This window comes from Paenibacillus barengoltzii NBRC 101215, assembly GCF_004000745.1.
In the GTDB taxonomy this organism is placed as follows: Bacteria; Bacillota; Bacilli; order Paenibacillales; family Paenibacillaceae; genus Fontibacillus; species Fontibacillus barengoltzii.
In genome coordinates this window covers 1-92195 of the sequence record NZ_BILV01000015.1, presented here as the reverse complement: position 1 = coordinate 92195, position 92195 = coordinate 1, and the positions used below count along the sequence as shown (strand labels likewise).

The following is a 92195-nucleotide window of genomic DNA, read 5'->3' as shown; positions in this document are numbered from 1 at the left end:
GAATGGCCTAACGTCCCTGCAAGCGCAATTAACGTCTCAGGTGTCCGTTAGCTCAGTCCCGTGCCCCAGCCAAAAAAAATAATCCCGACAACCTCGTTGTCAGGATTACATACATGTGTGACTTACTTATTCTTGCGTCGTTCCCCCCGTCAATCCCCGTACGAACGCCTCGAAGTTCGGCGCAAGAGGGATGACCTTCTTGCTGGCCTTCTCCACGTACACCACTTCCGGCTCGCCGACGTTGGTGGATTCCCGATAATCGAGCATCACGACCCCGGTGTCCGACGGCGTATCGCACAGGACGACACCGAACTCAGGATACCCTTCCCGCTCGATCGTAGCGCGGCTGCCGGCCGCTCCGCACAGAGAGTGCGGTTTTTCCCGTCCGATGCCCATGATTCCCAGAATCTCGATGGTCTCGCCCGTTTGGCTCCGGAAGTAACGGTTACGGGGGATACCGCCATTATGCACTTTCATCAGGTTCACGTAAAAAGCCGGCAACCGGAACACCAGCGACTCCTCCACTGACTCGACCAGCGCATCTGTAGGCGGCGCCGAGACGTACTTCTCTGCCGCAGGATTGTCATCGTCCCAGAAGCCTTCCGCATCAAAATCCCCTTCAAAAACAACCGGTTCCGCTGCGATCTTCTCACCTTCCGAACCCGCAGCTTCCGCCGCCTCAGACGCAGACGACGCTGGTGCAGCTTCCTCGTCCCCTGCATCGCCTGCAGCGGTCTTTTCCTCGATCCAGCTCAGGAACTCCAACGTATCCTCGTCTCCCGGCTCCAACCGATCTGCCGTCTCAAACGCAGTCCGCGCTTCGTCATACCGCTCCAAATAGTAATACGCCAAGCCGATTCGATAATGCCACAGCGGGTCATCCTGCCCTTCATCGGCAATCTTCAGGAATTGCTCAATCGCCTCATCATACCGCTCCAGATTGTTCAGCGCACGCCCCAGATGGCTGATCAGCTCATAATCTCTTTCTTCCTCCGGTATGTCTGTGACTGCTTCAACGATCTTTTCATATTCATCCTCTTCATGCCACGTCTGCAACTGTTCCAATAGCTCTTCTCTCATTGATTGGCCTCCCAAGCGCATTGTCCATAAGAAAATTATACCATCCCCGGGACATGCATCACCAGCGAAGCCCGTCGGCGTTGAAATCCTGCCCTCCTTAACTTTCCGCTAACCACTTCTCCGCCTCAGCTTGGCTGGCAAACACCCGAAGTGTATTCCCTCGCTTGGATTCCGCAAGCAGTTCCTTCATCCGACCTTTAATCAGGCTCCCATCCGTAACCACAAGGGCCGTACGAAGCGAGAAGTTCACGAATTTCTGCAGAATTTCTCCGGCCAATCCCGTTCTCAAGTTGAAAAAATCCGCAGACAGCGCCTCAGCATAAACAATAAGCCGTCCAGCGTTGTGCTCAATGCACGCTTCGATCAGTTGAATCGCGTCCTGACCAGTGGCGATTGGCGGTTCGGCGGACGTGACAACGACGATCGTTTGGTTATTGTTCTCCACTACATGATATTTCATAGGTTTCTCCCCTTTCTGATCCTTCGAATGAATCCCCAAGTCCTCGCGAAGTTGGCGGATCCAGTCCAGCTCACTCCGGTATTGCTCCAGAACTCGGCCACGGATTTGATCCCAGAGATAGGCTTCCCGAGAGGTACGGCGTGGCGAAAACTCCCCCCGGCGGAGCTTCTCCTCCTCTGCGGCAAGCTGTAAATATAATTCGTGCTCATACCCCGTAAGGAGGGCGTCCAGTTCGTCTTCCCCCAACGCATCCGCCCAGGCGAGGCGCACGAGGAAGGTGTTTTTGAACTCCGGCAGCTCCGGCGGTGACAGTACCCAAGCTTTCAACGCTTCCCGCCCGGCTTCGGTAATCGTATAGATCTTCTTCGATGGAGCACTGTCTTGATGCTGGACCTCATTCGTCACCCAGCCCTCCTCCAGCAGCTCGACTAACGCCTTGTAGATCTGATTGTTATTGCCCGACCAAGGCATAAAAGGCGAATCCTGAATGATCTTCTTCAAATCGTAACCGGTTAGCGACCGGGCGCTCAGCATCCCTAAAATCGCGTAATTGATCGACATATGAACCACCTCTGTTTATCTTAACCTATGTTAATAGTAACATATGTTTTTTTAATGTGCAATAGTCTAGGGTACAGCTTAGGGTCAAATAAAACGGAGAAAGCCAGAAACTAGGGCAGGTGAGGGGATGAAGGGGACTCCGGTGGCTAGCGGAGCTAAGGTGTGCGGATGAGCTAAGGAGTGCGAATGAGCTAAGGGACTGGAGAGCCGTTATTGGAGCGGAATAGTTTGGTTCCTAACACCTAACGGACTCCACAGCCCTTATTTAGGTTGTTTCAGTCGAATTCTTGCCCGTACCCGCCTTATAAAGGCATTCCGGTCCGTTAGAACAGAAAATCGCTGGGAAATCAGAGAATAAGGGCCATACGGTCCGTTAGCTGAAAACTCAAAAAAAGCACCAGGCTGCCAATAAGACAACCTGGTGCTTCGGCCGGAGCGTCGCCTCCCAGTCCGGCAAGCTGGCCCAAGCGTCCAGCGGGACGCGGGCCACGAAGTCGTAGCCCTGCCCCTGGCCGCGCGGGTGTACAATGACCACTCCCATTTCGGGGACAATCATTTCTGGATGGTTAACTCCATTCTTGTTATACTAAGACTATGAAAACCACGACAACTACAACCCAATCGGAACCAAAGCTTACGAAGAAGGGGAGAGAAACGCGCAGCCGCATCATTGCGGCCGCCGCTAAACTGATGTTCGAACGCGGAGTCGCGGGAACGAGCGTAGAGGATGTGCAGAAGGAGGCCAAGGTCAGCTCCTCGCAGCTTTATCACTACTTCAAGGAGAAGCGAGACCTGGTGCTCGCCGTCATCCTGTACCAGAGCGAGCAGGTGTTAGGTTCACAAGAACCGTTGCTTAGCCATCTGGACAGCATGGAGGCGCTGCAGACCTGGCGCGACGCCGTCATCCAATCGCAGGTTGAACGGCAGTATCAGGGCGGCTGCCCCATTGGTTCATTGGCCAGCGAACTGGCCGATATGGAACCCGCAGCCCGCGCTGCGCTGGCTACCTGCTTCCTGCAGTGGGAGCAGTCGATTAGCCAAGGGCTTCGTGCGATGCGGGATCGCGGAGAAATGCGCACCGACGCCGATCCGGACCAACTGGCATTAGCGCTGCTGACGGCGCTGCAAGGCGGCCTGCTCATGACGCAGGTTCGCAAAGATATCAAAGCCCTGGAGGCCGTGCTCGACGCGATACTGGAGCATATCCGCACCCATTTAGTTTAGACACACCCGAAATAGAAACAGAATAAGGGCACTTTAGAAGGAGGGAAATCCGTAATTTTTATCACCCCGTAACCGGCGGAAAGCGCTGGGTTGCGGGGTTTTTGCGTTTTCAGAATTGGAGGGATGCCAAAGTCCGAAAAAAATGGAGTTGACAATCCAAAAAATTTAAAATACAATGAGTTCATTCATAAATGGAGTGTTTACTCCAAAAAAAAGAGCGGAACTCCCATCAACCCTTCGCCAATCGCACGCTATAAATATGGGCCTCCGTAATCAACGAAAATGAGGTGTATAGAGATGACGTTCAAACAAGAATTGGAACAAATGAGACAAGAGTATGTCGCAAATTCCCCAGCGGATGTGTATAACGAAATCAACCGCTTGATTACTGAACAGCAGCAAGCAGGCCAGGCATTTGGCCTGGAGGTGGGCCAGAAGGCGAAGGATTTCACCTTGAATAACACGCTGGGGCAACCCGTGAATCTTTATGACGAATTGGCCAAGGGTCCGGTGGTGCTGACCTTCTATCGTGGCGGCTGGTGCCCGTTCTGCAATATGCAGCTGCGTTCGTACCAGAAGGTACTGCCGCAAATCGAGTCGATCGGCGGCCAATTGATCGCTGTCAGCCCGCAAAGCCCAGACAACACATTGACGCAAAAAGAGAAGGAAGAGCTCGAATTTCAGGTGTTGAGCGATACGAACGGATTAGTCGCCGCAGCTTACAATATTCTGTACGACGTACCGGATTATATTAAGGACATTTTCCTGAACAAATTCAACTTGGATCTGGCAGAATACAATGCCACCAATCGCTGGATTCTGCCGATTACGTCCACGTTTATGATCGACGAGTCGGGTATCATCCGCTCCGCCTATGTGGAACCGGATTACATGAAACGTCCTGATCCAGAGGATATCCTGGAGCGGTTGAGACATCTGTAATTATCGTCTTAGATCCGCGATCCGAAGCATGTCCCGGTCGATACTGGAACCCCACCCGCGCCGTGTCAGGCGAAGGGCATTCAAAATCACCAAAATCACGCTGAACTCATGAATAAACATCCCCGAGGCTAAATAAATCCGCCTCGTTAATACCCCCGCCAGCAGCAGAACCACGACCACGATGGCAAAGAATACGTTTTGCTTCATATTGCGAACCGTGCGCTTCGCCAGCTGGCGGGCATATACGAGCTTATCCAGCCGGTCCGCCATAATGACCGCATCCGCAGTTTCTATCGCAATGTCCGTCCCCGTGCCTCCCATGGCCAGCCCAATGTCCGCGGCGGCGATCGCCGGCGCGTCGTTGACGCCGTCGCCAAGCATCGCCACACGGTAGCCCTGCCGCTTCCACTCCTGAATCAACGCCATCTTATCTGCTGGAAGCAGCCCGGCGTGCACCTGATCCACCCCCAGCTGATCCGCAACCTTACTAGCCACATGTCGATTGTCGCCAGTCAGCATCACCACCCGCTTCACGCCTTGCCGCTTGAGCCCTTGGATCGCTTCCTTCGCTTCGGCACGAATCGGGTCTGTGATGGCGATAACGCCAATCAACATGCGGTTAACCGCGGCAAATACCACCGTACCCCCGCGCTTCTCTTGACGTTCTGCCTCGTCCCATACCTCCTTGCTTATGGACACGCCTTGCTGCTCCAACCACTCCCGCTTCCCGACCCGAACCGTCTGTCCACGAACCTCACCGCAAATCCCGCTTCCTTTGTGTACCTCCACCTGCTTCGGTCGATCCGCCGGCTCTACCTTCCGAGCCTTTGCCGCATTTACAATCGCTTGTCCAAGCGGGTGCTCCGAGGCCGCTTCCACTGCAGCCGTCAGCTCCAACAGCTCGCGTTCCTGCACGCCGCCGTAGGTGTGTACCGCAACCACGGAAGGGTTCCCCTCCGTTAATGTCCCAGTCTTATCGAACGCAACTACCTCCGCCCGGGCCAGGTTCTCCAGCACCTCCCCGCCTTTGATCAGCAAGCCGTTTGCGGCGCCGTTTCCCAATCCGGCAACCATTGAGACCGGCGCGGAAATCACCAAAGCCCCCGGGCAAGCGATCACCAGAAACGTCAGCGCGAGCTCGGGATTCCGAGAGACGAGGAACACCAGTACCGCCAACAGCAGCATCCCCGGCGTATAGTAGGAAGCGAACTTGTCCAAAAACCTTTGCGTCTTCGCCTTAGATTCCTGGGCTTCTTCCACCAGCTCAATAATTTTGGCAAAGGTTGTGTCCTCCCCAACCTGCTCGGCAATGACTTCCAGGTAGCCCGTATCCACGGTCGTTCCGCTGAACACTCGGTCACGGACCTGCTTGCCGACGGGTACCGGTTCGCCGGTAATCGCCGCTTCGTTAACTAGGGCTTGGCCGGAAGCGACCTGGCCGTCGACCGCGATCTTGCTGCCGGACGGCAGAAGCACCCGATCCCCGCGCACCACTTCGGACGCGAGCACTTTGACCTGAACGCCGTCCCGCAGGGCGAGGGCTTCCGCCGGGGCCAGATCGATCAAGGCTTTCAAGGCGGAGCGCGTCTTGCCCAACGTGATCACCTCAAGGTATGCCCCGAGCCGGAATAAGAAGGCCACCGCGGCAGCCTCAACGTATTCGCCGAGGATAACCGCCCCGATCATCGCGATCGTCACCAATAGCTCGATGCTGAAGACGCGCATGCGGAGCGATCGAAAGGCTCGGACAGCGATCGACCAACCGGATAGGGCCGAGGCCAGCAGCAGTGCGACGCTTCGAACCACCTCCCATCCCAGGAGGTGAAACAACCCCGCCAAGGCCAGTAGCAGCCCCGACGCCAACAGCGCCGCCGCTTTACGAGGCTTGGCCATCGCCATGCCCTCCCCCCGCCAGCACCGGATACCCCAGCTTCGCCAGCATGCTCTGCAGCGGCTCCTCCTGCACCAGGTTCTCATCGAACCGGACCTTCACCTGGCTAGAGTGGAATAACACTTTAACTTCCTGTACCCCCGGTTGTTTCAACAGCGCGCTTTCGATTTTCTTGATGCAGCTTGGGCAGGTTAACTCTTCTACGTTCCATTTAACGGTGATCATTGGACATATCCCCTTTCGGTTATCGATGGCTTCATCGTAACTCGGGTTCCAGGGGCTTTCCTTGATTCACGTCAATTTAAAGATATCCTAGAGTTAAGAAGCTCTGGGCCAGCCGGCCAGCCGCGGTGGAGCGGCGGATTGTTCAGGGTGCCGTGCTGGCCCTCGCGATAACGTAATCAGGATGCTGCCACTTGCAACGGTTATTTTCGCGATACCGCCTCACGCACGATTGATCCAGGATAACACCTTTTGCGACGGTTTGAACGTGATGCCAGCCTTTGCGACAGATTGAACGTGATGCCAGCTCTTGCGGTGGATTGAACGCGATGCCACATCCTGCGACAGGTTGATCGCCGAATGCCACCTCTTTGCGACCTATTGATCGTAGTACCACCCCTCGTAAGTCTAACGCTTATGACAAACGCTATTGCCGCCAAAATACCCGATTTCTAAATCTAACGCTTGCCACACACTCTATTTGCTTCATTTTCCGCATTTCACCGCGCTTTTTCCGCAAATAAGCACGCTGACAAGCGTTAGAACGCCAGCCCCCCTGTTTTTCGCCAAATAAGACGCCTGGTAAGCGTTAGCGACACTTGGAGCAACACTTGGCACTATGAGCAACACTTGGCACTAGGAGCAACACTCGAAGCGACACTCAACGGATTTCGAAGCGACACTCGGAACAAATCTCGGAACGACACTCAAAGCAAAACTCCAATCGAGACTCCAATCGAAACTGCGAAACGAAACTCAAACCGTAAACAAGTCCCTCGCTTACCAAAAAAATATTTTAAATTTACTATTGCCCTCCGAATCAGTTCCTGCTAATATTAAGGAGCATGATTTTTGGAAAGGTTGTATTCAATATATCGCGAGTCTTTCCAAGCAGATAATTTTTTGACCACTTTCTTCGGAAAGTTAAGGCCATACGGACAGCCGGGTCAAATGCCGATTGGCAACTTAGTTGCCTTATTGATTGAGTTAAAAGCTCAAATTTTATAAGTTGGTTACTTTACAACCAGTGCATAATGCACATCAACTTGTGAAACGGTCAATAAGAGTGGTAAAGGCGAATTATTTGCTAAATAGACTCTGATCAAACATGATATATTGAATATTAAGAATTCCGGAGCGTGCGTTCGTGCGAAGTCATTTCGTGCGGCGATGAAGACGGGCGTTCGTCCGTTGTGATGGAGCTTTTCTTAATATTGACTATATCAGAAGCAAGTGATGCGCAGGTTATGCGTTCAATCACTTGCTTTTTTACGTTTCACAGCACTTGTCAAATTTTAAAGAAGGTAGGAGATGGACAAATGGGAAAAGCATTAATCATCGGCTGCGGCGGCGTGGCTTCCGTAGCGATCCACAAATGCGTGCAAAACAGCGAGGTATTTGAAGAAATCTGCATCGCCAGCCGCACCAAGTCGAAATGCGATGCGCTGAAAGCGAAGCTGGACGGCGGCAAAACCAAAATCACGACAGCTCAAGTGGACGCCAACAATGTCGACGAGCTGATCGCATTGATCAACGAAGTGAAACCAGACATCGTGATGAACCTGGCTCTGCCGTATCAAGATTTGACGATCATGGAAGCCTGCTTGGCAACCAAAACGCACTACCTGGATACCGCGAACTATGAGCCGGAAGATACGGCGAAATTCGAATACAAATGGCAATGGGAATACCGCGAGCGCTTTGAGAAAGCCGGCATTACTGCACTGCTGGGCAGCGGCTTTGACCCTGGCGTAACGGGTGTATTCTCCGCCTATGCACTAAAACATCATTTTGACGAAATCGAGTACATCGACATCCTCGACTGCAACGCTGGTGACCACGGCTATCCGTTTGCGACGAACTTCAACCCGGAGATCAACATCCGTGAAGTGTCTGCGAAGGGCAGCTACTGGGAGAACGGCCAATGGGTCGAAACCGAGCCGATGGAAATCAAACGCGTCTACAACTTCCCGGAAATCGGGGAGAAAGATATGTACCTGCTGCACCATGAGGAAATCGAATCCCTGGCCCTGAATATTCCGGGCATCAAACGGATCCGCTTCTTCATGACATTTGGTCAAAGCTACCTGACCCACCTGAAATGCCTCGAAAACGTCGGCATGACTTCCATCGAGCCGATTGAATTCGAAGGCAAGCAAATTGTGCCGCTGCAGTTCCTGAAAGCCGTCCTGCCGGATCCATCTTCGCTCGGACCGCGCACGAAGGGCAAAACGAACATCGGCTGCATTTTCAAAGGGAAAAAAGACGGCAAAGAAAAAATGTACTACCTGTACAATGTCTGCGACCACGAAGAATGCTACAAAGAAGTTGGCTCTCAAGCCGTAGCTTACACGACGGGTGTTCCAGCCATGATCGGTGCGATGATGATCCTCAACGGCACTTGGAACAAACCGGGCGTCTACAACATCGAAGAGTTCGATCCAGATCCATTCATGGATGCGCTGAACAAGTGGGGCCTGCCTTGGAAAGAAAGCTTCAATCCGGTACCGGTAGATGCCTATCCGGAAGAGGAAGTCGCCGAAGAGCGCAAAGAAACGGAGTACGTTAGATAATATGCGCTTCGAGGAACTGCCAACACCTTGTTACGTGGTCGATGAGAAACTTTTGGAGCAAAACCTGAAGATCCTGGCCGGAATTATGGAGCGGACGGGGGCCAAAATTATTTTGGCGCAAAAAGCATTTTCGATGTACACGACCTACCCGCTGATCGGCAAATATTTGAGCGGCACGGCGGCCAGCGGCTTGTATGAAGCGCGGCTTGGCCACGAGGCAATGGGCAAGGAGAATCACGTCTTTGCCCCGGCCTACCGAGAGGATCAAATCGACGAAATCATCGAGCTGTGCGATCATGTGATCTTCAACTCGTTCTCCCAAGTGGAGAAATATCGCGATCGGGTGCTGGCGGCTGGCAAAAAAGTCGGTCTGCGCATCAATCCGGAATGTTCAACCCAAGTGGGCCACGATATCTATAACCCTTGCGCGTATGGCTCGCGGTTTGGCGTGACGATTGAGAATTTCCGTCCGGAGCTGTTGGATGGCATTTCTGGCTTTCATTTTCATACCTTGTGCCAGCAGAATTCGGACGACTTGGCCACGACGCTGGACGCGGTGGAAGAGAAGTTTGGTCCATGGCTGTCGCAAATGGAATGGATCAATTTCGGAGGCGGCCACCATATCACGCGCGAGGATTACGATATTCCGCTGCTGGAAGCGTGCATTCGGCGGATGCAGGACAAATACGGCTTAGAAGTGTATCTGGAACCAGGTGAAGCGGTGGCGCTGAACGCCGGTTACCTGATCACGACGGTGCTGGATACGATGAAAAATGGCTTGGATATCGCCATCGTGGACGCCTCGGCTTCCTGCCATATGCCGGACGTGCTGGAGATGCCGTACCGTCCGCCGCTGTTTGGCTCGGGCGAACCTGGCGAGAAGCCGTATACGTATCGGCTGGGCGGACCAACCTGCCTGTCCGGGGATAATATCGGCGACTACTCGTTTGATGAGCCGCTGAAGCCGGGCGACCGCCTGGTGTTTGGCGATATGGCCATCTATTCGATGGTGAAGAACACCACTTTCAACGGTATGCCGTTGCCGGCGCTCGTCCTGCAGCATAAGGACGGCGATTGCGAAATTTTACATCAGTTTGGTTATGAAGATTTCAAAATGCGGTTGGCGTAAAGCACCTCAATCGCTTAAGCGGGGACTGCCCGGTCAATGAAATGACGGGCGGTCTCTTTTTTTGTCCAAAACCATAATCCTGCACACCATTTCCATAGAATTACACCTTTATTTGGAAAGGATTCCTCATTTACGATGGAAGTGCGGGACTTATACCGATCCTTGGGAAGAGGGGGGAATACGCCTTTTTGTGATATCGCTTACATTGGTATATTAAACAGAATTAGTTAACCATGCAGCGAGGCTCACCACGACAACTCTGCCAGATGTAAGAAAGGGAGAAATCTTCAAATCTGAAAGGAGAATGCATGACGTGAACAGCCAAAGACGCATTATCGCATGGATATGTATCGTCGCGATGTTCGCCACAACCTTCTTTACTTCAATGGGGTGGTCCGCACCGGTTCAGGCGGCAGGAGGGGCGAATCTGGCTGCAGGCAAGCCAACGACGGAATCCGGGCATGCCGATGTTTATCACGCCTCCAACGTCACGGATGGCAATGCCAGTACGTATTGGGAAAGCACTAATCACGCTTTACCCGGGTGGGTGCAGATCGACCTCGGCAATACAGTAGAAATTGATCAAGTCATCTTAAAGCTGCCTTCCAGTTGGGAAAGTCGGACGCAAACCTTATCCGTACAAGGCAGCACCAACGGGGCGAGCTTCACCGATCTGAAAGCCTCCGCCAGCTACACGTTTGACCCGGCTTCGGGAAATACGGTGACGATCAACTTTGCAGCTGCCAGCGTTCGTTACGTGCGGATTCACATTACGGCCAATACCGTCTGGCCGGCGGGCCAACTCTCCGAAGTGGAGGTCTACGGCGCTTCGCCAGCCGCACCTTCCGCGATTCCGGGCAAGATTGAGGCGGAAAATTACTCTGCGATGTACGGCATTCAGACGGAACCCACCACGGATACAGGCGGCGGGCTGAACGTCGGCTGGATTCATGTCGGGGATTGGATGGACTATAACGTCAACGTCGTTAGTTCGGGCACCTATACCGTCGAATACCGGGTTGCCAGCAATGCAAGTACAGGCGAAATCCAGTTGAAATCCGGCGCAACCACGCTGGCTACAACGACCGTACCCAACACCGGGGGATGGCAAAACTGGCAGACCGTAACGGCCACCGTAACGCTCAATGCCGGAACGCAAACCCTTCGCGTCTATGCCAGCGGATATGATTTTAATATCAACTGGATCCAATTTACGCAGGGAAGCTCCGCTGATACGCAGCCGCCAACGGCGCCGAGCAACCTGGCCTTCACACAACCAACCTCTGGCACAATCAAGCTGACCTGGAACGCCGCCACGGATAACGTAGGCGTAACCGGGTACGACATTTACGCCAACGGTCAGCTTCGCGGCAGTGTCAGCGGAACCACGCTGACTTACACCGACTCGCAGCCAGCAAGTGCTACCGTCTCCTACTATGTCGTCGCCAAGGATGCAGCCGGCAACGTTTCGCCGCCAAGCAATACTGTGACGCGAAACGGAACCGGCGGAGAGGCCGGAACCAACCTCGCCATCGGCAAGACGATTACCGCATCCTCCTCGACGTATATTTATGTGGCCGACAATGCCAACGATAACGATGTCTCGACCTATTGGGAGGGCAACGGTCATCCGAGCACACTCACCGTGGACCTGGGGGCCAATGCCAACATCACGTCGATTGTCCTGAAACTGAACCCTTCCAGCGAATGGGCAACACGAACGCAAACGATTCAAGTGCTGGGGCATGACCAAAATTCCACCACCTTTACGAACCTGGTCTCCGCCGCTTCCTATACCTTTAATCCGGCAACCCAGAACACCGTCACCATTCCGGTCAGCGCCACCGTGAGCCAAGTGCAGCTGCGGTTTACCGCCAATTCCGGAGCCCCCGGCGGGCAGGTCGCGGAGTTCCAGATCTTTGGCACACCGGCACCCAATCCGGATCTGACCATAGCCAACCTGTCCTGGTCGCCGACGACACCGGATGAGTCCCAATCCGTTACGCTGACGGCTGCGGTTCGCAATGCAGGAACTGTTGCATCCGGCGCTACGAATGTGAACTTCTACCTTGGCAGCACTCTGGTAGGTACAGCTCCCGTAGGTGCGCTTGCCCCTGGAGCTACGACGAACGTCTCCGCAACAATGGGCGCCAAAGACGCCGGTTCGTACGTCGTGATTGCCAAGGTGGATGAGAACAACGCGGTCCTTGAAACCAATGAAGCCAACAACACCTACACCCATCCCACGCCGCTGACAATTCACCAGGTACAAAGCTCTGATCTGATCGCGACGCCAGCCTGGACGCCTTCGAATCCGAGCGCAGGTACGACTGTCACCTTTACCGTGAACCTGAAAAACCAAGGCACCATCGCATCCGCCGGCGGCGCGCACCCCATCACCTTAGAACTGAAGAACGGCTCGGGAACAACCGTACGCACGCTAAACGGTTCGTATAGCGGTACGCTGGCTCCGGGAGCATCCGTCAATGTGACGATGGGAACATGGACTGCAGTGGACGGCAGCTACACGGTAACAACAACGGTAGCAGACGATGCTAACGAGGTCGCTGTGAAGCGGGATAACAACAGCAGCACCGTCAGCTTATATTCCGGTCGCGGCGCGAACATGCCGTTTACTGTGTTGGAGGCCGAAGCTCCTTCGAACAGCACCAATGGAACGCGGCTGGCGCCAAACTTTACGCCGGGTGATTTTGCCGGTGAAGCCTCTGGACGTTCAGCCGTTTATCTGGATGCTACCGGCGAATACGTGGAATTTACGCTGACTCAGCCGGCCAATGCGTTCGTGCTCCGCAGCGCCGTAGCCGAGAATACCACCGGTACGATCAGCATCTATGCGAACGGTGTGGATCAAGGCAATTTTACCGTGTCCTCCAAATTCGCTTACGTGTATGCCACACCTTCCACGCTTGGAGAGTTAGGGTACAATAACTCCGGCTCCAAGGCTTACTGGCTGTACGAAGACTCCCAGCTCTTGCTGGACCAAGTCTATCCGGCTGGAACGAAGATTCGAATCCAGAAGGATGCGGGGGACGTTCCTTGGATTTACGTGGATATGATCGAGACGGAGAACGTAGCGCCGCCAGCCTCCAATCCGGATCCTAGCAAATATGTTGAAGTGTCGAGTACGAAATCGATTGAGCAGGCGCTGAACGAGTTCCGTCAGGATCCGTCCAAGCAAGGGATTTTCATTCCGGCTGGAGAGTGGACGATCTCATCGAAGATTTTCCTGTATGGTCGGGCAACGGAAATCATTGGCGCCGGTCCTTGGCATACCAAGCTGATTGCACCGCAAAACCAAACGAACACCGACGTTGGATTTAACATCAGCTCCACCGCTAACGGATCCACCATCAAGGACTTGTCCGCCTGGGGGAACTATGTCTACCGTCAGGACGGCCCCGGCAAATTCATTGACGGGAACGGCATGCAGAACGTGACGATTGAGAACATTTGGGCGGAGCATTTCGTGTGCCTGTACTGGGGCGTGAACTCTTCCTACAATACCTTCAAGAATAATCGGATCAAAAATATGTTCGCCGACGGCATCAACATGACCAACGGCTCTTCCTACAACGTGATTGACAACAACTATGCCCGCGGTACGGGGGACGACGCCTTCGCCTTGTTTAGTGCGATTGACGCCGGCGGCTCGTACAATGTGGGGAACAAGTACACAAACCTCACCGCCGTCAACGTACGCCGGGCTGCCGCCTTCGCCGTCTACGGCGGTCAGAACAACCTGTTTCAGAACCTGTACGGCGCAGATACGCTCACGTATCCTGGCGTGACCATCAGCAGCTTAAGCTTCGGCTATAATACGCTGGGCTTCGGAGATCAGGATACGGTGATCGACGGTGTTACGCTGGATCGCACTGGCGGTGATTTCTGGACCAGTGTCGGGGCGGACGACAAAATTAACGATTATCAAAACTTCGGGGCAATCTGGTTCTTCGGCGGTGACCGGGACTTCAAGAACATCCTGGTGAAAAATGTGGACATTAATAACCCGGTATACTTCGGCTTGATGTTCCAATCCAAATCGCCGGAGAATCTGCCCATGCAGAACGTACGGCTGGAGAACATCACGATTAACAACCCAACCCGCTACGGCATTAAGCTGGTCGTGAGAGCCGAACAAGGTCAAGGACCTGTGGTTGGCGAAGCTCGTTTCACCAATGTTACGGTCAACAATCCGGGAATCACGGCCATCTATGGCGAGAATCAAACGCCGAATTTCAATGTGATCCGGGTTTCGGGAAATAACTGGTGATTCCATAAAGGCACACAAAAGGCGGTACCTGTCCAATGACGGGTACCGCCTCTGTTGCTGAAGCAACGGGATAACAATGAAAGTGTGGATCAGAAGATGAATTCCCTTCCTGAACTAAATCGGCAGCAGCTTCATGCGATCCTTCGCTTTCAGGCCTTCCACCATGTCGTACCACGCTTGCGGCTTGTTCGGCAGCACCGTGTAATACCGCTCCAGGAATTGCACGATCAACGCCGTTTCCAGGCTGTCCTCGTTGCCGTCCATCGGCAGGAAGCAGAGGTTGAGCCCGCTGACCGCTTCTCCGTCATTGTTCCAGGACGGATGTACGTACGGGAAGTCCAGGCGCATATATCCGAGATGGGACAAGACTTCGCGGCGTACATAAGGATCCATCGGCTTCACGCCGCCGAATTCGTGATGCTCCACCTGGTAAGGATCGTAAATTTCCGCGAACATGCCGCGCAGCTTCTTGCCGTTCGCTTCGGCTAATGCGTGTAAATCGCGCAACCGGTGATCTGCCAGGAACCGCCCGATACCCAGCCCAGCTTGGCCGATAATCGTGAAGTCGGTCATCGCCACGTTGAAGTCCTCATAATAGCGATACTCCGTCGCCCCAACGACCTGACCTTCGTGCACCGCCACAAAGACGCGAATGCCGGGGTCTTCCAGCGGCTCTTTCCACAAATCGAATTCCAGCACTTCTTCTGGCGGGAACACGTTTTGCATCAGCTGATGCATCGATTTGAATAAAGGATCCTGAATATTCGTAATTCGGATGTATTCCATAAAGGTACATTGCCTCCTATTTAAAATTGCGCTGGAGAAACGGGTTTCTCCATTCCATCAATGCGGCGTAATTCCGTGACTCCTCATCTTCCAGATAATCACGCACGACCGTGACCGGCGTACGGCCGCAACGCAGCAGGAAGGTGATCACCGGATCCTTCAGCTCACCGCTCACAACGGCATTGAGATACTGCTCCGCCGTCATTTCCTCTGCATACTTGTGATAGCCCGGCATTCTGCCGCCGCCCAGCAATCGCTCAAGGCCTTGCTGCACCACCAACTCGTACATGGACAGCATTAACCACTTGCCTAGGCCCCATTTCCGATAAGCCGGACGAACGCTGATATCTACAACGTACAGAGTATTTCCATCAGGCCGGTGGTTGCGGATGTACCCTTCATCGGTGATATCCGCCCAGGCGTGCTCCGGCTTGCCGGGGTCAAAATCGACCTTGAGCCCGGTCATCGAGCCTACCAGCTCCCCGTTGACTTCCACGCATAACGCGCCTTCAGGAAACAACCGCACATGGTTGCGGAGCTGCTCCTCGTTCCACCATAATTCCGAAGGAAAAGGAGGCGGGAAGCTCTCCTGCTGAATGCGGATCAACCCCGGAAAATCCTTCTCTTCGTAGTTCCGAATGACCGCCGGCACCGGCCGGCCTTGATCATTAAACACGTACCATTCTTTCCGATACATCATGTCTCTCCTCCATGGACAACCTGTGTGGCTTGGTTTAGTTCCAATCGGTGTACAGATCGGTCCGACGATCTCGCCAAGTGGTCACCGAGCCTTTCTCCCGAACCTGATAAAGCAGCTCCAAATCGAGATCGGCGGTTACGATCATATCGTCGTTGATCTCACCTTCCACCAAAATGCCGCGCGGTGGGAACGGTACGTCGTTTGGCGTGATCACCGCCGCCTGCCCGAAGTTGCCCCGCATGAAGTCCACCGTCGGCAGCGAGCCGACCGTCCCTGTAGTGACGATGTATACCTGGTTCTCAACTGCTCGCGCATGGCAGCAGTAGCGTACCCGGTGGAAGCCGTGGCGATCGTCCGTACAGGATGGACAGAAGATTACGTCCGCCCCCTTCGCCTTCGCCATCCGGACGATCTCCGGAAACTCGATGTCATAGCAAGTCAACATGGCGATTTTACCCTTGTCGGTTTCGAACACTTCCAGGCCATCGCCCGGCGTCATGTTCCATTCCGTCACCTCGGTAGGCGTAATGTGCAGCTTGGCTTGCTCCGCGATTCGCCCATCGGGATAGAACAGATGAGCGACGTTGTACAACCGGTCGCCTTTGCGCAGCACATGCGTCCCGCCGATGATATGCATGCCGGTCTGTCGAGCCAATCCGCTAAACAGCGTACGGTATTGCTCTGTGAAATCCGGCAGCTCCTGGATGGTCAATGCTCTCCCCTCCGGTGTTCCAATCGACATCAGCTGCGTAGTGAAAAACTCAGGGAACAGCACGAAATCCGCGCTGAATTCCTCCGCAGTTTTGATATAGTGTTCGGCCTGCCGGGCGAACTCGTCAAAGCTGCCAATCGTATGCAAATGATATTGGACAGCGGATACTCTTAATTTCATGGAACTCCCCTCTCTTGTCTTACTCCATCTTCGTAAATTTCATCATAAAGTCAGCCAGAATGCAATTCCGCCGCCCTGCTGCGAACCCCGCTCATAGATGAACCGGGAGGCCGGCTCCCAATACAATCTCTTGTTCTGTCACTATGGATTCATATGCCAGAAGCCGCACCCCTTGCCGGGAGGCTTCCTCCAAAGCGTTCGCAAAAGCCGGATCCATGTCCCGGTAAGGGGTAAATTCGCGGCATCCCTGCATTTGGATGACGAACAGCACCGTCCCCGTGTATCCTTCTTGAACCGCCTTAGCCAACTCCAAGACATGTTTGGTTCCCCGCGTCGTTGGAGCATCCGGGAACATGGCGATCCCATTCTGCTGGAGGGTCACGCCTTTGACCTCGATGAACCCTCGTTCCTCGCCTTTTTCATAGTAGAGATCAAACCGAGAATCCCCATAGGTGACTTCACGCTTCACGCGGCTGACCGTTCCGATCTCCGCGATCCACCCCGCCTTCAGCGCCTCGAACGCCACCGGATTTGGCGCTTGCGAATCAACGTTCACCCAGGCTCCATCCTTGGCCGCTGCAATCAAGGAATATTTCGTCTTCCGCTCAGGCCGGTCTGACACCTCCAGCAGCACCTCGGTATCCATCCGCAGAAGCTCCTTCAGCCGACCGGTATTTTTCACATGCACCTGTTCTATAACGCCATCCACTTCTACCTCAGCGATAAACCGGTTCATCCGCCGCTGAAACCGCCCGTGCACAATGTTCCCATATTTCATCTGTCTTCACTTCCCTTAGACGTTACCAAGCCGCGATCATGCCGTCCGTTCGGGATTCCGTCCCGCCGGCCAACACGCCGGTTTGCAGATCCCGCCAAATGATTTGGCCGCGTCCGAAGGCTCCTCCGTCCGGCATCACTTCGATATCATGCCCTTTTTGCCGGAGCGCCTCAATGAGCTCGCCTGGAAACTCCGGTTCCACCTGCACCTTCTTCCCGCCAACCCACTGCCAACGCGGCACATCCAGGGCCGCTTGAGGATTCAACCGGTAATCCACCGTATTCATGATCACCTGCATATGGCCTTGTGGCTGCATATATCCGCCCATGATGCCAAACGGGCCCACCGCCTCTCCATCCTTGGTCAGAAACCCGGGGATGATCGTGTGATACGTTCGTTTCCCCGGCTTCACGAAGTTCGGATGCCGTTCATCCAGCGAGAAGTCGGCCCCGCTGTTTTGCAGGCTGATTCCCGTTCCCGGGACTACGACACCTGAGCCAAAGCCCATATAGTTGCTTTGAATATAGGACACCATATTGCCTTCTTCATCGGCTGCAGCTAAATAGACGGTCCCGCCCTTCGGCAGATCGATCGGCTTCGGATCCAGTGCGTTGTCGCAGATCTGTTGAGCCCGTAACGAGGCGTATTCCCGGGACAACAGATATTCGGCAGAGACCGGCATATCCGCTGGCTCCGTGATCGAGGCTTGGCCATCCGTAAACGCGAGCTTCAGCGCCTCAATCTGACGATGCACGGTCTCCGCGTTGAGCCACTCAGGCTGCTCCAACTGCTCATAGATGTTTAAGGCCATCAGCGCAACCATCCCCTGCCCGTTTGGCGGAATCTCCCAAACGTCATAGCCTCGGTAGTTCGTCGAAATCGGCTCAACCCACTCCGGCCGGTAGGCAGCCAAGTCGGCTTTCCTTAAAAAGCCGCCATGCTTCAACATCAAGTCCTCGATTCGCTGGGCCAGCTCCCCTTCGTAAAAATCCCGCGCTCCGCTGGCTGCAATCCGGCGCAAGCTCTCCGCATGACCCTTCGAGCTCCACACTTCCCCGATCTCGGGAGCCCGGCCTTGCGGAGCAAAGGTGTGGAACCAGGCTTCGAACTCCGGTCCCTCCTGTTTGCGGTACGCCTGGTAATCCCGAGCCCAGTATTTGCCCAGGATCGGTGTCAGAGGATACCCCTCCTCGGCATATCGAATCGCGGGCTTCAAGCTCTCCGTCAGCGGACGTCTGCCGAACCTTTCGGCCAGCTCTGCCCAAGCCGCTGGGACTCCGGGGACCGTAATCGGCACCAGCCCCAGCTTCGGCATTTGCTTGTGCCCCCGCTGCTTCACGGCCTCCGCCGTCAGTAAAGCCGGTGCCGGCCCGGACGCGTTCAGACCGTGGAGCTTCCCCTTCGTCCAGACAAGGGCAAACGCATCCCCGCCGATTCCGTTGGAGGTCGGCTCGACGACCGTCAACGCCGCCGCAGCCGCAATCGCCGCGTCAATGGCGTTCCCCCCTTGCTGCAGAATCTCAAGCCCGGCCTGTGCTGCCAGCGGCTGGGACGTCGCCACCATTCCTTTTTTTGCAAAAACGGTATAACGCTTGGATGCAAACGGGTGATGCAGATAATCCATTGACCTCACTCCTTTGCTTAGGGTTCATGAAGAAGCGTCTAGGTGCAATGCAGCTTATCTCATGCTGGTATAATAACATAGACCTTTTCGCAGGAGTAGAATGGCACAAAAAAGACCCCCATAGCCTAAACACGTTGCTCAAAGCGTCTAGTCTATGGGGATCAGTCTATCTAGAGTCCATCAATCGATCATGCCAAGAATTTGTAGCATTCTCACGAACACAGTGGCAGCCTGGGCACGTGTCGTTTCACCCTTCGGACTAAAAGTATCCTCGCTTGTGCCGGTCATGATGTCCAGCTTAACCATCAGACGAACGTCCTCCAAGAAGGCCGCGTTCACACTTGCCAGATCCTTGTATTCGTTCAGAGTCATATGTTCCTTGGTTATCGGCAGCTGCTCAAGGGAAATCACTGCAGCTAACATGCTCGCCATCTCCTCACGCGTAAGCGGCTGATCTGGTTTGAATTGAGTCCCGCTCACAAAGTCCAGCAGTCCAAGCTCCTTGGCTTTAACGACTTCGTTGAAATACCATGCACCTTGCTTGAGATCGTCATAGGGAGCTGGATTATCAGTAGAAATGTCGCGTCCAAGCGCCCGGACCAACATGGCGGTAAACTCCGCCCTTGTTACGGATCTGTTAGGGTCGTACAGTCCTCCGCCCACTCCTTCAACAAGCCCTTTAGCTGCAGCAAGTTGGATATACGGTTTACCCCAATGATTTTTCACATCGGTAAAGCTTACTGGATTTTGCGCTGCAATAAATACGCCGTTGAAATAAGAATGAATCGACGCATTCCACACATCGTCAGCTTTTACCGCTCGAGCGGGGACAAAATCAAACTTCTCCGTCGTTTCGTTATAGCGGAACACCCCCCATTGCTCCGACATGCCGGTGCCATTCTTCGGCATCGGAATCATCCGGGTAAGCGCCTTGCTGAACGAATCTACCGTAACGACAACTTCTCTCGTCTTGGTGTTGATGATATCCGTGCGCAAATCTACGATCTCGCCTAGGACTTTGCCTTCTGGCACACCGCTTGCGAACGCCGCCAGAATGTCCTTGTCGTCAGATTTGTCGGTCAAGGTGACCTTGAAGCTGATATCCTCAGGTTTTAGATGGTTCGCGGCAAGCAAGTCCGTCAACCCCGGAATCAGCGATGCCAAATCAACCGGCACCTGGTAGCTGGCGTAAGGGGGTTTGATGTCGATGATAAAAGCAGCGGCACGTTCTACGCTCACTATCAGGACAAATACGACCTGATGGAAAAGTGCGGACGTCCTGATCAATGAAGATGAATGCCTCGTTCCGCCCAAGTATTTTGCTACATATGTAGGATGGGCGCACATCGGTGTAATTCAACAATGGCTGGAGAACGGCGGGCAAGAGTCGCCCGAGGAAATGGCGCGCATCCTGACAACGATTCTGGTGCACGGTCCATTGTATGCGGCAGGCTTGAAGAAACTTGCCGCGTCTGAACATCCGTTGCCGAATCTTCCAATAGGGAGCACAAACTAACTCTTGATATAAAAAAGTTCCGTGTAGTTTTGCACTACTTGTTCTCATTCTATGCCAAGGAACAACTTGTAAAGGGCATTCCACTACAAACCGTGGTATAATATCCTCTGGCATAAACGGTTGGAATGCATATTCCACGTTTGATGCGGGTGGGAGAGGGATATTTTGAAAGTGTGATTTTTATCATGAAAGGAGTTTTTAAGCTTAAGCAACACCAAACGAACGTGAGAAGAGAGCTCATCGCTGGATTGACCTCGTTCTTCTCGATCGTGTACATCATCGCCGTCAACGCCAACATCCTGAAGGATGCAGGAATTCCGCTGGAGGCCGGGATATTGGCCACCGTGCTGTCTTCGCTTGTCGGCTGTTTGTTAGTCGCGTTCGTAGCGAACGCACCGTTAATTCTCGTCCCCGGCATGGGGATCAACGCTTTATTTACCTATACCATAGTAGGTTCGATGGGACTCAGCTACCAAGAAGCTTTGGGCGCAACAGTGCTTGCGGGCATCCTGTTCGTCGTGGTGGCTTTTACCGGTTTGTCCTCCCTGATCTCCAAAGCCATTCCGGCTTCCCTGAAGGAATCGATTTCCGTGGGAATCGGGCTGTTCATTGCCTTCATCGGCTTGCAGAAGAGCGGCATTGTCACCGGTAACCCCAGTCACTTTGTGGCGCTCGGGGACTTGTCCGCACCGCTGGTTCTCGCTTCGATCATCAACCTGATCCTGACGCTGTTCCTGTTCTTGAAGAAGGTTCCGGGGAATTTTCTGATCAGCATTATTTTAGGAACGTTGGTGGCTTGGTTGTTCGGCATCGTTGACCTGGGATCGTTCGCATCCGCATCGCTGTCGTTTCAAAGCTATCGTGACGTCTGGATGAGCGCGGACCTCCGCCATATGGCCAGCATTCCGTTCCTGACGGCGTGCTTCTCACTGGTGCTGGTACTGGTCTTCGAAAATATCGGGCTGGTTCACTCGCAAGTGGATGGCATGCTGAATGCTCCGGAGAAGAATGGGAAATCGCTCAAGGCCGTATCGATCTCCGCAGTGGCTTGCGGTATCTTGGGCACGAGCCCAACGGTTTCGACGGTCGAGACAGCTGCCGGTATTACCGCAGGCGGAAGAACCGGGTTAACCTCCGTGACGACCGGGTTGTTGTTCCTGGGCGCTCTGTTCTTTATGCCCTTGATCAAAATGATCCCGGACGCTGCCATCGCTCCGATCTTGATCATCATCGGCGGATTGATGCTGACGAATATCACGAAGATCGATTTCAGCGATTTTTCCGAAGCGTTCCCTGCGTTTCTTGTGATTCTGATGATCCCTTTAACGTATAGTATTGTTGACGGTATTGCTTTTGGCTTTATCGCTTATCCGCTGCTTAAGATGTTCTCGAAGAAGCGGGAACAGTTGTCGATCTCCATGTTCGTCATCTCGTTCCTGTTTCTGGTGAACTTCCTGTTGCAGTCGGTTCTATAAATCAATTTTGCATAAAAAAGTCGATCAGGATATCCTCCTGACCGACTTTTTCTATTTATTGGGATGGCCTTATCGGCTCATTAATCATGGTCTCGCAAAAATTTCACCAATGCCGCGTTAAACTCATCGGCATGCGTTACATTAAATCCATGCGGGCCGCCTTTGATCACTACAAGCTCGCTACCAGGAATCATTTCATGCGCTCTTTGACCGCTGACTTCGAGCGGTACGATCGCATCCGAATCCCCGTGCAGGATCAGCGTTGGGATGTTAAACTTGGCCAGATCGCCGCGGAAGTCCTTGCGGGAGAACGCCCCGATACAATCCAGCGTCCCTTTCGGAGAAGCAAATGCCGCAATATCGCGGTTATACAAACGGAATGGTTCGCTGACCAGATCGGTACGGTCGCCGGCTGCGAAGAAGTTCGTCGTGAACGTATCCAGGAAAGCCAGCCGGTCTGCCTTCACACCATCCTCGAACGCTTTGATGGTTGCATCGTCGAGTCCTCCTTCTGGGTGATCTGCAGATTTGTACAGATACGGCGGAACCGCACCCGCGAGAACTGCTCTTTTCACTCGATCTGTCCCATAAGTACCAATATATCGGGCCACTTCCCCGCCGCCCATCGAGAAACCAACCAAAGTCACATCACGTAAGCCCAGATGTGTAATCAGCTGATGCAGATCGGCAGCGAACGTATCATAATCGTATCCGTTCCAAGGCTGCGACGACTGACCAAACCCGCGGCGATCATACGTAATGACCCGGTAGCCGGCATTCACCAACGCAGGTACTTGTTTCTCCCAAGATCTGCCGCTCAGCGGCCATCCATGAATTAAAATCACCGGTTTCCCGGAACCTACATCTTCATAATGAAGCTCTACCGGATGTCCATTCTCTTGCCCTACTGTTACTTTTGCCATTTGAAATCCCTCCAAATATATTTTTTAATATTATATTGTGCACAATGTTTATGTTCACATCATACTCTTGTTATGTTATATTGTCAACAATTAAATTGTGAAAAATGTATATTCTTTTTGAATCATCTGCTATGATGAAGTTACACCCTATAAATAAAGCCAATCGAGGTGCATCATCTTGGAAACGAATGAGCAAAACTTAAAATTAGGGGAACATCTTTGTTTTTCGCTATACGCCTGCTCCCGGGCCATCCTGCGGATGTATCGCCCCTATCTGGATGAGCTGGAGCTGACCTACCCGCAGTATCTGGTCTTGGTCACCTTATGGGAGAGGGAGAAGAGTACCATTAAAGAGCTCGGAGAGGCCCTTGATCTGGACACCGGCACCTTAACGCCTCTGCTCAAACGGATGGAAGCTGCCGGACTCATTGAGCGACAACGCGATTCCATTGACGAGCGCGTGGTGAATGTGTTGATCACACCGAAGGGGAAGGCGCTGCAAGAGAAAGCATCCTGCGTTCCGCAATCGCTGATTGACGCCACGGACATGGATCTTAAAGAGATTAACCAGTTGAATGAAAGCATCAACCTGCTGCTGCAACAAGTGAATGCTGCAGCGAAGAAATAAAAGGTCAAGTCAGAGATAGAATACGGATATACGCCATGAGCTCAGCGATTCCTTGATATTGGATCCTGAGCTTTTCATTTAGCTTCTCAAGTGCCACCTGAAAGGAACGATCGAGTTTAGGCAACCGGAACATTTCCACATCCTGCAATAGCTTCCGCAGATTCTCGATATAATATACTGTTTTGCGTAAACTACTGATCACCAGAATCTTGCGTAGTTCAGTCACCGAATAGATTCGATACCCACTGACCGGGTGCCGGGTCGAGGTGACCAGCCCCTCCTTCTCCCAATGCCGAATAGCAGACGGATTCACCCCCGCCAGCTCCGCTACCTTCCCGATCGTCATCGCATTCGTCAGCTTCCGGTTTTTATATACCCTGAAGTCCGCATGGCGAACCATCGTTAACAACTCCTCCACCCGCTGCTTCTCATCCTCAACTTGGGCCAGTTGATGATTAATCAACCATAGGGCTTCCGTGACGCGACCAGCTTTGATTTTCCGCATTACTTCATAGACGGTGGGAATGTCATAACCCTCTAACAAGGTCCGGATGGCGACAAATGCCTGGTAATGCACCTTCGCATAGACTCTATGGTTGCCTGCCGTTCTACATACCTCCGGAATCAATCCTTGTTCTTCATATCTTCTCAAGGTCGTTGTGCTAATATTCAACCGCTCGGCAATTTGTGCAGGTGTATATGTATCTGTCATAAAACGACCCCCTTGCTTAAAGTAAAACCTTCAAGTACTACGTTAACTTATTCATCTTTAGATGACTATAACATTGGGGATTCCATCGAGCAAAACCGAAAGATTGCATGAATGTTATATCCTGAAGGTATCACATGTAAGGGAGTGATATGAATGAGTCAAATCAAGCTTGTTACTTTATCTGACGGTTCAACATTGGAGGTTGGTCTGGCCGGGAAACCTTCCCGTCCGATCATCATGTTGCCCATCGCCAAAAAATCCGTCACGGACCAAGAAGCAGAAAGTTTGAAAATGTGGGGCGTCGATCCTGATTTAGGCCAACACTTTGTGGAGGGCTTGTCCGATCTGTTCCAGATGCTGCATTTTGATTATGAAGGCCACCGGTTTCAGCATCCCCAGCCTGATCATTTGACAGCGGAGTATATCGCCAATGATTTCTTACACATCGCTGATGAGATGGGAGTGGATACGTTCAGCTACTACGGCTATTCCTGGTTAGCCTTAGCCGGCTTACAGCTGGCACTCCGGACCAATCAGCTGGAAAGTTTGATAATGGGGGGATTCCCGCCTTATGAAGGACCTTATCAGGAGATGTTGACGGTCACCGCCAAAACTCACGAACAAGCGCTGCAATCGTCCCCGTCCTCGTCTGCTCAGAATTCACATCAGGACGCCGTCAGCCCAGAAGAATACGATTGGGATCAGGTTCAAGTCACATTAGATCCAGCACAAACGAAGCAATTTCTGACTCTATACCAAAGCTTGTCCGATTTCGATGACACCTCTGTGCATGGAGATCTCTCGTTGCCCAAGCTGGCTTTCGCGGGCGAAGCCGACCGTATCGTTTATGGCGAGAACTTTGGAAGGGTGACTGTGGACATCGCTGGGGCTTTACGAAAAAATGAACCCACCTTGCGGCAGTTCGGCTGGGATGTGGTGATTATACCGGGGAACGTGATGGATCATACGAAAGCGATGCAGCCAGAGACCGTACTGCCTGTGATCAAGCCCTGGCTGGCTGCGAACTTGTTGTAATAAAGGTTACCTTCGACCTTTCATTTGGGTACCTCTTTTCATGCCTCTTTGCCACCATTATCCCTTTTGATCCGCGTACCTTGTTCTTTCTATGACCTGATGCAACGGGATAATCCTCAAAAGTAAGCACAAAAATAAAGAGCTAACCGCAGATTAACCACGGATTAGCTCTTCAACATTTCACTTATTTGAAATTAGGACACTGAAGCTTCTTCTTGCTTCGTTCCCGATAACCCAAGGGCCTGCGCGGTTGATTGCTGAAGCGTACGGAAGAGTTCTGGATTCTCCGACAGTGACAAGCCGTACGAAGGAATCATCTCCTTGATCTTCGGCTTCCAAGCTTCGAGGTACTGCGGGAAGCATTTCTCAATAACCTCCAGCATGACATGCACCGCAGTCGAAGCTCCCGGGGACGCACCAAGCAATGCGGCAATCGAGCCATCCGCAGCGCTGACCACCTCGGTGCCAAATTGCAGTGTCCCTTTTCCACCCTCAACCGTATCCTTGATGACCTGTACCCGCTGACCCGCGACGATTAGGTCCCAATCCTCGCTCTTGGCTCCGGGGACAAAGTCCCGCAGCTCCTCCATCCGTTGTTCCTTCGACAACATGAGCTGCCCAATCAAATATCTCGTTAATGCCATCTCCTTGACCCCGGCTGCCAGCATCGTCAGAAGATTATGCGGCTTCACAGAGGTAATCAGATCAAACATGGAGCCTGTCTTGAGGAACTTCGGCGAAAAACCGGCAAACGGTCCAAACAACAGCGATTTCTTATTGTCGATGAACCGGGTGTCCAAATGGGGAACGGACATCGGTGGAGCTCCCACCGAAGCCTTGCCGTACACTTTGGCATGATGCTGTTCCACCACTTCCGGATTGTTGCACACCATAAACAGACCGCTGACCGGGAAGCCCCCAATCCGCTTGCCTTCCGGAATGCCGGATTTTTGCAGCAAATGCAAGCTCCCGCCGCCGGCACCAATGAAGACGAACTTGGCGGTATGACGCTCGGTAGCACCGCTGTTCAAGTCTTTAACCATCAATTCCCACAACCCGTCCGTCGTCCGCTTCAGCTTCTTCACGCTATGCTTGTAACGGATATCCACGCCCTTCTCCTTCAAGTGGTTCAACAGCATGCGGGTTAAGGCGCCAAAATTCACGTCCGTACCCGAATCGATCTTCGTCGCCGCAATGGGCTCTTCCAGCTTCCGATCCTTCATCATCAGAGGAACCCATTCCCTAAGTTTCCCTGGATCCTGGGTGAACTCCATCCCTTGGAACAGCGGATGGGCAGACATCGCTTCATAACGTTTGCTCAGAAATTTAACGTTCTGCTCCCCGCGCACATAGCTCATATGGGGAAGCGGCATGATGAAATCCTGCGGATTGTGGATCAGTTGACGCTGAACCAGATAAGCCCAGAACTGTCTCGATACCTGGAACTGCTCATTTACCTTAATGGCTTTGCTAATATCAATGGTTCCGTCAGGTCGCTCGGTGGTATAATTCAATTCGCACAGGGCCGCATGACCGGTTCCCGCATTATTCCACTCGTTCGAGCTTTCCTCCCCTGCCCGCGCAAGTTGTTCAAACACCTTGATGTTCCAGTCCGGCGCCAATTCCTTCAGCAGGGTCCCCAACGTCGCACTCATAATTCCGGCACCAATCAAAATAACATCTGTACTTGTTTGTCCGTGATTCATGTTTACCGTCCCTTATGACCTTATTTTGCTGAAAGGATGTAAGCGCTGTCGATTTATCCTCGTTGCAAACTTTGAGACGAGCTGGCCCACACCTTTTCCGTAATTAGTGATCTATTTTAAGTGTAACAACAATAGTGAGGGATTGAAATATTTATTTCTTTAATATTAATAATTGATTTTTTTAAGCTATCCAAAAAGAACTTATCGCTTCACTCCTCCAAATTTATTCTTTTTCGATACATACACCTCTTTTATTAATAAATATTTATTGATTATCGATAAAAAACATGATAAATTAACCTCACACTAATCCTACGCGAGGTGCTGTTGTGATATGAAACGTGAACAAGGCTCTACCCTCTTCTTAAGAGGCGTCGTCTTCCTGATGGGCATCGCGATCCTTGCGGTCTGCGTATTCGCGGTCCCTCTGGCAGCCAAAGAAATGGTGGAGTATTATCCGCCATACATTTATCTGACCCTGCTTATTCCTATGTATGCTTCGGCTATTCCGTTCTACTATGCGCTTTACCAGACGCTGAAGCTTTTGGGCTATATCGATAAAAATACCGCTTTCTCCGAAGCCTCGGTGAAAGCTCTAAAGAGCATTCGAAACTGCGCGATCGCAATCTGTATCTTGTACGCGGTCATTTTGCCGATTCTATTCATTATTGCGGAGAAGGATGATGCTCCGGGACTCGCCGCAATCGGGCTGGTCATCTGCTTCGCTTCCCTCGTCATCGCCGTCTTTGCTGCCGTGCTTCAAAGGCTCTTAAGAAATGCCATCGACATCAAATCGGAAAACGATCTAACGATCTGAGGTGAGAAATCCATGGCCGTAATTATTAATTTGGATGTCATGCTGGCAAAACGGAAAATGAGCGTCACAGAGCTTTCGGAGAAAGTGGGCATTACGATGGCGAATCTGTCGATTCTGAAGAACGGGAAGGCCAAGGCCATACGCTTCTCCACGTTGGAGGCGATATGCAAGGCGCTGGATTGCCAACCTGGAGATATACTGGAGTATCGAGATGATGAAGAGTAACTCAAATTCGATTCAAAATAAGAGGGTGCCTCTAATTGGCGTACATTTGGGATATGCTCTGCAGCAGTTGGTTCGCTTTGGCTGGCAGCAAGCGTTGTCCTGCGTTTTTCCCGTTGTGATCTTCGCTTCACTGGCATTGACGCAGTGGATTCCTCTTCCTTGGCTGCCCCGCTATGATTGGCTTCTAATCATCTGCCTCGCCATGCAGGTCTGGATGGTTCGGTCTGGACTGGAAACCCGCGATGAATTAAAGGTGATTACTGTCTTCCACCTGATCGGCTTGGCGCTGGAACTGTTTAAGGTGCATATGGGGTCTTGGTCGTATCCGGAGGAGGGCTGGACGAAGGTTAACGGGGTTCCCCTCTACAGCGGATTTATGTATGCGAGCGTGGCTAGTTATCTGTGCCAGGCCTGGCGGCGCCTAAAGGTAGATCTCGTTCGCTTCCCTCCGCTCTGGCTGGTGGTTCCGCTTGCTGCCTCCATTTACCTGAACTTCTTCACCCATCATTATTGGATTGATGTTCGGTGGTGGCTTTCAGCACTGGTGTTGATCGTTTTCTGGCGGACTTGGGTTACCTATGAGGTTGGCGGTAAGCCTTACCGAATGCCGTTAACCCTTTCGTTTGTGCTGATCGGGTTCTTTATCTGGATTGCAGAGAATGTGGCCACCTTCTTTAGCGCCTGGAGGTACCCGAACCAAGCCGACGGCTGGCATCTCGTCCATCTTGGCAAGATCAGCTCTTGGTTGCTGCTGGTCATTATCAGTTTCTTGATCGTCGCAGCATTAAAGCGGGTAAAGGGACGACTTGGATAAGTTCAGTAAGCATCTACGCATGAATTGGGATATGAGCCGGCTAAAGCCAGCGCATATCCCAGTGCTGTCTTTATGTACCCCAGGGAAAACTTAACGCTGGCTGAATGTTCACTGCAAAAGCGGACCTTGTGCTAAACTAAGATAGAGAATTGAAGCCTGGCGGCAGAAGAAAGGAGTCCTTCCCTTGGGCAGAAAACAATCTTACTCCCATTCCGAATTATTAAACATTACGAAACGTTTGGTGTTAGAACATGGTTATGATGGGTTTAATCTTAAAATGCTCTCAGAGCACTTGCCAGGCGCTCGAAGCACAATCTATCAGTACTTTGCGAATAAAGATGAAATCGTTGCTGCATGCATGAAACGCGTGATTGCATCCATCGTTGATAAAGCCTCCGCCCTGGACGAGACTGACCCAATGCAGGCTCTTCAGGAGTTGCTGGGCATCTATCTCGAAGAATACCAGCTGCATCAGCTCTTAAACGATGCCTATAAAATCAAGACATCGAATTCCGATGTAGCGCGTCAGGATATCGAATATGTGGAGCAGGCCCACGAATTGCTCAAAGTTCAGCTGACCCGTCTGTTCCAGAGCGCCCAGCAAGAAGGCAAATTAAGAGACGATATCCCGCTTCCTGTCCATATCGGCGTTTTTTTCAACCTGATTAATACGCCAAATATGATGAACGTTCCAGTTCCCCAATGGAGCCAGATGTTATTTGACGTATGGATGGGAGGAGCCAAGAAGTAAGAGGGGTTTTTTCCATAAGTTTATTTTGACACACGTGTCAAAATAGTGTTTAATCAAAGAGAAGTTGTTAAGCTCGTACCAAATTCGACACACGTGTCAAAAATCAATGAGGAGTTGAACATCATGTTTCTAGCCATGAGAGAGATCATGCACAGCAAAATGAAATTTGCCATGATTGTCATTATTTTTGTGATGATGGCTTGGCTCGTATTCATCCTGTCCGGTTTGGGCAATGGCCTATCTTCGCTGGCGGCGTCAGCTTTCAAGAATATGCAGGCCGATTATGTTATTTTCGAGCAAGGGTCCCAGTCTTCCATGAGCAAGTCCCTGTTATCCGATCAATTGGTGGAAGAAGCTGAGAAGCTGCCAAATGTAAATGCAGCAGCTCCTATGGGGAGCACGATGGCCACCGCTCTGAAAGGGGACAGCTCCAAGAGTGATGATAAAGTGGATATCGCAATCTTGGGAATTCTGCCTGGCAGCTTCCTTGAACCGGAAGTGATTGAAGGCGATAAGCTGTCCGAGGATAACCTAACGGGTGTGATCGTAAATGACAACATGAAAGACGAGGGGTTCCAGCTTGGCGATACGTTTAAATTGGACGGATCCACCGTGTCATTAACGATTATCGGTTTTGTTGAGAATCAAACCTATAACCACCTTCCAGCCGTGTTTATCCCCATGCCGAAATGGCGGGAAATTGCCTTTGCTGCCCCAGGCTCCGACAAAGGCATTGAGGGGCCGGTTAACGCGATTATGCTGCAAGGACCGGATATTGATCCGGATACAATCAACAGCAAACTTGCAAATATCGACACTGTGACACGTGCCAAAGCGGTACAAGGCATGCCGGGCTACAAGGAAGAGAGTGGCACCATCTTAATGATGCTGGCCTTCTTATTCGTAATCTCAGCATTTGTGTTGGGCGTGTTCTTCTTCGTCATGACGATGCAGAAGACCAATCAATTTGGCATTATGAAGGCGATCGGTGCCAAAAATGGATTTTTAAGCAAAGCGATCGTGTCTCAAGTCTTTATCCTTTCCCTGGTTAGTATTGTTATCGGCATCCTTCTAGCCTACGGGACAGCGGCGATCATGCCAAAGGGCATGCCGTTTAATCTTGACACTAATCTTGTCGTCGTCTACTCGATTGTCCTTCTGGTCATTGCCGTGCTAAGTTCCTTAGTTTCGGTTCGTAAAATCACCAAAATCGATCCGCTTCAAGCACTCGGGAGGGTAGAGTAATGACAACAACAGGTTTGCAACTTACGAATGTATCGAAATATTATGGCGAGGGCAGCACTCGGGTCTGCGCGCTGGACAAGGTATCCATCACCGTGAAGCCGGGGGAATTCGTCGCTGTCGTCGGCCCTTCGGGATCGGGTAAAAGTACCTTCTTATCCATTGCTGGAGCGTTGCTTCAACCTTCTGAAGGTGAAGTTCACTTAAATGGACAACCTATTTCTAAGCTCTCGGATAAAGAGTTATCCAGTATCCGATTAAAGGAAATCGGGTTTATTATGCAGTCTTCGAACCTGGTGCCTTATCTCACCGTACTTGACCAGCTGCTGGTTGTGAAGAAGATGTCAGGGAAGATCCGCGCAGAGGATAAAGCCCTCGCGACGAAGCTGCTGGAGGAATTAGGGCTGGGTGCGAAGCTGAAGAGCTTCCCAGAGGAACTATCTGGCGGCGAGAAGCAACGTACCGCGATTGCACGTGCTCTGATGAATCAACCTAACGTGATATTGGCCGATGAGCCTACTGCCAGTCTGGATACTCGGCGTGCGCATGAAGTGGTCAACCTGATCGCGAATCAAGTGAAAACACGCGGGATTGCAGCTGTAATGGTCACTCACGATGAGCGCATGCTCGAATATTGCGATAAGGTGTATCGCATGGAGGATGGCAAACTGAAGCAAGCTACACAGGTGCATCTGGCACACTAAATTGGGCATAAGGAGGGGTGAAAATGATCGTCGTCACCAACCGAATTAAGGTAAGAACGGGAATGGGAGCGGTTATGGCTCCTGGCTTTACGGCCTCCGGTTCGCTGGATCAAACGAAGGGGCTTGTGAAAGTTGAAGTGCTTCTGGCGCAACACGCAGATCATGATGAGCTAAATGTGAACATGCATTGGGAATCCATGGACGATTTCACAGCGTGGAGAAACAGTGATAGCTTTAAAGAAGCCCATAAGCGTCCGGAACCAGGCACCCATGGGGAGGTCAAAGAATCCCCGATTCTCGAAAGCCAGCTGATCACCTACGAGGTCGCCTCACTGAAAGAAATCGCGAAATAGCCTTAAGACGCAAAACCAGCTCATTCAGATGGAATGGGCTGGTTTTATTACATAAAAAAACAAGCATCGCTAACGGATGCTCGTTAAGAAGAAAAATCAGAACGTTATTTCTAAACATATTTCTTGCTCTGCATACCCTTGTTATTTAACTGATAGTGATTGTAACTCAAGAGAAATCGCACATGATTTATTGCACGAAACTTGAATTTATAGGTTTTTCCTTTCTGTTTTCGCGCATTTTTCCTTGTCATCTTAATAATTTTCAATGTTTTCTTTCTTGGGTTTATCTTTCTTTTGGATTGTCTAACATGCGGTTTTCCCTTCCGTTTGCAGCGTTTCCGTTTCTTCCGAATGATAATAAAGCCTCGGGGGCCCCGCTCACCTTGTGGGCCAGGAACTCCTTGGGGCCCCTGTGGACCAGGTACACCCTGCATTCCCTGAGGGCCTCGCATACCGGGTTCCCCTTGTTGACCTTGCGACCCGGGCACCCCCTGAGGGCCTTGGGGGCCTTGCTCCCCTGGCAGACCTTGCGGGCCTTGTTCTCCTTGTGGCCCTTGGGGACCTTGAGCCCCTGGCAGACCTTGCGGACCCGGTTCGCCCTGGGGCCCTTGAGGACCGGGTGGACCGGGAACCGGTGAGAAAGTACCCAGTTTGGTGACAAATGCGTCTTGATCCCCCATAAGGGAGGTTTGAAAAGCTCCAGGACTCGTCGGGAAATTAACAGACGAAGTAGCGCCGGTTACGTAAATATTAAACGAGCTATCTACGGCAACTCCATTCCCCGCATCTCTTAAGCTTCCCCCTAAATAGGTAGAATAGACGAGCGCATTGCCAGCCGTATTGAATACTGTCACAAAGGCATCCTCCGTGCCGCCGAATATACTTTGAAAGGCCCCTGGAGTTATTGGAAAATCAGCGGACTCTGTTGAACCTACTACGTAGGCATTACCTGCTGTGTCAACGACAATGTCTAAGCCTATATCGGAGTCTGTACCGCCCAAATAGCTCGAGTAAAGAAACGCCGTACCCGAAGCATTGAGCTTGGTCACAAAGGCATCCATTGAACCCCCAAGTACCGTCTGAAAAGCACCTGGCGTTGTCGGAAAATTCATGGAGCTTGTAGAGCCGGTGATATACACGTTTTCTTGTTGGTCAATCGCGATGGCATCCCCTGTTTCAAAATCGCTGCCGCCGATGTAAGTGGAAAATTCCAGTGTGGATCCCGTCGGATCGAACCTTGTAACAAAGGCATCTTCAATTCCTCCAAACGCGGGTTGAGCTGCGTTTGCCGTGACTGGAAAGTCATCCGAGAAAGTACTTCCGCTTACAATCGGATTCCCTAGCGCTGTAATGACAATTCCCGTGCCAAAATTAAAGGAGGATCCGCCCAGGTAGGTTGAAAAAACAAGCGCACTCCCAGCAGCGTTTAATTTAGTGACAAAGCCGTTAATGATTCCTGGTGCAGAGGTCTGAAATGCCCCGGGTGTGACCGGAAAGTCACTCGACGTGGTTACCCCTGTGACATAAGCATTACCTGAGGCATCAATCGCAATATCATTACCGGTCTCATCACCGCTCCCCTCCAGATAGGTAGAATAAATCAAGGATGACCCGGTTGCATCCAATTTGGTGACAAAGACGGAGTTGACCCCCAAAAATGTCGTTTGGAATGCCCCTGGCGTAACGGGGAAATCTGGTGATCGCGTCTCTCCTGTAATAAACACATTACCAGCCGCATCAATGGCAAGGCTCGTCGCTCTATCAAAGGCGCTGCCACCCAGATAAGTGGAGAAAACAAGTGCGGTACCTGTCTCATTCAGCTTGGTAATAAACGCATCTGTATCCCCGGCAAAGGTCTGACTAAAGGCACCTGGAGTGGTCGGAAAGTTGTCAGAAGAGGTGCTTCCAGCAACATACGCTTGGCCTGAGTCATCAACAACAATATGAAGTCCTGAGTCAATATTATCCCCGCCAAGATAAGTAGAGTAAATTAAGACCGGATCAATAATGATGGGATATTCGGGATGATAATCAGAGTCCACTTGGAAGCCAAAGCTATGGCAGCCTTGAGCATTGCTATGAAGAACAAACCGGCTTTCTACAGGCACTCGTTCACCATCAATATCCTGATAACTTACCGGTTTAGCTTCCTGCTTTACGCCTTGTCTCATATGGATCTGAAGATTCCCATCCCTATCTAGGGATAGGCTCTCTGCACCACGGTACGCCAAGCGAATCGAAGCGATATCCGCTGATGGATGGACCACAAGATCATATTTCAGCTTATTGCCGTCGCCTTTGAAGATCAGATCTATACCTGCCCATAAGTCACGATAGATGATTTCATGGTAGGTTGGCAGGTTTCTCCTCCACTGCCCGGGATCGTTCCCAACTAAATAATGAATCTTTCCCTCCGCAGGGTCACGGCCTTCCATGGTTACGTTCGCATTGGACTCGAGAAACTGTAGAACAAGCTCCTCGTATTTTCCGCCTCCTTTGCTTACAAATAATACTTCCATTGGAGCAAAGTAAATCGATAAGCCGGGCTTCTTCGTCTGAAACCCTGTCGCCGAAGATCCTTGTTCCGTATATTCCCAGAAGGTCAACGGCAACTTGCCGAAATCGTACGTCGCCTTTTGCTGTATGTCCTGAACAGCCGTCAAAGGCTTAACACCTCTTTTCTTGGGATATAAGTCTATACGCTCCAATGTATGAGCTAGTTCATAATCACGACTGGACAATTCCCTTGAGTAATTAGCATATTTTTCCTCTATACAATAGGGATAGTTTAAGAGCAATGTCTCCTAACAAAAAAAGAGGCTGTCCCGAAAGTTATCGTCTAGGATGACTTTGGGGAAGCCTCTTCTTGTCGTTCTTAACTTGACAGACATTGTAGCCCTATATACAGTAATAATAAAACTGTACCGTACAGTATTAAATAGAGCTTGGAAACTTATTCCGGAGATTGGGGGGACCGGTATGAAGAAAACAATGATAAGGGCAATCCCGGCATTCCTTATCATTCTGATGGTGATGGGAAGCTTACCAGGATTGTTCACGAAATATGAGGGCAAAGCGTATGCGGCAGAGAGCTTTGCCGGAGGGGCAGGAACGGCCAATGATCCTTACCAGATCGCAACTGCTGAACAGCTTAATGAGGTCAGAAACCATTCGACAGCAGGCAAATATTTCGTCCTAACAGCTGATATTGATCTTTCAAGTATGGGTAACTGGGTGCCAATCCCTAATTTTCAGGGGGTTTTTGACGGCAATGGTTATGTGATTTCGAAATTGTATATCTATTCAACTCAATACAATGTAGGTTTATTTGAAAGAACCACAGGGGCAACATTGAAGAACATTTGGCTAGAGGACATCAGTGTTCATCGTGACAGTGTAGGTAATGTAGGCGGTTTGGCAGGTTGGATTGACGGCGGCATCATTGAAAACAGTTATGCAAGGGGGACAGTGAGTGGTGCTGATTTTGACGGCGGCTTGGTAGGATATAATAAAGGTACCATTCGAAACAGCTATGCAGCGGTAAATACAAGTGGTGGGGGTTATGTAGGCGGCTTGGCGGCATATAACCATGGTGTCATTCAAAATAGTTTTGCAACGGGTGCAGTAAGTGGTTATACGTTTACAGGCGGTTTGACGGGATATAACTATGGTACGGTTCAAAACAGCTTCTATGACATCAATACGACTCGACAATCGGATTCAGGCAAAGGTATAGGCAAGTCAAACGAAGATATGAAATTGGCATCTACGTTTGCTGATTGGAATCATGTCATCTGGCGTATACAAGATGGTCAATATCCGGAAATCAGAAATATTCAGTTAACACCAGGCACGGATGCAGGAACAACGAAGCTGACGCAAGTTGAGAATGGAATGGAATTTTCGGTAGAGGCTTCATCATTCAATTCGATTACGAGTGCAGTATACGATAACATTCCGGTTAACGTGGGGGATAGAATTACGATTCAATTCGCCTCGCAACCAGAATTGGGTAGTGTAACCAAGACGGTCAGATATATCGACATCCAACCGGCAGAAGCACCTGCGGCCTTATTGGAACAGGGCTCAACGTCTGGTACGACGAAGTTGGTGGGCGTCTCCGATTTGATGGAGTATAGCGTTAACGCAGGCGAATATCAGGATATATCAGATACGTTCGTTGACAATATAGAAGTCGATGAAGGCGATCAGATATATGTTCGAATGAAGAAGACCCTGCTGCAACCCGCTTCGAAAGTGCGAATATTAAATGTAACATCAGCGGATATCAAGCCTGCGGCAACGATCAGCATAGCAGAGATTACTGGGGTGACGGTGCCGGCGAGGGGGCAGATTCCGGTTTCAACATTGCCGGGGACGTCTGAATATGCGGCAACGATCGAGTGGTCGCCGGCGAATAGCGTATTTAGGGCGAATACGGTCTACATCGCAACGATTACGGTTACGCCTAACATAGGATACACGTTAACGGGGGTTCCGGCGGATTCCTTTACGGTAGCAGGTGCGACATCGGTGACGAATGCGGTGAATTCGGGGGTGGTGACGGCTGTATTTCCGGCAACAGGGTCAGACCCGGTAAGTGACAACGGCGGCAGCAATGCACCTTCCGTAACTCCGGCAGATAATCCACCTCCAAGCGAAACTCCGGCAGATCCTGAGCCCGCAACAGAAGAGGATACGATTTATAATAAATACATTATTGATGAAGATGAACTCGTAGAGAGGCTTAAAATCAAAGCGGCAGAAGCGAAGGAAGCAAATGCGGAAAGCGAGTTTGCTGACACGAGGGAACATTGGGCTGTAAAGACCATTGAGATCTTCGACCGATTGAAGTTGATTACCGGTTATCCGGATGGCGTATTCAGGCCGAACAATGCGATCACACGGGCTGAGTTTGCAAGGATTCTAAATCGCGTGTTCCATATTCATAATAGAGACGGCAGCAATATAAGCATGGAATTGAAGGATATAGAGGGGAGCTGGGCTAAAGAGGATATTGAGAAGCTTGCGGCAGCGGGTGTAATAAGAGGCTATCCAGACGGTACGTTCAGGCCGAATCAGACGATCACGCGTGAAGAGATGGTGGTCATGATATCGTTTATTGTCAATCTGGACGTACTGGAGAAGGATACGATCAAAGGTCATTTCAATGATCTGGACGGTGCTTATGCAGCAGAGAAGATCATAGCGGAAGCACAGGCAGGTATCGTCAGCGGCAAAGGGGCGGGAAGATTCGAACCGAAGAGCCGTGCCACGCGCGCAGAAGCGTTGCGGATAATCTTGAACGCGCTGCAGCTTCACCCAGAGCTCAAGAAATCGTTAGATTCGCTTCTCTGACCCGTCATCTTCGTCCGTATACGTAGTGAGGGTCGAACAAACATTAGGCACATACGTATGACGGGAGACCGCTATAGACCGAAACAAACTGAGGATGGCGCAGGTTATTTCTGCGCCATCCTCATCTTTTAGTTAAGTACTTTGATTTCTCATGACGAGCTGTCTTCTACAAGTGATTATTATTCACTTATGGGACAACTCCTTCCTGTTATTAAAAACATAACAACGTACTCTATCGCTTAAAACGGATTTGTCGCAATAAAGCTGGCTGTTTTCACATAAACGCGTTGGCTGAGCTTCAATTGATTGACGATGAATTCCGCCAAATCTTCCGCTTGAATATATTTGGACTCATTGTTGTCCTTGATCAGATTCAAGTCCAGGGCCAAATCCGTTGCTACGGTACTTGGCGTTAGTGCCGATACCCGAATGTTGTTGCGGCGAACTTCTTGCGCAAGCGACTCGGTAAACCCGATCACCGCGAATTTTGAAGCGCTGTAGGCACTTGCGGTGGCTGCCCCGTTCAGGCCGTTCGTCGAAGAGATGTTGATGATGTCTCCGCTATTTTTTTCGACCATTTGGGGAAGTACAGCTCGTGTTACATAATAGGTACCCAATACATTGGTGTCGATCATGCCTTTCCATTCAGCCGGATCCATCTCCAACACCGTACCAAACGTGGCGATTCCCGCGTTATTGATTAGAATATCCGCAGCTCCCAGCTCGTTCTTCAGCTTCTCAACCGCCGTATCCACTTGTTCCTTCGAGGCGATGTCGGCTGCCGCGTAAGCGACCTTAACCCCCAGCCCTTCCAGTTCAGCAGCAACTTGCTTCAACGTCGACTCCGTTCTTGCCATTAATCCAATATGAACGCCTTCCTTCGCTAAGGCAACGGTGGTTGCTTTACCGATCCCCCGTGCTGCTCCGGTGATGATCGCAACTTTTCCTTTTAAGGATTGTGCCATTTTCTTTTGGCTCCTCTCTTTGTTTGGTCTTCACTCCTCCCTTATTATACTGCACTTAGACAGGCAAACGTAAATGCGAAGAAGCACAGTTGACTTAAACTAAGGTTTAAGTCGTATCATATGGGTTGTCGACAAGAATTCCTTAAGATTAGGAGGCCTCCATGATGAAGTACTATACCATTGGCGAAGCTGCAGCCATGTATCATATACCAGAGTCCACCTTGCGCTTTTATGAGAAAAAAGGTCTTCTCCCGTTTATCAAACGGGACGAGGCCGGCAGACGATTATTTTCGGAACGTCAATTGGCGTTGCTTCAAATCGTCACCTGCCTCAAGAATACTAATATGCCCATCAACCAGATTAAGCAATATATGGACTGGGTTGTAGAGGGAGATTCTACAGTAGAGAACCGACTCGACATGCTATTGAAGCATAAGCAAAATGTGCTCGATGAAATCGTGCTAATGCAGGAACACCTGAAAGAGATTGATTATAAAATCGATCTTTATCAAAAACAACTACGAGGTGAAGAGAACCAATGAAACTTTCTGGAAATACGATCTTGATTACTGGCGGCGGCTCCGGGATCGGACTTGCCTTTGCAGAGAGATTTGTGCAAAGCGGTAATACGGTCATCGTTATCGGCAGGCGGGAAAGCGTGCTTGAGCAAGCTCGGAAGCGAGTTCCCGGTTTAATCACCCGGGTGTGCGACTTGGCCCAAGAAAGCGATCGTGTCGCCTTGTTGGATTGGGTAACAACCAACTATCCCGACGTGAACGTGCTGATTAATAACGCCGGGATTCAACTGCGCTACAACGTGCTCAAAGCGGATGTGAGAGACAACTGGCGCGAATACAGCAAGGAGATCACCACGAACCTCGATGCACCGGTTCATTTGTCCCTGTTGTTCGCTCCATATTTCGCGAAGAAAGAATCGGCAGCCATTGTGAACATCACTTCTGGTTTGGCGTATACTCCTTTTGCGATTGCACCAGTCTATTCCGCAACCAAGGCCGCGCTTCACTCTTTCACGATGAGCTTAAGACACCAGCTGTCTGCCACATCCGTTGAAGTGATTGAAGTTGCTCCTCCGGCAGTAAACACCGATTTGGGAGGAGGCGGCTTGCATACCCATGGGGAACCGCTGGATGCGTTCACGGAAGGTATTTTCCAAGGTTTAGCCGAAGGCAAGCAGGAAATTGGGTACGGTTCTTCGGTTGCCCGCCTGCGGATGTCCCGCGACGATATCGACAAATATACGGAACAGCTCTACCAAGCCACGAAAGATTCTATTGAGTAATGGAAATGGAGCGTAACAAGAAGAAGCCGCTTCGGGATGAAGCGAACTTGAAGCTCAAAAGGAGATTGCCTTCTCCACGGACAGCAAGCCAGCCGCCTCAAACTAAATGTAAATGCATCAAGGGACGCCCGCTCAGGCGCCCCTTTTTGTTTATTATGCGTGATCATTCTTTCTTAATTTGCTCTTGCAATTAATTGCTTGTCTCTCCGACCATGCAGAAGCATATAAATGACTAGTGACAGGAGGGCAAGGATCGCTAACCCGCCAAACAAGGAACTATAACCAATGATCGGTTCCACAATACCGAGAAGCGAAGGGCCAAAGCCAAGCCCTGCATCTAAGGCAATAAAGAAAGTGGATGTAGCCAGACCCGTACGTTCGGCGGGCGTAACACGAACCGCTATGGCTTGCGCGCCTGATTGCAGATTCCCAAATCCAGCGCCAATAATTGCTGCCGCGACCAATAGAATAGACCCAGAGTAGGCACCGCTAATTAAGACAAGGCCCCCTGCAAAGAGAATGAAGCATGGAACCATCACATAGTTCGATCCTCTGGTATCCATCAGACGGCCGCTGAATGGACGGGTTAACAAGATCGCTATGGCATAGACTAGGAAGAAGAAGCTCGATGCGGTGACAAGATCCCGTTCCTGGGCAAAGAAATTAATGAAAGATAGGATGGCCGCATAGCCAAAAGACATCAGGAAGGTCACAATGGCGATGGAAATCGCGTTCGGTTCAATATAGTGTTTAAAGCTGAAAGCCTGTTTGGGTTTCTCGGTTACCGTATGGGCTTTGGAGGTCGGTACTGCAGGTGCCTTCAGAATAAAACTAATGATGAACGCGACAACAGCCAATGCCAAACAGAACAAGAAGATGTTCGTGTAGGACGTATTCTGGCTCAGGGTGATCCCCAAAAATGGCCCAATGGCCGTACCCAGTGTACTGCTCATACTGAAGTAGCCAATCCCCTCACTCTTCCGGGAGATAGGGACAATTTGCGCAACCATCGTACCCGTAGCGGTGGATGCAATCCCGGCTGCCATTCCGTTCACTAGACGTATGATGAGAAACAGCCAGATCCCAGCATACACAACATAAAGTCCTGTCGTAATAATAAAGGCAATCAGGCCAATGACTAATACCTTTTTGGTACCAGCCGAGTTAATCACACGCCCTGTAAACAGGCGGCCGATCAAGGTTCCGACGATATAAATCCCGGTAGCAAGCCCGCCTTGACTGGCTGAAGCATGATATTCACTAACGACGAACGAGGCTGTCGTAACCATCAATAAGTAAAAGATTAGAATGACAAAGAAGTTAATCACCGAAACGGTAAGAAAATCTTTGGTCCATAGTTTCTCCTTAATTCCACTCACTGCCTTTCTCCCCAACTCTCTTGATTAGATTTTGTCGAATTCGATGGATGATGTTCAAAAACAATTGTTGCTCTTCCTCCGTGATGCCGGCCGTAATCTCTTTGTCTAAGGCATCAATAAAAACACGCACTTGTCTATATATAGCGCGGCCTTTCTCAGTTACATGGAGATGTTTCTTGCGCTTGTCTTCTCTGGAAATCTCAACACTCACATACCCTGCCTGTACAAGATCCTTGAGGATTCTTGTAACGTTCGGTTTTTCAATCGTTAGCCTTTGGGCCAAATCAGCAGCTGTTAAGGCCTCATCTTGAATCAACTCAACCAATACGATCCATTCCAAAGGTTGAATGCCATGTTCTCGCAATATTTCGTTGATTTGAACTGCGAGCGGTCTCATCATCAACCCAAGATCACGATATATTTGGGGTGGAGAATTCATCAAATCCCCCTTTCACCTCGAAAATCTCCAAATTAGTTATTAATGATAACTAAATTTTTGTGCATTTTCATCTTATTACATTAATTTTCATGTGTCAATGTATCATTTAACCAACAAACAGACCCAAGCCTGAAAGTTAGCTTGGGTCTGTTTTGATTTCGGATGTCGTATTTGCCTTTCCATTGCCGAGCGGCCTCAAGCAGATAACCCTACACCTTCCTCTGATACGGACACCGGCTTGACGAGTGCTTTCTTCTCCCAAGCCCGGCTTCTCCAGCGAAGCAGCATGATGAGTCCGCGCAGCCATTCATCCACCGCAAACGCAATCCATATGCCAAGGAGTCCTATCTCCAGGTGAACACCCAGCAGGTAAGCCAGCGGCACCGAGACGCCCCACATCGAGCATACGCCCATTAGAACGGGGAAGCGTGCATCCCCGGCGGCGCGGAGCGAATTAATGATTACCATATTGAAGGTCCGGCCGGGTTCAAGCACGATCGACAGCAGGAAGATGCTGGCTCCGGTTGCGATAATCGCAGGATCTTCGGTGAACAACCCGATGAGGTCATGTCGGAAGATCGAAGCCGTCCCCACAATGGCCAAGGTGAGCAGAAAGCTGATCCGTACGCTTTTCATCAATCGCTTGTAGGCGGCCTTCATCGCCCCTGCTCCAACCATTTGTCCGACGATAATCTCCGTCCCCGCCCCAATCGACGCGGCCAATGCCATAAAATAGTTGGAGATGTTCATCACATAAACATGCGTATTTAATGCAGTAATGCTAATCATATTAACGAAGCCCATGATCATCAGGTACTGCGATTGCCAAGCAAGATGCTCTCCCGCCGCAGGCAGCCCCACGCTTAGGATCTGCTTCGCATACGTCCCGTTCCAAGTCACGTAGTCTTTCCCGTGAATCGGAGCAGGAACCCGGCGATACAAGATGAAGAACAGAACAAGGATGCCGACAAACCGGCTGACGACGGTCGAGATCGCTGCACCGGTCACGCCCATTTCCGGAAATCCGAGGTTCCCGAAGATCAGCAGATAGTTGCCGGTCACGTGGAGAAGATTCACGCCCAGCGTCACATACATGACGCTTTTGGTGTTGCCGCTCGAACGAATAACCGACGATACGGCATAAGACAGCGCCTCGATCCACATAAAGCCGCCGATGATCTTCAGATAATGGCTGGCAATGCCAATTTGTTCCTCATTTAAGTTGAGCAGCCGCAGAAGCGGCTCGCCTAAGCCAACCAGAACGAGGCTGACGAAGATCCCGAAGATCAGGTTCATCGTAATGGCCAGCGCCGAGACGCGGCTTGCTTCTTTCTCTCGCCCAGCACCGATATACTGCGAAACGGCCACACTCGTTCCGATGCCCACAAATCCAAACATCAGAATACAGAAATAGATAATCTCATTCGCTAAGCCCACCGCGCCGGTTGCCGTATCGGAAATGCGGCTCAGCATAAACACGTCAACGGTGCCCAGCATCATCCGTAACACCGAATCGATAAAGATCGGCCAAGTTACAGCGAATAGGCTAAGTTTCTTCCATGATGGTATACGTTCAGTTAGTGTCACGTTTTTACGAGCTCCTACTAGGTAATTTGCTTTGACGCCTTCCCTAGTGTAGCTCGCGATCAATGATTCGTCTATGGGAAAAATTATGTTTAACGAAGCTTGCCAAAAGAATAAAGGCGCCCATTGGGGCGCCTACTCCTTAGGATTCTTCCACATACTTCTTGAAATTATCCATAATCGCTTGCCAGCCGGCTTGTTGGAATTCGACCGGATGCGTGTTCTCCGCATCAAACGTCTCAACGACCTTCGTCCCTTGGCCTTCGGCAGCGAAGGTGATCTCCACTCGTCTTCCATCCCCCATCGTATAGGAGATGAACTCATGCGTTTTCACGTCATCGTACACACCGCCAAAATCAAAGCCTTCACTGCCATCCTTCGCTTCCATCCGAGTCAGAAACTTCCCGCCGGGGCGCAAGTCATTCTCCGCTCTTGGCGAATGCCAATCCTCGGATGCTTGATTCCACTTCGTAATGTGCTGAGGTTCCGTCCAGCAGCTCCACACCTTTTCTACCGGGGCTTGAATGACCGTTTGTACAGTAACTTTGGTTGGTTGATTCGTTTCCATTTTACAAAGGCACCTCTTTCAAATAGGATTGTTTTTTGACTTTACATTCCTATAGACGTAATGCAAATTCGAAATTCATCGGTCGATTTGCTCCGGCAGCCCTAAACGCAAAAATAATTTCGTATTAATAAAATTCTGCACATGCAAAATATGATCTTCTTTCGTTTCAAGGACATGAATCCCCCAAGGCACCAGGTGATCCCCTTCTCGGCTTGGCATGTACTGCGCAAGCGCCGGGTACCCTCCGTTAACCTTTACCGGTATAAACCGAGAACCTTCGCAATGCCACCGGGTAAGCGAGAAGAATTTCGCCAAATCCTCTCGGCCGCGAATCCACATCGGGAATGGCGGCATGGACATGCAGCCTTCCTCATGGAATAAGGCGACCAGCCGGTCGATATCAAATTGCTCGAAGGCATCTACATAACGCGACAGCAGCTCCGCGTCCGGCTCGCCTTCCATGCGGCTGAGCTCATCGGAACGAAGCTGGGTCCGGTTCATCGTCTCCCTTGCTCTTTGCAACGCACTGTTCACGGCTGCCGCCGACATCCCCAACGTCTCCGCGATTTGCTTGGATGACCAATCAAAGACATCCTTTAAAATCAATACGGCTCGTTGTCGGGGAGGCAAAGTCTGCAAAAGCGCAATGAAGCAGAGTTGCAAGGTATCCTTGCGGATGAGCGCCTCCTCGGGATTCCCCCCAAAATCAGGGGCCAGCCATATCCAGGCGGAATCGGGTAACGTCTCCCGAGGTTCCACGATCGAGCTCGCCGGTTCAGACAGGTCGATGGGAAGCACCCGGCGTTTCGCTTGCCTTAGTTTATCCAAACAGAGGTTGGAAGCGATCCGATAGATCCATGTCTTCGGCGAGGAATCCTGCCGGAACGAGCTCCAGCTCTGCCACACGCGAATAAAAATCTCCTGAACCGCATCGTCCGCGTCATCGATCGATCCTAACATACGGTAGCAGAACGCGGTAAGCTCCGGCTTCATTTTTTCCAATAACTGCAGGTCCAGGGGGGTTCCGTTCATATAAGCCTCCTTACAGGAAAAAATAGGGGATCTCATTTACATTTGCCCGACGGACCATACGTCCTCTTCGCTCTTGTAGCGCAACTGCTCTAACGTATATTCAGCCAAACTCGCCATATACTGCTCAATTACGGTCACAGCATCCGGTTTCGGCATTCAATTTCCTCCCTTGTCGTCATTCGATTCCGATTCGAAATCGATTCGCCCAGGACGCCTTGGTGACAGGAAAAATCCGGAAGATACCTCTATTATATTCTATTTCTCCTATGGAATCCCTTTCAGAGGAAGGTTCTTTTATTTAAAATTTTTAGCACTTGCTTGCCTCCCTAAAAAAAGAGCACCCTACCCGAAATCTGGTGCCTACTCATCAGATGACCGGATTGTTAGAATGAAAGCGTTCTCCTATGTAAGGATTTTCCTAGTGTGCACAGGTTAGGAGAATGAGGACAATAAAGGGAGGGTATTTATGAAACGGACTCACTTTGCAGAAAGGCGGCTTGCTCGAGGTGTATTCAGCATGCTCCTGGCGGTCATCATGGCAGTTGGCATCGGTTTTGTGCCGACACCGGCTCAGGCAGCCGAGACCACCATTACATCGATGAGCTACTTCTCACCCGCAGACGGGCCGGTCATCACCAAGTCGGGAGTTGGACAAGCGAGCTACGGCTTTGTGATGCCTATTTTTAATGGCGGTTCGGCAACCTGGAACGATGTCGTGCAAGATTTAGGCGTTAAGGTGAAAGTGAACGGCAACTGGGTCGACATCGACAGCGTCAGCAGCTTTGTCTACAACCAGAACTGGGGCCACTGGTATGACAGCGGCTTTACCGGATATTGGTTCGTCCTTTCCGCAACCACAGAGATTCAGCTCTACTCCAAGGCAAACGGGGTTACCCTTAACTACACTCTCGTCTTCCAAAATATCAACACCACCACAATCACATCAATGACACCTACGCAAGGTCCGGTTATTACCGCTGGTTTTACAGGCGGGGCAGGCTTCACCTATCCCGTGTTCAACAACGATCCATCGATTCCTTATGCTGCGGTTGCCGACGACTTGAAGGTGTATGTGAAGCCGGTGAACAGCAGCACCTGGATCGACATCGACAACAATCCGGCCAGCGGCTGGATCTATGATCAGAACTTCGGCCAATTCACCGATGGCGGCGGCGGCTACTGGTTTAACGTCACGGAGTCCATCAACGTGAAATTGGAATCGAAAACTTCATCAGCGAGCCTCGTGTATACGATTATTTTTAATGAACCGGTAAGAAATTCGTACACTCTAACGCCTTATGAGGGAACGACGTTCACCGCAAATGAAAGCGGCGCCATTGGTCTGCCCCTGCCGAAAATTGACGGAGGCGCTCCCATTGCCTCGGAACTGGAGAACTTCGTGTATCAGATCAACATCAACGGTCAGTGGGTAGATCTGGCGGATTCCAGTCAAAGCGGGTTCGTCTATTCCGCGAATGGTTACAATCACCTGTCCAGCGCGAACCAATGGGGCTATTGGGCTGACTACATCTATGGCCTGTGGTTCCAGCCGATCCAACAGGATATGCAAATCCGTATCGGCTATCCTTTAAATGGGCAAAAGGGCGGTAACGTGGGCAACAACTACGTCACTTACACCTTTATCGGTAATCCTAACGCCCCGCGGCCGGATGATTCCGATCAAGAGGATATCCCGCTGAGTACGCCAAGCAATCCGAACATCGACGGGTTGACCCTCATCTGGCAGGACGAATTTGACGGGACTCAGCTGGATCTAAGCAAATGGAATTATGAACAGGGATACTACCTGAATGACGATCCGGGCACTTGGGGCTGGGGCAACGCGGAGCTGCAGCATTATACGGACAGTCCGCAAAATGTCTTCGTTCAGGACGGCAAGTTAAATATCCGGGCGCTGAACGATCCCAAATCGTTCCCGCAGGATCCTAGTCGTTATGCACAATACTCGTCCGGTAAAGTGAACACTAAAGATCACTTCTCGTTAAAATATGGCCGAGTCGATTTCCGCGCGAAGCTACCTACGGGGAACGGCATTTGGCCGGCGCTGTGGATGCTGCCGCAGGATCAAGCCTACGGCACTTGGGCCGCTTCCGGTGAGATCGATGTTATGGAAGCTCGCGGTCGTCTGCCCGGCAAGTCTTCCGGCGCGATTCACTTCGGCGGACAATGGCCGGCCAATACCCATCTCTCGGGTGAATACAACTTCCCATCCGGGCAAACGATCGCCAATGACTTCCATGTCTACTCCGTCGTTTGGGAAGAGGACAACATTAAATGGTATGTAGACGGCAAGTTCTTCTTTAAGGCCACCCGGGATCAATGGTATTCCACGGCTGCGCCAAACAACCCGAATGCACCTTTTGATCAGCCGTTCTATCTCATCATGAACCTGGCGATCGGCGGTAACTTCGACGGCGGCATCGCCCCAGGACCTGGTGATATCCCGGCCACGATGCAAGTCGATTATGTGCGTGTCTATAAGGACAACGGCAATGGCGGCGGCGGTCAAAATCCCGGGAACCCGGGAGATCCGGGCACGCCCTCCACGATTGTGATCGGCGATCAAGTGAAGGGACTGAAGAAAACCGGCGATAACCTGTTATTCTACGTCAACGGCGCGACTTTTGCGGATCTGCACTATAAAATCAATAACGGTGTGCAGCTCAATGTCGCCATGACCCCGGTGGGGAACGGCAACTATACCTATGCGGTGAACAACCTAAGCCAAGGCGATGTGGTGGAGTACTTCTTCACCTATAACCCCGGGCAAGGGGCGCTCGATACCCCATGGCAAACCTACATTCACGGGGTTACTCAAGGAACGCCGGAATAACATATGAAAGATAGAAAGGCCGTTCCATATTGGACGGCCTTTCTGTCACCTTATTTAATATATGTTATGTCATCCCTCGGGGCAAACCGCTCATTATTGAAGGGCACCGCCGCTAACTAACAGACGTTGACCACTCACATAGGAAGATAAGTCACTGGCAAAAAATTCAGCTACATTGGCCACATCGTCCAACGTGCCTAATCGCCGCATAGGATGGGCTTGGATAAGAGCATCTCTAAGTTGTGCTCGATCTCCCGGGTTTGTCCATAATCCCGCACCCTCGATAACCGTTGGTACGATCGTATTCACAGTGACCCCTCGGTATCCGATTTCCTTCGCCAGCGCCTCGACGAGATACATCGGTGCTACCTTGCTGCTGCCATATAAGGAGTACCCAGCCATAGCACTAGTGGTTGTGCTTGATGAAACATAGATGATGCGTCCGTTATCTGCTACGTGTTTGGCCGCTTCTTGAATGGTAAAGAATGCACCCTTGGTGTTGACTTGAAATAATCTGTCAAATTGTTCTTCCGTAATATCAACTGTCGGGATGTTTACAAGCTCTATACCGGCGTTCGCAACGACAATATCAATTTTCCCTAATTCCTGGAGTGCGATTTGGAACATTTTCCGGACCTCGGCTACTTGGCTGATATCAGCTTGAATAGCAATCGCCTTCACTCCGTATGCTTGCAAGCTGGAAACGGTAGCTTCTGCGGCAGCCTTATCACTCGTATAATTTACGGCAATATCGGCCCCTAAAGACGCATATCTTTCTGCGATGGCTTTACCGATTCCTCGTCCAGATCCGGTTATCAATGCGACTTTGTTTCTTAGGTTGGTCAAGAAATGCGCCCCCTTCTGAGATTAAAGAGACATGCCTCCTGAAACCTCAATACGTTGAGCATTAACCCAACGGTTCTCGTCGGACAGCAACGAAGCGATAGCCCCTGCAACGTCCTCTGGTTCCCCGACACGACCGAGCGCCGTCATTCCCCCGATCAGCTTCTTGAGATCATCATTCGTGCGGAGTCCGCTAAAATCTGTAGCGATCGCACCCGGCGCAACAACGTTGGCGGTGATTCCACGTGGTCCCAACTCTTTGGCCAAATACTTAGTGAGAACCTCAATAGCACCTTTCACGGATGCGTAAGCACCACTCTCCGGAACCGCAAAGCGTGTAAGTCCAGTGGAGATGTTTACAATCCGACCGCCATCATTGATAAGCGGCAACAGTTTCTGTGTCAGGAAGAAGACTCCCTTGAAGTGTACTTCGTACAAACGATCCAACTCTTCCTCTGTTGTCTTCTCGAATGAGTTATGGTGAGAGATCCCCGCGTTGTTTACGAGGTAGTCAAATTTGGTAGCGCCCATTTCTTTTAGCGCATCTTGTACATTTTGTACAAAAGCGTCAAAAGTACGGACATTGCTTGCATCAAGTTGTAGGGCGATTGCCTTACGTCCGGTTTCTCGGATCTCGGAGACAACTTTCTCTGCTTCTTCTTGATTAGAACGATATGTGAAGATTGAATCGACACCATGGTTTGCAAGGGCTAAAACAGTACTTCTGCCAATACCCCGACTTCCCCCTGTGACGATAGCAATCTTTGGATTGGTTTGTGTCATTGTGCATTCTCTCCATTCTTCATTGGATTCACCAGATAGTTTATCCAGTATCACTAGTCATCATCCTAGTAGGCGACACTACATTAACTAACTGGTTGGTTATATAATAATACTAATTAACTAGTTAGTCAACTGTGTTTTTATGATATAATAAATCCTAAATCCAGGCTTCAATAAGGAGGGGCACCCATTGAGAAACGCTGAGGCAACAAGAGAGAGGATCATGGAGGCTGCTTTGGATGAGTTCTCTGCCTATGGTATTGCTGGAGCACGTGTTGACCGCATTGCTAAAAACGCGGGTTGCAATAAGAATTTAATTTACGTTTACTTTGAGAATAAAGAAACGCTATTTACAACCGTCCTCGAGAGACACTTAACACGTGTTTATGAGGAAATTGATTTCACGCCCGAGGATCTTGCGGGTTATGCCAAAAGAGTATTCGATTGGGCGATGACAAATCCACAAATTGTAAGGTTAATGTCATGGTATAGTTTAGAGCGGAAAGAAGACACGCTATCCGAGCGCGCCTCCGTGCGTGACAAGAAAATCAAAGCGATCATGAATGCACAAAACGAAGGTCTGGTGGGAAAGACATTCACTCCCGGCTTTCTTTTGACTGCCATCATGGCTTTAGCAACTGCCTGGACGCCAACTCATCCTTTCGGGCCTTCGCACGACCCGAATGCTGTGAACTTTCCGACGGAAACGAAGGAGGCTATTGCTAAGGCCGTTCGTCTGATTGCTAAAGGTGAATAAGTTGATATTCTGCTTCACAACCACCAGCAATTAGGGCCCCCGATTGGGGGCTTTTTTTATGACCGTTTTGCATCCGTACGAAGTTCGTTGAATACAATAACTCGGATTGAGGGTGTTGAATCTGGACAGAAAGGATGTCACTTCCGTGGAATTTCTGTTGAAAGCCATCTACCGAGAATATATCAGCAGTTTGAATAAACGGGACTTGTCACAACTGGGCCGATTTGTGCATGAGGATGTTCGCTATAATGAGCAGCCAATCGGCTTAGCCGGTTACCGCCAAATGCTGGAGGGCGATTACCGAGATATTCCGGATCTCTATTTTAATATCGATATTCTCGTTTGTGAGCCGCCCTATCTTTCGAGCCGCTTACGCTTTGATGTCACACCTAAGGGGCAATTTATGGGTTTGCCGATCAATGGACGAAGCGTGTTGTTTTATGAAAATGTCATTTACAAGTATGAAGGCGGAAAAATCAAGCAAGTGTGGTCCGTCATCGACAAAGCCGCGATTGAAGCCCAAATTTCTTGATTTCGCCCGGTGTTGCATCAAGAAGAAAAGGCCGCTCAACGTTGAACGGCCCTCCTGTCAGCTATATGAATACTCGCCCTTAATCACGAAGAACGAGCCCCGGATCGTACCGGCCAATTTCGACTTCTGCCGGGCAAATTTGAACTTCTTCTCCTCCAGCTCCTTCGGAACCTCCATGCCTTCAGACAGCTTAAAGCCCACGGCCCGTTTCTTTGGATCGTCCAGGGTGTACATGACGTTAACCCCTAAGCCGTCCTCGTAGAAGACGAACGCCCACCGGATGTTTTCCACCTGAAAAAACGACGTTTCTAACGGCTTTGCCGAGAACTCGATCCCCCGTTCTTCTTTTAAGATTCGGTTCACGTAATCCAGGGTTTCCTGGCTTTCGCTGGCTGGCTCAACCGTAAACACATGCTTATATTTGTTCATAAAATAACGCGCCTCATTGGCTCGCAGTCCGGCTAATGCCTCTGCTACAGGAGAGGATTCTAAACCGACAGTAGATACATTTTTGAAATCAACGACATAGGACATGCTTGCCCCTCCTCTTCTTCTCTATTTCCTTACGACAGGGATCCACATTTCTCCCGCGACGCGGCCATTCGCTTGTTCCATCAAGACGGCGGTGTTAGGCCCGCCAACATAAGCAACTTGATTCAGTTCCGGCAGAACTTGGCCAAAAGCGATCCCCGCCAGCTGATTACTTAGTTCATCCGGCGCGGTGCCTTCCCCTTTGACAATTACGTACTCTCCCTTCGGGAACTGAATGACCCGGGAGCCTTCGGCATTCGGCAGCGTTTCACGGCTAAGTACGCCAACGTAATACATCATCTTGTTATTAACCGCTTCGTTGACGGTAAAGACATAATCGTTCTCCGCAATCGCTTTGAGTTGGTTGAGTCGACCGTCCTCAGTGACGGCTTGCCAGAAACTCGATTTTTCCTGATTGATGCCGGCAAAATCCGTGTAATGACTTTTTAATTCTGTGCCCAGACCAAAGACCGTAAAGCTGTCCTTCTCTTCCAAAACATAATTCGCCATGTTTTAAAACCTACTCTCTTTTTAAATTTGTTTTCTGTTCTTGATGGGTTTATCATAACTTTAAATCATGTCAAAAAATGAACCTGTTTAGGAGTCACGATGAAAAAAGTTGAACGGATTAACACCATCATGCGTTATATCAACAATCGGTCCCACTTTACCATTACAGAAATTATGCAGGAATTTAACATCTCCCGCTCGACGGCGATCCGAGACATCCGCGAAATCGAAGCTTTAGGAATGCCGCTCGTTGCTGAGGTTGGACGGGACGGCGGTTATTCGGTGATGCACAACTCGATCCTGCCTGCCGTGCGGTTTACGGATAACGAGGTCAAAGCGCTGTTCATCGCCTTCATGGCCACCAGAAACGCCCAGCTTCCGTATCTCAAGAGTCGCCAATCCTTAGCCGAAAAATTGCTGGGGCTGATCTCGAAAAACCAACAGGACGATCTCCTGCTCCTGGATGAAATCCTGCTCTTTGAAGGGACCAACCCGCATAATCCCGATCTATTGGAGCTTTCGGACCTTCCCCATCCAATACTGGAGAAGCTGATTCAACACCTGCTCATCGACAGCTATTTATGGATTACCCTGGAAGAAGGCGATGGAATCAACTCGTATCCGGTTTTTCTGTTGCACCTTTATCGTGAGAGAAGTCTGTGGTGGATGGAAGTATTGGATTTACAGGAAGAGAAGAAACGAATGTTCTCCGTCGACCAGCTTACTCAAGTCGAGCTCTACTCTCCCAAGAAACGAATGAGCCGAAAGAAAATTCTGGAGCTCCTTGGCAAGCAAGAGGAAGCATACAACCTGATCCTGGAACTCGGCCCTCATGCCATTGCCCAGTACAAAAAATATCATCCCTTAAAAGCATTCATTTCCTATACCAATCCGTATCAAACCACCGCCATGCTGAAGATGGTTGTCCAAGTCAACGAACCCGAGGAACTCTCCGAGACGATTCATTGGCTGCTGTTCCTGGGGGAAGATTTGAAGTTCCGAAAAGTGCCGAAGGAAGTCTTGGAAGGATTGCACAAGAGAGGCAAAGAGATGGAGAAGCTGAACTTCTAAAAGCGCTCAAAGCAATCGTAATTGCGCTGACGATAGATTAAACCGTCCTGAAATTCAAATACACAGCAAAAATAAGCTTTAAGGGGCTGCCCGGTTTTAAAGGGGCCGACGTCGGCGCCAACTTCGGCTGTCCAGACCACTTCTGTGATCAACGTATCCTCCAGTTCGTACGCGCGCTGAATATCGTAGTTCTGGGAAGCCAGAAGCTTAGCCCCGCCCGGCATCCGTTGAAATAGGGTTTGCCAATCACTGACCGTGAGTTGGGCCGTCAACAGATTCGGATACTCCGTTTGTTCAATGTCCGGGTGAAGAATCCCGACATAATCGGCTTCTGCCGTTCGGAATTGCTCGGTTAAACGAAAGTACTGTTTCACAACATCCAACTTCATTGGCGTCCCAACCTTTCCCCATGGATCTCGAAATGAGCCTAATGTGTTACAGCTTCATTTTACAGTAAAGGACAAATCAGGGGATAGAGGGAATTGGATGGAATCAGTCTTCTTTATCTGCATTCGAGGGTATTGCAAATCAGGCAAGATTGGGTTACTCTCCCGATCCTGCCTTTTTTAGCGCATGAGACGGGTTCGTTATGACTAAATATCGAATATGGAAGCGGCCAATGCCTTCGGGTGTCGACAGCATCCTGACGATGCGATGGGCTAAAAACAAAGCCCTCAAAAAGCGGCAAGGAGGTCACGGGATGAAGATACTGGATAACCGATTGAATCCACCACGGCAGCCGGGGTTAATCTTGGCGTGCGTGTGCGCCTGTACCGTCCTAGTCGTGGGCCTGGTCGCCGCCACCAATCTGGCTGTACCCATCCTCGCCTCCAGCAGCCTGCATCCGAGTTCATCCGAGCTGCTCTGGATCGTTGATATTTATGTCATCTTATTCGCGTGCCTCGTGATCCCGGGCGGCGCAGCCGGTGATCGATTTGGGCGTAAGGGCATTCTGATCGCCGGGCTTGTCACCTTTGCAGTCGGCGCGTCGATTTCCGCCGCTTCGGCCAATGTGACCAGCCTGCTGCTGGGACGTGCGATTACTGGGGTTGGTGCCGCGCTGGTGCTCCCCAACTGCGTTGGGGTGCTGGTACACGCAACCGCACCGGACCGGCGCGTCCACGGGCTCGCCATCTGGGGGATGACCACGGGCTTGGGGGGACTTGTGGGCAATATCGCCGGAGGAGCCTTGCTGGCTGCCGGATCATGGAGGGCTCTGTTCTGGGGCATCGTGCCGTTCGCGCTTCTTCTCGCGCTATGGACGTCCCTTGCCGTTCAACGAAGCGAGCGCAGCCCTCGCGGTCTAGATCCCGCCGGCACCATTTTACTTGTCGCCGCGATGGTCGCTCTCCTGATCGGCATCATTGGGGGGCCGGAATACGGCTGGAACAGCTCGGTGGTCATTACCGCATTTACGTTCAGTGTGATCCTCGGCGCGATCTGGGTCGCGGTTGAGCTAAAAGTCCGTCACCCTGTGCTGGATCCCCGTCTGTTCCGGATCCTCCTGCTCAGCACTGCCAGCCTAGGGATGCTCGTGCTGTTCTTCGGCAGCTTCGGTCTGTTCTATCTCAATGCCTCCCTTCTGCAGTATGGACGCGGGTATTCCGTACTCCAAGCGGGATTTGCCATCGTTCCCATCTCCATCCCCATGATGTTCGGAACACGATTCGTTCCCGATCTGGTGAAGCGTATCGGCATCCCTGCAACGCTGTCGGCAGCCTTCCTTGCCGTCAGCATTGGCTTATTCGGCTTGGCGTCGGCCGTCTACCAGCCTTATCTCGCTTACGCGGCTTGGTTGGTCCTGATCGGGGTCGGCATTGCCCTTGCGCTGCCCTGCTTGACCGCAGAGATTACGTCGGCCTTGCCCGCAGAGCAGGCTGGCGTCGCCGGGGGGCTTCAATCGGCGACCCGGGAACTTGGAAGCGCCCTTGGCGTCGCGATCGTGGGTACGGTACTCACTGAATCCTTTACCCGGCATCTTCCAGTAAATTTTCAGCAACATGCCGTCCCCCATACAGTTGCAGATGCGATTGCAGCAGCCCCTAATCAACAAGCCGCCATCATCAGCGCCTTCGTCTCGGGAGCTCAATCCGCGCTGCATGTCGCTAGTATCATTACGTTCCTCATCGGCATTCTTGTCGTGGCGGCAACCTTTCGAGCCAGCCGTCACTTGCCCGATCAGGGCCTAAATGCAGCAGGTTCAACGACCGCTCCCAACAGATAGCACATACTGTCCCACAGGAGACCCCCAAAATCAAATCGCCGTCCAGATCCAAGCAGGATCGGGGACGGCGATTTTTTTTCAACAAGGCTCCAATGATCTGGTCAAGATGAAACCTATCTTACAGTTAAGGTCTGCCATCTTATGATATACTATATTTTCCGTATCCAGTTGAAAATGGCTGATTCGGGGTATTCTTATATAGTGATTGCCGCTTAGGGAGGAAATGACAGCATGACGGATTTAAACAAACAGCAAGTTGTGGAGAGTGTTCCGCAACGAGGATTTTTTGGACATCCCAAGGGATTGTTCACTTTGTTCTTCACAGAGTTTTGGGAGCGATTTTCCTATTATGGCATGAAGGCCATTCTAACCTACTACATGTATTACGAATTAAGTCGAGGCGGACTTGGCATGGAGGAGAGCGTGGCCCTTGCCATTATGTCCATCTACGGCTCCCTGGTGTACATGTCCGGTATTATTGGCGGTTGGTTCGCAGATCGGATCTTCGGGGAGTCGAGAGCCATATTTTACGGCGGCATCCTCATTATGCTGGGACACATCGCCTTGGCGATCCCGGGAAGCGTCCCGTTGTTCTTTGTATCCATGGTGCTTATCGTCTTGGGGACAGGCCTACTGAAGCCTAACGTATCGAGTGTGGTCGGGGAGCTTTACAGTGAACATGACCCGCGCCGGGATGCAGGATTTAGCATCTTCTATATGGGGATCAACCTGGGGGCGTTTATCGCTCCGCTGATCGTAGGCACCGTCGGTCTGGATTACAATTTCCACCTAGGCTTCGGCATTGCCGCCGTGGGGATGTTCCTGGGGCTTGCTATTTTTGCCTTCACGCGTAAAAAAAATCTCGGCCTCGCCGGCACGATCGTACCTAGCCGGCTTTCACCGGCGGAACGCAAGAAAGTATTCCTGCAAATCGGCCTCGGTGTATTGCTTCTTGCGGTGATTGTCGCTATTACCATCCCGCTGGGTTGGCTAACCTTCGAATCGTTTATCGTGATCGTTGGCATCCTGGGGCTCTTGATCCCTACTGCCTATTTTGTAGTCATGTACCGCAGTCCACGCACAAGCAAGGTGGAGCGCTCCAGATTGATCGCGTATATTCCGCTGTTTATTGCGGCGATCATGTTCTGGGCGATTCAAGAACAAGGCTCGACTATCCTGGCGAACTATGCTGATAAGCGGACGCAGTTGGATTATGCCGGATTTCATATTTCACCGGCTTGGTTCCAATCCTTAAACCCTTTATTTATTATTACACTGGCCCCGGTCTTTGCCTGGTTCTGGCTCAAGTTGGGCAAGCGGCAACCTTCGATTCCGAAGAAATTCGCGTTGGGCTTATTGTTCGCCGGCTTATCTTTCCTGGTGATTCTGTTGCCGGCTTACTTTGGCGGCGAGGACTCCTTGGTGAATCCGTTATGGCTCGTGCTGAGTTATTTCATCGTGGTGCTGGGAGAATTGTGCTTGTCTCCAGTAGGGCTGTCGGCGACCACCAAATTGGCTCCTTCTGCCTTCTCTTCTCAGACCATGAGCTTATGGTTCTTGGCCAGTGCGGCGGCCCAAGCGATTAATGCGCAAGTGGTGAAATTCTATTCGCCGGCCACCGAAATGGCGTACTTCGGGGTCATTGGAGGAATCGCGATTGTCCTCGGCATCCTTCTCCTCGCCCTCTCTTCGAAAATTCAGGGGTTTATGAAGGGAATCCATTAACTCAGGGATTGGAGTTATAGGAGGAACATAAATGCATCCAAATCGCTTGGAGGAGCATTTGGCAAGGATGGCTTAATCGGAACTTCCTGAGGACATGATCATCCCCACACGGGAAGCAACATCTGCCATGTGGGGATGAAGGGGAGGTTTAAAGCAACTGGGCGATTTCCCATACGTAACCGTCCGGGTCGGCAAAACAAGCTGTCCGTCGCCCCCAGGGACGTGTGATCGGACCATTGAGCAATTTTACACCCTGCTGTTCGAGTTGAGTAGAAACCCGGTCAACGTCCGACACTTGGATCGTCAACAGAAATCGCGCCCCCTCTCCTGTCCGAGCCACCTGAGCCGGCTCAATCAATTCAGAGGCATTCTGTTGGTTTAAGAGATTGATGCAGGTGTTACCATAATCAAATACCACACAATCCGCGTCTTCATAATGAATCGCCAGCTGAAACGCCTCTTGATAAAACGTCTTCGACCGCTGTAAATCTGCTACAAACAAGGTGATTTCGGTAATTGGGTTCACCCCTCCCGATGTCTCCATGTTCCTCAGCTCCTCACGACTAGTATTCCTGCTACTCCTCTATTTAGACGTAATTCAACTGCATAACTCATCGGTCATTGGAGACGAGAAGGAGATAGGAGTTCGTCTTTTACGAAAAGAAGTTCTCCGACATTGATTTCATTTACCACCATCAGATTTAGACCGAGAGGGGGATAGGGACTATGTGATTGAGCGGCCGGCTCGCCTCCTGCATGAGCTCAACCTTCTCTTTCTCCCGCAGGTCTTGGATTCGAATTTGCTCGGAAGCTTTCGCATACTCCTCCCATACGAGAACGCTGTCCGCTTCTTCCCATACGGTCATATACTCGTTCTCGACTAAATGGTAGAGACGGCTTTTCTTGATCAAATTATAGGTGAAAAAGTCGTTGGCCGTAATCCGATGGTCGTCTTCATCCCGGTTATGCATGTAAGGTCCGGTCACGATATGTAGATCTACTTTATACGTATCGCTAAACAAAGGTTTCTTCGTAAACCGTACCTCGCACACCTGCTCCACAGGGCGATTTGCCTCTCGGCAAGCCTTGGCGATCGCGCTAAACACTTTGCAGTAATTATCGATCACGCGTTCGTTTTCACCGTATACCAATGGGAACCCGTCCATCCAGGGAGGGGAGATCAAAATTTTCAGGACAGCCCCTTGCTTGATGGCCTGCGACAAGCTGGGAGAAATTTTACTCGTCAGGATCAAGCGGTAGCCGGACACCCAGACTTCCCTGTCGCATGATTTCAACAGATGCTCCAACAGCTGCTGCTTATTAAAATGAAGATCATTGATGCCGAACTCGTGAATCCCTTCGAGGAGCTTGTCGTTTTCAAGGTTTTTATATTTCACATAAATATCCGAGACGAGTTGGAAGATCGAAGCGAGCAGCGAAGTAGCGCAAGCCAGCGCCAACTCCGGGACGAAGCGGCTCTCTCGCAGCGGTGAAACATAGATGAGGATGGACCCCGCCACGCTGACAGCTAACATAATAACGACATACACATTGTTGTGAAGCTTGTACGCCTGGAGCTTCTGCCAAATGGATCGTCTGCTATTCACGATGTTGGTCCCTCCTGTAGAGCCTTGCGATAATAGACTGTGTCCAGGCCCGGCCCCCGTCCATCTTGAATACGTTGGACTTCCCGCATCCCGATTTTATGCAAGACTCGAAGGTGGCTGTGATTCGTTGACCAAGTCCTCGTCATGATCGGTCGCTTCTTCTGCTGTGCGATGACTTCCAGCTCTCCATACAGGCGCGTTGTCATTCCCTGACCGCGATAGGCCTCATCTACAATGACGGTCGTTACATAGATCGTCTCCACGCGCTCGTCCGCATGTTCAAACACATAATGAGGGCGAAATGACATAAATCCGATCACTTGCTCTCGATCCAGTACCAGCAAGAACGCTTGCTCCTTTAATTCGTCAAAGTATCGCTTGGGTAAAGCGGTTGCCGCTGCACCAGCGGTCAGATCGGACTGATAAGTATGCTCACGTGCGGATAAGGGCGGGATGAATTCATGATCGTAACGGCATAGCAAGTCCCATACCCCTTCCAGGAGAGCGGGGTCCGTCAGCGTTTCATCATATCGGTATTGGATCGGCAAAGCGGGTTCACTCCTCTAGAGGTCCTAAGATGTATTTATCTATTATACTGCATCCTTTGTGAACTTTGGCGATTAATCATCGATTGAAAATAGTAAAATAGAGCTACCCCAAGAGAGATAGCTCTAAACTTTCAGGCTTACAGCGTTCTGGTGCCGGATATACTGGAATGCGCCGGATGTGACCTTAGCGCCTCAGCCGTTTCAAAGGAATGGATGCAATCCAAAGTCAGCAGCTTATCGAAGACTCGAAGCAGATCCTTGGAGCGCGGTTTATGCAGCTTGATTCGCAGCGTTCGCACGCTTTCACCTTCATCTTCCTGATCATCGTTCGGAGCCTCTAGAGACATATTCACAATGAGCAGTCCCTCCTGCTCGAACAACTCCGCAACCTTAGCGACGCCGCCCTCCTTATTCAGGATCCGAACGGTGACTTCATTTCGACTGCGTTTGTTGTGGAAGCTCTTCTCAAACTTATTGAGCAGCACCAGTATAATAATAACCAGTACCGTCACAAGCACCGCGCCAAAGAAGAACCCTGCCCCTACGCATAATCCAATCGCTGCCACCACCCAAATGGAGGCCGCCGTCGTTAAGCCTGAAATACTGGAGCCGTTGCGAATAATCGCGCCCGCCCCCAGGAAGCCGATACCGGATACCACTTGAGCCGCCAACCGCGCCGGGTCCATCCGGACGTTATATTCGTTCGAAAAGTCGCCAAACCCATAGATGGACAGCAGCATAATCACCGTGGACCCTACACAGACGAGAATATGCGTACGGAATCCGGCGGCATGGTTATGCCATTCCCGTTCCAAGCCAATCAAGCCGCCCAACAGAAGCGAAATTACGATTCGCAGCGATAAGTCCACATAGGAAATGTTCCACAAACCCGCGTCAATCAGTTTCATTGCATAGACATCCCCTTATCTACTCGTCATGGTCACTACACGGGTGACACCTCGGCGATCACGGGATAATGATCCGAAGGATATCGACCTCCATACAGCTCTCGATCCACCGTAACGTTCTGAATCTGCAAGTCAGGGGATACAAAGATATAATCAATCGGCTCTCCCGATTCTCCGCCTAAAAAGTTATGAAACGTCGCTCCCACTTCCTTATTTTCCAGGTGCAGAACGGAATAGGCATTTCGATATCCTTCCTGCTCCAGTCCTTGAATCACAGCGTTTGCCGGTTCAACGTTAAAATCGCCCGTTAACACAACCGGAAGCCCCGTATGCGCACGAAATTGCTTCATCCGTTCTCGAATTAACTCCATGCCTTTCTGTTGTGCTTCTTCGCTGATATGATCTAAATGCGTATTAAACGCAGCAATTTCTGCGCCCGCTTGCGACTTAAACGTCACCCAAGTGCACATGCGCGTGTTTGAAGTATTCCAGCTCTTCGTCCCAAGCTGTTCCGGAGTTTCCGACAAGCTGAAATGCCCCACACTCCCTGCACTCCACTTGCTCTTTTTATATAAAATGGCCGTATATTCGCCTTGCTTCCCGCCTTCTCGCCCTTCTCCGATCCAAGCGTATTCCGGGAGTAATGACTCCAAATCCGTAAGCATATTATGCAAACCTTCTTGAATGCCAATGAGGTCTGGATCGTGACGTTTGATCACTTCAGCAACCGCGCTGACACGAAATGGCCAGGCATTGTCCCCGTCGGATGGTTCATTGTATCTTAAGTTAAATGTCATAATTTTCGCCATCATTGAGTTCCTCCACTTCTGGAAACATCCACATAGATTCTAGTGATACTTAATTATCTTTATTACTTCTACCGTAAACAAAGTACATCGTAATTCCCGACATAATCATCAACACGACGGAATAAACCAGTGACATTGCACGGGCCGCAACCCCTGCTTCTGCGTCTGTACTGCTCTTGATCACAAGCCCCAGCGTCTGATACACAGGATGATATAAGAATACAGTTAAATCGTAATCATCCAGTATTTTAATAAAGTTAAGCGCCAGTACGGCAAGGGTGGACGGCAAAATGATTGGCAGCAGAACCTTTCTAAAGGTGTAGAACGATTTGGCTCCCAGGTTCTTGGAAGCATCCTCCAGGTTGCTGTCCAAGCTGAAGAAAGACGCTTTGACCATTCGCATGGTAAACGGGATATGAATAATGATATAACCAATCAATAGCATCCAAAGCGTCCCCGTAAGCACCGTATTCCCCGTCACTAAACGCGGAACATTATAAGTAACCACCAAGCCGATCGCAATCAGCGTGGATGGCAGAACCCACGGAATCAGCAAGGAGTATTCCAGAGCTGCTGCCAGTTTACTATTCTTGTATCTGTGCAAGATTCGAGATGCAAACAAAGCCAGGGCCACAACCGAGAAGGACGCTGCCGCAGCATACAGAATACTTACCAAGTAAGGCTTGAATGCACTCATCGTGGTAAACAAGCGGCCGTAGTTCTCCAAGGTGAATCTGTCTAAGCTGAGCGTCGCTGTCGCAATACTCTGTGAATCTGTAAAGGAGAAAATCACGATCAGCGTTACAGGAATCAAGTAAATAACAAACAAGATATATCCAATCATATGCGTGATCACATTCGCGAACTTGTTGTTAATCTTCTGCTTCACCAAGACGGATTTGACTTTGGAAACAGACATATAGTTACCTTGTTTCTCAAAGCGGATCATGATCGACAGCAAAATGATCGTAGCCAGACCAAGCACAAGGGCGAGCAGAGCAGCCAGATCCTTGGAAGTGGAGCTCTTCGAGAACGTCAAGATCATGGGCGTAATCGTTTGAAACTCCGTCCCCCCCAGAATCAACGGGGCCGACATCGCCCCAAGACCCGTCAAGAAGGTTAAGATCGTCAAAGCAAAGATCGTGGGTTTCAACACCGGAAGGACGACCCGCCATAAAATATAAAAAGTCGACGCTCCCATGCTTCTTGCGGCTTCAATCGTTTGGAAATCCACTTTGCGAATCGCGTTTCCCAAAAACAAGATGTGATTGGAGGTACACGCAAATGTCATTACAAAGAGTACGGCCCAGTATCCGTGGAACCAATCGGTATTAAAGGAGGGGAAAATGCTGGCTAACACGCGCGTAATAAAGCCATTTTCACCATATGCAAACTTGTAACTAGATGCTACGACCACACCGTGATACAGCAAGGTTGTAAAGAAACCCAGCTTTAAAATGTTCGCACCCTTGATTTTAAAGTACTCTGTGAGCAGGACTAACGTAATTCCTACGATATTTACCGTAAACACTAGAGATACGGCTAACACAAAGCTGTTGGACAAGCTGGACATGGCACGTTTCGATGACAAGAGCTTGTTGACGGCATCCAGCGAGAAGCTCCCATTCTTGAAGAAAATCTCATAATATATGTTTAGGTTCGGGTAAATGAGAAAAGCGATAATGAACCAGGCCAGCAGGACGTACAGCAGCAGCTGCCCATAATTCAGGGAGGCAAATTTGTTCTTTAGGGTCTGTGCGTTCAATTCGCTCCCTCCGTCCGATCATATTGCATGATATCCGCTGGTCTAATATACACATCCGCTTCGGTCCCGACCTCAAGCCCTACAGCCCCATTTTCCTTCTCAATGGTCTTCAACAGACTGCCGCCGGGCATTTCTAATACATACTTGCTAAATAGTCCGTAAAACTCCCGATCCACAACCTTGGCCTTCAGGCGGATCACCTCACTGTCGGGCAACGGAGTTAAGTTTACTTTTTCATTGCGAATATAGGCGATCTTACCGGCTTGAACCACATTTTTTAATGGACTGTTGGCCGAATCGATCTGATTAATGTCACCGATGAAATTACATACAAACTCCGTTTTCGAAGAATTGTAGATTTCATATGGTGTCCCCACTTGTTCAAGGTTACCGTTGTTAAATACCGCAATACGATCAGATAATGTTAAGGCTTCTTCTTGGTCGTGCGTGACATAGATGGTCGTGATCCCAAACTGCTTCTGCAATTCCTTCAATTCATTTCTGAGCTGGACGCGCAGCTTCGCATCCAGATTCGACAACGGCTCATCCAAGGCCAAAATCGACGGCTTTAATACGAGTGCTCTGGCAATCGCTACACGCTGCTGCTGCCCGCCCGACAAATCCGAGACTCGCTTGTGCAACTGTTCTTCCTTTAGGTCGACCTTACGAGCAATGTCTCGGACCTCCTGATCGATTTCGGCCTTTGATGCTTTCTTGACGCGCTTACCGAATGCAATATTTTCGTACACCGTCATCGTCGGAAATAACGCATAACTTTGGAACACCATACCGATTCCGCGTTTTTCAATCGGAGCATGTGTAATCTCTTTGTCGTTTAGTAGAATTCTGCCGCCAGATGGGGTGATGAAACCGGCAAGACTTCGAAGAATGGTAGTTTTACCACAGCCTGAAGGGCCTAAAAAGGTGAAAAATTCCCCCTCGTTGATTTTCAGATTAAAGTTCTTAATGGCATGGAAATCTCCAAAATGAATTTGTATATCCTGAAATGTGATCATCACGTTCACCTTTTCTATTTAGGTTGTTGTAAGAAAGAACTGCATAGCCTGAACTAGCGCTATGCAGTTCCCCATCCATGCTGTTTAGTTCATGATTTGCAATTCAATTTTCTCTGCCCAGGCATCCAGATGTTCTGCAATGAAGCCCCAATCCAACGGCTGCGCCTTCAACTCGGCAAACATAGCTTTAGCTGAATCCGGAGCTTGTTCGGCTGCTTCTGCGATAACGGGCATTGCATTAAATTCCTTCGCAAAGGCTCCTTGCATTTCAGCGCTGCCAAACCACTCCACAAACCGTTCTGCCGTATCCTGCTTCTTCGTGCCATTAACAATGGCGATATGTTCGACAACCATAGGGACACCAATTTCAGGAATGACATAACCTGTTTTGACGCCGTATTCTTGTTCTCGCTTGGCGCGTTCGCCGGATACGATCGTTCCGATGGGAACTTTTCCGCTGGCCATATTCGCATACAGCTCCTCGCCTTCAATGACCGGAAGCCCATTATCGTAGAGTTGCTTTAACGCGTCCCAACCTGCATCAGAAATGCCCAGGTCTCCATTGGCGTCTTGATGGGGCGACAAAATCCCTGCGACAACCAGACGCATGGTAGCTCTATCAAGTCGGGTAGGCGCTTCATATTTCCCTTTAAACGCTTCGTTGGTATATAAGTCAGTCCAATCTTTCGGAGCCGTCTCCGGGGTATACATGTCCGCATTATAGCCAATCAGAATCGCTTGTTTTACGAGGCCATGATAGTAGCCTTCCAGATCGTTTAGGCCCTCGTCAACTTGCGAAGCCCACTGCGGGACGTATTTCGTTAAAACTTCCTCTTTCTTCAGATTTTCATAAAAAATATTATTTAAGCCGAATACCACGTCAGCAATCGGGTTATTCTTCTCTGCAATCAAGCGATTGGTTAAATCCGCACCGCCTGCACCCACGATTTCAATATCAAATCCCGCTTTTTTCGCTTGCTCCGTCCACCACTCACCGCGGCCGTCCGAATTTGAATTGGTATATACGATCAATTTCTCATTTTTGACCTGGCTCCCCGAATTTTCGCCGGATTCCGCCGAGTTTCCGCCGGCATTTCCACTATTATTACTTCCGCAGGCCGTGATGGGTGTTAATGCTGAAAGATAAGTATTCGAAAATCCAACGATAGACAGCTTCTCCGGGACGGATATGTTCATATGAAGTGCAGAAAACAAAGTAGAAATGGCGACTTGGTCGTCCGCACACATGATCGCCGTCATTTGCGGATTGCTTCTAATAAATTCCCCTTGTTCGGCATCATACTCATGAAAGCGGCCCGGTTCACAGCGTTCCGTTCTAAAATGAATATATTCGCTCTTCACCGGAATCCCATGATCAAGCAAAGCTTGAATGTACCCCTGATATCTTTCCTCTCGACTTGTGATGTTCTCAAAAATGTTAGACGAATACCCAATGTCCCGATGACCCTTCGCAATCAAATACTGTGCCATTTCATAGGAGCCTTGAAAATGGTCGTGATAGACGCAATCAAACGGAATCTCACGAAAAATCCGGTCGATGATCACACTTGGAATTTGTTCCGTTTTTAATCGAAGCACTTGATCACTGCAGGTTCGACTTCCCCAAGGAAATAAGATGATTCCGCTGATCCCTGCAGCCACAAGCTCCCGTAAGCATCGGTCTTGGTCGTCTTGGTCGCTGCTAATTTTTAAAATGAGCTCAAACTGATGTTTGCGTAACTCGTGCTCAACAGCCGAAATGATTCTGGATGTATAGTCGGACATATGCGGAATGATCAGTGCAACTTGTTTGCTTGCCTTCTTTTCGGGTAACCGTTGTACAGGTTCCTGTAATAGCTCACGACGTCTTTCATGTCGATCACCGGAAAGGAACGTTCCTCTTCTCGGCAAGCGGTAGACGATGCCTTGTTCGGCGAGTTGTTCCAAGGCCAATTTACTCGTCATTCGGCTGACGCCAAACAACTTGGCCAGTTCACCCTCAGAGGGTACAGGATCATGCGCTTGAAGCCCCCGGGTCTCGATGATTTCCAATACCTTCTCCGCGACTTGCAAATACAGCTGTTGTTTCTCTCTTTTGGAAGTGCTTTCAGAACTCATGTCCGGACATTCCTTTATTATTTTTTAGTTGGTAAACCGCGCGTGCTCTACCAATCCGTTAGCTTAAGCTGACATAACCATACAATATGTCACTGACACATTCAATGATATTGAGATAAGGAATTTCGCATGAAATTATTGCCATTACGCTTTATTGAAATATGCTAGGATTGAAGATTTAAAGTCATTGACATATTTCAAGTCAAAAAGAAGACCCTGCACGAGACACCATGATTTCAGTGTCCCTTGCAGGGTACCCGCTAACGTCAGATCCTCTTTATTTTTGCTGTATAGGTGTACTTCGCAGCTCAGGAGTTCCGTTCTCCGGCTCTTCCCTTTCATAACTGGTATCATAATAAGTTTTCATATTCCGCAATACCGGGAACAGATACATCCAGAGTACAGCCACAACCAGTGTCCCGATTCCCCCAATAACGGTGGCAACCACGGCACCAAACCAATTGGCCATCGTGCCGGATTCGAATTCACCGAGTTGGTTCGATGTGCCGATAAACAGCATGTTGACCGCATTGACACGCCCTTGCATTTCACGCGGCGTATTTAGCTGAACCAGCGTAGAACGAATGACGACACTGACCACATCTGAGGCGCCGATTAGGAACAGGGCGACCAGAGATAATACGAGATTTTTAGAGACGGCGAACAGCACGGTAGACAAGCCAAAAATCGCCAGCGAGATAAACAAATACTTGCTGATCGAATTTTGGATTGAATAACGGGTCATAACCAGCGACATCAGCAATGCGCCAACTGCCGGAGCTGTCCGGAGCAGCCCGAGTCCCCATGACCCCGTATGCAGGACATCTTCAGCGAAGATAGGCAATAGTGCCGTAGCCCCGCCGAGCAAGACAGCGAACAAATCCAGTGAAATCGTGCCTAGAATAACTTTGCGCTGGAAGACAAAGCGCAGACCGTTCAGCAGCGAATCCATACTGATGGTTTCCAACTTCCGTACGGCACGCTTGACTTGGATGGAAAGAATCAAAAAGGCCGAAATCAACAAAGCCGCAATGGATGTGGTGTACACGACCGATGGACCGAAGGTCAGCAACAATCCGCCAAGGGCGGGGCCGATGATCGAGGCCGTTTGCCCTGCCGAGGCCGACCAAGCTGCAGCTTGAGGGAGCTCTTCCTTGTCTACGAGATCCGGCACCATCGCCGAGTTTGTCGGGTTCTCAAAAGACCTCGAGGCTCCAAGAATCGCAGCGGCTATTAGAATATGATGACCCTGAATCCAGCCGCCTAGCGTTAACACAAGCAACAGCGCCACCACAGCGCATTCTACAAGCTGGCAAATAAAGATGATTTTGCGGCGTTCAAATCGATCCGCCACTTGACCGGCGATTAAGGTAAGCAGCAGCATCGGAATAAATTCAGCCAGACCCACCAGCCCTAACTTAAAGGCATCATGGGTTAATATATACATTTGCCAGCTGATGGCAACGGTAAGCATCTGAAAGGACGTCGTTGTAAAGATCCGTGCAAACCATAACCGGCGATAAGAGCGGTTTGTTCGGAGAACGTTGGGTCTTGATGCGGTGATGATAAACCCCTCCTGTTGTATCATTTTGTCCCGTCTAGTGTAGCACACACATCTCTACTGCGTAAGCCATCTTGTGTAAGAATTGCAGGAGGGGATACAGCCGGTTCAACAGAACGGCATGGTCCCGATTAAGGGTTTCAAACGAATGAGAATTGCTGTCTCAACCCAAGGATCCGATCAGTTGACGCAGAATGCTCGGCCACCAAGAACGAGCGGGTATATTCGTGTACAGGGATCTTCAAGATTGACGCCTCCTGTCGCTGCTAATTAGAAGAAGAGCCCATTAGCAATATAAAAGTAAGCCAGCAGGTTGGCTGCAAAGTGGGCAAGCCAGGAGACCCAGACATTTCGGGTTTGATAGTATATGATCCCAAATACAAGACTATCTAAGAACACCGATATCAAATCGATCGACACGATTTGCACAGATCCCTGAGACACATGCATGAGCGCAAATATCATGGAGGTTAGAGGGATCGCAAAATAAGGTTTAACATACCAGTTGAGTCTTTCTTGCAGCAACCCTCTGAATAAAAAATACGGCTGAGTAAACTCGGTATACCTCGGGATTTTAAATTACTTATCAAAGGGCCTAACCTATAAAGAAATTGCAACCCAAATGCATTACTCAGAGGGAACTGTGAAAAATTATGTTTCCATCGTCTATTCCAAGATGAATGTCAAGAACCGCATGCAGGCGGTAAATAAATATCAAGAAGTGTAACGACAAACAAAACAGATTGCACAAAAATAAAGCCCCCGAGAAGATTCGGGGGCCGTATTAAATTATACCACCAAGATCAGCCCAAAACGTTACCTCCGACGCGCCCTGCTCCCCCTCTTCATTTTGAATCTGTCTATTACCACGGAAGCGGACCAAACTCGTTGGAGAACGTGCCCGTTGGGCCATTCTCGTCCAGGAGCGCCAGACGCACCGGTTCACGTGCGGCCTGTTCAACGGTTCGCGTCCCCGCGTAGTTATTAAAATCCGTTCCGGTGAAGCCCGGGCACGCCGCATTCACCTTGATGCCGGACGACTCAAGTTCGATGGCAAAGGCAAGGGTTATCGCATTAAGAGCCGCTTTGGACGGGCTGTAAGATGCGGTGAACACCGAGCGATGCGGAAAATTCGGATCGGAGTTCATCGTTAATGACCCGGATTCGCTCGATACGTTAACAATGCGGCCTGCCGGCGCTTCACGGAGGAGCGGCAGCATCGCTTGGGTAACAGCGATCACGCCAAACACATTCGTCTCGAATACGGCGCGCACTTCATCGAGCTTGGCAACACTCGGAAGGCTATCCTTCACCACCTCCTCGAGCGATCTGCCCGGCTTACCGGCATGGGAGATACCCGCATTATTGACAAGTACATCGAGTCGACCAAATTCGTTCCGAATACGTTCTGCCGCAGCGTTGATAGTGTCCTGGTTCGTAACGTCAAGCTCGATGGCATGTGCGCTCTCCCCAATGCTCTTCGCTGCAGTTACCCCATTCTCAAGATTGCGTGACCCGACGAGTACAGTAAATCCGTGCGCTGCAAGGTCTTTGGCGATTTGAAGTCCAATGCCTTTATTTGCCCCCGTGACCAAGGCAACCGGTTTATTATGCATAACGACTCTCTCCTTTTTTTATGGATTGATGAAACAAACTTCCCTAATCGATTAGGTTGATATGTCAACCAATGAAAGTCTATCTCCAGCAACTTCCCGTTCCCCATCCCAAGATTGAGCTGCGTCTTTTTATGTTAATCTTGCTTGTATCGTTCCTTAAGAATACCCGACCCGATTCCGGAGACAATCATCAGCACCAGTGGGCCAAAATTCCATAGGAATTTGCCGCCAAGCAGGTCAATATCCAGCGAGAATACTTTGTTCAGAATGAGGACGCCGATCTTAATAAGTAGCAGAACAAGAGCTGCCAAAAATAGAACATCAAAGAAAAATTTTAGTTTCGGATGAGCCAACTGTTTACTTTCTTTGATCACCTTTTTTGTCAGCTCCTCATCACTTTTTAATAACTCATCAAGACTAATATCAAACAAGTCGCTTATCCTCAAAAGGGTTTCAATGCTCGGATAATTCAGCCCTTTCTCCCATTTGGAGACTGACTGGCGGCTGACAAACAACTTCTCGGCTAATTCGTCTTGAGTCCAGCCCTTTTTCATTCGCTCCGCTTTTAACTTCTCACTAAAGATCATCACAACACAGCCTTCCTGAAATTGATAAGCTCATTTTAAGTGATGCCATCTCTAATGTAAAAGAACGGATTGGTTACATCCCAGCGCAACCTCAGGTTGCAAGCGTGATATTAAGCTAGACACGGCCTCTACGTCTATCCGCGCGAACGGCGCTCCGCCTTAAATGCGTAAGTCTTGCCTCTCCATACCGTAAACCAGATGATCAGTCCAAGAAGTGCAACGGCCCAAGCAAAAGATCCCGCCCCGGTGGAATCCAACAACAGTCCGCCAACGACGCCCCCTCCAGCAACGGCCAGGTTAAAGACGGTCACCAGCATCGATTGTGCCACATCCGCTCCCTCGCCTGCCGCATCCGCGATAGCCGTCTGCAGCAATGTGGGTGCACCTCCGAAGGTCAATCCCCAAATCGAAACACACAGATAGGTGATCGCATGGATTTCGCTAACCAGCCCAAGTGCGATGGAACCCAATACGAACAAAGCCAAGCTGATCAGTGTCAGGAAACGAAGCCGGACGTCTATAAATTGACCTGTGATCCAAATCCCAACGATGGATGAGCAGCCAAAGATCAGCAGAATGAGGTCCAGACGATTCGCAAGCCCGATGTGAGCCATAAATGGCGCGATGTAGGTATAGAGGATGTTGTGAGCCAAAATCCATACAAAAACGACGAATAGTACCGAGCGAACCCCAGGAATTAGGAAAACTTCGGGGATAGGCTGCCGTTGATCATGTCTTTGGCCTGGATAATCCGGCACTGCGGCAAGGATCCACACGATGAGAGCCAGCGCAAGGATGGAGATCATTCCAAAGATCCCCCGCCAATCAAGCAAAGTGCCAAGCCAGGTGCCCAGCGGTACACCTAGAGATAAGGCAATAGGCTGACCCACGCCCACAATCGCGAGTGCACGCCCCTGCAGATGATATGGCACCATTCTTCTCGCATAACCGGCTAGCAGTCCCCAGGTCAATGCTGCCGCCATACCTGCAACGAATCGAGCACCCAAGGTCAAGTAATAGTTGGTAGACAACGCGGTTACCGTGTTAAAAAGAAACAAGCCGCCGACTGCCAACAATAATACATGTTTCCTGCGCCATCCACGCGTTGCAGCGATCAGCGGAATGGCCGCCACCACCGAGCCAAAGGCATATAGCGATACAAGCTGGCCCGCCATCGCTTCGGAGATGCCAAAATCCTTGGAGATTTGCGGCAGCAACCCTGCCGGCATCGTCTCTGTTAATATGGCGATAAAACCAGCCATGGTGAACGCCAGAAGTCGCCAAACGGGAAGTCCAACTGATGCAGGTGCATCCTGAAAGTGAATGCCTGTTGGTGTAGATTCAATATTTTTAACTTTATTCATAGCGTTATCGTTCTTCTCACACCAATCCGGAAGCAGCCATATCTTTGTCCTGATGCCCCGCTTCGAGCGCCCGCCGGAATCTTTGCAGCCCGGCAGCGGCAACTTCTGCAGTGAGATCCGCCTGCTCCACTGCTTCCATCACCAGTTGGGCGTCTTTGAGCGCATTCGCCACCGAGAAGCTGACAGGATAATCATTCGCAAGGATTAAAGCCGCTTTAGACTGAAAAAATGCACTATCCATTGGTCCGCCCTTCACCACATCCACCACCAACGCGGGATCAACGCCCAGCCCCTTGGCGATAGCTAAGCTCTCCGCAACACCATGTGTCAGTGCGAACGCCCAGCTATTTAATGCAAGCTTGAGCCGGCTGGCCGCTCCAATCTTCTCCGACACCCACACGGTCCGTTTGCCAATTGCATCAAACACGGGTTGCACGGTATCTCGATCTTGAGTTGGCCCGGACGCCATGATAACAAGTTGGCCCTGTTCCGCCGGTTGACGAGTGCCCTGGATGGGGGCATCAAACAGTCTGAGTCCATGTTGCTCCGCGAAGCTCGCCAATTCTTCGATCGCTTGGATGCCAACTGTACTCATCTGAATCCAGATCGCTCCCTGGGATAAACCGGAGGCTGCACTTTTCATCACTTCCAGCACGGACGCCCCATCCTTCAGCAGCGTAAGAATTATATTCGCACCTTCCACTGCCTCCTGTGGCGAGTCAAAAACATCCAAACCGGATGCGGCAAGCGCCTCTGCTTTGGCACGTGTCCGATTCCACACACGCACAGAGAAGCCCTGCTTCTGCAGATTACGCGCAACGGGTGCCCCAATAATGCCGGTGCCAAGTACGGCGATCGTTTTTGGATTTGATTTCGTCTCTGCTGCTGTCATTCGAATAACCTCCTCTTTTTTGGAACGTTCATTACAATACTCTGCAAAAAAATTCCTGCAAGGTGTACTGCAGGTTTTTTTCAAGATAAATTTAGAGCGGTGCGATGTTAGCCATTATTAAAGTACCTGAAGAGTGACCTCCACAACATCGAGCAAAATTTGCCGCCGATCCTGCCCAAGATACCCTTTACTTAACACTCGCATCCCTTGAATTGCATTGAGGATAAAGCGAGACAGTGCGCGAACATCCTTGTCTGCAGCAATTTCTCCGCTCTCTTGGGCATATAACAAGGTCTCATAGATGGTTGATTCAAAGGATTTTAAATTTTGCGTCACAATGGCAGCCACTTCCGCATCATGGCTTGCAAGCTCAAGAGCTGCGCTGGCGGTCATGCACCCAAGCCCTTTATCATCGCTGAGTTCTTCATTCACCACTTCCATCAGCAAAGCTCTAACGCGCTCTTTAACTGAACCAGGTCCAGATAACACCGCAATTTTCTCTGCCTTCAACTCCTGGTATCGGCGCAGCGATTGCTCATACAGTTCATGCTTACTGCCAAAGGCATTGTAAATACTGCTTCGACCGAGTTCTGTGCCTTCGACTAAGTCTTGAATAGAGGTCGCTGCATAGCCGCGTTCCCAAAACACATGCATAGCAGCATCCACGATCTCGTCTGGATTAAACTCTTTGGGGCGCAAATGCTCACCTCCCTGCGTCATTTTGAAATGGTCATTACAAAATAGAACATAAATCTTTACCCTTTTTTTGTCAAGACTGATGTGCGTGAGATGAACCTGATTTGAAAAATAGCCGGTAAACATGGGAGTTGCATCGTTTACCGGCTTTTTTCAGCATAGCGAGGCCTTGTCAGACTGCAGTATCTTCTCGCGATATAAATTTACTTAAATCTTCTTGCAATTTCCGGGACATGTCCCTCAACTCCTCGGCAGAGCTTTGGATTTGCTCCATAGAGGCCAGTTGCTCTTCTGCAGCGGCCGCCATGTTCTCCGCTTCATCCGAAGTCTGATGAGAAATATCGGAGATCTCCGCAATAGAGGCAGTTACTTCCTCCATCTCGGCCGACATTTCTTCAGAGGTAGCAGATACTTCCTGAATCCGTTCGCTGACGAGCTTGACCTCATTCAGAATTCGATCGATGGCCGCTTGAGATCGTTCAATGGAATCCCTCCCCGCATTCGTCTCGGTCTGCATCGAATTCATGGCAGCTACGGTATCTCCAACAAGGGATCGTATAACATTTAACAGTTCCGAAATGGTCTCCCCGGATTTGGATGTTTCTTCAGCGAGCTTTCCAACCTCTTGTGCAACAACAGCAAAACCACGACCATGTTCCCCTGCGCGCGCCGCTTCGATATTGGCATTCAGCGCAAGCAGCTTGGTTTGATTCGCAATATCCATAATAACTTGAATGATTTGCTCGATCTGCGCGGAATGCTCATCGAGCTTAGTTACAATCTGGGAGGACTCCAGCTGCGTCTTCTTAATGCTTGTCATTTGATTTACGGTCTCCACCAACTGCTGATTCCCATGATCTGCGTGATCATTCGCTTTCATTGCGATCATGGCAACCTCGGATGCAGCCTCAGCAACCCGCTGAACACCAATCGCCATCTCATTCATGGTAGCCGACGTTTCTGCGGTCGTTCTCTTCTGTGACGTTGTCCCTTCCGACACTTCCTGTACCGCAACAGCCACCTGCTGCATCGCCATGGTAGATTCATTGGAGATTTCAGATAGTTTCAGGGAAGCCTGGAATGTGGTTGCCGCAATTTGCTGACTATTGCTCAGCACCCGATTCATCGATCTTTGCATTTCATTAAAGGCAATCCCGACAAGCTGCAGCTCATCCTTCGTAGGTAAGACAATATCCTGAGAGAAATCGCCCTGGGCCATGGCTTCGGCACGCTGTTTTAAAGTACGAACGGTTTCAATCACGCTTCGATAGAAGGATACATAGAATTGGAATACCAACAGCAGTACCACAGCTGTAATTAATAAGAAAATATTTCGCACCGTCGTAATATCATGGATACGTTCCTGAAGCTTATCGTCCAATTCGATTGCGGCCAACTCGAATAGCTCACCCGCTGATTTAATGGCCGTCGTTCCTTCCTCAAAGAACACATTAGCATCCATGCTCATCCCGTTAGGGTTTAAAATTTCTTCATCCAGCAAGCCGAGAAATTGCTGAAGGTTCTGTACAGTTTGTTCTCCCTTCTTAAGGAGTTCCTCATTCATGGTGTTGTTCAACTCGTAAATTTTGGCCAGCGACTTGTTCAGATTGTCGAGTTCGACCTCACTCATTGAAACTTCTACTTGCAACTGAACTGCCATATCATTCGACAGTTTTCTTGTGACGAGAACCCCATTTCCCTGTCCCCGGAAGACCGCTGCACTCTCAATTAATTGAGGTAGTTCCTCGACGGTCATTTTCATCAAGTAATAGGAGTTAATCTCATTATCCAGAGATAGGCTCGACTCATCCGCACTGAGAACGATCAGCTCTTTAGCCAAGGACACCAGATCAGAATGACGATCAAAACTCTCGGTTGCCTTTAAGCCTTCATAAGAGCTGAGCAGGACTTCCCATTCTTTTTTGAGAGAATTCCATTTTTCATAGGATTGGGGAAGACCATGCTCAAGAAAATGATGGTCCATTTCTTCAATCAATTGAGAGATCTCTTGTTGCTTCGCCTCAATTTGAGCCTTGGCTTCTTTATTTCCGTTCAGGTACCCGTTTACAAGTCCGCGATGCTCTTGAACCCTCAGGATGAAAGGCATCAAGTCTTCGACTTGCTCCAAGCCAATTCGCTCATTCTTCATCGTTTTCAAATCATTTTGCTGCGTTGAGATCCAGATAGCTAGAAGGATAGCAATCGGAATCAGAAATAACAAACTGATCAGCATGAATTTTTGTCCATATTTGAGCCTCGTAATGATTGAGGTAAATGGACTTAGAAATTTGTCTAGCATCTTACCACACACCCTTTGCATATATATGTATTTCCTTTGATGCCCTTGTGTGTTGCCAAGATATTCGACCTGAGATTTAGTAGAAAAACCACAATCTATCGATTGTGGACTGAGGTAAACGAACCGTAATCTTTATTCACGATATCCGATCTTGATGTGTAAACCTGCTAGCTCCTGCTCGAATCCGGTCATACTTGGCTTCATAATCTTGAAAATTAACAATAACCCGTTCAATCTGCACGGGTAATCTCGCTCTGATCATCCTGCTACATAAGTCCCCGCAACAAATTGGATCAGATCAAAGATGAATCCTTGAATTCCATACTCTTATATTTAAAGTATCGGCAAAATTTTCTCTATTGTGAATAGATGCACAAGTAAATCTAAAATTTCTCCTCGCTTATCTTCATGCAGACGCAAAAAAGTAACCAGCTTAATGGCAATCTTGAACATACGAACTCCTCCCAAGACCTTACAATACCTATGATACAGCTATCCGTACCGTTCACAAGAACATACTAAAGGCCATCCTTCATAGGATGGCCTCACGCTCGCTACCGTGATCATCATCAAGAAAACTCTCTGGTCAACCTACCCCTGCGCTTCCCTCCAAGCCTTGTCCAGACGCTGCTTCTGAAGCAAATGGTGGCGATAGTGCATTTCGATCAGGTGGAGCCATTCCAACGCATTTAATCCGCCGAATTGCGGATGGGAAACTGTATTTCGAGCGATCTCTTTACTCGATTCTGATCGGCCCTCGGTAATCGGATCGAACACCAATGCAATCTCAGGCTCGATCTCGCTCATCTTGCGTAATGTATCCTGCATTCCACCCACAAGCTGTTCTTTGCTTTCCGGTTGCGGCGGTGTGTATTGTGGGGACGGGGGAACTCGGACTCGATCTGGCGGAAAGCTCCCCATTGTGAACAGCTTCTCACCCAGCTGCGTCTTCCCCTCCCGTGAGACTTCCGTGCCGCCGCCCGGTTCAAGGCATAGTGCGGCATTCCTCAACTGCCACTGTGCAGAGCGGATTAAATGCATGTACATCTGTCCCAGTGACCATTCGTCCTCCGCCGGCTTCCATAGCAGTTGATCCAGACTTACACCATCCAATTCGCGTATATAAGTGGTGACGGTCTCCTCGAATTTACCCAATATTTCTTTCGTATCCATTACTGAACCCAACCCCTTCCTGTTCAAGTTAGATTCAGCATACCTAAACACTACTGACAACAGTTTGTCAGTAGTGTTCCAGCATTTTTTGGATTTCCTCTCGAACTTGGGCACGCAACGATTCTGGCTCCAGTACACGTACCGCCGCTCCCCATCCAAGCGTCCATGGAAGAAGGTCCTCCACCCGCCGAACGCGGAACGTCGCCAACCCGCCTTCCTCCCCCAGTTCGAACGACTCCATATAGAAATTGTCTGATTCCTGAACCCGGTCTGCAATGGCATGATCGACCCACATGCGGACGGTCACATTCCGATCGTCTACAGATCGGTGATCCTGAAAGCTAAAGCCCGGCACGATGTTGAACGACTCTTCCAGTACAACAAGCTCGCTCATACGAGACAGCCGAAAGTGCCTGATGTCTTGCCTCAGTTCGCAGAACGCAACAAGCATCCACACCCCTTGAGAAAAAACGAGCCCATAAGGATGCACCATCCTCACGCTATGACGATCTCCATCCGGATCCGGCCATTTTTTGGAGTAGCCAAACCGAACCTTCCGCTTCCGCAGAACCGCTTGGCGTAACTGTTCGAACGTCTCTTTTTCCTGCCCGCGCGTTTTCGTTCCATGTTCATTCAGCAGTCGAATTGTCGATCGAATCCGCTCGGTCTCCTCGAATACGTTCTCCGGCAAAATCGCCTCGATCTTCTCCTGCGCACTGCGCGCCTTCGCCCCGTACTCCGCGTCCAACCTCATGTTGACGAAATCCGCCCCGATAAGCAGCGCCACCGCTTCCTCCGATGTGAAGCTAACCGGAGGGAGAAAGTATCCATCCATTAAGGAGTAACCAACTCCCGGTGCCCCCGCCACCGGAACCCCCGCTTCGCTGAGCGCTTGGATGTCACGGTATATCGTGCGGACACTCGTCTCGAACTTGGCGGCCAAATCCTCGGCGCGCAGTACACCTTTACGCTGCAACTCAATCACGATGGCCAGCATTCGATCGGTTTTGTTCACATCATCCGCATCCTTTTTTTGAAACATCAAAATGACCTTTGTCTTTTATTCGCTTTCAATTACCTCGTTGCGTGTTTTCATACAACTGAAACATATCCATCTGCGCACCCAGAGCCTTAGCATTTTGGAAAGCCTCCCTGACGCTTTGTTTGTTCTGAATCAGATCGTAAAAGAACCTCAGGACAAACATGAGCGCATCATTTCCATCTGGATAGTCATTAGGTCCAATATAGAATTCGCATCCACTGTCGAGAAATGCTTGTGCCGTCTCAAATGCTCCAACTGAGCACCCGGTGCCGATGACCGTTTTCCCTGCCAGCTTGGCAAAGCGTCTGATCTCCTCCGGCCCAAAGTTCCCCTTAGGTTCCTCCGGTTCGTAGATGCTTTCTTCCAACTCTGGCATGATCAGTTGGCCTTCGTCGCCATGGAAGCTAAGAATGATCGTGTCCGTATTCGGATATAGATCCTTGCCGGATAGGATATCTATCAGATCGCTTGGTCTGCCGACCCAATAAGTAAACACTCTTGCACCAAAATACTCCAGCGTGGCTCGAATGGCTTGAACTTCCATATCGCAATCAGGCCCGCATACCAATGCGACGTTCATTTCAGGTTTACTCATCTTCTTCCCCTCAAATGGAGGTCCGTCTCCTCCTATCATTTCCCAATATTTTACCATCAGGTGAGATGCGGGGGCAATTTGGGTGAGCATGATAATATTAAGAGGCTCTCGATTTGCGAGAGCCTCTTGCTTTGCTTATGTGTTTATGTAATCAGCGATAATACGAAGTAGTCAACGGAACAAAGACAGCTCCTCCATTTTTCGCATTCCCATTAACATATAGGGAGTTGAAACCGCTAATATCAACCTCGATCGTCACAAGTCCATCTTCCGGTTTAATGACATCGACAGTTTTCAGTACCGTTGAACCTTCAGCATCTTTAATTTCAAACTTTTCAATGTTTTCCCCGATAGCTGCAATTTGAAGATAGAGCTTTTGATATTGCTTCTTGGGATACAGCATAAAGCTGCTGCTACGATCGCCGGAAGCAGAATTATAATATACCTCTTTGTAATCTTTGCCTTGATAAGTTGTATATTGAGGGTCTTTCGTATGGTACATATCATCGAAGCCTTTGGCAATGGATGTTCCTTCAACTTTTTCTCCTAAGTTGACAGTATTCGTTGCTGCATCGAAGCTGACCGCAACACCTAGAGCTTCTGATACCGCACGAACGGGCAAATAAGTTGTATTATCGTAAGAGATTGGAACGACTTGCTTACCATTTTGATTTGTAAGTTGCACAGCAGTTCCATTGACTACAATCTTGATATCATGGTTTAAGTACGCTTTAATTTCCTGGAGTTTCGAACCTGCGAATACGCCTGTTCCCATACTGGCCGCTAAAGACAGCGCAATTAGAATCGCAAAATATTTTTTCTTCAAGTGATAACTCCTCTCTATATTGAAATTATTAAAATTAATTCATTATACCAAGTATTTAAAATTGAAGGCAAGCAAGGAATTGCTAAATCATTTTGCGTCATTACGAGAGGCCCTAATGCTAGATATGATGCCGATTGAAGCACACTTGCTTCATGCAATATTGCTCTTTTACGGTTTTCTTGTCGTCATACATGCGTGTGTCACAAGTATGATAGAGTTGCTCATAATTCATGCCGTCTTCGCCCACAAAGGCAACTCCAATACTAGGAACAATCTCGATTTGGATTTGATCCTGTCTATACAAGTTATATTGGAAAGCGTTCCGAACCTTGTTAACTTGCTTAAGAAATAGATCCTCGGAATTGATTTCTTCAAAGAACATCACAAATTCATCGCCGCCTAAACGTGCGAATAGATGTGGTTTCGGCAAGTGTTCACGCCAAAATCTCGCCGTAAAAATCAGCACCTGATCGCCAATTTGATGACCATACGTATCATTGATTTCTTTAAAAAAGTTTAAATCACATATGATCATCGCACCGTCTGGTTTTCGATCCTGAGCTAACTTTCGCTTTACTTCGCCTTCGAAGTAGGCACGATTGTATACACCCGTGAGTACATCGTGATAAGCTAAGTACTCATTTAAGGTTCTGAGCTGAAACTCCTGTGTTACCTCGTGAATCATGCAATAATAATATGTTTCGCAGCCCAGATTCACCTTAGAAGCATCAATCAAAACGATGTTCTCGTTGCCATCTTCATTTAAATAATGGATCCGATAACCTTTGATGGTGAAGTTCTCATCTAAATGAGCAAACATTTGATCCCAAGCATCGGGATCATTTTGATAATTAAAATAATTTCTAAAATCCGTATGAAACCTCATTTGATAGTTCAACTTTCCAATGTCATTGACCTCTAACACTTGCTTATGTTTATCAAGAATCACCATCGGTGTCGCAGAAGATTCCATGAGGGAAGAATAACGTTTGGCAGCACTGGGGACTAGATTCAACTTTACGATGAAGCAAGCAATGAGCGTACAGGCCATAGCCGACAACCATAAACCTGGTGTTGCTGGTACAACAAACGGGAAGGAAACGACATGGATCCCCGAGAGAACTATACCGAAACACGCAATCGCCGCAAAACCAAAGCATACCTTAAAGAAGAGTTGATGTCCCGCAGACATTACATATTTGTAGCCCATACATAAAAGAGCTAACACAACGGTACACGATCCGATATTCGCCAAGGTAGAAAGGAGAGGCTGTGTCATGATGGTACTTCCTACATACCCCATACCTAGCATCAGAATAGAGAAGCCATAAAAGATACGAGGTAGCCCTGCCATATGGGAGGGTTGCATGGTTTGTATCATGTCATAGAGGATATGAACAATGAAGGCAAAGCTTAAGTAAAGGGCGATCACCCCAACATAAAGATGGATCGAGCGACTCCAATCCGTTGACACCATTAAGGCAATCAACTCGGCTGTAAAACCAACCGCACTGCATAAAATTCCTGCCGCTAGGAATCTTGCCGTTTTATAAGGGTACGACCTAACTAAGATGTAAGTAGCGAAAATCCATAAAAAAATACTAGGTACAAGCAGCGTTAATACATCACACATTACATTCTCTGTCCTCAATATCAACACCCTCTTAATACAGCAAAATGAAGGACACCCCTGCCAGGCATCCTTCACAGATACGATCTAAGTGATTCCTGTTTTCAACTGTGAATGAAGCCCTGACTCCCTCAACTGGATTAATTCTAATTTAGCATGGTTAATTCCCACATATACGAAATGTAAAGAAAACTTTAAGTAGAACGAACCCCCGATTTTTCAATTGTCTTTGCACCATAAAATCGTATAATGTATAAAACTGGATCTGAAGATCTTTATCGGAATGGAAGTTCGGAGATCATGATGAAAAAAATTCTACCTTTCATGGATTGGGGCATATTCGCTCTTCGTTCGTACCATTATATTTTGCTGTTGTCCCGGCTTTTCATTGACGGCATGCCCTCAACCCGCACATCGTTATACATGATCTGGTTGCTGGCAGCGTTTATCGTCCCTATCCTATTCTGGTTCCCTGGGCGGCGGATGAACAAAACCTGGTTCTGCATCATGGAACTGCTGCTAGGCGGCTCTTATTATGTGAACTCGGTTTTCCATCCTGATTTGGCATCCAAGGCAGACTATTTGTTGCCGAGTCTTGCAATGGGGTATTTGTGCACTCGATACACACTCTGGATCATTCCTATCGTTGCTTTGATTCCTTTTACCTTTCAATCTCACTTCAAATTGTCTTGGGAGCAGACCCTCGGTATCGGAACAGATAACCTGATCTTTTGCTTTATCGGGGTATGGGCAAGCTCCGTAGCCAATGCGTACGATCAGAAAAATAAACTGGTAGCTGAAGTGGAGCAGCAAAATAAGCTGTTAACCCACTACGCCGCGGAAGTTGAGAAGATGACTTTACTTGAAGAACGCCATCGCTTGTCCAAGGAGCTTCATGATACGCTTGGACACTCTTTTATATCGCTTATTATGAGCCTCGATGCTGCCATTGCCCTGTTGGATCACAAGCCGGCCGAAGTCAAGGATCGGTTAAATCGCTTAAGAGAATTAGCTGAGCGCAATCTGAACGAAATGAGAAGCATCGTCCATGAGATGGGCGACGAAGGAGAATCAAATCTTTACCAACAGATTGAGACACTTGCGTTCAATTTCCGGGTACATACAGGAACTGATGTGGTTTTAAACCTGTCAGGAACTGAGCCAGCGTTGCGTTTCCAAGCACGTCAGACCATCCTGCGAGTCATACAAGAATCTTTTACAAACGCATTAAAACATGGAAAAGCAACTCAACTGCATCTGGAGCTTCGGTTTTCTGAGACCCACGTGCATCTATTCATCCGAAATAACGGCAAGCCGATTAATCGGCTGGAATATGGCTTTGGCTTGACTGCTATGAAACAACGGGTTGAGCATTTGGGAGGAACCCTGTCTGTATCATCTGAAGCCGGAACGGCCCCGGTTACCGAGGTCAGCTGTCAATTTCCTCTGGAAGGAGTAATCCTGCATGTCCAAAATTAAAATGCTGATTGCGGATGATCAGGAATTAATTCTTGAGAGTCTCCATATCGTGCTGTCGATGGAAGAGGATTTTGAAATTGTCGGGTTAGCCAAAAATGGCGAAGAAGCCGTCAAATCCTGCGAGCAGTTACAGCCGGATATTGTACTGATGGATATCAATATGCCAGTCATGGACGGCGTCGCTGCAACAGCAAAGATTAAAGAGCGAACACCTGCAACCAAAGTCATTATACTCACCTCTTACCGGGAAGTGGAATATGTGTTGACGGCATTAAGCCATGGCGCGGAAGGCTATTTGCTCAAAGCGATTCATCCCAAGGAACTAGCTGCGGGCATACGTGTCGTTCATGCGGGAGGAACGTTAATCACGCAGGAGATGGCCAGTAAAATGATCAAAAATTTGAACCTCACCCCTGCCCCACAAATTAACGAATACGGACTTAGCGCTCGCGAAATTGAAGTGCTGCATAAGCTGGCTTCAGGCATGCGTAATCAAGACATTGCCGAGGCCCTGCATCTTAGCGAGGGAACCGTTAAAAATTACATCTCAACGATCTATTCGAAGCTGAATGTGGGAGGACGGCAAGAGGCCGCCCGTAAAGCCCGAGATTCAGGGATCATATGACTTTTTAATGACGAATACTCACTATGGTTTATGACTTTTTCAGCCTACACTCGTAATAAACGAGCAAAAAAAGGGGCTGAAACAACCATGAACAGCAAGTTCTCACGTTTTCCTATCACATGGATGTTGGCGGGGGCTTTGGGCATCATTTTGATCGATTCCCTATTTCGACCCTTGGCCTATCAGGCGGGAGAAGTCGCTTCCCTTGCGATTACATTCGTGGAAGGTTCGATTGCTATTCTCGTATATAGGCTGACAATGAAATACCTTGCTAACCGTCCAACTCCTGAATTAACAAGACAACGCGCAGGTATTGAAGCTGGGATGGGGCTTGTAACAGGGGTACTCTTTATCCTAGTGTCCATTTTGATAATTGTTGCTGCGGGAGGGTACACCTTTCAATGGGCGAGCTCTGCAGATACAAGCTCCATTCTGGCATCCTCCATTACCTCAGCTTTAGGTGCAGCCTTTGTAGAGGAGCTCATCTTTCGCGGGCTTATGTTTCAAGCCATTACGAAATTGGCCGGGCCCTGGCTCGCACTCGCTGTAACCTCACTCTTCTTCGGAGTAGCCCATCTTGGGAATACAGGGGCAACACTATGGAGTGCGTTCGCTATTTCCATTGAGGCGGGCGTTCTGCTTGGAGCGGCATTTATATGGCGGCGGAACCTGTGGTTTGTCATGGGACTGCATTTCGGCTGGAATGCCGTCGAGGGCTTGCTTGGTATTCCTGTTTCTGGGCACACAACAACCGGTCTGTTTACGGTGAAAGCAGAAGGTGCCGCACTTCTCACTGGGGGAACGTTTGGCCTTGAAGCCTCTATTGTTCCCGTTGTGGTCAGTCTGGCGATCGCCATTCCGATGCTGATGGTTGCCAAGCGGAAACAGTCCTCGTTTAAAGAAATTTCATCTGATCTTACCGGCTGCTGATCATATTCGTCTCCTGCTTCCGGGGCGGGCATCATCCTTGTTCACTTCCACTTTTTCGTATTATTTCTCACATCCACTAGGATTTTACAATGCTATGTTAATTGTGTATACCTTACCCTACTTAAGGAGGTAATTGAATGAGCAAGTACGATGAAGCCATGAAGTTGCTGGAAGAACAAGTAGGTAACAAGGACTGCCTCATCTCCCTGTCCACCATCGCACTGGAACCGGGTGCGGGTGGCAGAAGCCGCCCCGCCGCCCGTATTGTAGACGCCTATTATGAGAACGGCTCGTTCTACATTGTCACCTACGCGACCTCAAACAAAATGCAGCAGATTGCCCAAAACCCCGAAGTGGCCATTTGTATCATCGTCGAGAACTTTACGGCGGATGGTATTGGTGAAAATCTGGGCTGGGTATGTGACGAGAAAAACGTGGAGATGATGACCAAGCTGCGCAAAATATTCGCTGAGTGGTATTACGAAGCCAATAACGACGAAGACCCTAACACCTGCCTGCTGCGCATTCGCCTGACAAAGGGTCTGTGGAATGACGCTCACAAAGGGATCCGAACTGAGATTGATTTTGTCAATAAGACAGTAAATTAAGTAAACCTTTGCTTATGGTGATTTCCGATCCGGTTAGGGGGCGACCCATTGTGGATGGCAACAACCTAAAAAAGGGTATCTTCCCCAATCTATGACTTGACCACGCAGTCATATCGGTAAATAATGAAACAATGTGCAAAACGATCTACCGAATATGACTTCAGGAGACTGCCATCATGAAAAAACACCAATCATTAACACGTATCACCGTTGCCTTCACGCTTTTTGCAGTAATTTCCACGGGTGTAGCCTACGCCTCTAGTCCTGAAACCAGCATCAAAGTCAGTTTCAGTAACATCAAGTACCTCTTCAACGGCGTTGAAAAGAAAGCACCAGAAAATAATAAAGGATTTATTTACAACGGAACAACCTACGTACCTCTTCGTTTTGTTGCAGAATCCTTGAATCAGAACGTCAAATGGAACGGCAACACGAACACCATTTCAATGATCCCACAGGAAGCAACGAGCACGAACTCAACCGATGCAGAGAAACTTAAGGAAGCAGAGCAACGAATCGCTGAGCTTGAACAGCAGCTCAAGGATCAAGGAACCTCTTCGTCCGCCACTGCTCAAGATGGTTGGATCACCTATGAAACGAAGAATCTCATGCTTCATTTCACACCTAAGGCCGACCAAAGGTTCCATTATCTTTACACAGAGGCTGAGGACATCTTAAAGGCGCAAGATCAATTTTTCGGATCGGATACCTTGAAGAAAAAGGTTGATGTGTGGATTCATGACAGCGACGGCATCTTTAAGATTGACTCTGGATCGTTCCACAATCCACAGCATAATGCCATAAAACTTGCCGTCGAAGAAAACTATAATATGGCGGGTGATGAAAGCGTTCGTTTTGTCTTTGCGCATGAACTGGCACATGCTTACCAGCATCAGAAATGGGATATCTACAAGCTTGGATCTACGCTAAGCGGCAGAACGAGCTGGTTGCTTGAAGGACAAGCGGATTACGTTGCCAAGAAGATCAATGGCTATTCCCAGTACGGTCCTTCCTCTGATCCCGCCGGCGACAAGCGTGACCTTACCTATTACAAGAACGAACTCAAGAGACGGAATAGCGCTTCAGGTTGGTCACCTATCGATTGGAACAAGATCACGTCGTTTACCGACTTAAACTCGTATCCAGATGAGTATTTCTCGTTTGAAAGCATGGTATTCTTCCTCGAACAAAACTATAGCCACGAGCAATACCTGGACCTGCTTAATGAATTCTCGAAGGGCGCTCAGCCTGCAGCGGCTTTTCAGAATGCATTTGGAAAATCAGAAGAAGCGTTGGTTTCTGAATATAAGAAGTATCTCGGCGTAGAGTAACCGCCCAGCATGAATAAACGGCTCCTCATCTTCGATGCTTTGCATCCGATTAGGGGCCGTTACTTTTTACAAATGGTTCGCTCTGAGCTAAATTATGTGCCAATATTATGAAGGTATAGTACAATTATGATAATTTAGGATGAAGTTAAGGATTGGTACAGTGAGAATACGATAGAAAGAAGGAGCATTTCTATGGAATATCATGTATCCATACATGGGGATGATCAAGCAAAAGGCACAGCGGATCACCCCTTTCGTACAATCTCACGCGCTGCGGCTCTAGCCATGGCCGGTGATACGGTTATTGTTCATGCAGGAGTATACAGGGAATGGGTGAATCCGGCTAACGGAGGAACAGCCGAGCATCGAATCATATATCGTTCCGCAGGAGACGGAGAAGTCGTCATTACAGGTGCTGAACGGATTACCGACTGGAAGTTTGAACGAGACAACGTTTGGAGCACAGAAGTGCCCAATTCCATGTTTTCCGTTCGTAATCCCTTTGAAGTAGAGTTGAGCGGCGATTGGCTATTTGACGGAGCCTTCCCGGTTCATCTCGGTGATGTGTATTTAGATCACAAATCATTATATGAATGTGAGAGTGTCGATAAGGTTTACAATCCCGAAGTGTGGCCTGAAGCCAAATATCCCAAAGACTCACTGTTACAATGGTATGCCGAAGTTGGTTCTGTGACAACGAAGATCTGGGCCAATTTTGGCGGCAAAGATCCTCGTAAGGAGAACGTGGAGATCAGTGTCCGTCCTTATTGCTTCTGGCCTGAGAAACCGGGGCTTAACTATATAACCGTAAGCGGTTTCACACTTCGTCAAGCTTCTCCTCAATGGGCACCACCTACAGACTACCAGGAAGGCTTGATTGGACCTCACTGGAGCAAGGGTTGGATTATTGAAAACAATATCATCAGTGAATCCAAATGCGTTGGAATCAGTCTAGGTACTCCTATCGGTACAGGTCACGCGAAGACTTCGGGGAAGCACAGTAAAGGCGGTACTCAACGGGAGCAGGAGGTGATTTTACGGGCATTACGCTCAGGCTGGCATAAGGACACCGTGGGCAGTCACATCGTTCGCGGCAATGTGATTCACGATTGCGAACAGGCAGGTATTGTAGGTCATATGGGAGCAGCCTTCAGCCACATTTATCAGAACCGTATTTACAATATTCATCACAAACGGATTAGACACGGTGCCGAAGTAGCTGGAATCAAACTGCATGCTGCCCTAGATACACAAATTAGGGAAAATGTCATCTATAGCTGTTACCGTGCACTTTGGCTTGACTGGCAGGCACAGGGCACCCGCATCAGCCGGAATGTATTTTTTGACAACCTTTCGGAAGATCTCTTCGTTGAGGTTTGCCATGGTCCGTATCTGGCCGATCATAATCTGTTCCTCTCCCCTATGAATTTCAGAAATATGGCACAGGGCGGTGCATTTGTCCATAATTTGTTTGCAGGTCATTTTGTAGTTCGTTCTGAAATAACCCGCACTACGCCGTATCACTTCCCTCACGAAACAGCAATGGCGGGATACTCCAATATTACTGGAGGAGATGACAGATACTACAACAACATATTTTTGGGGAATAACGAGACGATTACAGAACCTGTTCCAATAACCTTTTTTGAACATCTGCCATTGAAACCAAGGGATGAGGTTGGAGCGGACGGAAAGACCGTCATGGATGGCGTTCCGGACAATTCCATTTGCTATTTGCACGCTGTGGGGCTCGGAGGGTACGATAAACATCCTAATATCAAAGATAAAAAATGGTGGGAATACACGAATGAAGAGCTTGCCGAACTTGGTGATGCAGCAAAGGATTTCTTTATAGGAAATGCGGTTCTTCCGGTAGCTATGGGGGGCAATGTATATCTTAACAATGCGGTACCCAGCCTTCATGAATCGAATGCGAAAATCTATGTGCAGAAGGCCATAAACGTCGAGATTAACCCTGAACACGGCAAGGTGAAAATTCAGGTCGACCCCCATCTGTTTCAGGGAGCCTCTCCTATGGTGATTACTACCGACCTGCTTGGCAAGACGTATCACGCCGATATGAACTATGAGGAACCGGATGGCACTCCATATCGTTTCGACTCCGACTTTTTCGGGATCAAGAGACCTGAGGCGGATGTCACACCGGGTCCGTTTGAATTGACCGACCATGGTAACACAGATTTTGAGATTTAGGTTAAGCCAGGCACACTAAACAGTACAGACAATTCCGACAACTTGCCGCTACTTATGATACGGTTTTCAGCAACATCTACAGTAAGAAAAAAGGACGCCCCAATCGGCGTCCTTTACGGATACTAGCGAAGTGATTCTAGCAATGTCTTCAACTCCGGCTTCAGCTTCAACACATTCAGGATAATCTGCAACGCTTCAGCACGTGTAGCATTACTCTTAGGGTTGAAGCTTCCATCCCCTTTACCGCTAACGATGCCTGCCTGAGCCGATGCTTGGATCTCCTCTGCTGCATACGCACCGTTCAGATCATTGAAATGGCCTTTCGTCTGATCTTTCTCCAAGTTGTCCAAGTTCATGATCCGCGACAGCATGACCACCATTTCTTCACGTGTAACCGTCTGATTCGGCTTGAACGTACCGTCCGGGTAGCCGTTAATTACCCCTGCCGCTACTAGGATCTCAATATCTTCTTTAGCCCAGGAATCTCCTATGTCCTTCAATACCGGACTCATTGTGCTGCCGCCTTGGATTTGGAACGCGCGATTCAGCATCACTGCGAACTCCGCGCGGGTGATTGGATTGTTGGGTCTAAACGAACCATCTTCATAGCCATTGATCAGCTTCAACTTGGTGAAAGTGTTGATCGTCTCCTCCGCCCAATGCCCCTGCATGTCTACAAAATCCATTGTATCGTTTGCTTTCTTCGCATCTTCTGCTCTGGATGCGATCGTTTTTACTAAATCGGCTGCATTGACAATGCTTCTTTTAAATAAATCAATTGTGGGCTCTGGCTCTGGTTTTGTTGGCGTTTGCTCTCGATCTGCCGGAGTCGTCAATGGTGTAGTACTACTTGGAGACGCTGGGCTTCCGCTTCCACTGCCACTGCCACTACCACTTCCGCTTTCCCCCCCGCCAACTGTCTCAGATGCTGTTGCCGGGAATACCGCTGTAATTGTGTCAGAATTGGCTTCATTTGTCGTTGTTGCTCCAGCTACCGTGAAGAAGTTTGCTGGAACACCTGTTAACGTATACCCGGCTCTTGGTGAGACCACGATCGTTGCCGTATAAACCGTATTTGCCTTAAACACTGAATCCGCGGGTGACCACGCAACCGTTGCCGTATATTCTGCCGTTGACGGCAGTGTTATAACCGGTGTTGCCCCCCGCACTGGCACCGTGACTCCAGTGATCGCTGCTGTTCCGATAGGCACTACGGGTATTGGCTTAATATCTGCTAAAGTTACGCTCAATACCTGTACGGCCGATGCCGGTTGCTGTGCGGTTGGCTTGATTCGGACATATATTTTATCGCCTGCCGCAACCGTAATATTGTCTTCGCTTGTTCCGGTTATCGCCTGGTAAGCATCCGCATTGACTCTGTACTCCATTAAAGGAGACACACTAGTCAACCTCGTCGTTCCGCTCTGTGACCCCTGCTCCAAAGCCGCAGCAGGTGCATCTGCAGGTTTGATGTCGACATAACCGACCGTTAACGTGATTTCGCCTGATGTTACTGGCGGTGCCATACGAATAGTGATTGTATCGCTAATTTTTACTGGAATGTTATCATAAACTGCGTTTGTAACCGATGTGTATGCTGCAGAACCGTTGATCGAAAACTCCATACCACTTTCAACACCATTTAGCTTCGTTGTTCCTACTGTCGCCCCTTGGGTTAGCTGAATCGGCGGTTTCAACTCCGGGTATTGACCAGGAAGAATACGCCACACCAAGGGATCCCAGCCTGCAAATGTAGCTTCCAGTTGCATCTCTGCGGTTGTTTTGCCCTCGCCAGCACCCGCAGATTGGCCCGTTGTCACTTTGTCGTAGAAACTGTTACTATACGTTGTCTGAAAATTTGATCCAATTAATCCACCTACAAATGACTGTCCACTGACTGTCCCAATCGCAAAGCTATTGCTTATTAAGCCCTGAAAGGTATTACCTACCAATCCGCCTATGTAGGATTTCCCAGTAACCATACCTGCAGCGTAGCTGTTGCGGATCGTCGTTTGGAAGTGATCACCTACCAAGCCACCTACAAAATAAGTCCCACCACTTACTGCCCCTGTCGCATAGCTTTCGCTAATTGTACTGCTGCGATAAGAGAAACCTACCAATCCGCCTACTCTTTGATTTCCATTCACATCTCCTGTTGCGTAGCTTTTGTGAATAACTCCTTCATAAACATATCCAACTAATCCACCTATCTCATTATCAGATGTTAGATCTATCCCACTCACTGTTGCCGTCGAGTAACTTTCCGAAATTGAACTATTTTCAAGATTGCCCACGAGTCCGCCAACATTATTTTTACCATACACAACCCCCGTCACGCTGCTCTTATCGATCTGCCCATAACTTTGACCGGCTAGACCGCCTACATATCCTTGTCCCCTAACATTCACATTCTCCAGCTTCATATTGATCAGTTTCCCCGAATACCCGATATCCGCGAATAATCCGGCGTAGTCTGAGTCTGAACTTATCGATAAGTTTGAGATGACATACCCATTTCCGTCAATTTTCCCATTAAATCCACTTATCGGTACCCAGTTTCCGTAACCGGCTAAGTCAATGTGATCTGTCAGTATATAATAAGTGCTGTAATCCGTATCGTTTCTAACCTCGTTTAGTTGTTCAGCGGTTGCGATCTGATAAGGGTCGTGTTCCGTTCCCGTTCCTCCTGCAAAGCTGCCTACTGCCGCATACGCCTTACCTTCTCCGGCTGCGAACCATCCGGGTAGAGTGCCTAGCCCTAACAGCAAGACTAGAAAAATCTTCGATACTCTCTTTATAGCCGTATCCATGTCCGTCATTCCTCCCAAATTGGGTCATATCGTATAAATTGTTGATGAGCCTGCATCAAATTGACTTCTTCCTACTACTTTATCAAAGTGACTCTCTCCTGAATGAAACCTAAAGAAAACTTTATGTTTGAACCTGATAATGGAAAAAGCTCTGGTATATCCTGATGCGGGGAGGAAATCGAAAAATGGATTGAACAAATAGAAAGCAAAGATGCTTCCTGGGACTTTTGTTATCAAGCCAGAAAGATATAGCAAAAAAGAGACCCGTTTAATCCCAAGGGTCCCCTACTATCACTATAGCTTTATTGATGCAAGTATTTGCGAAGATTTGACTCCGCTCTGTTGAATCTGATGGAACTTAGCCTCCCTATTGCTTTATGCTATCCAATAGACTTCGCAAACGTGCAGCGGTATCTGTTGAAGCGGTGTATATCATGATCTTCAGGTCTGGATTGGTCGGCGGCTGCAAAACCACATGCTCGAACTCCATCTCACCGATCCGAGGATCGTAGCTCCGTTTACGGCGATCCGTTGCGACCTGAACGTCATGCAGCGGCCAGATCTCGCGAAACAACCGGCTGCTCTGCATAAATTCATCGATCAGTTCCTGAAACCTTGCATCATTCGGGAATCGCGCATAATCCGCACGAAAGTTCGCAATCAAGACACGTGCCTTGACTTCCCAATCCTTGATATTTGAGCCTAGCTCGGGGTCCGTCAAAAGATGTCTCATCCAATGGGGACGCTGGGGCAGGTTATTCGAGTACACCGGCAATCGAAAAACAAGCTCGGCGGCATGGTTCCACAGCAATAAATCCCAATATCGCCCGATAATGAATGCCGGATGCGGATCCAAGGCCCTTATCGTCCGTTCCAAACCTGCCGTTAATTGATGACTTTCTGCCTTTTCCGGATGACTCGGTCTTGCGAGGTGATGGAGATGACGACGTTCATCCTCGGTCAATCGCAGCGCTTTAGCTATATTATTAAGGACGTCCTCTGATGGATTGACGCTTCGACCTTGCTCCAGAGAGGTATACCATGATGTTCCGATGTGCGCAAGGTGTGCGACTTCATCCCTTCGAAGCCCCGTGGCCCGCCGCCGGCCATAGGATACCAACCCCACTTCTTCCGGAGTCAGACGTTCTCGACGTGAACGTAAAAATTCACCTAACGCCTTCCTAGAGTTAACTTCCTCCATATACCACTCCTCCTATCCTGACACTTCCAATCGTACGATAAACGCAGGAAGGAAGCGGCTTGCACATTTTATTATACTCCTCGTGTAGCACCCGAATAAAATGCAGGAGGAATGAAAATGAACGTTTTTGTAACAGGAGCCACGGGTAAAGTAGGCAGCCGATTTGTTCCGCGTCTGTTGCAGCGCGGTCATCACGTTAAACTGTTGGTTAGGGATGCTGCCAAGGCGGATGGGCTTCACCAGCAAGGGGCTGAAGTCATTGAGGGCGATCTTTTGCAGCCGGACCATTATATTGATGCCCTCCAGGGCGTGGATGCTATCGTTCACTTGGCAGCACAGTTTCGTGGAGTAGACGAGCACACCACTCGAACGGCAAACTTCGATGGAACCCTGGCACTAGCCCATGCTGCACTAGAAACGAATGTGCCAAGGTTTGTTTTTTCCAGCACCAATAATGTGTACGGTTCGGTGGTTCGTTCGAGACCAAGCCGTGAAGATGACGAGCTTAAGCCCACCCATGCTTATCCTCAAAGCAAAGTTGAGGCCGAGGAGGCGCTGCTGCAGCTCCATCGCGAACAGGGATTGGGCGTGCGCATCGTACGATTTCCCTTTGTTTATGGTGAGGGCGATTCTCACATCACCGAAGTGCTGCCGATCTTCCGGAACTGGAATCCAGCCAAGCGAATTCACATGGCACATCATGCGGACATAAGCCAAGCCTTGATGCTCGCCGCATTCACGCCGGGGATTGATGGCCGAATCTATAACGTTGCCGATGATGCGCCGATCTCCGTGTTGGAGCTGTTTCAACTTCATCATAGCGAAGTGCCACCGGAAGCGTTGCAACAGGACTTTGATCCATGGGACATGATCGTAGATACGACGCGGATCAGAGAGGAATTACAGTATCGACCGATTTACCCTTCGTTCTATTCGGCAAGAGATGCAGGAGCATTATGATGTAATTCAACGGCAAGATTTAAGGCCATCCCTTGTGGGATGGCCCTTAGACGTTAGCTCTTCTTTACAAATTCCGACTTCAGCTTCATTGCACCGAACCCGTCAATTTTGCAATCAATATTATGATCGCCGTCTACCAATCGGATATTTTTCACCTTTGTGCCGATCTTCAACGTCGATGAGCTTCCTTTGACTTTCAGATCTTTAATGATCGTTACGGTGTCTCCATCGCTCAGTACTTTGCCGTGTGCATCTTTTACAATCTTTTCAGCAACGGGGTCATTCTCGGATTCCGCAGACCACTCATGGGCACATTCTGGACATACGAGCATCAGCCCATCTTCATAGGTATATACGGACCCGCACTTCGGGCAATTCGGCAAACTAGACATTTGAACCTCCCAGTTCTATTCATGTTAAGTATCTGTCATTATAGCAACATATTAGGTGCCTTGTAAAATGGGGAGAACGTTGGG

General features: G+C 49.6%; 82 protein-coding genes and 2 pseudogenes. 33 read left to right on the top strand and 51 right to left on the bottom strand.

Features of this window, described 5'->3' with window-relative positions:
• Window positions 1-126 precede the first annotated feature (126 nt).
• The 3 genes from PBA01S_RS06830 to PBA01S_RS22705 all read right to left on the bottom strand — a co-directional run bounded on the left by PBA01S_RS06830 (window position 127) and on the right by PBA01S_RS22705 (window position 2657).
• On the bottom strand, window positions 127-1080 hold the full coding sequence (locus PBA01S_RS06830; protein WP_127575614.1) for an SMI1/KNR4 family protein: 954 nt from the start codon (window positions 1078-1080) through the stop codon (window positions 127-129).
• Between the two features lie 97 nt (window positions 1081-1177).
• A complete protein-coding gene (locus PBA01S_RS06825; RefSeq protein ID WP_127575613.1) occupies window positions 1178-2101 on the bottom strand; it encodes a PadR family transcriptional regulator in 924 nt (307 codons plus the stop codon).
• A gap of 385 nt (window positions 2102-2486) precedes the next feature.
• Window positions 2487-2657, bottom strand: a complete 171-nt coding sequence (locus tag PBA01S_RS22705) for a hypothetical protein (protein ID WP_164744105.1) — start codon at window positions 2655-2657, stop codon at window positions 2487-2489.
• Window positions 2658-2695: 38 nt separating this feature from the next.
• Between PBA01S_RS22705 and PBA01S_RS06820 the strand changes: the two genes are divergently transcribed.
• Together PBA01S_RS06820 and PBA01S_RS06815 are read left to right on the top strand one after the other, a co-directional pair.
• Window positions 2696-3325 carry a TetR/AcrR family transcriptional regulator gene (locus PBA01S_RS06820; RefSeq protein ID WP_085170145.1) on the top strand — a complete coding sequence of 210 codons (630 nt, stop codon included), beginning with the start codon at window positions 2696-2698 and terminating at the stop codon, window positions 3323-3325.
• A gap of 297 nt (window positions 3326-3622) precedes the next feature.
• The gene (locus tag PBA01S_RS06815) at window positions 3623-4267 is read left to right on the top strand and encodes a peroxiredoxin-like family protein (protein WP_016314460.1); all 645 of its coding nucleotides are present in this window, start codon (window positions 3623-3625) and stop codon (window positions 4265-4267) included.
• On the opposite strand, the gene PBA01S_RS06810 is transcribed toward PBA01S_RS06815, so the two are convergent.
• Both PBA01S_RS06810 and PBA01S_RS06805 read right to left on the bottom strand, forming a co-directional pair.
• Window positions 4268-6160: a heavy metal translocating P-type ATPase gene (locus PBA01S_RS06810; RefSeq protein WP_218027432.1), complete on the bottom strand. Its 1893-nt coding sequence runs from the start codon at window positions 6158-6160 to the stop codon at window positions 4268-4270.
• The gene (locus PBA01S_RS06805) at window positions 6144-6383 is read right to left on the bottom strand and encodes a heavy-metal-associated domain-containing protein (protein WP_016314462.1); all 240 of its coding nucleotides are present in this window, start codon (window positions 6381-6383) and stop codon (window positions 6144-6146) included. The genes PBA01S_RS06810 and PBA01S_RS06805 overlap by 17 nt, the downstream gene beginning before the upstream one ends.
• A 1316-nt stretch (window positions 6384-7699) precedes the next feature.
• Between PBA01S_RS06805 and PBA01S_RS06800 the strand changes: the two genes are divergently transcribed.
• The 3 genes from PBA01S_RS06800 (at window position 7700) to PBA01S_RS06790 (ending at window position 14373) form a co-directional block, all read left to right on the top strand.
• The gene (locus PBA01S_RS06800; RefSeq protein WP_028538455.1) at window positions 7700-8953 is read left to right on the top strand and encodes a saccharopine dehydrogenase family protein; all 1254 of its coding nucleotides are present in this window, start codon (window positions 7700-7702) and stop codon (window positions 8951-8953) included.
• A 1-nt stretch (window position 8954) separates the two neighbouring features.
• Window positions 8955-10082 carry a carboxynorspermidine decarboxylase gene (nspC, locus tag PBA01S_RS06795; protein WP_016314464.1) on the top strand — a complete coding sequence of 376 codons (1128 nt, stop codon included), beginning with the start codon at window positions 8955-8957 and terminating at the stop codon, window positions 10080-10082.
• A gap of 304 nt (window positions 10083-10386) precedes the next feature.
• The gene (locus tag PBA01S_RS06790) at window positions 10387-14373 is read left to right on the top strand and encodes a carbohydrate-binding protein (RefSeq protein WP_127575611.1); all 3987 of its coding nucleotides are present in this window, start codon (window positions 10387-10389) and stop codon (window positions 14371-14373) included.
• A 114-nt stretch (window positions 14374-14487) separates the two neighbouring features.
• Here PBA01S_RS06790 and PBA01S_RS06785 read toward each other — a convergent pair whose 3' ends face one another.
• The 6 genes from PBA01S_RS06785 to PBA01S_RS23080 all read right to left on the bottom strand — a co-directional run bounded on the left by PBA01S_RS06785 (window position 14488) and on the right by PBA01S_RS23080 (window position 20041).
• Window positions 14488-15159 carry a GNAT family N-acetyltransferase gene (locus PBA01S_RS06785; protein WP_127575610.1) on the bottom strand — a complete coding sequence of 224 codons (672 nt, stop codon included), beginning with the start codon at window positions 15157-15159 and terminating at the stop codon, window positions 14488-14490.
• Window positions 15160-15175: 16 nt separating this feature from the next.
• Window positions 15176-15856 (bottom strand): GNAT family N-acetyltransferase, encoded by a 681-nt coding sequence (locus tag PBA01S_RS06780; protein ID WP_028538442.1) that lies wholly within the window; start codon window positions 15854-15856, stop codon window positions 15176-15178.
• 37 nt (window positions 15857-15893) lie between these two features.
• Window positions 15894-16751, bottom strand: coding sequence for a carbon-nitrogen hydrolase family protein (locus tag PBA01S_RS06775; RefSeq protein WP_028538441.1), 858 nt, complete (start codon window positions 16749-16751; stop codon window positions 15894-15896).
• A 91-nt stretch (window positions 16752-16842) separates the two neighbouring features.
• Window positions 16843-17529 carry a DNA/RNA nuclease SfsA gene (sfsA, locus tag PBA01S_RS06770; protein WP_127575609.1) on the bottom strand — a complete coding sequence of 229 codons (687 nt, stop codon included), beginning with the start codon at window positions 17527-17529 and terminating at the stop codon, window positions 16843-16845.
• 22 nt (window positions 17530-17551) lie between these two features.
• The gene (locus PBA01S_RS06765) at window positions 17552-19153 is read right to left on the bottom strand and encodes a gamma-glutamyltransferase family protein (protein WP_127575608.1); all 1602 of its coding nucleotides are present in this window, start codon (window positions 19151-19153) and stop codon (window positions 17552-17554) included.
• A gap of 180 nt (window positions 19154-19333) precedes the next feature.
• A complete protein-coding gene (locus PBA01S_RS23080; protein WP_255315302.1) occupies window positions 19334-20041 on the bottom strand; it encodes an S-layer homology domain-containing protein in 708 nt (235 codons plus the stop codon).
• Between the two features lie 391 nt (window positions 20042-20432).
• On the opposite strand from PBA01S_RS23080, the pseudogene PBA01S_RS22700 reads away from it, so the two are divergent.
• Window positions 20433-20669 (top strand): annotated as a pseudogene (locus PBA01S_RS22700) (TetR-like C-terminal domain-containing protein); the annotation flags it as partial.
• A gap of 185 nt (window positions 20670-20854) precedes the next feature.
• The gene (locus tag PBA01S_RS06755; RefSeq protein WP_127575606.1) at window positions 20855-22144 is read left to right on the top strand and encodes an NCS2 family permease; all 1290 of its coding nucleotides are present in this window, start codon (window positions 20855-20857) and stop codon (window positions 22142-22144) included.
• A gap of 80 nt (window positions 22145-22224) precedes the next feature.
• Here the strand turns inward: PBA01S_RS06755 and PBA01S_RS06750 are convergent, their stop codons facing one another.
• Window positions 22225-23067, bottom strand: a complete 843-nt coding sequence (locus PBA01S_RS06750; protein ID WP_127575605.1) for an alpha/beta fold hydrolase — start codon at window positions 23065-23067, stop codon at window positions 22225-22227.
• Window positions 23068-23245: 178 nt separating this feature from the next.
• Between PBA01S_RS06750 and PBA01S_RS06745 the strand changes: the two genes are divergently transcribed.
• Complete coding sequence (locus PBA01S_RS06745; protein WP_127575604.1) at window positions 23246-23695, top strand: MarR family winged helix-turn-helix transcriptional regulator; 450 nt, start codon at window positions 23246-23248, stop codon at window positions 23693-23695.
• A 4-nt stretch (window positions 23696-23699) separates the two neighbouring features.
• On the opposite strand, the gene PBA01S_RS06740 is transcribed toward PBA01S_RS06745, so the two are convergent.
• Entirely contained in the window at window positions 23700-24407 is a 708-nt protein-coding gene (locus PBA01S_RS06740) for a MerR family DNA-binding transcriptional regulator (RefSeq protein ID WP_127575603.1), read from the bottom strand.
• Between the two features lie 153 nt (window positions 24408-24560).
• On the opposite strand from PBA01S_RS06740, the gene PBA01S_RS06735 reads away from it, so the two are divergent.
• Entirely contained in the window at window positions 24561-25442 is an 882-nt protein-coding gene (locus tag PBA01S_RS06735; RefSeq protein ID WP_127575602.1) for an alpha/beta hydrolase, read from the top strand.
• 194 nt (window positions 25443-25636) lie between these two features.
• On the opposite strand, the gene PBA01S_RS06730 is transcribed toward PBA01S_RS06735, so the two are convergent.
• A complete protein-coding gene (locus PBA01S_RS06730) occupies window positions 25637-27148 on the bottom strand; it encodes a malate:quinone oxidoreductase (protein ID WP_085278892.1) in 1512 nt (503 codons plus the stop codon).
• A gap of 334 nt (window positions 27149-27482) precedes the next feature.
• Between PBA01S_RS06730 and PBA01S_RS06725 the strand changes: the two genes are divergently transcribed.
• The 7 genes from PBA01S_RS06725 to PBA01S_RS06695 all read left to right on the top strand — a co-directional run bounded on the left by PBA01S_RS06725 (window position 27483) and on the right by PBA01S_RS06695 (window position 32054).
• Entirely contained in the window at window positions 27483-27965 is a 483-nt protein-coding gene (locus PBA01S_RS06725; protein WP_028538432.1) for a DUF2975 domain-containing protein, read from the top strand.
• 12 nt (window positions 27966-27977) lie between these two features.
• Window positions 27978-28190, top strand: a complete 213-nt coding sequence (locus tag PBA01S_RS06720) for a helix-turn-helix domain-containing protein (RefSeq protein WP_009223422.1) — start codon at window positions 27978-27980, stop codon at window positions 28188-28190.
• Entirely contained in the window at window positions 28180-29004 is an 825-nt protein-coding gene (locus tag PBA01S_RS06715; protein WP_232228308.1) for a DUF817 domain-containing protein, read from the top strand. Before PBA01S_RS06720 ends, PBA01S_RS06715 begins: the two co-directional genes overlap by 11 nt.
• Before the next feature lie 184 nt (window positions 29005-29188).
• On the top strand, window positions 29189-29755 hold the full coding sequence (locus PBA01S_RS06710; protein WP_016314481.1) for a TetR/AcrR family transcriptional regulator: 567 nt from the start codon (window positions 29189-29191) through the stop codon (window positions 29753-29755).
• A gap of 123 nt (window positions 29756-29878) precedes the next feature.
• The gene (locus tag PBA01S_RS06705) at window positions 29879-31000 is read left to right on the top strand and encodes an ABC transporter permease (RefSeq protein WP_127575601.1); all 1122 of its coding nucleotides are present in this window, start codon (window positions 29879-29881) and stop codon (window positions 30998-31000) included.
• Entirely contained in the window at window positions 31000-31701 is a 702-nt protein-coding gene (locus PBA01S_RS06700) for an ABC transporter ATP-binding protein (protein ID WP_016314483.1), read from the top strand. Before PBA01S_RS06705 ends, PBA01S_RS06700 begins: the two co-directional genes overlap by 1 nt.
• Window positions 31702-31724: 23 nt before the next feature.
• Window positions 31725-32054 carry a heme oxygenase gene (locus tag PBA01S_RS06695; protein ID WP_016314484.1) on the top strand — a complete coding sequence of 110 codons (330 nt, stop codon included), beginning with the start codon at window positions 31725-31727 and terminating at the stop codon, window positions 32052-32054.
• Window positions 32055-32164: 110 nt separating this feature from the next.
• On the opposite strand, the gene PBA01S_RS06690 is transcribed toward PBA01S_RS06695, so the two are convergent.
• Window positions 32165-34852, bottom strand: coding sequence for a DUF7948 domain-containing protein (locus tag PBA01S_RS06690; protein ID WP_127575600.1), 2688 nt, complete (start codon window positions 34850-34852; stop codon window positions 32165-32167).
• Window positions 34853-35033: 181 nt separating this feature from the next.
• Between PBA01S_RS06690 and PBA01S_RS06685 the strand changes: the two genes are divergently transcribed.
• Window positions 35034-37412: an S-layer homology domain-containing protein gene (locus tag PBA01S_RS06685; RefSeq protein ID WP_164744103.1), complete on the top strand. Its 2379-nt coding sequence runs from the start codon at window positions 35034-35036 to the stop codon at window positions 37410-37412.
• A gap of 239 nt (window positions 37413-37651) precedes the next feature.
• Here the strand turns inward: PBA01S_RS06685 and PBA01S_RS06680 are convergent, their stop codons facing one another.
• Window positions 37652-38377 (bottom strand): 3-ketoacyl-ACP reductase, encoded by a 726-nt coding sequence (locus PBA01S_RS06680; protein ID WP_127575598.1) that lies wholly within the window; start codon window positions 38375-38377, stop codon window positions 37652-37654.
• Window positions 38378-38541: 164 nt separating this feature from the next.
• Between PBA01S_RS06680 and PBA01S_RS06675 the strand changes: the two genes are divergently transcribed.
• Both PBA01S_RS06675 and PBA01S_RS06670 read left to right on the top strand, forming a co-directional pair.
• The gene (locus tag PBA01S_RS06675) at window positions 38542-38919 is read left to right on the top strand and encodes a MerR family transcriptional regulator (protein WP_028538426.1); all 378 of its coding nucleotides are present in this window, start codon (window positions 38542-38544) and stop codon (window positions 38917-38919) included.
• Window positions 38916-39677: an SDR family oxidoreductase gene (locus PBA01S_RS06670; protein ID WP_028538425.1), complete on the top strand. Its 762-nt coding sequence runs from the start codon at window positions 38916-38918 to the stop codon at window positions 39675-39677. Before PBA01S_RS06675 ends, PBA01S_RS06670 begins: the two co-directional genes overlap by 4 nt.
• 173 nt (window positions 39678-39850) lie before the next feature.
• Here the strand turns inward: PBA01S_RS06670 and PBA01S_RS06665 are convergent, their stop codons facing one another.
• From PBA01S_RS06665 to PBA01S_RS06645, 5 genes are all read right to left on the bottom strand, one after another.
• The gene (locus PBA01S_RS06665) at window positions 39851-41056 is read right to left on the bottom strand and encodes an MFS transporter (RefSeq protein WP_085278899.1); all 1206 of its coding nucleotides are present in this window, start codon (window positions 41054-41056) and stop codon (window positions 39851-39853) included.
• Window positions 41043-41495 carry a MarR family winged helix-turn-helix transcriptional regulator gene (locus tag PBA01S_RS06660; protein ID WP_028538423.1) on the bottom strand — a complete coding sequence of 151 codons (453 nt, stop codon included), beginning with the start codon at window positions 41493-41495 and terminating at the stop codon, window positions 41043-41045. Before PBA01S_RS06660 ends, PBA01S_RS06665 begins: the two co-directional genes overlap by 14 nt.
• 195 nt (window positions 41496-41690) lie before the next feature.
• Window positions 41691-43082, bottom strand: a complete 1392-nt coding sequence (locus PBA01S_RS06655; RefSeq protein WP_016314492.1) for an MATE family efflux transporter — start codon at window positions 43080-43082, stop codon at window positions 41691-41693.
• A 139-nt stretch (window positions 43083-43221) separates the two neighbouring features.
• On the bottom strand, window positions 43222-43647 hold the full coding sequence (locus tag PBA01S_RS06650; RefSeq protein ID WP_127575597.1) for an SRPBCC family protein: 426 nt from the start codon (window positions 43645-43647) through the stop codon (window positions 43222-43224).
• A 75-nt stretch (window positions 43648-43722) separates the two neighbouring features.
• Window positions 43723-44679: a sigma-70 family RNA polymerase sigma factor gene (locus PBA01S_RS06645; RefSeq protein WP_127575596.1), complete on the bottom strand. Its 957-nt coding sequence runs from the start codon at window positions 44677-44679 to the stop codon at window positions 43723-43725.
• 466 nt (window positions 44680-45145) lie between these two features.
• Between PBA01S_RS06645 and PBA01S_RS06640 the strand changes: the two genes are divergently transcribed.
• Window positions 45146-47533 carry a glycoside hydrolase family 16 protein gene (locus PBA01S_RS06640; protein ID WP_127575595.1) on the top strand — a complete coding sequence of 796 codons (2388 nt, stop codon included), beginning with the start codon at window positions 45146-45148 and terminating at the stop codon, window positions 47531-47533.
• A 93-nt stretch (window positions 47534-47626) separates the two neighbouring features.
• Here PBA01S_RS06640 and PBA01S_RS06635 read toward each other — a convergent pair whose 3' ends face one another.
• Window positions 47627-48379, bottom strand: a complete 753-nt coding sequence (locus tag PBA01S_RS06635) for an SDR family oxidoreductase (RefSeq protein ID WP_028538419.1) — start codon at window positions 48377-48379, stop codon at window positions 47627-47629.
• A 21-nt stretch (window positions 48380-48400) separates the two neighbouring features.
• Window positions 48401-49213 carry an SDR family NAD(P)-dependent oxidoreductase gene (locus PBA01S_RS06630; protein WP_307719224.1) on the bottom strand — a complete coding sequence of 271 codons (813 nt, stop codon included), beginning with the start codon at window positions 49211-49213 and terminating at the stop codon, window positions 48401-48403.
• Between the two features lie 136 nt (window positions 49214-49349).
• Between PBA01S_RS06630 and PBA01S_RS06625 the strand changes: the two genes are divergently transcribed.
• Window positions 49350-49916, top strand: a complete 567-nt coding sequence (locus PBA01S_RS06625; RefSeq protein ID WP_127575594.1) for a TetR family transcriptional regulator — start codon at window positions 49350-49352, stop codon at window positions 49914-49916.
• 145 nt (window positions 49917-50061) lie between these two features.
• Complete coding sequence (locus PBA01S_RS06620) at window positions 50062-50448, top strand: ester cyclase (protein ID WP_016314499.1); 387 nt, start codon at window positions 50062-50064, stop codon at window positions 50446-50448.
• 57 nt (window positions 50449-50505) lie between these two features.
• Here PBA01S_RS06620 and PBA01S_RS06615 read toward each other — a convergent pair whose 3' ends face one another.
• A complete protein-coding gene (locus PBA01S_RS06615; protein WP_016314500.1) occupies window positions 50506-50982 on the bottom strand; it encodes a DUF8821 family protein in 477 nt (158 codons plus the stop codon).
• A 21-nt stretch (window positions 50983-51003) separates the two neighbouring features.
• A complete protein-coding gene (locus PBA01S_RS06610; protein ID WP_016314501.1) occupies window positions 51004-51489 on the bottom strand; it encodes a GyrI-like domain-containing protein in 486 nt (161 codons plus the stop codon).
• Window positions 51490-51588: 99 nt separating this feature from the next.
• Between PBA01S_RS06610 and PBA01S_RS06605 the strand changes: the two genes are divergently transcribed.
• A complete protein-coding gene (locus PBA01S_RS06605) occupies window positions 51589-52560 on the top strand; it encodes a helix-turn-helix transcriptional regulator (protein WP_085278904.1) in 972 nt (323 codons plus the stop codon).
• Here PBA01S_RS06605 and PBA01S_RS06600 read toward each other — a convergent pair.
• Window positions 52557-52949: a nuclear transport factor 2 family protein gene (locus tag PBA01S_RS06600; RefSeq protein WP_127575593.1), complete on the bottom strand. Its 393-nt coding sequence runs from the start codon at window positions 52947-52949 to the stop codon at window positions 52557-52559. The genes PBA01S_RS06605 and PBA01S_RS06600 overlap by 4 nt on opposite strands.
• Window positions 52950-53149: 200 nt before the next feature.
• Here PBA01S_RS06600 and PBA01S_RS06595 point away from each other — a divergent pair, with 200 nt between their 5' ends.
• Both PBA01S_RS06595 and PBA01S_RS06590 read left to right on the top strand, forming a co-directional pair.
• Window positions 53150-54784 carry an MFS transporter gene (locus PBA01S_RS06595; RefSeq protein WP_218027431.1) on the top strand — a complete coding sequence of 545 codons (1635 nt, stop codon included), beginning with the start codon at window positions 53150-53152 and terminating at the stop codon, window positions 54782-54784.
• A gap of 231 nt (window positions 54785-55015) precedes the next feature.
• Window positions 55016-56509 carry a peptide MFS transporter gene (locus PBA01S_RS06590; RefSeq protein WP_085278907.1) on the top strand — a complete coding sequence of 498 codons (1494 nt, stop codon included), beginning with the start codon at window positions 55016-55018 and terminating at the stop codon, window positions 56507-56509.
• A gap of 148 nt (window positions 56510-56657) precedes the next feature.
• Here PBA01S_RS06590 and PBA01S_RS06585 read toward each other — a convergent pair whose 3' ends face one another.
• The 11 genes and pseudogenes from PBA01S_RS06585 to PBA01S_RS23315 all read right to left on the bottom strand — a co-directional run bounded on the left by PBA01S_RS06585 (window position 56658) and on the right by PBA01S_RS23315 (window position 67414).
• Window positions 56658-57053: a VOC family protein gene (locus PBA01S_RS06585; protein ID WP_085278908.1), complete on the bottom strand. Its 396-nt coding sequence runs from the start codon at window positions 57051-57053 to the stop codon at window positions 56658-56660.
• Window positions 57054-57210: 157 nt separating this feature from the next.
• On the bottom strand, window positions 57211-58116 hold the full coding sequence (locus PBA01S_RS06580) for a hypothetical protein (RefSeq protein WP_127575592.1): 906 nt from the start codon (window positions 58114-58116) through the stop codon (window positions 57211-57213).
• Window positions 58113-58664 (bottom strand): GNAT family N-acetyltransferase, encoded by a 552-nt coding sequence (locus PBA01S_RS06575; RefSeq protein WP_127575591.1) that lies wholly within the window; start codon window positions 58662-58664, stop codon window positions 58113-58115. Before PBA01S_RS06575 ends, PBA01S_RS06580 begins: the two co-directional genes overlap by 4 nt.
• Window positions 58665-58801: 137 nt before the next feature.
• Window positions 58802-59572: an MgtC/SapB family protein gene (locus PBA01S_RS06570; RefSeq protein WP_085278911.1), complete on the bottom strand. Its 771-nt coding sequence runs from the start codon at window positions 59570-59572 to the stop codon at window positions 58802-58804.
• A 35-nt stretch (window positions 59573-59607) separates the two neighbouring features.
• Complete coding sequence (locus PBA01S_RS06565; protein ID WP_255315301.1) at window positions 59608-60381, bottom strand: endonuclease/exonuclease/phosphatase family protein; 774 nt, start codon at window positions 60379-60381, stop codon at window positions 59608-59610.
• Between the two features lie 49 nt (window positions 60382-60430).
• A complete protein-coding gene (locus tag PBA01S_RS06560; RefSeq protein WP_127575589.1) occupies window positions 60431-62146 on the bottom strand; it encodes an ABC transporter permease in 1716 nt (571 codons plus the stop codon).
• On the bottom strand, window positions 62143-63162 hold the full coding sequence (locus tag PBA01S_RS06555; protein WP_127575588.1) for an ABC transporter ATP-binding protein: 1020 nt from the start codon (window positions 63160-63162) through the stop codon (window positions 62143-62145). The genes PBA01S_RS06560 and PBA01S_RS06555 overlap by 4 nt, the downstream gene beginning before the upstream one ends.
• Before the next feature lie 84 nt (window positions 63163-63246).
• Window positions 63247-64287: an extracellular solute-binding protein gene (locus tag PBA01S_RS23075; RefSeq protein WP_174844468.1), complete on the bottom strand. Its 1041-nt coding sequence runs from the start codon at window positions 64285-64287 to the stop codon at window positions 63247-63249.
• A pseudogene (locus PBA01S_RS23070) lies at window positions 64285-65280 on the bottom strand (GntR family transcriptional regulator); the annotation flags it as partial. The gene PBA01S_RS23075 and the pseudogene PBA01S_RS23070, both read right to left, overlap by 3 nt.
• A gap of 277 nt (window positions 65281-65557) precedes the next feature.
• Window positions 65558-66868, bottom strand: a complete 1311-nt coding sequence (locus PBA01S_RS06545; protein WP_127575586.1) for an MFS transporter — start codon at window positions 66866-66868, stop codon at window positions 65558-65560.
• A 243-nt stretch (window positions 66869-67111) separates the two neighbouring features.
• Window positions 67112-67414: a CPBP family intramembrane glutamic endopeptidase gene (locus PBA01S_RS23315; protein WP_085170839.1), complete on the bottom strand. Its 303-nt coding sequence runs from the start codon at window positions 67412-67414 to the stop codon at window positions 67112-67114.
• Here PBA01S_RS23315 and PBA01S_RS23310 point away from each other — a divergent pair.
• Window positions 67413-67568 carry a response regulator transcription factor gene (locus tag PBA01S_RS23310; RefSeq protein WP_084628839.1) on the top strand — a complete coding sequence of 52 codons (156 nt, stop codon included), beginning with the start codon at window positions 67413-67415 and terminating at the stop codon, window positions 67566-67568. The two genes, PBA01S_RS23315 and PBA01S_RS23310, sit on opposite strands and share 2 nt — an antisense overlap.
• Before the next feature lie 136 nt (window positions 67569-67704).
• Here PBA01S_RS23310 and PBA01S_RS06530 read toward each other — a convergent pair whose 3' ends face one another.
• The 11 genes from PBA01S_RS06530 to PBA01S_RS06480 form a co-directional block, all read right to left on the bottom strand.
• Window positions 67705-68457: an SDR family oxidoreductase gene (locus PBA01S_RS06530; RefSeq protein WP_085278917.1), complete on the bottom strand. Its 753-nt coding sequence runs from the start codon at window positions 68455-68457 to the stop codon at window positions 67705-67707.
• A 134-nt stretch (window positions 68458-68591) separates the two neighbouring features.
• A complete protein-coding gene (locus tag PBA01S_RS06525) occupies window positions 68592-69044 on the bottom strand; it encodes a helix-turn-helix domain-containing protein (protein ID WP_127575585.1) in 453 nt (150 codons plus the stop codon).
• Window positions 69045-69178: 134 nt separating this feature from the next.
• The gene (locus PBA01S_RS06520) at window positions 69179-70408 is read right to left on the bottom strand and encodes an MFS transporter (protein WP_127575584.1); all 1230 of its coding nucleotides are present in this window, start codon (window positions 70406-70408) and stop codon (window positions 69179-69181) included.
• Between the two features lie 16 nt (window positions 70409-70424).
• Entirely contained in the window at window positions 70425-71300 is an 876-nt protein-coding gene (locus tag PBA01S_RS06515; RefSeq protein WP_016314518.1) for an NAD(P)-dependent oxidoreductase, read from the bottom strand.
• A gap of 117 nt (window positions 71301-71417) precedes the next feature.
• Window positions 71418-72122, bottom strand: coding sequence for a TetR/AcrR family transcriptional regulator (locus tag PBA01S_RS06510; protein WP_255315299.1), 705 nt, complete (start codon window positions 72120-72122; stop codon window positions 71418-71420).
• Between the two features lie 46 nt (window positions 72123-72168).
• Window positions 72169-74295, bottom strand: coding sequence for a methyl-accepting chemotaxis protein (locus PBA01S_RS06505; protein WP_164744101.1), 2127 nt, complete (start codon window positions 74293-74295; stop codon window positions 72169-72171).
• A 591-nt stretch (window positions 74296-74886) separates the two neighbouring features.
• Entirely contained in the window at window positions 74887-75468 is a 582-nt protein-coding gene (locus tag PBA01S_RS06500; protein ID WP_085170848.1) for a DinB family protein, read from the bottom strand.
• 67 nt (window positions 75469-75535) lie between these two features.
• Window positions 75536-76483, bottom strand: a complete 948-nt coding sequence (locus tag PBA01S_RS06495) for a helix-turn-helix transcriptional regulator (RefSeq protein ID WP_028538398.1) — start codon at window positions 76481-76483, stop codon at window positions 75536-75538.
• Between the two features lie 55 nt (window positions 76484-76538).
• On the bottom strand, window positions 76539-77105 hold the full coding sequence (locus PBA01S_RS06490) for a delta-aminolevulinic acid dehydratase (protein WP_085278924.1): 567 nt from the start codon (window positions 77103-77105) through the stop codon (window positions 76539-76541).
• A 151-nt stretch (window positions 77106-77256) separates the two neighbouring features.
• The gene (locus PBA01S_RS06485; RefSeq protein ID WP_085170849.1) at window positions 77257-77931 is read right to left on the bottom strand and encodes a stalk domain-containing protein; all 675 of its coding nucleotides are present in this window, start codon (window positions 77929-77931) and stop codon (window positions 77257-77259) included.
• A 118-nt stretch (window positions 77932-78049) separates the two neighbouring features.
• Window positions 78050-79564, bottom strand: a complete 1515-nt coding sequence (locus PBA01S_RS06480) for a GGDEF domain-containing protein (protein WP_164744100.1) — start codon at window positions 79562-79564, stop codon at window positions 78050-78052.
• Between the two features lie 297 nt (window positions 79565-79861).
• On the opposite strand from PBA01S_RS06480, the gene PBA01S_RS06475 reads away from it, so the two are divergent.
• The 6 genes from PBA01S_RS06475 to PBA01S_RS06450 all read left to right on the top strand — a co-directional run bounded on the left by PBA01S_RS06475 (window position 79862) and on the right by PBA01S_RS06450 (window position 86748).
• Window positions 79862-81040 carry a sensor histidine kinase gene (locus tag PBA01S_RS06475; protein WP_232228304.1) on the top strand — a complete coding sequence of 393 codons (1179 nt, stop codon included), beginning with the start codon at window positions 79862-79864 and terminating at the stop codon, window positions 81038-81040.
• Entirely contained in the window at window positions 81027-81665 is a 639-nt protein-coding gene (locus tag PBA01S_RS06470; protein WP_085170851.1) for a response regulator transcription factor, read from the top strand. The genes PBA01S_RS06475 and PBA01S_RS06470 overlap by 14 nt, the downstream gene beginning before the upstream one ends.
• Window positions 81666-81752: 87 nt before the next feature.
• The gene (locus PBA01S_RS06465; RefSeq protein WP_164744099.1) at window positions 81753-82595 is read left to right on the top strand and encodes a CPBP family intramembrane glutamic endopeptidase; all 843 of its coding nucleotides are present in this window, start codon (window positions 81753-81755) and stop codon (window positions 82593-82595) included.
• 137 nt (window positions 82596-82732) lie between these two features.
• On the top strand, window positions 82733-83203 hold the full coding sequence (locus tag PBA01S_RS06460) for a pyridoxamine 5'-phosphate oxidase family protein (protein ID WP_127575580.1): 471 nt from the start codon (window positions 82733-82735) through the stop codon (window positions 83201-83203).
• A 176-nt stretch (window positions 83204-83379) separates the two neighbouring features.
• Complete coding sequence (locus PBA01S_RS06455; RefSeq protein ID WP_085279439.1) at window positions 83380-84534, top strand: stalk domain-containing protein; 1155 nt, start codon at window positions 83380-83382, stop codon at window positions 84532-84534.
• A gap of 192 nt (window positions 84535-84726) precedes the next feature.
• The gene (locus PBA01S_RS06450) at window positions 84727-86748 is read left to right on the top strand and encodes a DUF1565 domain-containing protein (RefSeq protein ID WP_127575579.1); all 2022 of its coding nucleotides are present in this window, start codon (window positions 84727-84729) and stop codon (window positions 86746-86748) included.
• Window positions 86749-86870: 122 nt separating this feature from the next.
• On the opposite strand, the gene PBA01S_RS06445 is transcribed toward PBA01S_RS06450, so the two are convergent.
• Window positions 86871-89558 (bottom strand): S-layer homology domain-containing protein, encoded by a 2688-nt coding sequence (locus PBA01S_RS06445; RefSeq protein WP_164744098.1) that lies wholly within the window; start codon window positions 89556-89558, stop codon window positions 86871-86873.
• A gap of 367 nt (window positions 89559-89925) precedes the next feature.
• Window positions 89926-90759: a helix-turn-helix transcriptional regulator gene (locus tag PBA01S_RS06440; RefSeq protein ID WP_127575577.1), complete on the bottom strand. Its 834-nt coding sequence runs from the start codon at window positions 90757-90759 to the stop codon at window positions 89926-89928.
• A 117-nt stretch (window positions 90760-90876) separates the two neighbouring features.
• Here PBA01S_RS06440 and PBA01S_RS06435 point away from each other — a divergent pair, with 117 nt between their 5' ends.
• On the top strand, window positions 90877-91719 hold the full coding sequence (locus tag PBA01S_RS06435) for an NAD-dependent epimerase/dehydratase family protein (RefSeq protein WP_028540291.1): 843 nt from the start codon (window positions 90877-90879) through the stop codon (window positions 91717-91719).
• A 53-nt stretch (window positions 91720-91772) separates the two neighbouring features.
• Here the strand turns inward: PBA01S_RS06435 and PBA01S_RS06430 are convergent, their stop codons facing one another.
• Entirely contained in the window at window positions 91773-92111 is a 339-nt protein-coding gene (locus PBA01S_RS06430) for a zinc ribbon domain-containing protein YjdM (protein WP_127575576.1), read from the bottom strand.
• Window positions 92112-92195 lie beyond the last annotated feature (84 nt).

Bases quoted from the DNA above. Each gene is read 5' to 3' on its own strand.
- PBA01S_RS06830 (WP_127575614.1), bottom strand. From the start codon at position 1,080: ATGAGAGAAGAGCTATTGGAACAGTTGCAGACGTGGCATGAAGAGGAT.
- PBA01S_RS06825 (WP_127575613.1), bottom strand. From the start codon at position 2,101: ATGTCGATCAATTACGCGATTTTAGGGATGCTGAGCGCCCGGTCGCTA.
- PBA01S_RS22705 (WP_164744105.1), bottom strand. From the start codon at position 2,657: ATGATTGTCCCCGAAATGGGAGTGGTCATTGTACACCCGCGCGGCCAG.
- PBA01S_RS06820 (WP_085170145.1), top strand. From the start codon at position 2,696: ATGAAAACCACGACAACTACAACCCAATCGGAACCAAAGCTTACGAAG.
- PBA01S_RS06815 (WP_016314460.1), top strand. From the start codon at position 3,623: ATGACGTTCAAACAAGAATTGGAACAAATGAGACAAGAGTATGTCGCA.
- PBA01S_RS06810 (WP_218027432.1), bottom strand. From the start codon at position 6,160: ATGGCCAAGCCTCGTAAAGCGGCGGCGCTGTTGGCGTCGGGGCTGCTA.
- PBA01S_RS06805 (WP_016314462.1), bottom strand. From the start codon at position 6,383: ATGATCACCGTTAAATGGAACGTAGAAGAGTTAACCTGCCCAAGCTGC.
- PBA01S_RS06800 (WP_028538455.1), top strand. From the start codon at position 7,700: ATGGGAAAAGCATTAATCATCGGCTGCGGCGGCGTGGCTTCCGTAGCG.
- nspC (WP_016314464.1), top strand. From the start codon at position 8,955: ATGCGCTTCGAGGAACTGCCAACACCTTGTTACGTGGTCGATGAGAAA.
- PBA01S_RS06790 (WP_127575611.1), top strand. From the start codon at position 10,387: ATGCATGACGTGAACAGCCAAAGACGCATTATCGCATGGATATGTATC.
- PBA01S_RS06785 (WP_127575610.1), bottom strand. From the start codon at position 15,159: ATGGAATACATCCGAATTACGAATATTCAGGATCCTTTATTCAAATCG.
- PBA01S_RS06780 (WP_028538442.1), bottom strand. From the start codon at position 15,856: ATGTATCGGAAAGAATGGTACGTGTTTAATGATCAAGGCCGGCCGGTG.
- PBA01S_RS06775 (WP_028538441.1), bottom strand. From the start codon at position 16,751: ATGAAATTAAGAGTATCCGCTGTCCAATATCATTTGCATACGATTGGC.
- sfsA (WP_127575609.1), bottom strand. From the start codon at position 17,529: ATGAAATATGGGAACATTGTGCACGGGCGGTTTCAGCGGCGGATGAAC.
- PBA01S_RS06765 (WP_127575608.1), bottom strand. From the start codon at position 19,153: ATGGATTATCTGCATCACCCGTTTGCATCCAAGCGTTATACCGTTTTT.
- PBA01S_RS23080 (WP_255315302.1), bottom strand. From the start codon at position 20,041: ATGTCGGAGCAATGGGGGGTGTTCCGCTATAACGAAACGACGGAGAAG.
- PBA01S_RS06755 (WP_127575606.1), top strand. From the start codon at position 20,855: ATGAAAGGAGTTTTTAAGCTTAAGCAACACCAAACGAACGTGAGAAGA.
- PBA01S_RS06750 (WP_127575605.1), bottom strand. From the start codon at position 23,067: ATGGCAAAAGTAACAGTAGGGCAAGAGAATGGACATCCGGTAGAGCTT.
- PBA01S_RS06740 (WP_127575603.1), bottom strand. From the start codon at position 24,407: ATGACAGATACATATACACCTGCACAAATTGCCGAGCGGTTGAATATT.
- PBA01S_RS06735 (WP_127575602.1), top strand. From the start codon at position 24,561: ATGAGTCAAATCAAGCTTGTTACTTTATCTGACGGTTCAACATTGGAG.
- PBA01S_RS06730 (WP_085278892.1), bottom strand. From the start codon at position 27,148: ATGAATCACGGACAAACAAGTACAGATGTTATTTTGATTGGTGCCGGA.
- PBA01S_RS06725 (WP_028538432.1), top strand. From the start codon at position 27,483: ATGAAACGTGAACAAGGCTCTACCCTCTTCTTAAGAGGCGTCGTCTTC.
- PBA01S_RS06720 (WP_009223422.1), top strand. From the start codon at position 27,978: ATGGCCGTAATTATTAATTTGGATGTCATGCTGGCAAAACGGAAAATG.
- PBA01S_RS06715 (WP_232228308.1), top strand. From the start codon at position 28,180: ATGAAGAGTAACTCAAATTCGATTCAAAATAAGAGGGTGCCTCTAATT.
- PBA01S_RS06705 (WP_127575601.1), top strand. From the start codon at position 29,879: ATGTTTCTAGCCATGAGAGAGATCATGCACAGCAAAATGAAATTTGCC.
- PBA01S_RS06700 (WP_016314483.1), top strand. From the start codon at position 31,000: ATGACAACAACAGGTTTGCAACTTACGAATGTATCGAAATATTATGGC.
- PBA01S_RS06695 (WP_016314484.1), top strand. From the start codon at position 31,725: ATGATCGTCGTCACCAACCGAATTAAGGTAAGAACGGGAATGGGAGCG.
- PBA01S_RS06685 (WP_164744103.1), top strand. From the start codon at position 35,034: ATGAAGAAAACAATGATAAGGGCAATCCCGGCATTCCTTATCATTCTG.
- PBA01S_RS06680 (WP_127575598.1), bottom strand. From the start codon at position 38,377: ATGGCACAATCCTTAAAAGGAAAAGTTGCGATCATCACCGGAGCAGCA.
- PBA01S_RS06675 (WP_028538426.1), top strand. From the start codon at position 38,542: ATGAAGTACTATACCATTGGCGAAGCTGCAGCCATGTATCATATACCA.
- PBA01S_RS06670 (WP_028538425.1), top strand. From the start codon at position 38,916: ATGAAACTTTCTGGAAATACGATCTTGATTACTGGCGGCGGCTCCGGG.
- PBA01S_RS06660 (WP_028538423.1), bottom strand. From the start codon at position 41,495: ATGAATTCTCCACCCCAAATATATCGTGATCTTGGGTTGATGATGAGA.
- PBA01S_RS06650 (WP_127575597.1), bottom strand. From the start codon at position 43,647: ATGGAAACGAATCAACCAACCAAAGTTACTGTACAAACGGTCATTCAA.
- PBA01S_RS06645 (WP_127575596.1), bottom strand. From the start codon at position 44,679: ATGAACGGAACCCCCCTGGACCTGCAGTTATTGGAAAAAATGAAGCCG.
- PBA01S_RS06640 (WP_127575595.1), top strand. From the start codon at position 45,146: ATGAAACGGACTCACTTTGCAGAAAGGCGGCTTGCTCGAGGTGTATTC.
- PBA01S_RS06615 (WP_016314500.1), bottom strand. From the start codon at position 50,982: ATGTCCTATGTCGTTGATTTCAAAAATGTATCTACTGTCGGTTTAGAA.
- PBA01S_RS06610 (WP_016314501.1), bottom strand. From the start codon at position 51,489: ATGGCGAATTATGTTTTGGAAGAGAAGGACAGCTTTACGGTCTTTGGT.
- PBA01S_RS06605 (WP_085278904.1), top strand. From the start codon at position 51,589: ATGAAAAAAGTTGAACGGATTAACACCATCATGCGTTATATCAACAAT.
- PBA01S_RS06600 (WP_127575593.1), bottom strand. From the start codon at position 52,949: ATGAAGTTGGATGTTGTGAAACAGTACTTTCGTTTAACCGAGCAATTC.
- PBA01S_RS06595 (WP_218027431.1), top strand. From the start codon at position 53,150: ATGACTAAATATCGAATATGGAAGCGGCCAATGCCTTCGGGTGTCGAC.
- PBA01S_RS06590 (WP_085278907.1), top strand. From the start codon at position 55,016: ATGACGGATTTAAACAAACAGCAAGTTGTGGAGAGTGTTCCGCAACGA.
- PBA01S_RS06585 (WP_085278908.1), bottom strand. From the start codon at position 57,053: ATGGAGACATCGGGAGGGGTGAACCCAATTACCGAAATCACCTTGTTT.
- PBA01S_RS06570 (WP_085278911.1), bottom strand. From the start codon at position 59,572: ATGAAACTGATTGACGCGGGTTTGTGGAACATTTCCTATGTGGACTTA.
- PBA01S_RS06565 (WP_255315301.1), bottom strand. From the start codon at position 60,381: ATGGCGAAAATTATGACATTTAACTTAAGATACAATGAACCATCCGAC.
- PBA01S_RS06555 (WP_127575588.1), bottom strand. From the start codon at position 63,162: ATGATCACATTTCAGGATATACAAATTCATTTTGGAGATTTCCATGCC.
- PBA01S_RS06545 (WP_127575586.1), bottom strand. From the start codon at position 66,868: ATGATACAACAGGAGGGGTTTATCATCACCGCATCAAGACCCAACGTT.
- PBA01S_RS06530 (WP_085278917.1), bottom strand. From the start codon at position 68,457: ATGCATAATAAACCGGTTGCCTTGGTCACGGGGGCAAATAAAGGCATT.
- PBA01S_RS06525 (WP_127575585.1), bottom strand. From the start codon at position 69,044: ATGATCTTTAGTGAGAAGTTAAAAGCGGAGCGAATGAAAAAGGGCTGG.
- PBA01S_RS06520 (WP_127575584.1), bottom strand. From the start codon at position 70,408: ATGAATAAAGTTAAAAATATTGAATCTACACCAACAGGCATTCACTTT.
- PBA01S_RS06515 (WP_016314518.1), bottom strand. From the start codon at position 71,300: ATGACAGCAGCAGAGACGAAATCAAATCCAAAAACGATCGCCGTACTT.
- PBA01S_RS06510 (WP_255315299.1), bottom strand. From the start codon at position 72,122: ATGTTTACCGGCTATTTTTCAAATCAGGTTCATCTCACGCACATCAGT.
- PBA01S_RS06505 (WP_164744101.1), bottom strand. From the start codon at position 74,295: ATGCTAGACAAATTTCTAAGTCCATTTACCTCAATCATTACGAGGCTC.
- PBA01S_RS06500 (WP_085170848.1), bottom strand. From the start codon at position 75,468: ATGGATACGAAAGAAATATTGGGTAAATTCGAGGAGACCGTCACCACT.
- PBA01S_RS06490 (WP_085278924.1), bottom strand. From the start codon at position 77,105: ATGAGTAAACCTGAAATGAACGTCGCATTGGTATGCGGGCCTGATTGC.
- PBA01S_RS06480 (WP_164744100.1), bottom strand. From the start codon at position 79,564: ATGTGTGATGTATTAACGCTGCTTGTACCTAGTATTTTTTTATGGATT.
- PBA01S_RS06475 (WP_232228304.1), top strand. From the start codon at position 79,862: ATGATGAAAAAAATTCTACCTTTCATGGATTGGGGCATATTCGCTCTT.
- PBA01S_RS06470 (WP_085170851.1), top strand. From the start codon at position 81,027: ATGTCCAAAATTAAAATGCTGATTGCGGATGATCAGGAATTAATTCTT.
- PBA01S_RS06465 (WP_164744099.1), top strand. From the start codon at position 81,753: ATGAACAGCAAGTTCTCACGTTTTCCTATCACATGGATGTTGGCGGGG.
- PBA01S_RS06460 (WP_127575580.1), top strand. From the start codon at position 82,733: ATGAGCAAGTACGATGAAGCCATGAAGTTGCTGGAAGAACAAGTAGGT.
- PBA01S_RS06455 (WP_085279439.1), top strand. From the start codon at position 83,380: ATGAAAAAACACCAATCATTAACACGTATCACCGTTGCCTTCACGCTT.
- PBA01S_RS06450 (WP_127575579.1), top strand. From the start codon at position 84,727: ATGGAATATCATGTATCCATACATGGGGATGATCAAGCAAAAGGCACA.
- PBA01S_RS06445 (WP_164744098.1), bottom strand. From the start codon at position 89,558: ATGGATACGGCTATAAAGAGAGTATCGAAGATTTTTCTAGTCTTGCTG.
- PBA01S_RS06440 (WP_127575577.1), bottom strand. From the start codon at position 90,759: ATGGAGGAAGTTAACTCTAGGAAGGCGTTAGGTGAATTTTTACGTTCA.
- PBA01S_RS06435 (WP_028540291.1), top strand. From the start codon at position 90,877: ATGAACGTTTTTGTAACAGGAGCCACGGGTAAAGTAGGCAGCCGATTT.
- PBA01S_RS06430 (WP_127575576.1), bottom strand. From the start codon at position 92,111: ATGTCTAGTTTGCCGAATTGCCCGAAGTGCGGGTCCGTATATACCTAT.